Source organism: Kribbella sp. NPDC050470 (assembly GCF_044458365.1).
Taxonomy (GTDB): domain Bacteria; phylum Actinomycetota; class Actinomycetes; order Propionibacteriales; family Kribbellaceae; genus Kribbella.
In genome coordinates, this window is record NZ_JBITHV010000001.1 from 1 (window position 1) to 114,891 (window position 114,891).

Annotated in this window: 102 protein-coding genes and 2 pseudogenes (1 of these 104 only partly in view); 57 read left to right on the forward strand and 47 right to left on the reverse strand. The window is 69.4% G+C overall.

The window, feature by feature from the left end:
• The 3 genes from ACIBGM_RS00005 to ACIBGM_RS00015 form a co-directional block, all read right to left on the reverse strand.
• The coding region (locus ACIBGM_RS00005; protein WP_396383943.1) for a hypothetical protein at positions 1–311 on the reverse strand (311 nt) is incomplete at its 3' end.
• A 199-nt stretch (positions 312–510) separates the two neighbouring features.
• Complete coding sequence (locus tag ACIBGM_RS00010) at positions 511–1,512, reverse strand: proline racemase family protein (RefSeq protein WP_360528826.1); 1,002 nt, start codon at positions 1,510–1,512, stop codon at positions 511–513.
• The gene (locus ACIBGM_RS00015; RefSeq protein ID WP_396383944.1) at positions 1,509–2,579 is read right to left on the reverse strand and encodes a proline racemase family protein; all 1,071 of its coding nucleotides are present in this window, start codon (positions 2,577–2,579) and stop codon (positions 1,509–1,511) included. The genes ACIBGM_RS00010 and ACIBGM_RS00015 overlap by 4 nt, the downstream gene beginning before the upstream one ends.
• A gap of 139 nt (positions 2,580–2,718) precedes the next feature.
• On the opposite strand from ACIBGM_RS00015, the gene ACIBGM_RS00020 reads away from it, so the two are divergent.
• The 8 genes from ACIBGM_RS00020 (at position 2,719) to ACIBGM_RS00055 (ending at position 10,198) form a co-directional block, all read left to right on the forward strand.
• Entirely contained in the window at positions 2,719–3,561 is an 843-nt protein-coding gene (locus ACIBGM_RS00020) for a substrate-binding periplasmic protein (protein ID WP_396383945.1), read from the forward strand.
• A gap of 30 nt (positions 3,562–3,591) precedes the next feature.
• Entirely contained in the window at positions 3,592–4,317 is a 726-nt protein-coding gene (locus ACIBGM_RS00025; protein WP_360528817.1) for an amino acid ABC transporter permease, read from the forward strand.
• On the forward strand, positions 4,314–5,087 hold the full coding sequence (locus ACIBGM_RS00030; protein ID WP_360528814.1) for an amino acid ABC transporter ATP-binding protein: 774 nt from the start codon (positions 4,314–4,316) through the stop codon (positions 5,085–5,087). Before ACIBGM_RS00025 ends, ACIBGM_RS00030 begins: the two co-directional genes overlap by 4 nt.
• Before the next feature lie 36 nt (positions 5,088–5,123).
• Positions 5,124–6,020: a dihydrodipicolinate synthase family protein gene (locus ACIBGM_RS00035; RefSeq protein WP_396383946.1), complete on the forward strand. Its 897-nt coding sequence runs from the start codon at positions 5,124–5,126 to the stop codon at positions 6,018–6,020.
• Between the two features lie 24 nt (positions 6,021–6,044).
• Positions 6,045–7,331, forward strand: a complete 1,287-nt coding sequence (locus tag ACIBGM_RS00040; RefSeq protein WP_396383947.1) for an NAD(P)/FAD-dependent oxidoreductase — start codon at positions 6,045–6,047, stop codon at positions 7,329–7,331.
• A gap of 15 nt (positions 7,332–7,346) precedes the next feature.
• On the forward strand, positions 7,347–8,036 hold the full coding sequence (locus ACIBGM_RS00045; protein ID WP_396383948.1) for a GntR family transcriptional regulator: 690 nt from the start codon (positions 7,347–7,349) through the stop codon (positions 8,034–8,036).
• 70 nt (positions 8,037–8,106) lie between these two features.
• Positions 8,107–9,588: a gamma-aminobutyraldehyde dehydrogenase gene (locus tag ACIBGM_RS00050; protein ID WP_396383949.1), complete on the forward strand. Its 1,482-nt coding sequence runs from the start codon at positions 8,107–8,109 to the stop codon at positions 9,586–9,588.
• A gap of 10 nt (positions 9,589–9,598) precedes the next feature.
• Positions 9,599–10,198, forward strand: coding sequence for a short chain dehydrogenase (locus tag ACIBGM_RS00055; protein ID WP_396383950.1), 600 nt, complete (start codon positions 9,599–9,601; stop codon positions 10,196–10,198).
• Between the two features lie 138 nt (positions 10,199–10,336).
• Here ACIBGM_RS00055 and ACIBGM_RS00060 read toward each other — a convergent pair whose 3' ends face one another.
• From ACIBGM_RS00060 to ACIBGM_RS00070, 3 genes are all read right to left on the reverse strand, one after another.
• Complete coding sequence (locus tag ACIBGM_RS00060; RefSeq protein WP_360528793.1) at positions 10,337–12,022, reverse strand: alpha-amylase family glycosyl hydrolase; 1,686 nt, start codon at positions 12,020–12,022, stop codon at positions 10,337–10,339.
• Between the two features lie 119 nt (positions 12,023–12,141).
• Complete coding sequence (locus ACIBGM_RS00065) at positions 12,142–12,792, reverse strand: response regulator transcription factor (protein ID WP_360528790.1); 651 nt, start codon at positions 12,790–12,792, stop codon at positions 12,142–12,144.
• Positions 12,789–13,163 (reverse strand): response regulator, encoded by a 375-nt coding sequence (locus ACIBGM_RS00070; protein ID WP_360528787.1) that lies wholly within the window; start codon positions 13,161–13,163, stop codon positions 12,789–12,791. Before ACIBGM_RS00070 ends, ACIBGM_RS00065 begins: the two co-directional genes overlap by 4 nt.
• A 177-nt stretch (positions 13,164–13,340) precedes the next feature.
• On the opposite strand from ACIBGM_RS00070, the gene ACIBGM_RS00075 reads away from it, so the two are divergent.
• Genes ACIBGM_RS00075 through ACIBGM_RS00085 form a run of 3 tightly spaced genes read left to right on the forward strand, consistent with a single transcriptional unit; the run spans position 13,341 to position 16,566 of the window.
• Positions 13,341–14,504: an FIST signal transduction protein gene (locus ACIBGM_RS00075; protein ID WP_396383951.1), complete on the forward strand. Its 1,164-nt coding sequence runs from the start codon at positions 13,341–13,343 to the stop codon at positions 14,502–14,504.
• 1 nt (position 14,505) lies between these two features.
• Positions 14,506–16,068 carry a GAF domain-containing protein gene (locus ACIBGM_RS00080; protein ID WP_360528781.1) on the forward strand — a complete coding sequence of 521 codons (1,563 nt, stop codon included), beginning with the start codon at positions 14,506–14,508 and terminating at the stop codon, positions 16,066–16,068.
• A gap of 21 nt (positions 16,069–16,089) precedes the next feature.
• A complete protein-coding gene (locus ACIBGM_RS00085; RefSeq protein ID WP_360528778.1) occupies positions 16,090–16,566 on the forward strand; it encodes a pyridoxamine 5'-phosphate oxidase family protein in 477 nt (158 codons plus the stop codon).
• Here the strand turns inward: ACIBGM_RS00085 and ACIBGM_RS00090 are convergent.
• Positions 16,556–17,866, reverse strand: coding sequence for a glycoside hydrolase family 32 protein (locus ACIBGM_RS00090; protein WP_360528775.1), 1,311 nt, complete (start codon positions 17,864–17,866; stop codon positions 16,556–16,558). The two genes, ACIBGM_RS00085 and ACIBGM_RS00090, sit on opposite strands and share 11 nt — an antisense overlap.
• A gap of 13 nt (positions 17,867–17,879) precedes the next feature.
• The gene (locus ACIBGM_RS00095; protein WP_360528773.1) at positions 17,880–18,638 is read right to left on the reverse strand and encodes a DUF2961 domain-containing protein; all 759 of its coding nucleotides are present in this window, start codon (positions 18,636–18,638) and stop codon (positions 17,880–17,882) included.
• Between the two features lie 259 nt (positions 18,639–18,897).
• Here ACIBGM_RS00095 and ACIBGM_RS00100 point away from each other — a divergent pair, with 259 nt between their 5' ends.
• Entirely contained in the window at positions 18,898–20,520 is a 1,623-nt protein-coding gene (locus ACIBGM_RS00100; protein ID WP_396383952.1) for an ABC-F family ATP-binding cassette domain-containing protein, read from the forward strand.
• A gap of 3 nt (positions 20,521–20,523) precedes the next feature.
• Here the strand turns inward: ACIBGM_RS00100 and ACIBGM_RS00105 are convergent, their stop codons facing one another.
• Positions 20,524–21,099 (reverse strand): GNAT family N-acetyltransferase, encoded by a 576-nt coding sequence (locus ACIBGM_RS00105; protein ID WP_360528767.1) that lies wholly within the window; start codon positions 21,097–21,099, stop codon positions 20,524–20,526.
• 213 nt (positions 21,100–21,312) lie between these two features.
• Positions 21,313–22,452, reverse strand: a complete 1,140-nt coding sequence (locus ACIBGM_RS00110; RefSeq protein ID WP_360528764.1) for a mandelate racemase/muconate lactonizing enzyme family protein — start codon at positions 22,450–22,452, stop codon at positions 21,313–21,315.
• Between the two features lie 166 nt (positions 22,453–22,618).
• Between ACIBGM_RS00110 and ACIBGM_RS00115 the strand changes: the two genes are divergently transcribed.
• The 7 genes from ACIBGM_RS00115 to ACIBGM_RS00145 all read left to right on the forward strand — a co-directional run bounded on the left by ACIBGM_RS00115 (position 22,619) and on the right by ACIBGM_RS00145 (position 32,401).
• A complete protein-coding gene (locus tag ACIBGM_RS00115) occupies positions 22,619–23,599 on the forward strand; it encodes a LacI family DNA-binding transcriptional regulator (protein WP_396383953.1) in 981 nt (326 codons plus the stop codon).
• 106 nt (positions 23,600–23,705) lie between these two features.
• On the forward strand, positions 23,706–25,097 hold the full coding sequence (locus ACIBGM_RS00120; RefSeq protein WP_360528758.1) for an extracellular solute-binding protein: 1,392 nt from the start codon (positions 23,706–23,708) through the stop codon (positions 25,095–25,097).
• The gene (locus tag ACIBGM_RS00125) at positions 25,094–26,035 is read left to right on the forward strand and encodes a sugar ABC transporter permease (RefSeq protein WP_360528755.1); all 942 of its coding nucleotides are present in this window, start codon (positions 25,094–25,096) and stop codon (positions 26,033–26,035) included. The genes ACIBGM_RS00120 and ACIBGM_RS00125 overlap by 4 nt, the downstream gene beginning before the upstream one ends.
• Positions 26,032–26,898, forward strand: a complete 867-nt coding sequence (locus ACIBGM_RS00130; protein WP_396383954.1) for a carbohydrate ABC transporter permease — start codon at positions 26,032–26,034, stop codon at positions 26,896–26,898. The genes ACIBGM_RS00125 and ACIBGM_RS00130 overlap by 4 nt, the downstream gene beginning before the upstream one ends.
• Positions 26,899–26,904: 6 nt before the next feature.
• Positions 26,905–29,253, forward strand: a complete 2,349-nt coding sequence (locus ACIBGM_RS00135; RefSeq protein WP_396383955.1) for a hypothetical protein — start codon at positions 26,905–26,907, stop codon at positions 29,251–29,253.
• Complete coding sequence (locus ACIBGM_RS00140) at positions 29,250–31,562, forward strand: hypothetical protein (protein ID WP_396383956.1); 2,313 nt, start codon at positions 29,250–29,252, stop codon at positions 31,560–31,562. The genes ACIBGM_RS00135 and ACIBGM_RS00140 overlap by 4 nt, the downstream gene beginning before the upstream one ends.
• Positions 31,559–32,401, forward strand: a complete 843-nt coding sequence (locus ACIBGM_RS00145) for an NAD-dependent epimerase/dehydratase family protein (protein WP_396383957.1) — start codon at positions 31,559–31,561, stop codon at positions 32,399–32,401. Before ACIBGM_RS00140 ends, ACIBGM_RS00145 begins: the two co-directional genes overlap by 4 nt.
• On the opposite strand, the gene ACIBGM_RS00150 is transcribed toward ACIBGM_RS00145, so the two are convergent.
• The 3 genes from ACIBGM_RS00150 to ACIBGM_RS00160 all read right to left on the reverse strand — a co-directional run bounded on the left by ACIBGM_RS00150 (position 32,370) and on the right by ACIBGM_RS00160 (position 35,982).
• A complete protein-coding gene (locus ACIBGM_RS00150; RefSeq protein ID WP_360528740.1) occupies positions 32,370–32,606 on the reverse strand; it encodes a hypothetical protein in 237 nt (78 codons plus the stop codon). The two genes, ACIBGM_RS00145 and ACIBGM_RS00150, sit on opposite strands and share 32 nt — an antisense overlap.
• 123 nt (positions 32,607–32,729) lie before the next feature.
• Entirely contained in the window at positions 32,730–34,238 is a 1,509-nt protein-coding gene (locus ACIBGM_RS00155) for a sulfatase (RefSeq protein WP_396383958.1), read from the reverse strand.
• 4 nt (positions 34,239–34,242) lie between these two features.
• Entirely contained in the window at positions 34,243–35,982 is a 1,740-nt protein-coding gene (locus ACIBGM_RS00160) for a sulfatase (protein WP_396383959.1), read from the reverse strand.
• A gap of 122 nt (positions 35,983–36,104) precedes the next feature.
• Between ACIBGM_RS00160 and ACIBGM_RS00165 the strand changes: the two genes are divergently transcribed.
• Complete coding sequence (locus tag ACIBGM_RS00165) at positions 36,105–37,301, forward strand: RNA-guided endonuclease InsQ/TnpB family protein (protein ID WP_396383960.1); 1,197 nt, start codon at positions 36,105–36,107, stop codon at positions 37,299–37,301.
• A 37-nt stretch (positions 37,302–37,338) separates the two neighbouring features.
• Here the strand turns inward: ACIBGM_RS00165 and ACIBGM_RS00170 are convergent, their stop codons facing one another.
• The 6 genes from ACIBGM_RS00170 to ACIBGM_RS00195 are packed head-to-tail and all read right to left on the reverse strand — an operon-like array spanning position 37,339 to position 44,524.
• Positions 37,339–38,169 carry an ATP-binding cassette domain-containing protein gene (locus ACIBGM_RS00170; protein WP_360528725.1) on the reverse strand — a complete coding sequence of 277 codons (831 nt, stop codon included), beginning with the start codon at positions 38,167–38,169 and terminating at the stop codon, positions 37,339–37,341.
• Positions 38,162–39,853, reverse strand: a complete 1,692-nt coding sequence (locus ACIBGM_RS00175; protein WP_396383961.1) for an ATP-binding cassette domain-containing protein — start codon at positions 39,851–39,853, stop codon at positions 38,162–38,164. Before ACIBGM_RS00175 ends, ACIBGM_RS00170 begins: the two co-directional genes overlap by 8 nt.
• Positions 39,850–40,791, reverse strand: a complete 942-nt coding sequence (locus ACIBGM_RS00180) for an ABC transporter permease (RefSeq protein WP_360528719.1) — start codon at positions 40,789–40,791, stop codon at positions 39,850–39,852. The genes ACIBGM_RS00175 and ACIBGM_RS00180 overlap by 4 nt, the downstream gene beginning before the upstream one ends.
• Positions 40,792–40,795: 4 nt before the next feature.
• Positions 40,796–42,313: an ABC transporter substrate-binding protein gene (locus ACIBGM_RS00185; protein WP_396383962.1), complete on the reverse strand. Its 1,518-nt coding sequence runs from the start codon at positions 42,311–42,313 to the stop codon at positions 40,796–40,798.
• 10 nt (positions 42,314–42,323) lie between these two features.
• A complete protein-coding gene (locus ACIBGM_RS00190; protein WP_360528713.1) occupies positions 42,324–43,898 on the reverse strand; it encodes a sulfatase in 1,575 nt (524 codons plus the stop codon).
• Positions 43,899–43,936: 38 nt separating this feature from the next.
• Positions 43,937–44,524, reverse strand: coding sequence for a PadR family transcriptional regulator (locus ACIBGM_RS00195; RefSeq protein ID WP_360528710.1), 588 nt, complete (start codon positions 44,522–44,524; stop codon positions 43,937–43,939).
• A 149-nt stretch (positions 44,525–44,673) separates the two neighbouring features.
• Here ACIBGM_RS00195 and ACIBGM_RS00200 point away from each other — a divergent pair, with 149 nt between their 5' ends.
• From ACIBGM_RS00200 to ACIBGM_RS00220, 5 genes are all read left to right on the forward strand, one after another.
• Positions 44,674–45,699 carry an acetylxylan esterase gene (locus ACIBGM_RS00200; RefSeq protein WP_396383963.1) on the forward strand — a complete coding sequence of 342 codons (1,026 nt, stop codon included), beginning with the start codon at positions 44,674–44,676 and terminating at the stop codon, positions 45,697–45,699.
• A 78-nt stretch (positions 45,700–45,777) separates the two neighbouring features.
• The gene (locus ACIBGM_RS00205; protein ID WP_396383964.1) at positions 45,778–46,203 is read left to right on the forward strand and encodes a VOC family protein; all 426 of its coding nucleotides are present in this window, start codon (positions 45,778–45,780) and stop codon (positions 46,201–46,203) included.
• Entirely contained in the window at positions 46,200–47,168 is a 969-nt protein-coding gene (locus tag ACIBGM_RS00210; protein ID WP_360528701.1) for an RNA polymerase subunit sigma-70, read from the forward strand. The genes ACIBGM_RS00205 and ACIBGM_RS00210 overlap by 4 nt, the downstream gene beginning before the upstream one ends.
• 9 nt (positions 47,169–47,177) lie before the next feature.
• The gene (locus ACIBGM_RS00215) at positions 47,178–47,921 is read left to right on the forward strand and encodes a beta-phosphoglucomutase family hydrolase (RefSeq protein ID WP_396383965.1); all 744 of its coding nucleotides are present in this window, start codon (positions 47,178–47,180) and stop codon (positions 47,919–47,921) included.
• Complete coding sequence (locus tag ACIBGM_RS00220; RefSeq protein ID WP_396383966.1) at positions 47,918–50,290, forward strand: glycoside hydrolase family 65 protein; 2,373 nt, start codon at positions 47,918–47,920, stop codon at positions 50,288–50,290. The genes ACIBGM_RS00215 and ACIBGM_RS00220 overlap by 4 nt, the downstream gene beginning before the upstream one ends.
• A 7-nt stretch (positions 50,291–50,297) precedes the next feature.
• Here the strand turns inward: ACIBGM_RS00220 and ACIBGM_RS00225 are convergent, their stop codons facing one another.
• Together ACIBGM_RS00225 and ACIBGM_RS00230 are read right to left on the reverse strand one after the other, a co-directional pair.
• Positions 50,298–51,134, reverse strand: coding sequence for a hypothetical protein (locus ACIBGM_RS00225; protein WP_360528692.1), 837 nt, complete (start codon positions 51,132–51,134; stop codon positions 50,298–50,300).
• Between the two features lie 76 nt (positions 51,135–51,210).
• Positions 51,211–52,494: an NTP transferase domain-containing protein gene (locus tag ACIBGM_RS00230; protein WP_396383967.1), complete on the reverse strand. Its 1,284-nt coding sequence runs from the start codon at positions 52,492–52,494 to the stop codon at positions 51,211–51,213.
• A gap of 55 nt (positions 52,495–52,549) precedes the next feature.
• Here ACIBGM_RS00230 and ACIBGM_RS00235 point away from each other — a divergent pair, with 55 nt between their 5' ends.
• From ACIBGM_RS00235 to ACIBGM_RS00270, 8 genes are all read left to right on the forward strand, one after another.
• Positions 52,550–52,963 carry a hypothetical protein gene (locus tag ACIBGM_RS00235; protein WP_360528686.1) on the forward strand — a complete coding sequence of 138 codons (414 nt, stop codon included), beginning with the start codon at positions 52,550–52,552 and terminating at the stop codon, positions 52,961–52,963.
• 73 nt (positions 52,964–53,036) lie between these two features.
• On the forward strand, positions 53,037–53,474 hold the full coding sequence (locus ACIBGM_RS00240; RefSeq protein ID WP_396383968.1) for a hypothetical protein: 438 nt from the start codon (positions 53,037–53,039) through the stop codon (positions 53,472–53,474).
• Entirely contained in the window at positions 53,471–54,781 is a 1,311-nt protein-coding gene (locus tag ACIBGM_RS00245) for a hypothetical protein (RefSeq protein ID WP_396383969.1), read from the forward strand. Before ACIBGM_RS00240 ends, ACIBGM_RS00245 begins: the two co-directional genes overlap by 4 nt.
• 19 nt (positions 54,782–54,800) lie before the next feature.
• The gene (locus ACIBGM_RS00250) at positions 54,801–55,460 is read left to right on the forward strand and encodes a DsbA family protein (protein WP_396383970.1); all 660 of its coding nucleotides are present in this window, start codon (positions 54,801–54,803) and stop codon (positions 55,458–55,460) included.
• Positions 55,444–56,025 carry a vitamin K epoxide reductase family protein gene (locus ACIBGM_RS00255; RefSeq protein ID WP_396383971.1) on the forward strand — a complete coding sequence of 194 codons (582 nt, stop codon included), beginning with the start codon at positions 55,444–55,446 and terminating at the stop codon, positions 56,023–56,025. The genes ACIBGM_RS00250 and ACIBGM_RS00255 overlap by 17 nt, the downstream gene beginning before the upstream one ends.
• A gap of 28 nt (positions 56,026–56,053) precedes the next feature.
• Positions 56,054–57,157 carry a DNA glycosylase AlkZ-like family protein gene (locus ACIBGM_RS00260; protein ID WP_396383972.1) on the forward strand — a complete coding sequence of 368 codons (1,104 nt, stop codon included), beginning with the start codon at positions 56,054–56,056 and terminating at the stop codon, positions 57,155–57,157.
• A gap of 35 nt (positions 57,158–57,192) precedes the next feature.
• Positions 57,193–58,059, forward strand: a complete 867-nt coding sequence (locus ACIBGM_RS00265) for a hypothetical protein (protein WP_360528668.1) — start codon at positions 57,193–57,195, stop codon at positions 58,057–58,059.
• Positions 58,060–58,210: 151 nt separating this feature from the next.
• Entirely contained in the window at positions 58,211–59,677 is a 1,467-nt protein-coding gene (locus tag ACIBGM_RS00270; RefSeq protein WP_360528665.1) for a ricin-type beta-trefoil lectin domain protein, read from the forward strand.
• 173 nt (positions 59,678–59,850) lie between these two features.
• Here ACIBGM_RS00270 and ACIBGM_RS00275 read toward each other — a convergent pair whose 3' ends face one another.
• The 3 genes and pseudogenes from ACIBGM_RS00275 to ACIBGM_RS00285 all read right to left on the reverse strand — a co-directional run.
• Complete coding sequence (locus ACIBGM_RS00275) at positions 59,851–61,482, reverse strand: PQQ-binding-like beta-propeller repeat protein (RefSeq protein WP_396383973.1); 1,632 nt, start codon at positions 61,480–61,482, stop codon at positions 59,851–59,853.
• An 87-nt stretch (positions 61,483–61,569) separates the two neighbouring features.
• Positions 61,570–64,734, reverse strand: a complete 3,165-nt coding sequence (locus ACIBGM_RS00280) for a BTAD domain-containing putative transcriptional regulator (protein ID WP_396383974.1) — start codon at positions 64,732–64,734, stop codon at positions 61,570–61,572.
• A 145-nt stretch (positions 64,735–64,879) separates the two neighbouring features.
• A pseudogene (locus tag ACIBGM_RS00285) lies at positions 64,880–65,665 on the reverse strand (DMT family transporter); the annotation flags it as partial.
• Positions 65,666–65,745: 80 nt separating this feature from the next.
• Between ACIBGM_RS00285 and ACIBGM_RS00290 the strand changes: the two are divergent.
• Complete coding sequence (locus ACIBGM_RS00290; protein WP_360528656.1) at positions 65,746–66,654, forward strand: LysR family transcriptional regulator; 909 nt, start codon at positions 65,746–65,748, stop codon at positions 66,652–66,654.
• Here ACIBGM_RS00290 and ACIBGM_RS00295 read toward each other — a convergent pair.
• The 6 genes from ACIBGM_RS00295 to ACIBGM_RS00320 are packed head-to-tail and all read right to left on the reverse strand — an operon-like array spanning position 66,639 to position 74,047.
• Positions 66,639–68,351 carry an alpha-glucosidase gene (locus tag ACIBGM_RS00295; RefSeq protein WP_396383975.1) on the reverse strand — a complete coding sequence of 571 codons (1,713 nt, stop codon included), beginning with the start codon at positions 68,349–68,351 and terminating at the stop codon, positions 66,639–66,641. The two genes, ACIBGM_RS00290 and ACIBGM_RS00295, sit on opposite strands and share 16 nt — an antisense overlap.
• A complete protein-coding gene (locus ACIBGM_RS00300) occupies positions 68,348–69,931 on the reverse strand; it encodes a glycoside hydrolase family 66 protein (RefSeq protein WP_396383976.1) in 1,584 nt (527 codons plus the stop codon). Before ACIBGM_RS00300 ends, ACIBGM_RS00295 begins: the two co-directional genes overlap by 4 nt.
• The gene (locus ACIBGM_RS00305) at positions 69,928–70,953 is read right to left on the reverse strand and encodes a Gfo/Idh/MocA family protein (protein WP_396383977.1); all 1,026 of its coding nucleotides are present in this window, start codon (positions 70,951–70,953) and stop codon (positions 69,928–69,930) included. The genes ACIBGM_RS00300 and ACIBGM_RS00305 overlap by 4 nt, the downstream gene beginning before the upstream one ends.
• Positions 70,954–70,965: 12 nt before the next feature.
• Positions 70,966–71,805 carry a carbohydrate ABC transporter permease gene (locus ACIBGM_RS00310; RefSeq protein WP_396383978.1) on the reverse strand — a complete coding sequence of 280 codons (840 nt, stop codon included), beginning with the start codon at positions 71,803–71,805 and terminating at the stop codon, positions 70,966–70,968.
• Entirely contained in the window at positions 71,802–72,758 is a 957-nt protein-coding gene (locus tag ACIBGM_RS00315) for a sugar ABC transporter permease (RefSeq protein WP_360528641.1), read from the reverse strand. Before ACIBGM_RS00315 ends, ACIBGM_RS00310 begins: the two co-directional genes overlap by 4 nt.
• 2 nt (positions 72,759–72,760) lie before the next feature.
• Positions 72,761–74,047 (reverse strand): extracellular solute-binding protein, encoded by a 1,287-nt coding sequence (locus ACIBGM_RS00320; protein WP_396383979.1) that lies wholly within the window; start codon positions 74,045–74,047, stop codon positions 72,761–72,763.
• 109 nt (positions 74,048–74,156) lie between these two features.
• Here ACIBGM_RS00320 and ACIBGM_RS00325 point away from each other — a divergent pair, with 109 nt between their 5' ends.
• On the forward strand, positions 74,157–75,410 hold the full coding sequence (locus ACIBGM_RS00325) for an ROK family transcriptional regulator (RefSeq protein ID WP_396383980.1): 1,254 nt from the start codon (positions 74,157–74,159) through the stop codon (positions 75,408–75,410).
• 85 nt (positions 75,411–75,495) lie between these two features.
• Here the strand turns inward: ACIBGM_RS00325 and ACIBGM_RS00330 are convergent.
• Positions 75,496–76,321: pseudogene (locus ACIBGM_RS00330) on the reverse strand (SDR family oxidoreductase).
• A 33-nt stretch (positions 76,322–76,354) separates the two neighbouring features.
• Between ACIBGM_RS00330 and ACIBGM_RS00335 the strand changes: the two are divergent.
• The 5 genes from ACIBGM_RS00335 (at position 76,355) to ACIBGM_RS00355 (ending at position 80,185) form a co-directional block, all read left to right on the forward strand.
• Positions 76,355–76,672 (forward strand): hypothetical protein, encoded by a 318-nt coding sequence (locus ACIBGM_RS00335; protein WP_360528632.1) that lies wholly within the window; start codon positions 76,355–76,357, stop codon positions 76,670–76,672.
• A complete protein-coding gene (locus ACIBGM_RS00340; RefSeq protein WP_360528629.1) occupies positions 76,629–78,071 on the forward strand; it encodes an ATP-binding protein in 1,443 nt (480 codons plus the stop codon). Before ACIBGM_RS00335 ends, ACIBGM_RS00340 begins: the two co-directional genes overlap by 44 nt.
• Positions 78,068–78,727, forward strand: coding sequence for a response regulator transcription factor (locus ACIBGM_RS00345; protein WP_360528625.1), 660 nt, complete (start codon positions 78,068–78,070; stop codon positions 78,725–78,727). The genes ACIBGM_RS00340 and ACIBGM_RS00345 overlap by 4 nt, the downstream gene beginning before the upstream one ends.
• An 82-nt stretch (positions 78,728–78,809) precedes the next feature.
• Positions 78,810–79,409, forward strand: a complete 600-nt coding sequence (locus tag ACIBGM_RS00350; RefSeq protein WP_360528622.1) for a DUF4956 domain-containing protein — start codon at positions 78,810–78,812, stop codon at positions 79,407–79,409.
• Positions 79,406–80,185, forward strand: a complete 780-nt coding sequence (locus tag ACIBGM_RS00355; protein ID WP_396383981.1) for a polyphosphate polymerase domain-containing protein — start codon at positions 79,406–79,408, stop codon at positions 80,183–80,185. Before ACIBGM_RS00350 ends, ACIBGM_RS00355 begins: the two co-directional genes overlap by 4 nt.
• Here ACIBGM_RS00355 and ACIBGM_RS00360 read toward each other — a convergent pair.
• Complete coding sequence (locus ACIBGM_RS00360; RefSeq protein WP_360528616.1) at positions 80,169–80,357, reverse strand: DUF1918 domain-containing protein; 189 nt, start codon at positions 80,355–80,357, stop codon at positions 80,169–80,171. The genes ACIBGM_RS00355 and ACIBGM_RS00360 overlap by 17 nt on opposite strands.
• 80 nt (positions 80,358–80,437) lie before the next feature.
• Positions 80,438–81,082 (reverse strand): LysE family translocator, encoded by a 645-nt coding sequence (locus ACIBGM_RS00365; protein WP_396383982.1) that lies wholly within the window; start codon positions 81,080–81,082, stop codon positions 80,438–80,440.
• A 75-nt stretch (positions 81,083–81,157) separates the two neighbouring features.
• On the opposite strand from ACIBGM_RS00365, the gene ACIBGM_RS00370 reads away from it, so the two are divergent.
• Together ACIBGM_RS00370 and yicI are read left to right on the forward strand one after the other, a co-directional pair.
• Positions 81,158–81,622 carry an SRPBCC family protein gene (locus ACIBGM_RS00370; RefSeq protein ID WP_360528610.1) on the forward strand — a complete coding sequence of 155 codons (465 nt, stop codon included), beginning with the start codon at positions 81,158–81,160 and terminating at the stop codon, positions 81,620–81,622.
• An 85-nt stretch (positions 81,623–81,707) separates the two neighbouring features.
• Positions 81,708–83,891, forward strand: a complete 2,184-nt coding sequence (gene yicI / locus ACIBGM_RS00375) for an alpha-xylosidase (protein WP_396383983.1) — start codon at positions 81,708–81,710, stop codon at positions 83,889–83,891.
• A gap of 2 nt (positions 83,892–83,893) precedes the next feature.
• Here the strand turns inward: yicI and ACIBGM_RS00380 are convergent, their stop codons facing one another.
• Genes ACIBGM_RS00380 through ACIBGM_RS00390 form a run of 3 tightly spaced genes read right to left on the reverse strand, consistent with a single transcriptional unit; the run spans position 83,894 to position 86,438 of the window.
• Positions 83,894–84,676: an ABC transporter permease gene (locus tag ACIBGM_RS00380; RefSeq protein WP_396383984.1), complete on the reverse strand. Its 783-nt coding sequence runs from the start codon at positions 84,674–84,676 to the stop codon at positions 83,894–83,896.
• Positions 84,676–85,446 carry an ABC-2 family transporter protein gene (locus ACIBGM_RS00385; RefSeq protein WP_396383985.1) on the reverse strand — a complete coding sequence of 257 codons (771 nt, stop codon included), beginning with the start codon at positions 85,444–85,446 and terminating at the stop codon, positions 84,676–84,678. Before ACIBGM_RS00385 ends, ACIBGM_RS00380 begins: the two co-directional genes overlap by 1 nt.
• Positions 85,443–86,438, reverse strand: coding sequence for an ATP-binding cassette domain-containing protein (locus ACIBGM_RS00390; RefSeq protein ID WP_396383986.1), 996 nt, complete (start codon positions 86,436–86,438; stop codon positions 85,443–85,445). Before ACIBGM_RS00390 ends, ACIBGM_RS00385 begins: the two co-directional genes overlap by 4 nt.
• A 94-nt stretch (positions 86,439–86,532) precedes the next feature.
• On the opposite strand from ACIBGM_RS00390, the gene ACIBGM_RS00395 reads away from it, so the two are divergent.
• Positions 86,533–87,300: a MerR family DNA-binding transcriptional regulator gene (locus tag ACIBGM_RS00395; protein ID WP_360528596.1), complete on the forward strand. Its 768-nt coding sequence runs from the start codon at positions 86,533–86,535 to the stop codon at positions 87,298–87,300.
• Here the strand turns inward: ACIBGM_RS00395 and ACIBGM_RS00400 are convergent.
• Positions 87,243–90,041, reverse strand: coding sequence for a glycoside hydrolase family 3 C-terminal domain-containing protein (locus ACIBGM_RS00400; RefSeq protein ID WP_396383987.1), 2,799 nt, complete (start codon positions 90,039–90,041; stop codon positions 87,243–87,245). The genes ACIBGM_RS00395 and ACIBGM_RS00400 overlap by 58 nt on opposite strands.
• 205 nt (positions 90,042–90,246) lie before the next feature.
• On the reverse strand, positions 90,247–91,440 hold the full coding sequence (locus ACIBGM_RS00405) for an ROK family protein (RefSeq protein ID WP_396383988.1): 1,194 nt from the start codon (positions 91,438–91,440) through the stop codon (positions 90,247–90,249).
• Positions 91,441–91,561: 121 nt separating this feature from the next.
• On the opposite strand from ACIBGM_RS00405, the gene ACIBGM_RS00410 reads away from it, so the two are divergent.
• From ACIBGM_RS00410 to ACIBGM_RS00425, 4 genes are all read left to right on the forward strand, one after another.
• Positions 91,562–93,229 carry an ABC transporter substrate-binding protein gene (locus tag ACIBGM_RS00410; RefSeq protein ID WP_360528587.1) on the forward strand — a complete coding sequence of 556 codons (1,668 nt, stop codon included), beginning with the start codon at positions 91,562–91,564 and terminating at the stop codon, positions 93,227–93,229.
• A gap of 91 nt (positions 93,230–93,320) precedes the next feature.
• Positions 93,321–94,259, forward strand: coding sequence for an ABC transporter permease (locus ACIBGM_RS00415; RefSeq protein WP_396383989.1), 939 nt, complete (start codon positions 93,321–93,323; stop codon positions 94,257–94,259).
• On the forward strand, positions 94,256–95,161 hold the full coding sequence (locus tag ACIBGM_RS00420) for a carbohydrate ABC transporter permease (protein WP_360530117.1): 906 nt from the start codon (positions 94,256–94,258) through the stop codon (positions 95,159–95,161). The genes ACIBGM_RS00415 and ACIBGM_RS00420 overlap by 4 nt, the downstream gene beginning before the upstream one ends.
• Positions 95,162–95,165: 4 nt before the next feature.
• Entirely contained in the window at positions 95,166–97,088 is a 1,923-nt protein-coding gene (locus ACIBGM_RS00425) for a beta-galactosidase (RefSeq protein ID WP_396383990.1), read from the forward strand.
• Here ACIBGM_RS00425 and ACIBGM_RS00430 read toward each other — a convergent pair.
• Positions 97,064–98,089, reverse strand: coding sequence for a LacI family DNA-binding transcriptional regulator (locus ACIBGM_RS00430; protein ID WP_396383991.1), 1,026 nt, complete (start codon positions 98,087–98,089; stop codon positions 97,064–97,066). The genes ACIBGM_RS00425 and ACIBGM_RS00430 overlap by 25 nt on opposite strands.
• Before the next feature lie 109 nt (positions 98,090–98,198).
• Positions 98,199–99,089, reverse strand: coding sequence for an EamA family transporter (locus ACIBGM_RS00435; protein ID WP_396383992.1), 891 nt, complete (start codon positions 99,087–99,089; stop codon positions 98,199–98,201).
• 40 nt (positions 99,090–99,129) lie between these two features.
• On the opposite strand from ACIBGM_RS00435, the gene ACIBGM_RS00440 reads away from it, so the two are divergent.
• The 4 genes from ACIBGM_RS00440 (at position 99,130) to ACIBGM_RS00455 (ending at position 102,514) form a co-directional block, all read left to right on the forward strand.
• Complete coding sequence (locus tag ACIBGM_RS00440; RefSeq protein WP_396383993.1) at positions 99,130–99,651, forward strand: MarR family winged helix-turn-helix transcriptional regulator; 522 nt, start codon at positions 99,130–99,132, stop codon at positions 99,649–99,651.
• A 31-nt stretch (positions 99,652–99,682) separates the two neighbouring features.
• Entirely contained in the window at positions 99,683–100,699 is a 1,017-nt protein-coding gene (locus tag ACIBGM_RS00445) for a LacI family DNA-binding transcriptional regulator (RefSeq protein ID WP_396383994.1), read from the forward strand.
• Between the two features lie 70 nt (positions 100,700–100,769).
• Positions 100,770–101,027, forward strand: coding sequence for a hypothetical protein (locus ACIBGM_RS00450; protein WP_396383995.1), 258 nt, complete (start codon positions 100,770–100,772; stop codon positions 101,025–101,027).
• A 35-nt stretch (positions 101,028–101,062) separates the two neighbouring features.
• Positions 101,063–102,514 (forward strand): glycosyltransferase family 87 protein, encoded by a 1,452-nt coding sequence (locus ACIBGM_RS00455; protein WP_396384482.1) that lies wholly within the window; start codon positions 101,063–101,065, stop codon positions 102,512–102,514.
• On the opposite strand, the gene ACIBGM_RS00460 is transcribed toward ACIBGM_RS00455, so the two are convergent.
• The 5 genes from ACIBGM_RS00460 to ACIBGM_RS00480 form a co-directional block, all read right to left on the reverse strand.
• Positions 102,504–103,433, reverse strand: a complete 930-nt coding sequence (locus ACIBGM_RS00460) for a threonine/serine dehydratase (RefSeq protein WP_396383996.1) — start codon at positions 103,431–103,433, stop codon at positions 102,504–102,506. The genes ACIBGM_RS00455 and ACIBGM_RS00460 overlap by 11 nt on opposite strands.
• Positions 103,434–103,483: 50 nt before the next feature.
• Entirely contained in the window at positions 103,484–104,329 is an 846-nt protein-coding gene (locus ACIBGM_RS00465; RefSeq protein ID WP_396383997.1) for a RimK family alpha-L-glutamate ligase, read from the reverse strand.
• A 5-nt stretch (positions 104,330–104,334) separates the two neighbouring features.
• A complete protein-coding gene (locus tag ACIBGM_RS00470) occupies positions 104,335–105,633 on the reverse strand; it encodes a glycosyltransferase 87 family protein (protein WP_396383998.1) in 1,299 nt (432 codons plus the stop codon).
• A 119-nt stretch (positions 105,634–105,752) separates the two neighbouring features.
• Positions 105,753–107,006, reverse strand: a complete 1,254-nt coding sequence (locus tag ACIBGM_RS00475; protein ID WP_396383999.1) for a DUF2064 domain-containing protein — start codon at positions 107,004–107,006, stop codon at positions 105,753–105,755.
• Positions 107,003–107,653: a glycosyltransferase family 2 protein gene (locus tag ACIBGM_RS00480; protein ID WP_396384000.1), complete on the reverse strand. Its 651-nt coding sequence runs from the start codon at positions 107,651–107,653 to the stop codon at positions 107,003–107,005. The genes ACIBGM_RS00475 and ACIBGM_RS00480 overlap by 4 nt, the downstream gene beginning before the upstream one ends.
• Before the next feature lie 122 nt (positions 107,654–107,775).
• On the opposite strand from ACIBGM_RS00480, the gene ACIBGM_RS00485 reads away from it, so the two are divergent.
• Together ACIBGM_RS00485 and ACIBGM_RS00490 are read left to right on the forward strand one after the other, a co-directional pair.
• Positions 107,776–108,474, forward strand: a complete 699-nt coding sequence (locus ACIBGM_RS00485) for a response regulator transcription factor (protein ID WP_396384001.1) — start codon at positions 107,776–107,778, stop codon at positions 108,472–108,474.
• On the forward strand, positions 108,471–109,601 hold the full coding sequence (locus ACIBGM_RS00490; protein WP_396384002.1) for a sensor histidine kinase: 1,131 nt from the start codon (positions 108,471–108,473) through the stop codon (positions 109,599–109,601). The genes ACIBGM_RS00485 and ACIBGM_RS00490 overlap by 4 nt, the downstream gene beginning before the upstream one ends.
• Here the strand turns inward: ACIBGM_RS00490 and ACIBGM_RS00495 are convergent.
• Positions 109,591–110,619, reverse strand: a complete 1,029-nt coding sequence (locus tag ACIBGM_RS00495) for an NAD-dependent epimerase/dehydratase family protein (protein WP_396384003.1) — start codon at positions 110,617–110,619, stop codon at positions 109,591–109,593. The two genes, ACIBGM_RS00490 and ACIBGM_RS00495, sit on opposite strands and share 11 nt — an antisense overlap.
• The gene (locus ACIBGM_RS00500) at positions 110,616–111,389 is read right to left on the reverse strand and encodes an S-methyl-5'-thioadenosine phosphorylase (protein ID WP_396384004.1); all 774 of its coding nucleotides are present in this window, start codon (positions 111,387–111,389) and stop codon (positions 110,616–110,618) included. Before ACIBGM_RS00500 ends, ACIBGM_RS00495 begins: the two co-directional genes overlap by 4 nt.
• Positions 111,390–111,475: 86 nt before the next feature.
• On the opposite strand from ACIBGM_RS00500, the gene ACIBGM_RS00505 reads away from it, so the two are divergent.
• From ACIBGM_RS00505 to ACIBGM_RS00520, 4 genes are all read left to right on the forward strand, one after another.
• Entirely contained in the window at positions 111,476–111,961 is a 486-nt protein-coding gene (locus tag ACIBGM_RS00505; RefSeq protein WP_360530164.1) for a hypothetical protein, read from the forward strand.
• Positions 111,958–112,920, forward strand: coding sequence for an RNA polymerase subunit sigma-70 (locus tag ACIBGM_RS00510; protein ID WP_396384005.1), 963 nt, complete (start codon positions 111,958–111,960; stop codon positions 112,918–112,920). Before ACIBGM_RS00505 ends, ACIBGM_RS00510 begins: the two co-directional genes overlap by 4 nt.
• Before the next feature lie 338 nt (positions 112,921–113,258).
• On the forward strand, positions 113,259–113,537 hold the full coding sequence (locus tag ACIBGM_RS00515) for a hypothetical protein (protein WP_360530169.1): 279 nt from the start codon (positions 113,259–113,261) through the stop codon (positions 113,535–113,537).
• A gap of 335 nt (positions 113,538–113,872) precedes the next feature.
• A protein-coding gene (locus ACIBGM_RS00520) for a LamG-like jellyroll fold domain-containing protein (RefSeq protein ID WP_396384006.1) crosses the window boundary here: on the forward strand, positions 113,873–114,891 show its start. 8,194 nt of this gene lie beyond the right edge of the window; only the first 1,019 of its 9,213 coding nucleotides appear in the window; the start codon lies at positions 113,873–113,875; its stop codon lies off the right edge, out of view.

A 114,891-nucleotide genomic window follows, 5' to 3' on the forward strand; every position in this document is an offset into this window, starting at 1 on the left:
ACCCGCGCAGCCTTGGTCTCCGACGGCGCGAACAACCGCACCGCCCCCGGATAGCGACGCTCCAACTCCAACGCCCAGGCACGGTGCAGACTCCCCGTCGCCTCGACCGCGAACACCAACCCACGACCGTTCCCACGATGCGCAGCCACTACCTGCTCAACACCGGCCACACCGTCACGAGAGACCGGCACCGACACCGGATCGGCCAACAGACCCGACCCGTCACTGACCCACACCCGGTTCAACACCTTCCCCGGGTCGACGGCCACCACCAACGTGGCAGGATCAAGCGCTACCTGCAGCACCGACATGACCAAAACCTCCTCACAGAGAAGGCTCGAGGCCACACAAGCCATCGAGTCAGACCATCCCTCGACGGCCCATCATCAGCCTGCGCTCGTCGGCATCAACGTCGTTCATGCTCGCTACGCTGCGCGTGCTCCACGTTGACCCCTCCCACACGCACCCTGCCAACACCTCCTACCGAGGAAAGGTCCCCTTCAGGGTCTATCAGCCGAGAACGAGGAAGCCGTCGCGGAGCGGGTCACGTGGATCGATGGTCCACTCCGCCGTGCCGGTGACGTACGCCGTACCGGTGATCCGGTTGCGCACGCCGGGAATGCCGCCGACGTCGACGTGCTCCACCGGAACAGCGGTAAAGGTTTCGCCGGTGATGCTCTCGTGGACGAGTGCTTCACCGAGTCCCAGGCGGCCGCGCGCGACAAGAGTCGATGCCCGGGCGGAGGTGCCGGTGCCGCAAGGGGAGCGGTCGGCGCCTCCGGGCCTGATGACCACCGAACAGAGGTTGGTCGCATCCGTACGGCGTGGCGGCCCGATGAACTGCACATGTGTGACTCCCTCGATCCCTTCCAGTACAGGGTGTTTGACGGCGATCGACGAGTTGACCACGTCGCGGACGGTCTCGGCGAGCAGGATGCGCCGGCCGACCCGCGGGTCGGCCAGGTCCAGACCGACCGCGGACGCGTCGACGATCGCGTAGAAGTTTCCGCCCCAGGCGATGTCGACCTGGATCGTCCCGACGCCGGGCAGCGTGATGTCGACGTCCCGGGCGTAGAGGAACGACGGCGTGGAGGTGAAGGTCACGCTGGTGACCCGCTGGTCCTGGACGTTGGCCACGGCCTCGATCAGTCCCGCAGGTGTGTCGAGCACCAGCTCGGTGGCCGGCGCGGTCACCGGGACCAGGTCGTGCTGGATCAGCACCGTGACCAGGCCGATCGTGTCGTGGCCGCACATCGGCAGGTGGCCACTCGCCTCGATGTAGAGCACGCCCACGTCGGCGCGCGGATCGCAGGGCGGCAGCACGATGCAGCCGGACATCACCGAGTGACCACGGGGCTCGAACATCAGCGCCGTACGGACCCAGTCGTGCCGGGCCTCGAGGTCGTGCATCTTGGCGAGCATCGTGTCGCCGGACAGGCCGGGGACGCCGGAGACCACGGTGCGGGTCGGGTTGCCGGCCGTGTGGGACTCGATGGTGCGGAAAGTGGTCATGACAGTGCGGTCTCTCCCCAGAGATCGGCGACGGTGTAGCCGCGCGGGAACGGGTCGTCGGGGTGCAGCACGTGCTGGTGGAAGCCGGTGATCCAGGCCCGGCCGCGGATCGAGGGCACGACCGCGTCGCGATCGCCGACGCGAACCCGTTCGTGCAGCAGGCCTTCGAACCGGGTCCCCAGAACGCCTTGGTGGAGGTACGGCGTGTGCAGTCCGAGCTCACCGCGGGCGTGCAGACAGGCCATCCGGGCCGACGTACCCGTACCGCAAGGCGAACGGTCCAGTACGCCGCGCCAGGTCTCGGGACGGTTCGCGTCGAGTGCCCCGGTCGGCAGGATCACGCTGTTGCGACCGGACACCCCGGGATCGGTAGCCGGCCCGTGCAGCATCGCGAGCGAGATGTGGCTCAGATTGTCGTCGTGCGGATGTTTGACCGCCACCTGTTGGCGCGCCGAGGCGAGCAATGCGGCGCCCGCGCGGACCAGGGCCGGTGCGTTCGCGGCGCCGAGCTCGACTCCGAGCGCCGACGCCGGTGCCTGGACGTAGTACTGCCCCCCGAAGGCGATGTCGGCTCGCACCGTCCCGTACTCGAGTACGTCGATCGGCGTGTCCAACGACTCCACCCACGACGGCACGTTCCGTACCTCGACGTCGCGGACCTTGGTGCCCTCGACGCGGGCCGTGGCCTGGACCAGACCGGCCGCGGTGTCGATCCGGACGACGGTCTCCGGCGCGCGCAGCGGCAGCGCCCCGGTCTCCAGGATGGCCGTGACAGCGCACATCGTGTTGCTGCCCGACATCGGCCGGAACCCGCCCTGCTCGAAGATCACGATCGAGACGTCCGCGTCGGCCCTGACCGGCGGCATCACCACGACCCCGCACAGCGCCGGATGCCCGCGCGGCTCGCGCAGGAGCAGTCGACGCAGGTCGTCCAGGTGCTCGGCGCACCAGGCCAACCGTTCGGACATCGTCGCTCCGCGGACCCGGAGGTTTCCGCCGAGCAGGACCCGGCCCGGTTCGCCCTCCGCATGCACGTCGACCGACGAGACCACCAGCACGCCGTCCATCAGCAGCTCCTGACCTGGATTCTCGTGACCCCTTGACACCGGGGTACGCCGCTCCTACCTTCAACGCTACTGCAGATTGTATGACGATCTGCACTTTCCGAGAAGACCCGACGCGGGGCAGCACAAGGAGTCACCGACCATGACCAAGACCACGAAGATCTCCCTGGCGGTCATCGCCGCCGTGGTGCTCGCCCTCGCGGGCGGCTACGTCGGCGCGGGCTGGCGAGGCGGGAGTGCCGCCGCGTCGTCCGCCGAGGCCGGATCGTGGATGAAGGACGTCCAGTCCCGCGGCGAGCTGCGAGTGGGCGTCGCGATCGCGCCGCCGATGACGGTGGAGAAGAGCGGCAAGCTGGGCGGCCCGAACCTGATCCCGCTGCAGCACCTGGCCGAGTCCCTCGGCGTCAAGCTGACCCCGGTGTCGGCGACCTGGAACAACATCGTCGCCGGCCTGCAGGCGGGCCGGTACGACGTGGCGGCCAACCTGGACGCGACCATCGAGCGGGCCAAGGCGATCCAGTTCTCCGATCCGGTGTACGAGTACCAGGGCGTCTTCGTGGTCAAGGCGGCATCGCCGTACCGAACGTCCACCGAGGTGCTGAAGTCCGGCAAGCCGGTCGCAGTCGCGCAGGGCAGCGCTCCGGCCGCCGCGGTCGCCGACGCCGGCGCCAAGGTGCTCGAGCTGGCGGACTACACCAACGGGCTGCAGGCGCTCAAGGCCGACCGGGCCATTGCCGTGTTCGCCGACCTGCCGACCGCCGAGTCGCAGGCGCAGGCCGACGCGTCGGTCAAGATCGTCGTCCCAGAGCCCGGCATCTACGCCGCCGGCGCGGGGTACGGCGTGCCCAACGACATGGACGCGCGGTCACTGCAGTTGCTCAACGTCGCCATCAACCACACCCGGCTCAGCGGTGAGCTGGAGCGTGCGTACGCCGAGGAGAACTACCTGCCGATCGACCGGCTCGGCTCCCTGGCCAAGCAGTAGACCGGCACCCGACGGAAGCGTGGACCTGTCATGACCGAGCAAGACTTCGACTGGGGCGCCGTCGCCGACGCGTGGCCACAGCTGATCAGCGGGCTGGGCGTCACCCTGCAGATCGCCGCCATCACGATCGTGCTGAGCATGATCCTCGCCGTACCGGTCGCCGTGGCCCGGATGTCCACGATCGAGATCGTCCGGTGGGTCGCGCAGATCTACATCGAGATCTTCCGGTGCACCCCGATGCTGGTGCAGCTTTTCTGGATCTACTACGCGTTGCCGGCGCTGACCGGGATCACCATCCCCGGGTTCGCGTCCGCGGTGATCGCGTTGACCGCGAACCTGACCGCGTTCATGGCCGAGGCGTACCGCAGCGGCTTCCAGGCGGTGCCGGTCGAGCAGATCGAGGCCGGCAAGATGCTTCGGCTGAGCCGGTTCCAGCAGTTGCGCCACATCATCGTGCCGCAGGCGCTGCGCCAGCAGATCCCGGTGATCCTGTCGCTGAACATCTCGATGTTCAAGGACACCGCGCTGGTCTCGACGATCGCCGTCCACGACCTGATGTTCCAGGCCAACACCGCCGCGACCGAGACGTACCGGGCGCTGGAGTTCTTCACCACGGCCGCCGCCGTCTATTTCTGCATCGCCTTCCCCGTCTCGCTGTTCACCAGCTACCTCGAGCGCCGCGGCCAGCTCGCCCGGGCCGGCCGGGCACCGATCATCAAACCGCGCAAGCCCGAGCTGACAGGAGTGAAGTCATGAGCGTCGGTACGGCGGACGCCACCGCACCACTGGTCTCGGCCACCAACCTGGCCAAGCAGTTCCACGGTCGCAAGGTGCTCGACGGGGTGGACTTCGACGTCGCCTCCGGGGAGGTCAGCGTGATCATCGGCAAGAGCGGCTCGGGCAAGTCGACGCTGCTGCGGGTGATCGCCGGTCTCGAGGACCCGGAGGACGGTGACGTCACCATCGACGGCGTGGTCGTCCGCACCGGCGGCGCTCGTACGGCGGACTGGAACCACGGAGCCGCCAAGGTCGGCATGGTGTTCCAGAGCTACACGCTGTGGCCGCACATGAACGTGCTCGACAATCTCATCCTCGCGCCGCGCAAGATCCTCGGGCTGTCGGCCGGCGAGGCGGAGGCCCGGGCCGAGCAGGCGCTGGCCGAGGTCGGGATGGCAGAGCACATCCGGAGCCGCTCGACCCAGCTCTCCGGCGGCGAGCGGCAGCGGGTCGCCATCGCCCGGGCGCTGATGATGCGCCCCCAGGTCCTGCTGTGCGACGAGATCACGTCGGCACTCGACCCGCCGGTCGCGGCCGAGGTGCTGGGGGTGCTGGCCCGGCTCAAGCAGGAGGAAGGGCTGGCCGTCGTACTGGTCACCCACGACATGGCGTTCGCGTCCAAGGCCGCCGACCGGGTCGTCTTCTTCTCGAACGGCCGGATCGCGGTCGATGCCACGCCCGACAAGGCGTTCAACGACTGCGACAACCCCGAGCTCAAGGCGTTCGTCGATGCCGTCCGGATCGACTGACCTGTCCCGAACCCCAACAATTACTGGAGATCTTCAATGACTGAAAGCGTCCAGCTGCAGGGCGTCCTGGTAGCACTCGTGACCCCCTTCACCGCCGACGGATCCGCGATCGACGTCGAGACGCTCGATGCCCAGGTGAACCGGCTGATCGCCGCCGGTGTCCACGGCTTGGTACCCGGCGGAAGCACCGGCGAGTTCACCGCGCTCACCGTGGCGGAGCGCAAGCTGCTCACCGAGGCCTGTGTGAAAGCGGCCGACGGGCGGGTGCCGGTCGTCGCGGGCACCGGGGCGTTGTCGGGTGCCGAGACCGTGGAGCTCAGCCGGCACGCGGCCGAGGTCGGGGCGTCCGCGCTCATGGTGGTGCCGCCCTTCTACGACGCGCCGAGTCTCGACGAGGTCAGGTCGCACCTGGCCGCCGTACGCGAGGCATCCCAGCTGCCGATCGTGTACTACAACATCCCGTCGGCCACCGGGGTGAAACTGAGCCCGGCCGAGATCGCGGGGCTGGCGGACATCGAGGGAGTGGGCTACCTCAAGGACACCTCGGGCGATGCGGTGGGACTGAGCGAGCTACTGGTCGCCCACTCCGGCCGGATCACGGCCTTCAACGGCTGGGACACGCTCACGTTCTTCGGTCTGGTCAGCGGCGCCAAGGGCACGGTGTGGGGTGCGACCAACGTGATACCGGAGCTGTCCATGCAGCTGTGGGACGCGGTTGCGGTCCGCGGCGATCTCGCCGAGGGACGGCGGTTGTGGGACAAGATCTGGCCGGTCTGCAACTTCCTCGAGTCGTACAACTACGCCGCTGCGGTCAAGACCGGCCTCGAGTTGATCGGGCACCCCGCCGGGCCGGTCCGGGCGCCGTTCGCCTTGCTCGACGACAGCGCGCGGGCCGAGTTCACCAAGATCCTGGACGCCGCCGGCGTTCTCTGACCTACTGAATCGAAGGAGGGCGCAGTGAGGATCGTCGTGGTCGGTGCGGGTGTCGTCGGTCTGGCCTGTGGCTACGAACTGCTCCGGGACGGGCATGACGTTGTCGTGCTGGACAGCGCGAGCGCCGGCCAGGCCGCGTCGCACGGGAACGCGGCCAAGGTCGCCGTCGCCGAGGCCGGCCCGGTCCCGGCGCACGGCATGGTGGTCCAGGGCCTGAAGTGGATGCTGCGCCCGGACAGCCCGCTGTACGTGAAGCCGTCGCTGTCGCCGCCGTTCCTGCGGTTCCTGCTCGCGATGGCCCGGAACTGCACCGAGACGCAGTTCCGGGCCGGGCTGGCTCTGAACCTCCGGATCGCGACGCAGGCCGACGAACTGTTCGACGAGTGGCAGGACGCCGGTCTGCACTTCGAGTTGCACCGACGCGGTGTCCTGCTGGCGTACGAGAACCGGGCCCACTTCGAGCACCGGTTGCGGTACCAGGACGTGTTCTCCTCGTACGGCGCAGAGCCCGATGTCCTGGATGCTGCCGGGGTGCACGACGTTGAGCCGGCACTGTCCGATCGGATCCGGTACGGGCTGTTCTATCCACGCGACCGGCAACTCGAGCCGGACTCGCTCACGTCCGCTCTGGTGGAGCACATCTCGAAGCTCGGCGGCTCGGTGCGTGAAGACACGGCCGTGGCCGGCTTCGACCGCGGCCCGGGTGGCGTGATCGGCGTACGCACCGGCAACGGCGAACGGCTGGGGTGCGACGGCGTGGTGCTGGCGGCCGGCGTCTGGACGGGACCGCTGTGCGAGAGGCTCGGCGTTCCGGTTCCGATCCAGGCGGGGAAGGGGTACAGCGTCGACTACCGTCCGGAGCCCCTCAGATTGCGGACGTCGCTGACGTTCGAGGACGCTCACGTCGCCGTCACACCGTTGGACGGGCTGATTCGCGTGGCCGGCACGATGGAGTTCGCCGGGTTCGACACGTCGATCAACGCGCGGCGGATCGAGGCCGTGCAGCGTGCGGCCGCGGTGGGATTCCGGGACTGGGATCCGGCCGCTGCGCACGAGCCGGCCTGGGCCGGGATGCGGCCGATGACGCCGGACGGGCTGCCCGTGGTCGGTCCGCTCACCGACGGTGGCAACGTCTGGGTCGCGTCGGGGCACGGCATGCTCGGTCTCACCCAGGCGCCGGCGACCGCTCAGACGATCCGGCGGCTGGTCCGTGGCGAGGCCCCCGATCCCGCGACCAGCCCGGCTCGGTTTCGGCGCCAGGCGGGGCGGCGACCTCGAAGTGCAGACAATCTGCAATCATGGTCCGGGTAGACGAAGGGCGGTCGGATGAGTACCCAACGCACGGACTCGGCACTGGCTCCGGTCAGCAACGTGACTCGGCGCGAGGTGGTGGTGGACGCCATTCGGCGCGCGCTGCTCTCGGGCGAACTGGTTCCCGGGCAGCGGGTCAAGGAGGCGCCGCTGGCGGAGTTGCTCGGCGTGAGCCGGCCGACCGTGCGCGAGGCGATCTACCAACTCGTCCACGAGGGTTCGCTGGTCCAGACGCCGTACAAGGGGATCACTGTCGCCGAACCGAGTCCGCAGGACCTGCTCGATGTGGCGCAGGTCCGGGTGTCGCTGGAGACGCTGGCCGCGCTGCACCTGTCCGAGCACCCGGACGGCGACGGGATGACGAAGCTGCGCGCCGCGCTGAAGACCCATCTGGACGCGATCGAGGAAGGCGACCTGGTGCGGGTCGACATGACTCACCTCGACCTGCACCGGACGCTGTGGGAGGCGTCGGAGAACCAGATGCTGATGCGGATCTGGCCCCTGGTGGAGTCCCAGATCCGGATGGCGATGAGCCTCGATCAGGCCACCCGGTCCGACCTTGCCCGCGACGCCGAGCTGCACCGGCGGCTGGTCGACGTGATCGCCAGTGGCGACAAGGCGGCGATCACCGCCGAGGTCCGCGACCACATCGCGAACAGCGCCGACGAGATCGTCCGGCTGATCGAAGCAGGCAAGTCGGCCTGAGCTCCCGGCGGGCCAGTTCCGGTACGGCGTCCGTCGTACCGGCCGATCACGCATGCCCTGGAGACTTCTCATGAACACCAGCAACTACATCGGGGGCAAGGCCGGCGTCGGCCGGGGCCCGGAACTCGCCGTGGTCGACCCGTCGAACGGGAAGACGATCCGGACCTACCGCAGTGACGACGAGCAGAGTGTCGAGGCCGCGCTCGACGCTGCGCACGACGCCTTCGCGGAGTGGTCGCGAGCGACACCGGCCGAGCGCTCGGGGATCCTGCACCGGCTCGCGTCCGAGCTCGAAGCGGTCGCCGAGGAACTCGCCCAGGCCGAGACCGCGCAGACCGGGAAGCCGATCCGGCTCAGCCGTGAGTTCGACGTTCCCGGGTCGATCGACAACGTCGCGTTCTTCGCCGGCGCGTCCCGGCACCTCGACGGGCAGGCGGCGGCGGAGTACTCAGCCGAGCACACCTCGATGATCCGACGGCAGCCGATCGGCGTGGTCGGCTCGATCGCGCCGTGGAACTATCCGTTGCAGATGGCCGTCTGGAAGGTGCTGCCGGCCATCGCGGCCGGCAACACGATCGTCCTGAAGCCCGCCGAAATCACCCCGCTCACCACCCTCATGCTCGCCGAGGCCTGCGAACGTGCCGGCCTTCCAGCCGGTGTGGTGAACATCGTGAACGGTCCGGGCCCCAGCACAGGGGAGTCGCTGGTCACCAGCCGCCGGATCGCGATGACGTCGTTCACTGGGTCGACCGCGGTCGGGCGCCACATCGCCGGACTCGCCGCGGCGAACGGGACCCGGCTGCACCTCGAGCTCGGCGGGAAGGCGCCGTTCGTGGTGTATGACGACGCCGACCTGGAAGCTGCGGTCCGGGGCGCGGCGGCGGCCGCACTGATCAACACCGGGCAGGACTGCACCGCCGCCACCCGGGCCTATGTGCACCGCTCCCTGTTCGACGACTTCGTCGGTGGCGTCGCCGGTCTGATGCGGCGTGTGCGGCTCGGAGCGCCTGCGGATCCGGAGACCGATCAAGGCCCGCTGGTCTCCTTCCGGCAGCGGGACCGGGTTGCGGCCATGGTCGACCGCGCCGTCAAGGACGGGGCTCGGGCGGTCACCGGCGGCCGGGCGCCAGGCGGTGCACTGTCCGAGGGCGCGTACTACGAGCCGACGCTGCTGGTCGACGCCGACCAGCGCAGCGAGATCGTGCAGGAGGAGACGTTCGGGCCGGTGCTGGTCGCGCTTCCGTTCGACTCCGACAGCGAAGCGCTGCAACTGGCGAACGACGTGCCGTTCGGGCTGGCCGCGTCGGCCTGGACGCGGGACGTGTACCGCGCGCAGGAGGCCGCCCGGTCGATCGAGGCCGGGACGGTCTGGATCAACGACCACATCCCGATCATCTCGGAGATGCCGCACGGCGGGATGAAGGCGTCGGGCTACGGCAAGGACATGTCGGCGTACTCGTTCGACGAGTACACACAGGTCAAACACGTGATGTCCGACCTGACCGGACGCGCGGCGAAGTCCTGGCACACCACCATCTACGGCGACATCTGAGGAGCACGCCATGAAGATCCTGCTGGTCGGCGCCACCGGCACCGTCGGGCGCGCGGCCAATGACGCGTTGGTTGCCCGCGGCCACGAAATCGTCGCGGCCCATCGGTCGTCGCCCGGCTACCCGATCGACCTCACCGACCCCGGCTCGATCCAGGACGTCCTCGACCAGGCCGGACCGCTCGACGCCGTCGTCTGCGCGGCGGGCACGACGCCGTACGGACCGTGGGACGAGCTTGACCGCGACGCGTGGTTGAGGGGTCTGAGCAGCAAGCTGCTGGGCCAGGTCGAGCTCGTCCGCCGCGGGACAGGCACCGTGCGCACCGGCGGCTCGTTCACGGTGATCACCGGCATCCTCGCCCGGGAACCCATCCGCACCGGAAGTATCGCGGCCGCCGTCAACGGAGCGCTGGAGGCGTGGGTCGTCGCCAGCGCCGGCGAACTCTGGGGCCGCTACCGGCTCAATGCCGTCAGCCCGACGGTCCTGACCGAGTCGAAGGACAAGTACGCCGATACCTTCCCGGGCTACCCGACCGTCGACGCGAGCGTGGTCGGCCAGGCCTTCGTCCGCTCGGTCGAGTCGATGGAGACCGGCCGGATCTACCGGATCTGATCGGTTTGCGGCGGAGGCTCGGCCCGGCGGGCGGACTGTTTGGCGCGCAGGATTTCGGGGTCGCGGGGGTCGAGGGGGAGGTCGTCGTACTGTCTGCGTCTGGTTCGGGTGGGCTTGGTGATCCGGATCTGGCGCATGTCAGGTCTCCTGTGGAGCGGCGGGCCCGGCGCCGAGCGGGGGAGGAGGGGACTCAAGACGCCAGGCCCGCCGGTCTGGTGGGGTCGACGGCGCCAGCAGGTACCACGCGGCGCTGTTCGGCGGGAGTTTGTCGCCGGCTTCCTGGTGACTGGCGAGCAGGAGCTCACCGTCGGCCGGAAGCGCGACGACGCGGGAGGAGCAGTTGACGACGCAGCAGAAGCCGTCGCCACGGGTGAAGGCGAGTACGCCGGGCTCGGTCGGCAGCCAGCGGAAGTGGCCGGCGGCCAGGGTGGGGAGCCGCCGGCGCAGAGCGAGGGCCTCGCGGTAGAGGTGCAGCATCGACTCGCCGGAGCTCAGCTGCCGGTCGACGGCGTGATCAGCGAACCAGTCCGGCTGCGGCAACCAGGAAGGTGCAGAAGAGAAGCCGAAGCCGGGCTGGTCCGCAGTCCAGGGCAGCGGGACGCGACAGCCGTCCCGCCCACGCCGTACGCCGTTGCTGCGGTGGAACATCGGGTCGACCAGGACCTCCGTCGGTAGGTCGGTGACCTCGGGCAGGCCGAGCTCCTCGCCCTGGTAGAGGTACGCCGATCCCGGCAGCGCGAGCATGAGCAAGGCGCTCGCCCGCGCGCGGCTCGTCCCGAGGTCGACGTCGCCGGTGTCGAGTCCGGGAGCACCGCCGCCGTACCGGGTGACCGAGCGGGGCATGTCGTGGTTGTTCAGCACCCAGGCGACCGCGGAGCCGGAGTCGTGGATCGTGTCCAGTCCGCGGTCCACGACGTCGTACAGGACCTGGTCGTTCCAGTGCGCGCGGAGGAACTCGAAGTAGAAGGTCTGGTGCAGTTCGTCGGGCCGCTGGTAGTGGGCGAGTTGCTGCGTGTCAAGTACGCCGACCTCGCCGATCAGCACGCGTTCGCGGCCGGTCCGGGCGGAGTACTCGTCGGTGATCGCCCGCCAGCGGCGCCACACGTCGTGCACCTCGGGCCGGTTCCACGCGTGCGGGTTGACCGGGTCGCCGGTGAGCTCGTCGTCGCCGGCGTACTCGTGGTCGGGCAGGCCGTCGGCCTTGTGCAGGCCGTGCGCGACGTCGATCCGGACGCCGTCCACGCCGCGGTCGAGCCAGAACCGCAGGACCTGGTCGAAGTACGCCGGCACGTCCGGGTGCCGCCAGTCGAAGTCGGCCTGCTCGGGGGCGAAGCTGTGCAGGTACCACTGACCGTCGTCGACCTGCTCCCACGCGGGGCCGCCGAAGATCGAGCGCCAGTTGTTCGGCTGGTCGGCGAAGTGGAAACGGGCCCGCTCCGGGCTCCCGGGTCCGGCTTCGAGTGCCGCCGTGAACCAGGGGTGCTCGGTCGAGCAGTGGTTCGGAACGATGTCGGTGAGGACCTTGAGACCGAGCCGGTGGGCGTCCCGGATCAGGCGGTCGAAGCTTTCGAGCGTGCCGTAGTCCGGGTCCACGGTGAAGTAGTCGGTGACGTCGTACCCGTGGTCGTGCTGGGGTGAGGGGTAGAACGGGTTGAGCCACAGCCCGTCGACGCCGAGGCTGCGCAGGTAGGGGAGCCGGGCCCGGACGCCTTCCAGGTCGCCGATGCCGTCACCGTCGGAGTCGGCGAAGCTGCGGAGGTAGACCTGGTAGATGACCGCGCTGCGCCACCAGTCCGCTCCCTGCTGGGTGCTTGCGGTGAGCATCGCGATCAATCCCTTGGCTGGCGGTGGCCCCCTGCAGCAACCATCGCGCGCTGGGCAGTCCAGGTCTGCACCGCCAGCGCCCAACCCGGATACCGGCTAGCCGGAACTTCTACGGCGGGCTAGCGGGTCTCGAGGTAGGTGATCACGGCAAGTACCCGGCGGTGGTCGTCACCGGTCTCGGGCAGCGCCAGCTTGGCGAGGATGTGCCGGATGTGCTTCTCCACGGTCGCCTCGGTCACCCACAGCCGCCGGGCGATCCCGGCGTTCGACCGGCCCTCGGCCATCAGCGCGAGCACCTCGTGCTCCCGCGGGCTGAGCTCGGCGAGCGGGTCGTTCTGGCGGCGGGCGCTCACCAGCTCCTGCACCAGCGCCGGGTCCATCACCGAGCCACCGCGGACGATCCGCCCGAGCGTCTCGAGGAAGTCGCCGACGTCGGTCACCCGGCTCTTCAGCAGGTACCCGATCCGCTGGCCGGACGCCAGCAACTCCATCGCGTGCTCGACCTCCGCGTGCGCGGACAGCACCAGGATCCCGGTCGCCGGGAACTCGCGGCGGATCTCGCGGGCGGCGTCCAGCCCTTCGGTGCTGTTCGTCGGCGGCATCCGGATGTCAAGCACGACCAGGTCCGGTGTCACGTCCCGCACCAGTGGCAGGATCCACGCGCTGTCACCGGTCTGGCCGACGACCTCGTACCCGGACCGCTCGAGCAGGCTGGCCAGGCCTTCCCGCAGGAGGACGTCGTCCTCGGCCAGCAGCACCCGGGTGGTCATCCCTCCACGGTAGCGTCGAGGATCCGCCGTACGGCGGCAGCGGACAGACCCGATTTGGGCAGGTACGCCGCGACCGGGACCTCCCGGACCAGCTCCGCGAGGTCGTCGTCGGCATCGGCCGAGATCAGGATCACCCGCGAGTGCTGCACGCCGGTCTCGCGCTGCATCCGCCGCGCGAGCTCCAGGCCGCTCTCGCTGCCGAGGTTCACATCGACCAGTACGACGTCCGGCGCGGCGTCGTCCACCTCCCGCAGGGCCTGCTCGATGGTCGAGGCGACACCGACGACGGAGACCCCGTCCCGTTCGAGCAGGGTCTGGGCAGCATCGAGGAAGTGCATGCTGTCGTCAACGATGTAGCAGCGCAACGCCATGCCACCAGCATCACCTGATCGGGCTCGTCACGCATTCCGGCTACCGGGACCTTTCCGGCTACTGGGAGTGGCGGTGCGGCGGCGGCGCGAGACGGCCTCCGCACGTCATTGAGCAGTGCGTGACCCTCTTGTAGCGTCAGTTTCACAAGGGCGCTGCTCCTCGAGGTGGTGACCGGTATGGAGCCCGCGCGGTGGTTGGCAGTGGGGTCCGCCCAGGGTCTCGACAAGCGCGCTGCGGCGCGGGCGGTGGACGACGCCCTCGTCCGGGACGACGCCAAACTGCTGATCGTCTTCTGCTCCCAGTCGCTCGACCTGCACGGCCTGCTGGCGGACATCAGGCAGCGGGCTCCCGGCGTACCGCTGATCGGGTGTACGACGGCCGGCGAGATCGTGGCGTCCGGACCGAGCGAGGCCAGCATCGTCGTGACGGCCTTCGGCGGCGACGGGTTCGCCGTACAGACCGCGGCGGCCACCGAGGTGTCGCGGGACCTGCGCGAGGCGGGCGCGACGGTGGCTCGCTGCCTGCCCGTCCGCGAGGACCTTCCACACCAGATCCTCATCCTGCTCAGCGACGGCCTGGCCGGTGACCAGCAGGAGATCGTCCGCGGCGCGTACGGCGTACTCGGCGCAGCAGTTCCCCTGGTCGGCGGCTGCGCGGGCGACGACCTGCGGATGACGCAGACCCATCAGTTGCACGACGACCGCGTGCTGACCGACTCGGTGGTCGCGGCCGGGCTCGCTTCCAGTGCGCCGTTCGGCATCGGCGTACGGCACGGATGGCGCCGGGTCGGCGAGCCGATGCTGGTGACCGCGAGCTCCGCGAACCGGGTCTACACACTCGACGATCTCCCGGCGCTGGACGTGTACCTGAAGCATCTCGGTCTCGATCCGTCGACCAGCAGCGATCAAAGCTGGCTCGCGCGGCTGGCGCTGACTCATCCGCTCGGGCTCGGGCGGCCGAGCCGTGAGGACGAGGTGCGGTGGATCAGCGGCGGGGACTTCGTCGAGCGGTCGCTGTCCTGCATGGCCGAGGTTCCGCAGGGCGCGCTGGTCTGGATCATGGAGGGTGACGAGACATCGGTGCTCGAGGCAACCGATGCGGCGTGCGCCGACTCACTGGCCGCGCTCGACGGGCAGCGGCCGCTCGGCGTGATCGCGTTCGACTGCATCGCCCGGCGCGGAGTGCTCGGCGACGCCGGGATCCGGTCCGAGATCGACCGGCTGGCCACGGTGACGTCCGGTGTGCCGGTCGCAGGCTTCTACACGTACGGCGAGATCGCCCGGACGCGCGGCCTGCGCGGCTTCCACAACCAGACGCTGGTCGTTCTCTCGGTCGGCTGAGATGGACTCCTCGGCCTGGTCGACACAGCAGCTCGCCGAGTTCGTCGCGGTGGTCTCGACCGCGCGCAGCGAGGCCGAGGCCGCGCAGGTCGCTGTCGAGCGTACGGCGGAGGCGCTGGACGCCGAAGTGGCGGCGATCGTGTCCGGCGACGGGGTGGTCGCCGCCGTCGGCTATCCGGAGGACGCGGTCCCGATCGGCGACCTCGAGGCCGTCCGGCCGGGGAGCTCGCGGCAGCTCGACGTACCGGGCGTAGGGATGTGCCAGGCGTCGTCGGCGTTCCTCGAGCATCCGCCGGGCTCGACGCTGGTCGTGGCGCGGCACGAGGACCTCAGCCGCGAGGAGACCGGGCTGATGCGTGGCATGGCCAGGGTAACCGCGATCACGATGCGGATGCTGCGCGTCCTGGACGACGAGCGCGCTGCCCGGGCAGAGGTCGAGCGGCTCGCTCGCGAACAGGCTGCCCTGCGGCACGTGGCGACGCTGGTCGCGACCGGCGCATCCCCGGCCGAGATCTTCGCCGCGGTCACGGCGGAGGTCGGGCAGTTGCTGGGCGCGGACTTCACCGAGCTGACCCGGTTCGTGCCGAACGAGGCGAAGACGGTGGTCGCCGCATGGAGCGCGAACGGCCGACCGGTCCCGCTGGTCGGGCCGAAGCCGCTCGGCGGACGCAACCTGTCGACCCTGATCCACCGGACGCACCAACCGGAGCGGCTCGAGTACGACGAGCGCAGTACGCCACCACCTGCTGTCACCGGACGGGTTCGGATCCGGTCCGCGGTCGGTGTGCCGATCATCGTGCAAGGCGAGCTGTGGGGAGTGATCGCGGTCGGGTCGGCGGGGGACAAGCCGGCGCCGTCCGACACCGAGTCCCGGCTCGCCGATTTCACCGAGCTGGTCGCGACCGCGATCGCCAACGCCGGATCGCAGACCGAGCTGAAGGCGTCACGCGCGCGGATCGTGGCGAGCGCCGACGAGGCTCGGCGGCGGATCGAGCGCGATCTCCACGACGGCGCTCAGCAGCGGCTGGTCACTCTCGCGCTGCGGTTGCGCGCGGCTCAGGAGTCTGTGCCGGCCGAGCTCGCGGAGGTCGCCCAGCACTTGAACCGGGCGGCCGCCGAGCTGTCGACGGCTCTCGACGAGCTCCGCGAGATCGCCCGCGGCATCCATCCGACGATCCTCGCCGAGGGCGGACTCGCTCCCGCGTTGCGGACGCTGGCCAGGCGATCGCCGGTCCCGGTCGACCTCGCCATACGGACCAGCGGGCGGCTGCCCGAGCGGATCGAGGTGACTGCGTACTACGTGGTGTCGGAAGCGCTGACGAATGCGGCCAAGCATGCCAACGCCGCCGCGGTCACAGTGCAGGTCGACACCGTGGAGGGGATCATCCGGCTCACGATCAGCGACGACGGCATCGGAGGCGCGGACCCTCGCCGCGGCACTGGGCTGGTCGGTCTGAGGGACCGGGTCGAAGCTGCCGACGGCAGGCTGACGATCACCAGCCCGCCGGACAAGGGAACTCACCTGGTCGCCGACCTTCCACTGAACCCGACTGTTGGCATCTGATCTGGTGAGGAGGTGGGTGCGGTGCCGGTTGCGGAGAAGCTGGTGCTGCCCGACGGATACGGGCGGACCACGAAGAAGCTGAGCTGGGAGAGCGTGCGGGCCCGGCTGGAGGAGGCCAAGCAGTACTGGCTGGCGACGAACCGGGCGAACGGCAGCCCGCACCTCGTGCCGGTCGACGGGCTGTGGGTGGACGATCGGTTCTACTACGGCGGCAGTCCGGAGACGCAGCATGTGCGGGCGGTGCGGGCCGATCCGCACGTGACGATCCATCTGCCCGATCCGTGGCAGGTCGTGGTGGTGGAGGGTTCGGTGCGCGTCACCAAGGTGTCGGCGGAGTTGGCTCAGCGGCTCGCTGAGGTCGCGAACGTGAAGTACGCCGAGTACGGGATGAAGCAGGACGCCAGTGCATACTCCGAGCCGGCCGCTGTCCATCCGCGGCGGGTGATCGCCTGGTCGACGTTCCCGAAGGACGCGACCAGGTTCACCTTTACTGACTGACGTCCGGCCAGATCGACGCCAGGTGGTGGATCTCGAGGGACTGCAGCTTGAGCGTGCCGTGGGTGGTGAGGCGGAGGGTGTCACCGGGGTCGACGTTGTGGCAGGCGTAGTAGGCGCCGTCGGCGGCGAAGACGGCGAGTTGGCCGCGGTCGATGAGGAGGCGGATCGTGAGTGTGCCGTCGATGGCCAGGGGTACGCCGTTCAGCTGCTTGGCGGCGGTGTCGTAGGTGAGATCGACTCCGGGCCGGAGGTGGAAGGTGAAGGCGGTCGTTTCCGTTTCGGCGAGGTCGAAGGTCGCTTCGACGTCGACGGTTTCGGCTGGTGCGTCGATGGGCGACGTCGAGGTCACGACGGTTGGTCCCAGCGTCGTTGTCTTACGGCGTAAGGACTTGATCTCGTCGACGGGGTTGCTGTGGATTCGCGGGCCGTCCGGGGTCGCGACCAGGTGTTGCTCGACCGGGAAGCTGGCATTGCCGGTCCAGGTCGAGCCGCGGTTCTCGCCCTGCCAGGCCATCGTGACCACGCGGCCGTTAGGCAGGTTGTCGAAGGACTGCGCCGCGTAGTACGGGCCTGCCGCGGGACCGGGGTTGGCCGTGATCGTCTGCGGAGTCGTCCACGACGTGGTGAAGCGCCCGCCGTCGAAGTCGCCGACCAGGTAGGAGCCGCGGCCGTCGCGCAGTACCCAGATGACTTCGCCGTTCAGCGTCATCGGCGTGAAGTCCGGGCACTCGAAGAACCAGTCGGCGACCAACCGACTGGTGCGCTCCCAGTCGCGCAGGTTCGGCGAGACGAAGAAGTCGACACCGTTGCCGTCGTTGTTGGACCACACCACCATCACCCAGCGCCCGGACGGCGGGTGCCAGACGACTTTGGGATCGCGACTCTCGTGACCGCTCGGCTGGGCGATCACCCGGCCTTCGTCGTACGGCGTGAACGTCATGCCGCCGTCGAGGCTGCAGAACATCCGCACACCCTGGGTGCCGGTGAACACCAGGATCGGGTCGTGGTCGCCGTCCTTGAGACCGGAAGTGTTGCGTACGTCGACCACGCCGCCGCCCGACCACAGCTCGCCGGGGTGGACAGCGGGATCGAGTGCGTTGGGTTGTTGCGTCCAGTGCACCAGGTCGGGGCTGGTCGCGTGGCCCCAGCGCATCGTGTCCCAGACCAGGCTGTCTGGGGCGTGCTGGAAGTAGAAGTGGTACGTGCCGCGGTAGTAGAGCAGTCCGTTCGGGTCGTTCATCCAGCCGCGCCGCGGGCTGAAGTGGAACTGGCCGCGGTTGCTTTCCTGGTAGTCGGTCAAGGCTGCCCTTCCGTTAGCGGGGACGGCGGTACTCGCGGGCCGGCAGGGACGGGAGGTCGTTCGACCCGCCGGGCAGCTGGTACCAGTACGCGACGGTGGTGATGTCGTCGGATCGCTCGAAGTGCCCGTGATCCCAGGCGCCGATCTGCTGCAGGGTGACGCGCAGTCGCTCGTGGAAGATCACCGGATCCGGCAGGTGCCAGCGGTACATGCCGTGCGACTGCAGCGTGCTGGTGACGAACGGCGAGGTGCGCGTGGTGTCCTCGGCCGAGTAGAACAGATAGCCGCAGTACGGCGCACTGAAGGTCAGCGGGACCGGGGGCGGGTCGTGCCGAAGCGCGTCCTGGAACGCCCAGGCACCACCGGCGTAGTCCTCGAGCCCGGTGCTGCACTGGGTCGGGTAGGCATCGTCGTCGTCGATGTAGAACTTCATCTCGCCCTCGCCCCACCAGTAGCGCTCCAGCGCGGTGAGGCCGACGTACGTGCCGACATAGTTGCCGCTGCCAACGACCCCGTCGAGCACGACGTGGTCCTCGGCGGGCGCGGTGGAGCCGTTGCTCCTGCGCCAGTGCACGTGGAAGTGCGCGGTGCCGCCGTCCAGTGGCGCGTTGGGCACGTACCCCAACTCCCGGGCCACCGCGCGGATCCGCTCCTGCTTCTCCGCGTCCACCATCCCGTCGCCGCGCCCGTTCAAGACCAGCGACACCGAAGCCCGCGACACCCCCGACGCCTTCGCGATATCCGCCGACGTAACCCGCCGCTGCCCTATCACTCCACCTCACTAGACCCAACCGCCCCAGCATCTCACGCACCCCCGGGATGGTCTTCCGGCGTTGACGAAACTCACAGGCGTGGTGGTGCTTCGGTTGTTATGGTTGTCGTATGCAATATCTGTTCTTCCTCTGACAGCCAGGGCCCCGCGGTCACTGTGCACGGTTCGACGTGCCGGCCGCGGTTCTTCGTGTCCGCTGTCCATTGCATGTCATGCAATCCCGCTCCCGGCTGCTGCCGTGCCCGGGATCGGAGGAAGTATGTCCACCACTGTTGTACGTTCCCGTGCCCATCTGACCGCCACCGACGTGAGCGTCGCGCGCGGCGGGAAGCCTGTCCTGACCGGTGTCGACCTGACTGTCTCGGCCGGTGACCGGCTCGGCGTGGTCGGCGAGAACGGCCGGGGCAAGACCACCTTGCTGCAGATCCTGGCCGGGCGGCTCGCGCCCGACTCGGGTCAGGTCCATCGCGCCGGCGCCCTGGGAATCGCCGACCAGGAGATGCCGATCGCCGACGACCGCACGGTCGGCGATCTCATCGACGTCGAGCTGGCCGACATCCGCGCGGTCCTCGGCGTACTCGATGCGGCCACGGCAGCCCTCGCCGAGGGCCGGCCGGGCGCCGACGAGGAGTACGCCGACGCCCTCAGCGCAGTCGAGGCACTCGACGCCTGGGACGCCGATCGCCGGGTCGAGATCTCGCTGGCCGCGCTCGGTGCGGTCGACGATCGGAGCCGGCTGCTGTCCGACTTGTCGGTCGGGCAGCGCTACCGGATCCGGCTTGCGTGCCTGCTCGGAGCCGGACATGACCTGCTACTGCTCGACGAGCCGACCAACCACCTCGATGCCGACGGCTTGGCGTACCTGACGTCCGAGCTGCGCGCGCACCAGGGAGGCGTCGTCCTCGTGACGCACGACCGTGCACTGCTCGCTGACGTCGCCACGACGGTGCTCGACCTGGACCCGACCAGCGACGGCCGACCGCGGGTGTACGGCGGCGGCTACCAGGGCTACCAGGAAGGTCGCGAAGCCGAACGCGAACGGTGGGAGAGCGCCCACCGCGCGCAGGTAACCGAGCGACAGCGCCTTGCCGACGACCTGTCGGCAGCGCAGAACCGCCTGTCCACCGGATGGCGGCCCGAGAAGGGCACGGGCAAGCACACTCGAGCCACCCGGGCACCGGGCCTGGTCCGAGCAGTACACCGGCGTCAGGAGGATCTGGAAGCGCACGTCATGGACGTCCCACGTCCGCCGCTGCGATTCCACCTTCCTGGGCTGCCTGCCCGCCCAGGATCAACACTCGTGTACGCCGCAGACGTAGCAGTCACGGGACGACTCGAAGCAGTCGATCCGATCCTGCTGCGTTCCGGCGACCGGCTGCTGATCACCGGCGGCAACGGTTCGGGGAAGTCAACCCTGCTGTCTGTTTTGGCCGGCACGCTCGCCCCGACGAGTGGCGTCGTACAAACCGGACCAGGTGCTCGGATCGGCCTGCTCGCACAGGAGTCACCAGCGCCGTCGCGACGTCGTGCGATCGATGCGTACGACGCCGCGCTCGGCCGCATGGTGAGCGCCGGGCAACTGGCCGAGGCCGATCGGGTCTCGCTGGGTTCGCTGGGGTTGTTCGGGTCCCGGGACGCGTCCCGGCCCGTGGCCGAGCTGTCGATCGGGCAGCAACGCCGCCTGGATCTGGCGATCCTGCTGGCGTCGCGCCCGCACGCCGTACTCCTGGATGAGCCGACCAACCACTTGTCGATCAGCCTGGTCGACGAGCTGACCGAGGCCTTGCAGGCAACACCCGCGGCCGTGGTGATCGCCACCCACGACCGCCAACTCCTACGCGACACCGCCCACTGGCCACAACTCATGCTCGCGCGGGAGTAGCGTCTACGGGCGGAGGTCGAGTCGCATCAGGATTCGGGGGTGACCGGCGAGTACTGAAGTGGTGTCGGCGGCCTTGGTGAAGCCGGCGCGTTCGAAGTTCTTGCGGATCCCGGCGTACGCCATGGTGAGGTCGACCTTGGCGTCGCCGTTGTCCAGCGGGTACGCCTCGACCGCCGGCGCACCGTGCTCGCGCGCGAACTCGACCCCACCGGCGATCAGCGAGTGCGTGATGCCCTGCTTGCGATGACCGGGACGGACTCTGATGCACCACAGCGACCACACCGGCAGGTCGTCGACGTGCGGGATCTTGCGGTTGCGGGCGAACGACGTCTCCGACCGCGGTGCGACTGCAGCCCAGCCGACCGGCTCGTCGCCGTCGTACGCGAGGACACCGGGCGCGAGCTCGGCGCGGCACAGCTCGGCGACGTACTCACCACGAGCCGGTCCGCGCAGCTCGTTGTTGAGCTTGGACGGGATCCGGTAGCTCAGACACCAGCAGACGTTGGAGTTCGGCGACTTCGGACCGAGCACGGCCCGCACATCCTCGAACACCGACGCCGGACGAACTTCGATGGCCATGAGTCCACCATGTCAGAGGTGCCGGCGGAGACCGCCGTGGGACTCGCTGGTCGGCCAGCCGTCGCAGAAGCAGTAGGGCAGTCCCACCGCCGATCTGCGCCTTGCGCCGCGGCGGTGTCGCCTTGCGCGGACGAACGACAGTCCCCTGCCCCGCCATCCCACCTCCGGAAGTCTTGATCTCAGGAACGCTATCCATCCGGTGGTGGGTCAGTGCTACCAGTTCGTGAAGGATCCGTCGGGCTTGCGCAACTGGGGGAGTTCCCGGGACTCGGCGCGGTAGGCGCGGGCGCGTTCGCGGTCGATGTCGACGCCGAGTCCGGGCAGGTCGGAGAGCAGCACCCGGCCGGGAACGACGGTCGGACGAGCCGTGAACAAGGCGGCCAGCTCCGGCGCGGGCTCCGACTGGTGCTCCTGGATCGCCGCGCTCGGGCTGGCGAGGTTGAGCTGCAGCGACGAGGCCGCGGTCACCGGACCGAGCGGGTTGTGGGTGGCGAGCTTGACGTAGTGGGTCTCGCAGCCGGCCGCGATCTTCCACGCCTCGGTCAGACCGCCGGCGATGGCCACGTCGACCCGCGCGTAGTCGATCAGCTCGGCCTCGATCAACCGGGCGAACTCCCACTTCGACGCGAACTGCTCACCAGCAGCCAGCGGTACGCCGGTCCGCGCCCGCAGCATGCGATACGTCTCCGGATGCTCCGCCCGGATCGCGTCCTCGACGAAGTACGGCCGGGCCGACTCGATCTCGCGGCACAACGTCAGCGCCTCCGGCGGGTCGAGCCGGGTGTGCACGTCGAGGATGAGCTCGACGTCGTCACCGACCACCTCACGCACCTGGTGGAACAACTCGATCCCGAGCCGGAGCGTACGGCGTTCGTCGAGCACGTCATCGTCGTGCGGCACGGAGAACCGCAGGTGCCGCCAGCCCTCGGCGACGAGCGTGCGGCAGCGGTCGAGGAAGCGGGGACGGTCGTTCATCCCGTCGCCGACGTGCACGTAGCAGGGCACGTGGTCGCGCACCGGTCCGCCGAGCAGCTGGTGCACGGGGACGCCGAGCGCCTTGCCGCGAATGTCCCACAACGCGACGTCGAGGGCGGCGATCGCGGACGCGAGGATGCGGTCGGCAGGGTAGAAGCCGCTGCGGAACATGACCTGCCACAGATGCTCGGTCCGCAGCGGGTCCTCACCGGTGATCAGCTCACCCAGGTGGTCGAGACCGCCGGCGACCGCACGCTGCCGGGAGCGAACACCTACCTCGCCGATGCCGTGGATGCCCTCGTCGGTGTCGACGACGACGAGCATCATCGCGTCGCCGCGGTCGGGGAGGGTGAGAACTTCCCAGCCGGTGATCTTCATCGCGCCTCACTGTTTCAGAAACGTTGCGGGACAGCGCCATCATTCATCCCAACCGGTGCTCGGCGCAAGAGAGGGATGGACGCAAAATAGGGCGAATCGAGCTGTTGACATGTTTCGGGATCGATTGCAAACATGTTGCAACCGAGTGACAGGAGAGGTGGTCCGGATGGCAGTGACGGTCAGGGACGTGGCGAAGGCGGCCGGGGTGTCGCCGTCGACCGTCTCGCGGGTGTTCACCGCCCCGGAGCAGGTGCAGGCCGCGACCCGGGACAAGGTGCAGGAGGCGGCCGGCCGGCTCGGCTACCGGCCGGATCCCGCGGCCCGGACGCTGCGCAGCGGGCGGACGGAGTCGCTGGGACTGGTGATCCCGGACATCGCCAACCCGTTCTTCCCGCCGATCGTCAAGGCGATGCAGACCAGGGCGCGCACGCACGGCCACACGCTGCTGGTCGCGGACTGCGACGAGCGGGAGGCCGACGAGCTCGAGACCATCGAGGCGATCGTCAAGAAGGTCGACGGTCTGGTGCTCTGGGCATCGACCTTGTCCGACGGCAGGCTGCGGGAGCTGGCCGCGGAGATCCCGCTCGTGCTGGTGAACCGGCACGTGCCCGGCATCCCGGAGCTGCACGTCTCCCTCACCCCCGGTGTCACGCAGGCCGCCGAGCACCTGCGGGCGCTCGGCCACACCAGCTGCGTCTTCGTCAACTGCTCGCGGCCGGAACACCTGCGGGGCAAGTCGATAAGAGAAACCTTCGACGCGCAGGGCCTGGCGCTGGTCGAGCTCGGGCCGTACGAACCACGGTTCGAGACCGGGCTGCACGCGGCGACCCTGGCGATCGCGAACGGCGCCACCGCGATCCTCGCGCACAACGATCTGGTCGCGGTCGGCGTCCTGCACGGCCTGGCCGGCGCCGGTGTCGACGTACCGGGGGAGGTGAGCGTGATCGGGATCGACGACACACTGCTCGCCGGCCTGTCGATCCCCGCGCTGACCACGATCCGGATCTCGCCGCAGACGGTGGCCACCCATGCCACCGACCTGATCGTCGAGGCGATCGGCGGCGCCGCCACCGGTCAGCAGTTGGTCGAGGTCGGCTCGCGCCTCATCCCGCGCGCATCGACCGGGCCCGCCCCGCAGCGCGCCTGACGACTCACCACATCCCACACCGGCGCCGGCTCGCCCCACGGCGCGCAACTCTCATCCACGGCGACGGGCCGGCGGCTCGTCGTACGCACTCCCCTGGAGAACAGACATGGCTACATCGACGCGTGCCCGAATCCTGGTGGTGGGCGCGGCGGCAGCGCTCGCGCTGACCGGCTGCTCGGGGCTCGCCCCCAGCAAGAGCGACGACGGCGGGGGGACCGGATCCGCGATCGTACTGCGGGTGCAGGGCATGCCGGCCGCCACCGACAAGGCCGCGCTGGAGCAGTTCAACCGGCTGGCCGACGACTTCGAGGCGAAGAACCCGGGGATCACGATCGAGGGCACCGAGAACCGCTGGGACCCGCTGACGTTCTCCGCGAAGCTGGCCGGCAAGACCATCGAGGACGTCATCCAGGTCCCGCTGACCGAGCCGCAGGGGCTGATCGCGCGCAAGCACGTGCAACCGATCACCGGCTCGCTGAAGGCCTGGAACCACTACACCGAGTTCAACCCGCAGGTCCTGCAGCCGCTGAGTGACAGCGCGGGGGAGGTGTACGGCGTCCCGCTGGCACCCTTCGCCCAAGGGCTGGTCTACAACCGGGCGCTGTTCACCAAGGCCGGCCTCGACCCGGACAAGCCGCCGGCCAGCTGGGACGAGGTCCGCGAGTACGCCAGGCAGATCAGCGCGAAGACCGGCAAGGCCGGCTTCGTGCACGAGGCGAAGGGCAACACCGGCGGTTGGCAGCTGACCATGCTGACCTACACGCACGGCGGCTCGATGGAGACCGAGCAGGGCGGCAAGTTCGTTGCCGGGTTCAACAGCGACGCGACGAAGAAGTCGCTCGAGCTGCTCAAGGCGATGCGCTGGACCGACAACTCGATGGGCCAGAACCAGCTGATGGACCAGGACGACGTGGTCAAGCAGTTCGCGGCCGGCCAGATCGGCATGTTCATGGGCACCCCGGGCACCTACCGGCTCGCCAAGATGAAGTTCGGCATGAAGAACACCGCGGACTACGGCATCACCGCACTCCCGCAGGCCGGTGGCAACGCGACGCTCGGTGGGGCCGAAGTCTTCATGGTCCCGGCGTCGGTCTCGAAGGAGAAGGCCGAGGCCGCCGCGAAGTGGTTGCTGTTCGCCAACGCCGAGCCGCAGTACGACCCGCAGGTCGCGGCCGAGCGGGCGAAGGCACTCGCCAAGGATCCGGAGGCCGCGGTCGGCGTGCCGACGCTGCCGATGTTCAGCATCGAGCAGCAGCAGAAGATCGACGCCGCGATCAAGCCGCACGTGAACGTGGAGCTCGAGCACTTCAAGCCCTGGCTCGACGGCACACCGAAGCTCGAGCTGCGCCCTGAGCCGCCGGTGGCTGCGCAGAAGCTCTACACGATTCTCGACCCGCTGGTGCAGTCCGTGCTGACGAAGCAGGACGCCGATATCGCGGCCCTGCTGGCCAAGGCCGAGGCCGACGCGAACAAGATGCTCGCGACGGAGCAGAAGTGACCGCAGTCCTAGCGCCTCCGCCACAGCGGGACGCCGTCGCCGTCCAACCGGCGCCGGCGTCCCGCAGGCGGGCGGCGATTCGCCGCGAGCTCCTCGGCCTGGTCTTCCTCACGCCGGCCCTGGTGGTCTTCGGCCTGTTCTCCTGGTGGCCGATCCTGCGCGGCCTGCTGATCTCGTTCCAGCACACCAACCTGGTCGATCCGGCCGTCTGGGTCGGCCTGGAGAACTTCCAGGCCGTCCTGACCGACCCGCTGGTCGGTACGGCGGTGTGGAACACCCTGCTGTTCGTCGCACTCGGCCTGGTCATCGGCTTCCCTGCGCCGATCCTCCTGGCCGCCTTGATGTCCACGGTACGGCGGGGCGCCGCGGCGTACCGGGTCCTGGTCTACCTCCCGGTGGTCGTGCCGCCGGTCGTCGCGATCCTGCTGTGGAAGTGGTTCTACGACCCGGGCAGCGGCCTGTTCAACCAGGCGCTCGGCCTGATCGGCCTCGGCCCGTACCTGTGGTTGCAGTCGCCGCAGACGGCGATGCTGAGTTTGGTGCTGGAAGCAACCTGGGCCGGCATGGGCGGCGCCGCGCTGATCTACCTGGCCGCGATGACCGGCATCCCGGCCGAGCTGTACGAAGCGGCCGAGAGCGACGGCGCCGGGATCTGGCGGCGGATCTGGCACGTGATGCTGCCGCAGCTGCGGCCGGTGATCGGGCTGCTCCTGCTACTGCAGCTGATCGGCACGATCCAGGTGTTCACCGAGCCCTACATCTTCACCCAGGGCGGTCCGGACAACGCGACGCTGACCATCCTGCTGCTGATCTTCCGCTACGGCTTCCAGGACGGTGAGTACGGGCAGGCCGCCGCGCTGTCCGTCGTCCTCGCGATCGTCCTGGCGGCACTGTCCGCGGTCTACCTGCGGTTGACGAGAAGCTGGAGCCCGAAGTGAGTGAGCAACCGACAACGATTGCCTCCAGCAATGACCTGCGCCGGCCGCCGGTGGCGTTCGCGCTCCGGTCCGCGCAGGTGCTGACCCTGATCGTGCTCGTGGTGATCGGCATCGGCCCGCTGTACTGGACGATCAAGGGCGCGGTCTCGCCACCGGCCGAGCTGGTCGCGCACCCGCTGCGGTTGTGGCCGATCGAGCCGGACTTCGGCAACTTCGCCACCGCGTTCACCGAGCTCAGGGTCGGACGGTACCTGTGGAACACGGTGCAGGTGGTGTTCGGTTCGTGGTTCGTGCAGCTGTTCGTGGCGATGACCGCGGGCTTCGCGTTCGCGGTGATCCGGCCGCGGATCGGCCGCTACGTCTACGCGGCGATCCTCGCCACGATGTTCGTCCCGTACACCGTGTCGCTGGTCAGCCTGTTCCTCACGGTCCTGGAGGTGAACCTGCTCGACACCTACTGGGCGATCTGGCTGCCGGCCGGGGCCAACGCGTTCAACGTGCTGCTCGCGACGCGCTTCTTCGAGGCGCTGCCCCAGGAGTTGTACGACGCCGCCAAGGTCGACGGCGCGAGCACCTGGCAACTGCTGACCCGGATCGTGCTGCCGATGAGCCGGCCGGTGATCGCGGTGATCAGCCTGCTGGCGATCATGCACTCCTGGAAGGAGTTCATCTGGCCGCTGGTGGTGATCTCCGATCCCACCCTGCAGCCGATCAGCGTCGCGCTGGTGAACCTCGTCGACGCCGCTCCGCTCGACGAACTGATCGCCGCGATGGCGATGGCCCTCGCGCCGCCTGTCCTCGTCTTCCTCGTCCTGCAGCGCTACGTCGTCGCGGGCCTCGGCTTCACCGGTGTGAAGGGGTGATCGGCCATGGACACACCGATCCGCAGGCGGGTCGTGCTCGGCGGCACAGTGGCCGCGACGGTCTCCGGTGCGACCGCGATTCCGGCGTACGGCGCCGACGTACAGATCACTGATGCGGCGGGGACTGTCAGCCTGGTCGCCGTACCTGACGCCGCCGGGGTCCCGGGGTATGTGAAGGTGCTCGACGGTGGCGGCATCCACCGGTTCGACCTGACCACGTTCGAGTACGCCTACGGGTCGGGTGAGACCAAGGTCGTCCAGCGGACCACCGGGATCGCGTCGATCACGCCGGACGGACCGCAGCAGTTCACGATACGGTACAACGCGCCGATCGGCGAGGTGGTCGGGACGTTCGCGGTGGGGCTACGCAAGGCACGGGTGCGCTGGGACGTCACCGGGGTCGCGAACCTTCGCGTGGACAGCTTCCGGTTCGCCCGGACCGTGATCGGGTCCGGCGTCGAGGCGTACGACCCGGTCGCGTTGTGGAATCGCGACCGAGATCCGACCACCGGAGCATTGCGCGGCGGCATCCCGTTCGAGACCACGAACGGCGTCGGCTACTCGTACACGTGGTCGGACAACCGGGCGTTCGTCCGGGTCCCGCAGAGCACGAAGGGATTCAGCAACGGCGGCTACCTGCACGCGGTCGGGACGGCGATCAACAGCTCCAGCGGGTACGTCGAGAGCAACCTCGTGCTCGGGGTGATGCGGCCGCACTCGGCCGGTGTGATCGCCCGCGACGGCGACCTCGGCATCGACCTGTGGACCGACCAGCCCTTCAACCTGTGGACCACCGGCGGGGCCAAGACCGTCAACCTCCAAGTGGTCAATGCGGGCTTGACCGCACGGACGGTCCGGGTCGACTGGACGGTCCGGACCTGGAACAACATCAGCACCACCGGGACGGCCAGTGGCACAGTCGGCGCCCGCGCGGTCTGGAACACGTCCTTCCAGATCACCCTCGGCAGTCGTGACGTCCGCTTCGTCGAGGCAGTGGTGTACGACGCGACCGCGCCGGCCACCGAGGTCGCGTTCGCGCGCACCAACCTCGCGGTGCTGTCCGCGTACACCTACGGGGACGGGGACGCGAGCATGTTCGGGATGGCGAACTTCGCGTATCTCGAGCGGCCGTCGAGCGGCGCCGTACTCGACCTGATGCAGCTGATCGGGATGCGCTGGGTCCGGACGGCGTACCGGAACTACAACAACTTCGGCGCTTCACCCGGTCCGACCGTCGACGCGCTGGACGCGGAGGGTTTCGCGCACAACCTGCAGTTGGCAGGCGAGCTTCCGTGGGATGGCGGCGGCGCGAGTTGGGCCGACGACATGGTCGGTCGCGCGATGTACTCGGGCGCCCAGTACTACGAGTGCGGCAACGAGCTGAACCTCACCGCAGCGGACCGGACCCCCGCGGAGTACGTCGACAACGTCCTGGTGCCGTTGCGTGCGGCAATGACCGCGAAGGGCGCCGCCTTCAAGGTGATGCACTGCGGGCTGGCCGGATTCCCCGAGCAGTGGGTCGCCGACTTCGGCGCCGCCGATGGCTGGCAGCACGTCGGCGTACTTGCGTACCACCCGGGACGCGGCAACTACGTGGCCGACTACGACCCGCCCCAGCCGTGGTCGAACGAGACCCGCTGGAACTTCCTCGGCACCCTCCGAAAGGCCAAGGCAACCGCCGTTGCCAACGACAACAAGGAGCTCTGGCTCACCGAGGCGTACGCCGTGACGCGGCCGAACCGCTGGTGGTCCGACACCTACCGGCACGCGGCCGAGAACGTCCTGCTCCAACTCGCCCTGGCCAAGGCGTACGGCGTCCGCGGCGTCACCTGGTACACGTTGAACGACTCGATCCAGTTCCAGCCGATGGAGGCCGACCCGGATGACCCGGAGTACCACCACGGCCTGCTGAACCGCGACCTCAGCCCGAAGCCATCGCTGCTCGCGTTCGCGACCGTCGCGCGCTGGCTCGACCAGTCCACCTGGCTCGGCTGGGCCGAGCTGGCCGATCCACAGCTGTTCGGCCTCGTCTTCGACGGGCCCGGCGGCAAGGTGAACATCCTGTGGTCCCGCAAGGACGGCTACCTGATCAACACCGACCCGGCCCGCCGGATCCCCAGCAGCACCGAGTACTACCGCACTCCCGAACCGTGGGAGGACCAGTGGCCGACGAAGACCGGCGCGACACTGCCGACGCCGGCCGCGACCACCACCGTGCGCGAGCTGAACTGCCTCGGCATGGACGTCGCCACCCATCAGGCGAGCAACTCGCAGGTGACCGTCACGCTCGACGGCGCCCCGCGGATCTTCATCGGCCTCGCCCTGCCCCTGCAGACCACCGGAGGAACGCCATGACAGAACACGTATCGAAGCCGTCCCGCCGTACCTTCGTGGCCGGATCGCTCGCCGCCGCCGGAGTGGCCGGCGGCTTGCTGCCGACGAGCACCGCCCGAGCGGCGACGGCGTACACCCTCAGCGCCGACGGGATCTCGGTCGTCGCCCAGACCGACGGGACCGTCGTGGTCAGCGACGGCGCCGGCACCGAGCGGATCCGGATCGCGCACTTCCAGGTGAAGGACACCGTGCTCGGCGGCCAGCGGACGTTCGGCGGCACGCCGTCGCTGGTCACGCTCGCGGACGGCCGGCAGGCGATCCGGGTCAACTACCGGATGGGCGCCGCGGCGAACGGGATCACCGTCACCGGGACCTTCGACGTCACTGCCCATCGCCTGCACCTGCGCTGGGACGCGACCAGCTCGAACACGATGTACCTCAACTCGCAGTTCACCCGGACCGTGGTGAACGCGAGCGGGCCGGAGCGCCCGACCGCGATGACCCGGTGGAACCGCGACGCGGGAGGCGGTGTGCCGTACGAGACGAACGACGGCATCGTCTACGCCTCGACCTGGCCGGACCTCACCGCCTACTTCCGCCTCGAGTCGAGTCGCCCGGCCTGGACGACGCCTTCCTGGATGCACATCGTCGGCACGTACGACGCGTTCGGCGTGCTCGTGCACGAAGCCGACCTCGTGCTCGGCCAGATGCGGCCGGCCGCCGCCAACGCCGCCGCCGTCGCCCGCCCGGTCGGCGTCGACATCTGGACCGACCAGCCGTTCAACCTGTACGACGTCGGCGCGGTGATGCCCGTCCACACGCAGGTCGTGAACGGTGGCAAGACCGCTGCGTCGATCCAGCTGACCTGGTTCGCCCGCGACTTCGACGGCCGGAAGCTCGCAGGCGGGTCCACCACGCTCACGTTGGCGGCGGGCGAGAGCACCGACCGGACGCTCGCCGTGCCCGCGCTCAAGGAGCAGGGCATCGCCTTCGTCGAGGTGAAGGCGTCGACCGGTGGCGCCGAGGCCTTCGCGCGGACGACGGTCGCGACTTTGCCGCCGTACGACTATCAAGGCGGTGGCATCTTCGGGATCGCGAACTATCCCTGGCTGCTGCAGCCGAGCAAGGAGGACGTCGCCGCGTTGATGCAGCGGATCGGCGTCGCCTCGGTGCGGATCGCCTACAACGGCGCGCCCGGGATCGCGCCGGACGAACTGCGGGCGATGGGCATCATGACGAACATCCAGCACGGCGACGTGGTCTTCGACTCGACGCCGGAGCAGGCCAAGGCATGGGCCGCCGAGCTGGTCGACGTCGTGGTCGACGCCGGCGCGCGCTACTTCGAGGTGGACAACGAGCGCAACCAGCCGTGGATGTCCGGGCTGTACGCCGACAAGTACATCCGCGACGGTCTGCGGCCGGTGGTCGAGCGGCTGGCGGAGGTCGGGTACGACGTGAAGGTGATGAACAACGGCCTCGGCGGGATGGACGTCAACTGGACGGACAACTTCCACGCCGCCGGCGGCTGGGACCTGATCGACGTGTTCGCGTTCCATCCCGGCCGCGGCAACTTCACCCCGGACTACGCGCCGACGCCGGACGAGTGGGTGACCGGTGACAACGGCAGCTACTGGAACTTCCTCGGCTCGGTCCGCGAGGCCAAGCGCCGGATCACCGAGTACGGCGGCAACAAGGAGCTGTGGCTGACCGAGGCCTACGCCTGCACGCGGCCCAACTACTGGTGGAACGACACCATGCGCCAGGCCGCCGAGAACGTGCTGCTGACGATGGCGCTCTGCAAGGCCGAGGGTGTCGACGGCGTGAACTGGTACCAGTTGCACGACAGCACCATCCACCACCCGCAGGAGGCGGTGCCGAGCAACACCGAGTACCACTTCGGCCTGACGAACCGCGACCTGTCGGCCAAGCCGTCGCTGCTCGCCTTCGCCACCGGGACTCGGCTGCTCGAAGAGGCCGAGTTCGTCCGCTGGCTGGACTTCACCCAGGTCGACCGGAACCTCAAGGGCCTGCTGTTCGAGACGGCGGACGGCCCGGTGTCGGTCCTGTGGAGCCGCAAGGACGGCTACCTGCTGAACGCCGACCACACGCCGAACCAGCCGTACTACGCGCACCCGGAGGCCTGGCAGGACGACTGGCCGAGCAAGACGACGCTCGTCGTGCCGCGCGACCGGATCACCGAGACCGACTGCATCGGCCGGCAACGAGTGCTGGACGGCAAGCACGGCCAGGTGACCTTCCGGGTCGACGGCGCGCCCCGGATCTACCACGGTCTGTCGGCCCGCCCGGAGCAGTTGGTGCGCTGCGGATGAAACGAGTGCTCGTCACCGGGGCAGCCGGCCGGATCGGGAGTGCGGTGGTCACGGAGCTGCTCGGCCGAGGCGTCGAGGTGACAGCTCTGGTGCTCCCGGGTACGGCGGCTCCGGTGCCGGGACTGCGGGTGGTCGAGGGTGATGCGTGCGATCCGGTGAGTTGCCGGGCGGCGCTGGCCGGTGCGGATGGCGTCGTACATCTTGCTGCGCGGCCGGCGCCGCACCGGGGGACGCCGTACGAGGTGTTCGGGGGGAACACGCTGGCGACGTTCACCTTGCTGGAGGAGGCGGGGGTTGCCGGGGTGCGGAACGCTGTGCTGGCGAGCAGCTACGCCGCGAACGGGTTGCCGTTCGCCACGCAGCCGCGGAGTCCTGCCTACGTGCCGGTCGACGAGCACCTGCCGAGCCACGTCGAGGATCCGTACGCGCTGTCGAAGCAGACCGATGAGCTGACGGCGGCGATGATGGCGCGCCGGCACGGCATGAACGTGATCGCGCTGCGGTACCCGTTCGTGGGTGGCCTCGAGGATCGGCTGCTGCCTCGGGCCCGGCAGCTCGCGGCGGATCCGGGCGCGGGAGCTGCCGACCTGTGGTCCTACCTGGACACGCGGGATGCCGCACGGGCCGCCGTACTAGCGCTTGAGGCCAGCGGGACGCACGTCTTCCACGTCGCGGCTCCGCGGACGCTGGCGCCGTACCCGACGCTGGAGTTGCTTCGCCGGTTTCACCCGGACGCCGAGATCCGCGCCGACCTGCCCGGCCGGACGACTCCGCTCGACCTGACCGCGGCCGAACGGGTGCTGGGATTCAGCGCAGCATATGAGCTAACGCCGGGGTGACGTAGTTGTTGATCTCGGTGATCGTGCCGTCCGTGTCCCGGATGATGTGCGGCAACGCGTTCCACCGTGCCACTTCGAACCCGACCGTGATCAGGTGCTCACGCGCGGGCCCCGACGCGAACGGATCAGGACAGTCGGCCCGACGCGTGTGCCACGCCCCGTCCCGGTAGTAGGTCTCGACAGCCGCCTCAACATGTCTTGGCATCCACAACTCCACGTCACAGGAACAGTTCCCCCCGCCCCCAGCCCCACCCCGCACCCCTGCGACATGTCGAGTCCCATGATTGAACCATCCCTCCGCCCGACCCGACCAGGGCCGAAAGTCCCTTCAGGCGTCGGAGTGGAGGGTTCTGGTGTAGGCGGCTACTGCTCGGAGGGACTTTTCGTCGGCCCAGGACCAGGTGGGGCGGGGGGTGGCTGGACCTTTGTAGGGGGTGTCTGCGTAATGCTGTTGGAGTTCGGCCAGGCGGTTGGTGAGGGTGGCGCGGATTTCGGCGTACGACGGGTCGTCGGCGACGTTGGTGAGTTCTTCGGGGTCGGTGCGGAGGTCGTAGAGCTCCCACTCGGCGTCGAACAGGCGGTCCGAGGAGCCGGGGACGCCTAGGCCGGCGCCGTAGTAGTGGATGAGCTTGAAGTCCTTCGTGCGTACGCCGTAGTGCGCCGGCGCGTGGTGGATCGGGTCGTCGTGTTCCCAGTAGCGGTAGTAGACGGCGTCCGGCCAGTCGTCGACCTTGTCGCCGCGGAGCACGGGCAGGAAGCTGCGGCCCTGCGAGGTCGGGAGCACCTCGGCGGCATCCAGGCCGGCCATGTCGAGGAAGGTGGCGGCGAGGTCGACGTTGGTGACCATCGCGTCGCAGCTGCTGCCCGCGGCGATCGTGGACGGCCAGCGGATCAGCATCGGCATCTGCAGCGACTCGTCGAACATCAGTCGTTTGTCGAACCACCCGTGGTCGCCGAGGAAGAACCCCTGGTCCGACGTGTAGACGACTACCGTGTCCTCGGCCAGCCCCTCGGCCTCCAGGGTGTCGAGCAACCGCCCGACATTGTCGTCGATCGACTGGACGCACTGCAGGTAGTCGCGCAGGTAGCGCTGGTACTTCCATCGCATCCGCTCGACGCGGTTTTCCGGCCCACGCAGCTCCGAAGGCAGCTCCTCGCCGAGCTCGTCCGCGCCGAGGTCGTCGGCGACGGACATCCGGACGCCCCGGACGGCCCGGCTCCGGGTGCTGTGGTCGTCGAACAACGTGCTCGGCTCCGCGATCGACCCGATCGGGTACAGCTCCTTGTGCTTCTCGTCCGGCACCCAGGGCCGGTGCGGCGCCTTGTGGTGCACGAGCAGCAGGAACGGCCGATCCGGGTCGCGGTCCCGGATCCAGTCGATGCTCTGGTCGGTGACGATGTCGGTCGCGTACCCGGGCACGGTCTCGGGACCGTCCGGCCCGATCATCAGCGGGTCGACGTAATCGCCCTGGCCGGGGAACACCTTCCACGCATCGAAGTGCCGCGGCGCCGCCTCGGCCCGCTCACCCAGGTGCCACTTGCCGAACAGCGCGGTCTGGTAGCCGGCGTCATGCAGCACCTCGGCGAACGTCGGGACCCGGTAGTCGATCTCGGTGAAGATCGAGGCGACCCCGTTCACGTGGCTGTAGGTGCCGGTCAGGATCGACGCCCGCGACGGCGAGCAGATCGAGTTGGTGCAGTACGTCGCATCCATCCGGACCCCCTGAGCGGCCAGGCGGTCCAGGTGCGGAGTCTGGTTGACCTTGCTCCCGTACGCCGAGATGGCGTGCGCAGCATGGTCGTCGGACATGACGAAGACGATGTTGGGTGACGGCATTACCTCACCCCATCCTGTTTTCGGTCGACGACGCAAGGTCCGCGTCGATCTTCAGCATCAGCTCAGGGCTGATTCCCGGATGTCCGGCGAGTGCTTCCAGCAGCGTGGCGGCCGGGTTGAAGCGACCCATCCCGCGCAGACCGGCGAGTACGTCGTCCGGCAGAGCGTCCCGGTGATCGGTCAGCACGTCTCGCACTGTGAGCTTCCTGATCGGCGCGTCCGCCGGCAGTTCATCGCGCCGTACGGCGGGCTGCAAAGCGCGCTGTGCTTGCTGCCATTGCCGCTTGACCAGGAGATGCTCCGGCTGCACCGGACCGTCTGCCGGCAGCCCGAGCCGGACGAACTGCTCCGCAGGTGCGTCGTTGCGACGCATCTCGTCGACCAGCAGACCGGCCATCCGCAACTCGAGGTCGTCGTCGGCGAGCGGAGTCCGTTGCTGCGGGTCGTGTTCCAGGTCGAACAACAGCGATCCGTGCCACCACGGATTCCCGAGTGCCTGAGACGGCACCCGCAGGAGCGGCGCTCCCTTCGTGAAACCGAAGCCGGCGACCAGCGAAGCGTCGTGCAGTTCTTGGGGCGTGAACCGGGCCCGCATGTGGGTGGGCATCAACGTGTAGTCGTAGAGCGGCGTGTTCGTCGGATCGGCGCACGCCCGCATGTAGACGTATCGCCCGTCGGTCACGTTGACATGCCCGCCGTGCGCGCCGAACAGCGCGGCCTCGCGCATCTCATTACCGCGGAGGCTGAGTCCTTGCATGTCGGGCGGTCTCTCAACATCGAAGTAGTCGAGCAGCGTCGGTCCGAGGTCGATCGTCTGCACCAGCGCATCCCGCCGTACCCCTGCAGCTGCCGCTTCCGGATCCCAGACGAACAAGGGCGTGTGGATCGTCTCGTCGAACCAAGGCTGCACACTCTTGCCCCACCACCCGCGCTCGCCGAGCAGGAAGCCGTGGTCGGTGCACACGATCAGCATGGTGTCGTCCCAGAGCGAGTGCTCGTCGAAGACGTCCAGCACCCGTCCGAGCGACCGGTCGCACATCGCGAGCAGCGCGAGGTACTCACCCCGAGCCCGCTCGACCTCGCCCGGGGCCTCGATCACCCGCCGGTACGACGGCCAGTCGAACACCGGCGCCTCGGTGTCGATCCCTTGCAACCGCCGGTACTCGTCGTAGCTGAAGAACGGCTCATGCGGGTCGAAGGTCTCGATCTGCACGAACCAGCGGTCCTCGGCGAGATTCGTCCGGATGAACTCGATCCCCGCGTCGAAGGTCAGCGTCTGGCTGTGCCGAGACTCGTCGGTCAGGTACTGCCGGTTGATCCAGTCCTGCCGGCTGAGGAAGTTGCTGCCGTTCAGCGTCGGCGGCGGCTCGGGGTCCCGGACGTGCCCCTTCCACCGGTCACCTTCCTGCCCGCGGAAGAACTCGTACGTCGAGAACCGGTTGTGGTAGGTCGCGCCACCGTCTTCCCAGTAGTGCTGGTGATCGGTCGCCAGGTGGGTGTAGACGCCGTGCTGCCGCAGGAGCTCCGGCGTCGAGTCGTCGTACGGCTCCAGCGGTCCCCAGGACCGGTGCAGGAAGTTGTACCGGCCGGTGTGCAACTCCCGCCGCGCAGGCATGCACGGCATGCTGCCCGCGTAGCAGTTGTCGTAGGTGACACTGCGCTCGGCCAGTCGGCTGAAGTTCGGTGCGTGCACGCCCTCGGCCCCGTACGGCGGCAACATCCGCCGGTTGAGCGAGTCGTACATGACCATCACCGCACGTCTCATCGGAATCGCCGCGGAACACCCGTCATGTGCGTGGTGAGGACCCACAACTGCCTCCCCTCGGAGATCGGGGACTGTCGGTCCCGCATGATTGGGTAGGTGGTGTGTCCCGGTTCCGGCTGTATCCGACTCCCGTGCAGCACGCTGCGTTGCTGAAGCAGTGCGAGCATGCCCGGTACGTGTGGAACCTGGCGCTTGAACAGTGGTCGTTGTGGACCCGGGACAAACGCGCGACGCCTGGGTACGGCGACCAAGCGCGGCAACTTACCGACGCACGGGCGGCGTTCGCCTGGTTGCGCGCCGGTTCGCAGACCGTGCAGCAGCAGGCGTTGCGGGACTTCGACCGCGCCGTCAAGAGCTTCTACACCGGCACCCACCGGCGGCCGACCTGGCGCAGAGCCGGCGTGCACGAGGGGTTCCGCATCCTCGGTGGCCAGGCAACCCGAGTAGTCAAGTTGAACCGCAAGTGGGCTGCGGTCAACGTGCCCAAGGTTGGCTGGGTACGGTTCCGGCTGTCCCGTGCCGTCCCCGAGGCGAGGTCGTACCGGGTAACCTGTGATCGGTCGAGTCGCTGGCACATCGCGTTCGCCGCGATCCCCGTGCCAATACCCGCACCCGGCAGGGGCGAGGTCGTCGGCGTCGATCGCGGCGTCGCCGTCTCCGCGGCCCTGTCCACCGGTGAGCTCCTGATCTGCCCTGGACTGTCGCAGACCGAACATGCACGCCTGAAGCACTTGCAACGTCGCCTGGCTAGGCGCCGTCGCGGCTCCAACCGGCGCCGACGCGTCAAGGCCGCGATCGCCAAGCTGTACGCCCGCGCCGTCGACCGCCGCAAGGACTGGGTGGAAACGACCAGCACCGGCCTCGCCCGCCGCTTCGACCTCATCCGGGTGGAGGACCTGCGGGTTGCGCGGCTGACCAGGCGCCCGAAAGCCAAACCCGACCCCCAACAGCCAGACAGGTACTTGCCGAACCATCGCCGTGCCAAGGCTGGGCTCAACCGTGGCATTTTGGCCAATGGCTGGGGATTGCTGGTCCAGCGCTTGGAGCATAAGGCGCCGGGCCGGGTCGAGAAGGTCAACCCTGCGTACACGTCGCAGACCTGCAGCGCCTGTGGGCACTGCGCGCCGGAGAGCCGCGAGAGCCAAGCGGTGTTCCGGTGCGTTGCCTGCGGGCATCGGGCGCACGCGGACGTGAACGCGGCAGTCAACATCGCGGCCGGACGGGCCGTCAGAGCACGCAGAGAGACGCCCGTACGGGTCTCGCCGAAGCGTGAACCTCAACACACTACCTCCGTGTAGTTGGTTGGAATCCCTGTCCTTCAGGACGGGGAGGACGTCAAGCGACCGCCTCGTTCGCGAGCAGTTCGCGGCGTTCCTGGCGGCGGGCGGCCTGGCGGTCCGGGTCGGGGATGGGGGCCGCCATCAGGAGGCGTTGGGTGTACGGGTGCTCGGGCCGGTCGGTGACGTCGACGGCGTCGCCGTACTCGACGATGTCGCCGCGGTACAGGACCGCGACCCGATGGCTGATGTGGCGGACGACCGCGAGGTCGTGGGAGATGAAGAGGTAGGCCACGCCGGTCTCCTCCTGGATCGAGATGAACAGGTCGAGCACGCGTGCCTGCGTGGACAGGTCCAGCGCGGACACGGGCTCGTCGCAGACGATGAGTTTCGGTTCGAGCGCGAGCGCCCGGGCGATGGCGATCCGTTGCCGCTGGCCACCGGAGAACTCGCGCGGCAGCCGGTGTACGGCGTCCTGCGGCAGACCGACCTGGTCGAGCAGGGTACGCACGCGGGTCGAGGCCGTCGCGCGATCGCTCGACCGGCGCGCGACCAGCGGCTCGACCAGGATGTCCTCCACCGTCATCGACGGGTTGAGCGAGCTGTACGGGTCCTGGAACACGACCTGGATGTCGTCGCTCAGCCGGCGGCGCTCCCGCCGCGGCATCCCGACCAGCTCCCGGCCCTCGAACCGGATCGAGCCGGAGCTGACCCCGACCAGGCCGAGGACGGCGCGGCCGATCGTGGTCTTGCCGGAACCGGACTCACCGACCAGCCCGAGCGTTTCGTGCGGCCGGATCTCGAACGAGACCTCGTGCAAGGCCCGGAACCCCTTCTTCCGCCAGCCGTGACCGGCGTACTCGACGACGACGTCCTTCGCCTCAAGCATGGTGCACCTCGATCCTGGCCCGGGGCGCGCTGTCCTCGAGCGTCGAGTCCAGCAACGTCCTGGTGTACGCGTGATGCGGGTTCGCGAACAGCGGCCCGACGTCGTCGACCTCGACGATCCGCCCGTCCTGCATCACCGCCACCCGGTCGCAGATGTCCGCCACCACGCCGAAGTTGTGCGTCACCAGCAGCATCGCCATCCCGAACTCGGTCTGCAGGTCCCGCAGCAGATCGAGGACGTCGGCCTGGACGGTGACGTCGAGCGCGGTCGTCGGCTCGTCGGCGATCAGCAGGTCCGGCTTGCCGGACACCGCCCCGGCGATCAGCACGCGCTGCGCCATGCCACCGGAGATCTCGTGCGGATAGGCCGCAAAGGTACGGCGTGGCTCGGGGATGCCGACGCGTTCGAGCAGGTTCAGCGCTTCCGCGGTCGCGGCCGCCTTCGTCAGGCCGGAGACCTTGCGCAGCGGCTCGACCAGTTGCTCGCCGACCTGGAAGCACGGGTCGAGGTTCGACATCGGCTCCTGCGGGATGTACCCGATCCGCCGGCCACGCAGTGCTCGCCGCTGGGCGTCCGGGAGCCGGGAGAGCTCGGTGCCGTCGAAGCGGATGCTGCTGCTTCCGAGCAGGGTGCCGCCGGGTGCCAGCAGGCCGAGGACCGCGAATGCCGTCTGCGTCTTGCCGGAACCGGACTCGCCCACGAGACCCATGACCTCGCCACGCCGTACGTCGAGGTCCACGCCGTGCACGACCTCGCGGTATCCGTCGCCACTCGGGTAGCCGACCGTCAGGTTCGTGACGCTCAGCAGCGCATCGGTGGCCCGTGTTTCAGGGGCCGCCAGGGCCGGTAGCCGTGGTGCCTTGGGTGGCCGGTCGGTGCGCTGGATGACGTCCCGGATTGCGTTGCCCAGCAGCACCAGCGACGCGACCGTCAGCGCGATCGTTGCCCCCGGCCACCAGATGGCGATCGGTGAGTTGTAGATGTTGGTGAACGCGTCCTGCAGCATGCCGCCCCAGGTCGGCGTCCCGGGGTCGCCGAGGCCGAGGAACTCCAGCCCGGACTGGACGACGATCGCGATGCCGGCCACCACCGAGGCCTGGATGACGACCGGTGCCCGGACGACGAGCAGGATGTGCCGGCCGATGATCCGCGGGTCGCTCAGTCCCGAGACCCGGGCGGCGTCGACGTACAACTCGTGCTTGACCCCCATCACCTGACCGCGCACCAGCCGGTAGAAGCCGGGGGACAGCATCACGCCGAACGTGACCATGGACAGGTAGATCGACGAGCCGAGCGCCTGGAACAGGGCCAGCAGGACGATCATCGTCGGCAGTGCCATCAGCAGGTTCGCGCCCCAGCCGAGGACGCCGTCGAGGAAGCCGCCGTAGTAGCCGCTGAGCAAGCCCGACACCACGCCGAGTACGAGCGCGACCGACAGCGCGATCAGCGCACCGGCCAGGGTGTTCTGGCCGGCGTGCAGCAGTCGGCTGAAGATGTCACGACCGGCGCCGTCACCGCCCAGCAGGTAGCCGCCGCCGGGTCCCGCGTTGATCTTGTCCAGGCGCAGCGACGACGGGCTGTTGGGCGCGATCAGCGGGGCCAGCAGGCTGGCGACCACGATCACTGTCAGGATCACGAGCGCCGCAACGGCCAGCGGATTGCGGAAGACCTTGCGAACAATCATTGGACACGCACCTTGGGGTTGACCCAGCCGCTGACGATGTCGATGACCAGGTTGACGACGACGACCAGGACGACCAGCGTCACGACCACACCCATCAGCACCGGTACGTCGCCTTGCAGCGCAGCGTTGATGGTGAGCGTGCCGAGTCCGGGGATCGCGAACACCTTCTCGATCACCACCGCACCACCCAGCAGGGCGATGAACTGCAGCGACAACACAGTCAGCGCGGGCGAGGCGGCGTTGCGCAGCGCATGCCGGAACAGCACCGACCGCGGGCTGATGCCCCGGGCCCGCAACGTGCGGATGAAGTCCTGACGCAGTACGTCGATCACGGCGCCCCGGACCTGTTGTGCGGCCGACGCGGTGCTCCCGATCACCAGGGACGCCACCGGCAGCACGAGGGCCAAGGCCCAGCCGCTGGGTGACTCCGAGAGCCGCACGTAGCCGGTCGCCGGCAGGACGCCGAGGGTGACCGAGAGGAACACGACCAGGACCAGCGCGACCCAGAAGTTCGGGAGTGCGAAGCCCAGCACGCTGAGGACCTGGATGACCCGGTCCAGCCAGCCGCCCCGGACCGCCGCGGCGACTCCCAGACCGACGCTGATCAGCGCGGTCAGCGCCACGGCCAGGACGACCATGGACAACGTGACCGGGAGGCGGTTGGCGATCGCCTGGGCCACTGGCTCGTTGGTGAACCACGAGATGCCCAGGTCACCGCGAGCCGCGTGTTCGGCCCAGGCGCCGAACTGTGCGAGCAACGGTTTGTCCAGCCCGAGCTCGGCGTTCTTGGCCGCGAGTTGCTCGGCGGTGGCGTTCTCGCCGAGCAGGTTCCGGGCGACGTTCCCGGTGGCCGAGAAGGCGAGCAGGAACGTGATGGTCGCGATCATGGCGACCAGTACGGCGCAGCTGACCAGCCGGCGTCCGGCGAAGGAGAGCATCGGGTCACTCCTTCGGCCCGAAGGCGCTGACCGGCGGCGCCACGTTGTACGCCTGCATGTCGACGGCGGTCCGGGCATCGCTCAGGTAGACGCTGTTCTCCCGGTACCACGGTGCGAACCAGGCGTTGTCCACCAGCCACTTGCTGACCGCCTTCATCGCCGCCGGCAGCTCGGCCTCGGACGCCGTCTGCGCGGTGGCCAGCAGCTTGTCCAGCTCCGGGTCACCGGCCTTGAGCGGGTTCCAGGGAGACTTCCTGGTGACCGCCTTCTGGATGTCCTGCCAGGCTGACTGGCTGCCCAGCGTCATGAACGCGACCGGGTACTTGCCGGACAGGATGGCCGGGATGATCGCGTTGGCCGGGGTCTTGACCCACTTCACCGTGATGCCGACCGCGGCGAGCTGCTGCCCGATGATCGCGTTGTACTGCGCGAATCCCGCGGACTCCGGCATGCTGATGGTGAAGCCTCCTGCGTAGCCGGCGTCGGCCAGGAGCTGCTTGGCCTTCGGCACGTCGTACGTGTACTGCCCGTCGAGCGACTTGTCGTAGCCGTCGCCGGCGGCGTTGAAGATCTGGGTGGTGAGCGAGCCCTCGCCGTGCGAGACGTTCTTCAGGATCGCCTCCCGGTCGAACGCAAGGTTGATCGCCTGGCGGACCCGGAGATCCTTCAGCGCCGGGACCAGCTTGCCGTCGCGGTCCATCAGCAGCAGGCCGACCCAGTTCACCGGTGTGGTGTTGACGGTCAGGCCGCTGCGCTTGGCGTCGGCGAGCGAGTTGGTGTCGGTGATGGTCGCGTTGACCTGACCGGCCTTGAGCGCGTTCAGCCGGGCGGTCAGGTCGTTCATCGGCTTGATGACGACCTTGTCGTACGGGAACGCGGCGGCGTTCCAGTAGTCCGGGTTCCGCGTGTAGGTGTAGGTGCTGCCGGCAACGGTCCCGGCCTTGTCCAGTACGTACGGGCCGCTGCCGACCGGCGCGGTCGCGACGGCCGCCGCCGTCAGCGACCTGGGGCTGGCCATCGCCCCGCCGACGCTGGCCAGGTAGTCGATCAGGCCGGGATCAGGTGACTTGAGCTTCAGGTTGAGCTCGGTCGGGCTGACGATCTGGTACGAGCCGATCGACCGGGTCATGTACGAGTTCTGCCCGGTCCCGGCGGCGAGGTTGGCCATGTTCGCCTTGACCGCGGCGGCGTCGAACGGCGTGCCGTCGGTGAACTTCACGCCGCTCTTCAGCTTCAGGTTCAGGTTGGTCCGGCTCGCGTCGTACTTCCACGCGGTCGCCAGCGACGGCTGCAGCTTGTTGTCCTTGTCGCGCTTCAGCAGCGTGTCGAAGACCGGCGACCAGTACTGCATCTGGTTGCCGATGTTGAGCTGCGTCGGGTCGAACGAGTTGTTGTCGAGGGCGTTGGCGATGGTCAACGTCTTGGCGGCCGACGAGCTGCCGGCACCGGCGCCGGAGCATGCACCGACACCGGCGACGAGTGCGGCAGCGGCGAGGACCGCGCTGCAGCGGCGGATGAGCATGGTGAGCTCCTTAGCGGGTGGAAGTGGGAATCGGTACGTCGGCACTGGCGTCGAAGCCGATGCGCCAGCCCTTCACCCAGATCGGTTCGGCAGGGGTGAACGGTTCGGTGTACAGGTGCCAGTGGCGACTCTCGTCGTCACTGGACGGATCGGTGGTCCAGCCGACGGTCGCGCCGTCAGTCGGGCAGGTGATCGTGAGCAGCCCGTCGGCTGTCTCGATCACGGGTTCTGCGCAGCGCGGCCGGGGATTCCACGAGGCCAGGAGCTCGCGTTCGGGAAGCTGCCCGAGGTCGCCGACCTTGGCCAGCCAGGCGTCCAGTGCGTCGGACAGTCGCTCGCGGACGTCGTCGTACTCGGGCAGGCCGGCGAGGTTGTGCTGTTCGTGCGGATCGGCCTCGACGTCGTAGAGCTCCTCGGCAGGTTTGCTCGCGGCAACGATCGATCGCTGCAGGTCGGTGAGGACGGACGGCAGCTGCCCGAACGCCAACTGCTGGTGGGCTTCCTGGGCGTGCAACCGGCGCAGCTCGGCCCAGGTGGCCAAGTGGTCCGGGTACTCGCAGTGGCCCATCGGCGACCGGTCCGGATGCAGGTGACGGGTGTAGCGGAAGCGCCGATCGCGGATGGTTCGCGACGTGTCCTCCTGCTCACCCATCCGGTCCCGAGCACTCACCACGTACTCGTCCCGACGCTTCCGAGGTACGCCGTCCGAGCCGAGCAGCACGTCACCATGCAGATGCCCGGGTACGTCGAGCCCGCACATTGCGAGCATGGTTGGCGCAAGGTCCAGCAGAGCAACCGGATCCTTGTAAGCCCCTGGCGACACCTTCCCCGGCCAGCGAACGATCAGCGGTTCGCGGAGTCCGAGCTCGCTCGCCCAGCGCTTGCCGCGCGGCATTCCGAGTCCGTGGTCGCTCCAGAACACCACGATGGTGTCGTCCGCGAGACCGTCCTCTTCGAGCTCCCGCAGGATCGTGCCGACCCAGTGGTCCATCTGGCTGACCAGCTCCAGATACCGCTTCCACGCCGTACGGAAGACCTCGGTGTCCGGGTGATACGGCGGTACGTCGACCTGCTCGACCCGGGTCGCGTCCGGCGTCCGGCGGGCGAACTCGTCATCGGTCAGGTAGAGCTGCGACTCGTGCGTGATCAGCCCGTGGAACGCCATGAAAAACGGCTGGTCCGGGTCCTCGCGGAGCCGCCAGTGCGCGTGGTCGCCGAGCTCGTCGTACACGGGGTCCGGCACGTCGAGCTGGAAATCGGTGAACGCGCTGTTGCCGGTCCAGTAGCCGGCTTCCCGGAAGTACTGCGGGAGCAGCCGGACGTCGGCCGGGGGAGTGGCCCGGGTTCGCATGTGCATCGTGCCGATGGCCGGTGGGAAGCAGCCGGTGACGATGGCGCTGCGCGACGGCCCGCAGACCGGGGCGGCCGCGAACGCGCGGTCGAATCGGATCCCGTCAGCGGCGAGCGTGTCGAGGTACGGCGTGGTCGCCTGCTCGGCGCCGGGCCAGACCCCGGTGTAGCAGCCGAGGTGGGGGTTGATGTCGTGCGTACTGATCCACAGCACGTTCGGCCTGGAAGAAGGCATAGCTGTGCTCCCTGAGGGGCGTGTGAGGTGCCGCTAGGTCAGTCGACGGCGCGCAGGCGCTGCTTGGGCAGCCGGCGCCGGAGCTCGTCGCGAAGCTCGATGCACCAGGCAACGTGGTGGTCCATCGACTGGGCGCCGCGCTGGTGCGCCGCCTCTGCGACCAGTTCGTGAAGCTCGGCGTCGAACGGGATCTCGGGCTCCTGTGGGAGCGTCCGGTCCCGATCGCGGAAGCGCTTGATCTGCAGTTGCCGCGCGTTGATCTCGCGGTCCAGCAGCTCGATGACCTGCTCGACCTGGAGGAAGCCGCTGAACGCCAGCCGCCCGAAGAACCCGGGATCCCGGGACAGCACAGTGGTCGGCGTGTACGGCGTGGTGAGCCAGTCCAGGAAGACCGTGACGCCCTCGTCGGTGACCCGGTAGGTCTTCGCGTCCTGGGCGCCCGGGCGGGGCTCGACGGTGTGCCAGACCCAGCCGCGGTCCTCCATCGCGGCCAGCACCCGGTAGACCTGGCTCATCGTGGTGTTCGGGCGCTGGAAGCGGCCATGGGTGTCCATGTAGCGCTTCAGGTCGTAGCCGGTGCTGGGGCGCGTCAGCAGGACGCCGAGGAGGATGTGCTCGAGCTTCATGGCCGCGCCCCTCTGACGGTGGGTATGACACAAGTGGAATGCCTCTTGAGGACACCACAAGTGGAATACCCCGTCAAGAGCTCGCGTCCCTGTCCGAGTTCGGACACCGCCGGGACCGCGCCGTCGTGCCTGGCTTAGATTGATCGCTCATGGCCATGTTCGACCTTTCCCTCGACAAGCTCCGCGCGTACCGGCCCGAGGTGGCCGCACCCGCCGACCTCGCCGACTTCTGGCGCCGATCCATCGAGAAGGCGCGCACCGACGACCTGTCCGCCACCTTCACCGCCGTCGACAACAAGCTCAGCGTCATCGACACCTACGACGTGACGTTCGCCGGTTTCGGCGGCACTCCGATCAAGGGCTGGCTGCACGTGCCGGCCGGCGCGACCGGGCCGCTGCCGACCGTCGTGCAGTACTTCGGGTACTCCGGCGGCCGCGGCTTCCCGCACACCACGAACCTGTGGGCGCAGGCCGGGTACGCGCACTTCGTGATGGACACCCGCGGCCAGGGCTACAGCGGCGGGAACCCGGGCGCCACCCCCGACGACAGCGCGTACGCCGGTCTCAACCACGCCCCGGGATTCATGACCGCGGGCATCGCCGACCCGGAGACCTACTACTACCGCCGCGTCTTCGTCGACGCCGTCCGCGCGCTCGAGGCGGCCCGGACGTCGGAGTTCGTGGACCCGGGCCGGATCATCGTCACCGGCGGCAGCCAGGGCGGCGGGATCTCGATCGCGGCCGCCGGGCTGGCCGGCCTGGCCGGGATCGACGTGCTCGGCTGCGCGCCCGACGTACCGTTCCTGTGCCACTTCGAGCGGGCGCTGCAGATCACCGACAAGGACCCGTACGGCGAGATCACCCGGTACCTGAAGGGGTTCCGGGACCAGGTCGAGACGGCGTACCGGACGCTGAGCTACTTCGACGGCGTCAACCTCGGCCGGCTGGCCACGGCGCCGACGCTGTTCTCGGTCGCGCTGATGGACCCGGTCTGCCCGCCGTCGACGGTGTTCGCGGCCTACAACGCCTACGGCACCGCGTCGGGCGGCGAGCCAACCAAGGAGATCAAGGTCTACTCCCACAACGAGCACGAGGGCGGCCAGACCTACCAGCAGGACGCGCAGCTCGACTGGTTCGCGGACCTCTTCCGGAAAGACTCATCGCCGGACCGATGAGTTCTGGCCGGCGCTGTCGTTTCACCTGACAACAGCGTCGGTCAGACTGTGACCGACCCGAACCGCGGGAGGCCGCAGATGGACTGGAAACTCGAACTCGTCATCGTCCCGGTGTCGGACGTGGACCGGGCCAAGAAGTTCTACACCGAGCAGCTCGGCTTCCGCGAGGACGTCGACCACAGCGCGGGCGACTCGTTCCGGGTGGTGCAGCTGACCCCGCCGGGCTCGGCCTGTTCGATCACGATCGGCACCGGCCTGACGACTGCGCCGCCCGGGACGTACCAGGGCACGCACCTGGTCGTGAACGACATCGAGGCGGCCCGCGCCGACCTGGTCGAGCGGGGTGTCGAGGTGAGCGAGCCTTTCCACTTCACCGCCGAAGGCCAGCAGGGCGGTCTGCACCCGGACCGCTCGGACTACGGCACGTTCCTGAACTTCCAGGACCCCGACGGCAACGGCTGGACGGTCCAGGAGGTTCACAAAACGAACCCCGCTCGGCTGTGACCACGCTCGAGGAGGCGGCGTTCGCGGGTGACGAGTCCGCGTTCGCCGACCTGGCTGGGCGGCACCGGCGGGAGCTGCATGTGCACTGCTACCGGATGCTGGCGTCCTTCGACGACGCGGAGGACGCCGTGCAGGAGACGTTGCTGCGGGCATGGCGCGGCCGGGACGGGTACGACGGCCGGACGTACTTCCGGGCGTGGCTCTACCGGATCGCCACCAACGTGTGCCTGGACGTGGCCCGCCGACACGCCCGGCGGCAGGCCGCGTCGCCGGGGGAGATGGTCTGGCTGCAGCCGTACCCGGACCAGCTGCTCGACGAGATCGCCCCGCCCGACAACCAACCCGACGCGGTCGCTGTCGACCGCGAGACGATCGAGCTGGCGTTCCTGGTCGCACTGCAGTCGCTACCGGCCCGCCAGCGGGCTGCATTGATCGCACGGGACGTGCTTGGCTGGTCGGCCAACGACACGGCCGAGCTGCTCGAGACCAGCGTGGCTGCGGCGAACAGTGCCTTGCAACGTGCCCGTACGACGATGCAGCAACGCTTGCCGGCTCGTCGTACCGACTGGAGTGCGCCGCGGCCGACCGCCGAGGAGCGGGACGTGCTGGCGCGGTTCATCGACGCGCACGAGCGGTGCGACGCGGCCGGGGCGATCGCGATCGCGGCCGAGGACATCCGGATCTCGATGCCGCCGGACCAGCTGTCGTTCGCGGGCCTGGACGGACTGCGGCCGCTGCTGCAGCGGGCGTTCGGGCCGGACCGGGACGGCGACTGGCGGCTGGTGCCGACGTCGGCCAACCGGCTGCCCGCGGCGGCGTCGTACCTGCGCCGACCGGGCGACACGGTGTTCCGCGCGTTCAAGCTCGACGTCCTGCGGGTCAGCGACGGCGAGATCGCGGAGATCACGACATTCGGGTACTCGCGGTTCCCGGCCTTCGGGCTTCCGGCCCATCTGTCTGACTAATCTGGAGGCATGCTGGGACTGCCGACGGAGATCCGGGCCTGCTTGTTCGATCTGGACGGTGTGCTGACCGACACGGCGGCGGTGCACGCCGCCGCGTGGAAGGAGATGTTCGACGAGTTCCTCCGGACGTACTCCGCGCAGCACGGCATCCCGTACCGGCCGTTCGACGCCCGGGACGAGTACGACGCCCACGTCGACGGCAAGCCACGGGTCGACGGCGTCCGCGACTTCCTCGCCGCCCGCGGGATCAGCCTGCCGGAGGGCTCCTCGGACGATCCGCCGGACGCGCTGACGGTGAACGGCCTCGGCAACCGCAAGAACCTGGCTGTCCAGCGGCGGATCCGGACCGAGGGCGTCGAAGTGTTCGAGGGCTCCCGGCGGTACCTGCAGGAGGCCGAGAAGGCCGGACTGCGCCGGGCCGTGGTGTCCTCCAGCGCCAACACCCGCGAAGTGCTCGACGTCACCGGACTCGCGCAGTACATCGAGGAAGTGGTGGACGGGGTGACGATCCGGACCGACGGGCTGCGCGGCAAACCCGCGCCCGACACGTTCCTGAGGGCTGCTGACCTGTTCGGCCTGGATCCGCGCGAGGCAGTGGTGTTCGAGGACGCGCTGGCCGGCGTGGCCGCAGGCCGGGCCGGGGCCTTCGGGCTGGTGGTCGGCGTCGACCGGGTGGGGCAGGCCGAAGAGCTCACGGCGCACGGCGCGGACGTCGTCGTCCGCGACCTGGCGGAACTTCTGGAGGGCCGATGATCGACCGCGGGCACCACCCGATCGAGCCGTGGCGGTTGCGCGAGACCCGGCTCCAGCTGGACAAGCTGGCCCAGTCCGAGTCGCTGTTCGCGCTGTCGAACGGTCACATCGGGCTGCGCGGCAACCTCGACGAAGGCGAGCCGTACGCGATCCCGGGCACCTACCTGAACTCCTTCTACGAGCAGCGCCCGCTCCCGTACGCCGAGGCCGGCTACGGCTACCCGGAGTCCGGCCAGACCCTGGTCGACGTCACCAACGGCAAGCTGATCCGGCTGATGGTGGACGACTCGCCGTTCGACCTCCGCTACGGCTACCTGAGCCGCCACGAGCGCTCGCTCGACTTCCGCACCGGCATCCTGGAACGCGACGTGGACTGGACCTCGCCGGGCGGCAAGCGGATCCACGTCCGCAGCCGCCGGATGGTCTCGCTGACCCAGCGCGCGGTAGCCGCGATCGAGTACGTCGTCGAGCCGATCGACCAGCCCGCCCGCTTCGTGATCCAGTCCGAGCTGGTCGCGAACGAGACGCAGCCGAAGCTCTCCGACGACCCACGCGTCGCGGCGGTGCTCGACAACCCGCTCAAGCCGGTCAGCCACGACGGCGGCGAGAACGGCGTCGTCCTGATCCACCGGACGACGCGCAGCCGGCAGTTGATGGCGGCCGCGATGGCGCACGAGGTCGACACCTCGGTGCGGTACGCGATGGACCTCGACGTCCGCGAGAACTGGGCGCGGTCGACGGTGATCTGCCAGCTCCAGCCGGGGGAGACCCTGCGCGTGGTGAAGTACCTGGCCTACGGCTGGTCGAGCCTGCGGACGGAGACGGCGATCCGGGACCAGGTCGCGGCGGCGCTGGCCAGCGCGCGGTTCTCCGGCTGGGACGGGCTGACCGGGCAGCAGGCGGAGTTCCTGGACGACTTCTGGGACGGCGCCGACGTCGAGGTGCACGGGCATCCCGAGCTGCAGCAGGCAGTCCGGTTCGCGCTGTTCCACGTGCTGCAGGCCGGCGCGCGGGCCGAGCGGCGGGCGATCCCGTCGAAGGGCCTGACCGGCGCCGGATACGACGGCCACACGTTCTGGGACACCGAAGGCTTCGTCCTGCCGGTCCTGAACTACACGCTGCCCGATGCTGCTGCCGATGCGCTCCGCTGGCGGCACTCGACACTCGAGCTGGCTCGTGAGCGCGCCGCCGTACTGGGTCTTCGCGGCGCCGCGTTCCCGTGGCGGACGATCCGGGGCCAGGAGTGCTCGGGCTACTGGCCGGCGGGTACGGCGGCCTTCCACATCAACGCGGACATCGCCGAAGCGGTGATGCGGCACCACACCGCGACCGCGGACGAGGAGTTCCTCGAGGAGGTCGGGCTCGAGCTGTTGGTGGAGACCGCGCGGCTGTGGATGTCGCTGGGGCACCACGACCGGCACGGCCGCTGGCACCTGCCCGGCGTCACCGGCCCGGACGAGTACAGCGCGGTTGCCGACGACAACGTCTTCACCAACCTGATGGCCTGCCGGAACCTGCAGGCCGCCGCGGCGATCGCCCTACGGCATCCGGCCAAGGCGCGCGAGCTCGGCGTCGACAGCGAAGAGGAAGCAAGCTGGCGGGACGCGGCGGCCGCCGTGCACATCCCGTACGACGCGGAGCTCGGGGTGCATCCGCAGTCCGAGGGGTTCACCGGGTACGCCGAGTGGGACTTCGAGTCGTACAAGGGCAAGTACCCGTTGATGCTGCACGCGCCGTACTTCCAGCTGTACCGCAAGCAGGTGGTCAAGCAGGCGGACCTGATGCTTGCGACGTACTGGTGTGGAGACTCGTTCACGCCGGAGGAGAAGGCGCGCAACTTCGACTACTACGAACGCCTGACGGTGCGCGACTCGTCGTTGTCGGCGTGCGTGCAGGCGGTGATGGCGGCGGAGGTGGGTCACCTCGACCTCGCCTACGACTACGCGTACGAGGCCGCGCTGATCGACATGCGGAACCTGCACCACAACACCGGCGACGGCCTGCACATGGCGTCGCTGGCAGGGGCGTGGACCGCGTTGGTGGCCGGCTTCGGTGGGTTGCGGGAACGCGACGGATGCTTGTGCTTCGACCCGGCGCTGCCGCAGGGCATGTCGCGGCTGGTGTTCTCGATCCGCTGGCGAGGTGCGCGGCTGAAGGTGGACATCAACGGCGTCGAGGTGACCTACACGGTCCATGACGGCGCCAACTGCAGCGTGTCCTTCATGCACGCGGGTGAGATGGTCACGATCACGCCGGAGGAACCGATCACCCGCCCGCTCAACAAACGCACCCCGCTCCTCCCGCGCCCCACCCAGCCACCAGGCCGCGAACCACGCTCAGCCCTGGCGCAGAACGGCCTGGTCGGCTGACACTCGCTCAGCGGTGGGCCAGGGCCTCGAGGAGGGTGGTGTTTTCCAGGAGTCTCGGGGCCCGTTCGAGGAGGTTCAGGACGCGGGTGACGGTCTGCTGGGTGGTGCGTTCGCTGATGGACAGCAGGGACTTGAAGCTCGTCCGGCAGGTGGACTCACGGTCCAGGACCTGGGCGTAGAGCTCGATGTCGGGCAGGTCGGGGCTCTCCTTCAGCAGTTGCTGCGTGCCGCGCGCACAGCTCAGCAGAGTCCGGTTGAGCTTCTGCGCGGACGGCGGCTTGGAGCGGGCGTAGGCCTCGTCGGCGAGTGCCTTCACCAGGAAGTACTCCGCGCTGGTCGTCTTCTCGCGCAGGTACCGCAGGCCCGCGACCTTGCTGACGTCGTCGGTCAGTCCGCAGACCGCCCACTGCGGCGGCACGATGAACACCTGGCTCTGCGGGATTCCCACGGGCAGTTCGCGCACCGTCTGGAGACCGCCGGCGCGGGTGACCGCGACCAGCGCAGCCTTCGACGCCGCGTCGGTCGGGTTGGCCGGCGGCGCGGTGGTCACCCGCGTGGACCAGTCCGAGTCCGGTACGACGAGCACTGACAGGTTCCCGGTGTTCTTGAGCAGCAGCGACGTACCGGTGTCGTCCGTGCTGGCCTCCAGCAGCACTCCCTCGTTGCCTGCCACCGCCGGAAGCTTGAGGTCGGACTGGGAGCAGTCTGCCGCCGGCTTCGCCGTGGTGAACGTCGGAATCACGATCGGTGGCGGTTCCGCGCTCGGTGGCTCCGTGTCCTGCCCGCAACTCGTCACGGCCGGCACCATGATCAGTGCAGCAGCCAACCCCAACGCCCGAACCATCGACACCACCCCCCTGAGCCCACGCAGAACCCACGCCACCTAGGTCCCCACCCGCTTGCTACATCGTCAGCTACAACTAGGTGTTACGCAGAGCACGCAACAACAGCACGACACCACGGACCGCATCGGCGTTCGCGGCCACCGCAACTACGATCAGTCCCCACAGCGGAACGCCCGCGATCGCGGAGATCGCGAAGATCAGCAGCCGGAACTCACGCCGGAACAACAGTCGTACGTCGGTGTCCCGCCCGACTGCGTGCACATAGGAAATGAGCAGACACCCAACCGCAGCAGCGAATCCCCAACTCCAGCTTCCACCGGCCAAAACAAGCGCTAGAACGACAGCCAGATCGGCGTACCGATCCAGCAGCGTGTCCAGAGCCGCACCACGAGGGGAAGCCTTCGCGCCGATCCGCGCGAGCTCACCGTCGACACCGTCGAGCGCCGACCCGAGCACAACTCCGAGCCCGCCCGCCACCATCAACCACCGGTCACCGGTTGCGATCAATCCTGCAGCCACCAGCGTCACCACGAAGGCCACGGCGGTCGCCACGTCAGGTGCAAGACGAGTGCGCAGCAGCATGCGGGTGAGCGGTCCGGAGATCCGCCGGTTGAGCACGCGGGCAACGACGCCGTCGGTGGGCTTGGGGCCGTAGCGCCGCCACATGGACCGTTCAAGCGCTCGAATTGTCTCCGGCGTGTCCACATCCGCCCACAGACCCTGCACGTCCCGCGACTGCATCACGCAACCGTGCGCGAGCAGTTGCTGCCGGAGCTCCAGCCAGGACTCCCGGCGCCGGTAGTTCACCAGCAGCACGTCCTGTACGTCGACCACGGCCAGCCCCGCGTCCACAGCGTCGTACTCGTCGAGGTCCGGACCGAGGCCGGCGACGGACCCGTCGTCCTCCAGCCGGACCCGGTTCGGCGGTGTGCTGCCCTTGGCGATCGCTGGTCGACCTGATCGGTCGACGGCGGCGACGTTCCCGGTCGGCGTCTCGATCAGTCGCCGTACGTCGTCCGCCTCGAACACGTGGTCGCCCAGCACGACCAGGCAGCGCCGGTCGCCGATCACGCTGAGACCGGTCAGCACCGAGGACGCCGTACCGCTCTCCCAGTCGTGGTTGACCACGACCTCCACCGGCAGGTCGCGGACCTTGATCGCGGCGATGACGTCGTCGGCGCGGTAGCCGAGTACGACGATCACCCGCTCGATGCCGGCCCGGCGCAGGACCCGGACCGAGCGCTCCAGCAGGCTGGTGCCGCCGACCCGGCGCAACGCCTTCGGCTGGTCCGACCGCATCCGGAGACCGCGCCCGGCCGCCAGCACCAAGGCCACCCGCACCACGTTGTCCCTGCCCACACCGAACCTCCCCTCGCCCCTCACCAGGATGCCTCAGCCGCTACCCTGTCCGGTGATGAAGATGGCGCGACAGTTGCTGCGCTCCCTGGTGTTGCTGGGAGCGCTGCTTGGCGTGTTCGCGCTGCACGGGCTGAGCGACCTGTCGCCGGAACGGCCCGCCGAGGTCTCGACGACCTCGGTGGCGCTCGTCCTGCCGCTGGATCCGCACGGCGTGATGGAGCGGCTCGAGCAGGTCGCCATGACCGCCCCGGACACGCTGGCCGTCGACCCGGTGAACCACAAGCACGCGCTGGCGTGTCTCACCCTCGCTACCGGCTCCTTCCTGCTCCTGCTGGCCGTCGGCCTGTTCCTGCGCCGCGTGCGGTTCGCCGAGGCGCCCCGCCTCGCCACCGTGACGCCGGCCCCACCACGCCCAGGCGTGGCTTCTGCAGCCCCTGATCTGACCAGGCTCTGCATCCTGCGAACGTGACGTCCGCCTGACGCCGTCCTCACGTGCGTGAGCTCTTCACGCATGCCCTCTTTCTCCCCGAAAGGACGCCGCCGTGCGGCTCTCAATTCGCGGCATCGCTGCCGCCTGCCTGCTCGCTCTTGCCCTGACCAGCTGCGGGAACGCCGAGACACCGGCCGCCTCGCCGACCTCAACGCCCACACCGACCCCCACTGCAACCCCCATTGCCAAACCAGCCGCCGTACCGACGAAGGTCCCAACACCCACGGCGGACGTCACCGTCGACGTGTCGATCGCCGGTGGCAAGGTCTCGACCGGTTCCGCGGTGGTGAAGGCGAAGCCCGGCCAGACGGTCCGGATCAACGCGGTCAGTGACGTCGCCGACTCCCTGCACGTGCACGGCTACGACAAGACCCTGGACCTGAAGCCGGGCAAGTCCGGATCGGTCGAGTTCGCCACCTTCACCAAGGGAATCTTCGAGGTGGAGACGCACGAAACCGGCAAACTCCTCTTCAAGCTGCAGGTCTCGTGATCGCGCTCCACGGGATCGGCGGTCGTCAGGACCTGCCGATCCCGCTGGGGTTCGCCGTGGCCGGGGCCGGGGTCGCGATCACGTTGTCGTTCGTGATCCTGGCCGTCGCCTGGCGCACGCCGCGCTACCGCGGCGCCAGGTCCGGTACGGCGTTGCCGTCGGCGCTGGCGAACGCCTTGGACTCGCCGTGGTTGCGGTGGGCGGTCCGGCTGTTCGGTCTGGCGGCGTTCCTCTACGCGGGGCTGGCGTTGCTGGCCGGCGCGGACCGGCTGACGAACCCGATCTTCGGGGTCGTCTACATCCTGGTGTGGGTCGGCCTGGTCCCGGTGTCACTGCTGCTGGGACCGGTGTGGCGGACCCTGAACCCGCTGCGCACCCTGCACCTGCTGGTCTGCCGCCTGCTACGACACAACCCGCGCCAGGGCCTGCTGGAGTTGTCACCCCGCGTCGGGCTGTGGCCCGCCGCGGTCGGGATCTTCGCCTTCGCCTGGCTGGAACTGGTCGCGCCGGACCGGGCGACCCTGCTCGTCCTGCAGACCTGGCTCGCGCTGTACGTCGTCTACGTCCTGTTCGGCGCGGTGCTGTTCGGAGACCGGTGGTTCGCCTCCGCGGATCCGTTCGAGGGCTACGCGACGTTGATGGCCAAGCTCTCGCCGTGGGGCCGCCGCACCGACGGAGCGATCGTCGTACGGCGTCCGCTCGAGAACCTGGACAGCCTGACACCCCGGCCCGGCCTGGTCGGCCTGGTCGCGACCCTGCTCGGGTCGACGGCGTACGACGGCTTCTCCCGCAGCACCCTGTGGATCGCCTGGGCACAGAACTCGGGCTACTCGCAGACCCTGCTCGGCACGCTCGCCCTGGCGGGCTTCGTGGTGTTCGTGCTGGTGACGTACTCGGCGGCGACCGTGCTGGCCGGGCGGATGTCGTCGCGGGCGGCGCTGCCGGGGATGTTCGCGCACTCGGTGGTGCCGATCGTGCTCGGGTACGTCGTCGCGCACTACTTCACGCTGCTGGTGCTCGAAGGTCAGCGCACGCTGATCCTGCTCAGCGACCCGCTCAGCAACGGCTGGAACGTGTTCGGCACCGGCCTGCTCGGCGTGAACGCGGCACTGACGAACTACCCGGCGGCGATCGCGACCATCCAGGTCGGCGCCGTGGTCGCCGGTCACCTGCTGGGAGTCGTCTCCGCCCACGACCGGGCGGTCGCGCTGTTCGCCCGCGGCAGGGCGCTCGCGGGCCAGATCCCGCTGCTCGTCGTCATGGTCGCCTACACGGTCGGCGGCCTGCTCCTGCTGTTCTCCGCTTGATTTCCCGAAGAGGTCCGCTATGAGTCTGAACACCCGAATCTCGGTCGCCGTCGCGGCCGCCTTCGTCCTCGTGGTCGGTGTCCTGCTGGTGGCGAACGCCGCCGGCTCCGACGACGCGGGCACCCAAGCTCCGGCCACGGCCGCTGTCGACGAACGCCTGGTCCGGCCGGACAGCCACAAGCTGAACGTTGCCGCCGACAACAAAGTGACGTTCGTCGAGTTCCTCGACTTCGAGTGCGAGTCCTGCCGGGCGGCGTACCCGGCGGTCGAGCAGCTGCGCAAGGACTACGCCGGCCGGGTCACGTTCGTGGTCCGGTACTTCCCGATCCCGTCGCACTTCAACGCCGAGCGGGCCGCCCGCGCGGTCGAGGCGGCGGCGCAGCAGGGCAAGTTCGAGCAGATGTACCAGAAGCTGTACGACACCCAGGCCGAGTGGGGTGAGCAGCGGGTCCCGGCCGATGACCGGTTCCGCGGGTTCGCCAAGGACCTCGGTCTCGACCTGGCGGCGTACGACAAGGCCTACGCCGCCCCGGCCACGCTGGAGCGGATCAAGAAGGACGTCGCCGACGGCGAGGCGCTCGGGGTGCAGGGCACGCCGACGTTCTTCCTGAACGGGAAGAGGCTCGAGCCGAGGTCGTACGACGACCTGGTCAAGAGCATCGATGCCGAGCTCGGCTAGCAGTGGGCTGAGGGAACGGCACGAGCCGTTCCCTCGGTTGCTGCCCTGGTTGCTGCTGGTCGGCGGCCTGATCGGGCTGGCCGCTTCGGCGGTGCTCACGGTCGAGAAGATCGCGATCCTGCGCGACCCGGCGTACGTGCCGTCCTGCAGCATCAACCCGGTGCTGTCCTGCGGCTCGGTGATGACCAAGCCGCAGGCCGAGGCCTTCGGGTTCCCCAACCCGCTGATCGGCATCGCCGGGTTCGCCGTGATCGCGACGGTCGGCGCTGCACTGCTGGCCGGGGCGTCGTTCCGTCGGTGGTTCTGGCTGGGGTTGCAGGCAGGGGTGACGTTCGGAGTCGGCTTCGTGCACTGGCTGATCTTCCAGAGCCTGTACCGGATCGGGGCGCTGTGCCCGTACTGCATGGTCGTGTGGGCGGTGACGATCCTTATCTTCTGGTACGTCACGCTGCACAACCTGCGCCGGCGGTTCGCCTTCCATGGCGTCGTACTGACGGTGTGGGCGGTGCTGGTGCTGAGCCTGATCGCCGAGCAGTTCTGGTCGTACTGGCGAACACTGCTCTGATGTCGGTGGGGTTCGTTAGCCTCGGAGCGTGACTGTGTATGAGCTTTCACGGCAGGATGCGCGGCGGATCGCCGTACAGGCCCAGTTGCTCACGAGTGAGCGGCCGAAGGACCTGTACGACGTGGTCCGCGGGCTGACAGCCGTGCAGTACGACCAGACCGCGGCGGTCGCGCCGAATGCCGATCTGGTCGCGTGGAGCCGGCTCGGGTCGTCGTACTCGCCGAGTGAGTTGGTCGAGGCGTTGGAGACGCAGGCTCTGGTGGAGTTGCGAGGGTTCGTGCGGCCGAGCGAGAGCCTGGCGCTGTTCCGGGCCGAGATGGAGGAGTGGCCGGGGAGCGGGCCGCTCCTCGACTGGCAGGAGTACCGCCGGGACTGGGTGAAGGCCAACGAAGGGTGCCGGCTCGACATCCTCGAGCGGCTCCGGCAGGACGGGCCGCTGATCATGCGGGAGCTGCCGGACACCTGCGTGAAGCCGTGGAAGTCGTCCGGCTGGACCAACAACCGCAACGTGTCGCAGCTGCTCGAGTTCATGTTGCAGCGCGGCGAGGTGGCGGTCGCCGGCCGCGACGGGCGGGACCGCCTGTGGGACCTGGCGTCGCGGGTCTATCCGGACGAGCCCGCCGTACCGGTCGCGGAGGCGAGGCGGATCCGGGACGAGCAGCGCTTGCGGTCGCTCGGCATCGCGCGCGCCAAGGGCCCGGCCTGCCCGGGCGAGCCGCTGGACGTCGGGCCGGCGGGGGAGGAGGCCGTCGTCGAAGGCGTCCGCGGCAAGTGGCGGGTCGACCCGACCCTGCTCGGCCGGCCGTTCGCGGGCCGTACGGCGCTGGTCTCGCCGCTGGACCGGCTGGTCTACGAGCGCAAGCGGCTCGCCGAGCTGTTCGAGTTCGACTACCAGCTGGAGATGTACAAGCCGGCCGCGCAGCGCCGCTGGGGCTACTTCGCGCTGCCGATCCTGCACGGCGACCGCCTGGTCGGGAAGGTCGACGCCACCTCCGACCGGAAGGCCGGTGTGCTCCGCGTCGACGCGATCCACGAGGACGAGCCGTTCGGCAAGACCGTCGCCGCCGCCGTCCAGCGCGAGCTGAAGGACCTGGCGAAGTGGCTGCAACTGGAGCTCATCCTGGCCAAGTAGCGGTCTAATAGAAGTGGGTGGGGGAGGCTGGTCAGATGGCGCCGGGATCGGATGAGCGGCGGCAGGCTATGCGGCCGATGGCGGTGATCACCGCGGCCGTGGTGGTCACGCTGCTCTCCGCGCTGCTCGCCGGGCTCGCCGTCCTGTACTTCGGCGGCGATCCCAGTTCGACCGGGCAGGGCGCCGTACCGCTGCCGGGTGCGTCCGTCCGGCCGTCGCCGACGGACACCACCACCACGTCCACCCCGTCGCTCGCGGCGCCGTCGCCGACCAAGCAGGTGCCGCCGGGGACGCCGCCGTTCCGGTATCAGCCGCTGTGGCCGTTCGCGTCGGTGGCCGAGGCCGGAGAGTGGCAGCAGGACTATCGCGAAGGCGGCCGGCAGCCGTGGCACCTGGACGCGGACCAGACCGCGCTGTCGTTCACCACCGGGTTCCTCGGGTTCACCGAGATCGACCAGGTGGTCGACCGCTCGATCGAGGGTGACGAGGCCTGGATCTCGGTCGGCTACGACTCCGGCGAGGGCCAGGGGAGCGTCGCGGCAGTGCTCCACCTCGCCCGGATCGGCCAGGGCGAGGACGCGCCCTGGGAGGTCGTCGGCTCCCGGGACAGCACGCTCACCCTGGAGCGGCCGCGGTACGCCGCCCGGGTGAGCTCACCGATCACCGTCCGCGGCCGGATCACCGGGGTCGACGAGTCGATCCGGGTCGAGGTCCGCCAGACCGGCTCCGACGGGCCGCTCGGCTCGTCCTGCTGCGTCCCGGGCGGCGGCCAGAGACAGCCCTGGTCGACCCGGGTGAGCTTCCGCGGCGCAGCCGGGGGAGCGGTCACGGTCGTGGCCTCGACCGGCGGCCACGTGCAGGACGTCGAGCGGTTCGCGGTCACCGGCGTTCGGGTGGGGTAGGACGTCCTCGGTCTGGTGTGACGCCAGTCACATCTCATGTTGACGCAAACATCGGGCATTGACGGCTGCCCGTGTTTACGTAAACATCACCGCGATACGCAAACGCGGCGTCCGGGGCCGCCGCCCGCTCGTGAGGATCGGAGAGAGTCGCGTGAGATCAACTGCTGGGCGTATAGCCGCTGCGGCGCTGGCCGCGTCGGCGGTGGTCGCCGCCGTGACGGTGCAGGCCGGGGCGTCGACGACCACGGACGCCGGGACCACGTCCACCACTGCTGCCGCCACGACCGCCGAGTACACCGGTCCCAAGGGGACCAGTGAGTTCCGGGGCGTGAACTGGGCGGATCCCCGGGACAACTACGCCGACGACGAGGTGGTCCCGTCCGGCCTGAGCACGGCGGACTCGTACGCGACGACGTACCAGAAGGCGACCGGGATCGTCGGCGAGTTCCGCAAGGAGCTCAAGGCCAACACGATCCGGCTGCCGATCAACCCGTCGAGTGTCGGGACGGCCTGGTGGACGTCCTACCGGGGTGCGATCGACGCGTCGGTCGCGAACGGCTTCAAGGTCATCCTCAGCTACTGGGAGGCCGACAACGCCAAGGACGGCCGGGTGGACGACCCGGTGCAGTACGCCGCCATGTGGGACACCGTGGTCAAGGCGTACGGCAAGAACGCGCGGGTGTACTTCGAGCCGATGAACGAGCCGTTCGGCTACTCGCTGAACGAGTGGGTGTCGGTCACCACCGGCTGGATCGCCCGGCACCCGAGCGTGCCGCGCGGCCGGATCGTCATCTCCGGCACCGGCTACAACGACAACGTCACCGGCGTCGGCGCGGAGCCGAAGCTGGACGGGACCCTGCTGTCGCTGCACTTCTACGGGTTCTGGGCCTCCGACGAGAACGAGGCGGCCTGGCTGGCGAACCTGCGGCCGCGGATCGGCGACTACGGCTGGCGGACGATCATCGACGAGGCCGGCTCCCCGATGACGATCGGGCTGAACTACGGCAACCACGAGGGGAACGTCTACACGTCGTACCTCGGGGCGCTCACCCAGGTCGCGCGTGAGCAGAACCTGGGCATCGTCTACTGGCCCGGCCTGCGCAACGGCGACTCGTACTCGATGACGACCCAGGTCGGGCCGAACGACCTGCAGGTGAACAGCCAGAGCGGCCTCGCGCAGCTGTGGTGGGGCTGGGGGCTGCTGAAGGACGAGCCGAGCAACGACCTGCCGCCGGCGCCTCCGGGTGAGCCGATCCGCGGCGTGGCCAGCAACCGGTGCGTCGACGTCCCCGGCTTCTCGACCACACCTGGTACGGCGCTGGACCTGTGGGACTGCAACAACGGCGGCAACCAGTCGTGGAACTACACGGCCGACAAGCAGCTCACCGTCTACGCCGACAAGTGCATGACCGCGGGCGCGGCCGGCGCCCTGGTCACCATCGAGAACTGCACCGGCGCGGCCAACCAGGCCTGGAACGTCAACACCGACGGAACCATCACGAGCGTCGCCAGCCCTGACCTCTGCCTCGACGCAGCCGGCGCCGGGACCGGCAACGGCACCCCGGTCGACGTCTGGTACTGCAACGGCGCCGACAACCAGAAATGGACACGCTCCTAAGCACCCGCCGCAGGCGCCTCCCGGTCACCCCGGGAGGCCCCTGCGACGACGCCCGCTTCGGCCTCTGGCTGTTCGCCTGCGCCCGCAGGGAGCGGCCGGCAGGCCTGGGTCCGCACAGCCCTGCGGAACGACGCGGTGCCGAAGACCCGGAAGTTCCCGCCGGACGCTGAGGGTTACTTGTAGACCACGGTCGCCTCGGTGCCGGCGTCTCTGGCGTTGATCTGGACCTTGAGGAAGGCCAGGTGGTTGTTGCGCCAGGCAACGACGCCTTGGTCGGGATGCTCGGCCAGGACGCTCGGTGTCGTGGACTTGCCGGGCTTGGGCATGGTCGCTGTGGCGGTCAGCGCGCCGGTGGTGGGGTCGACGCGGACCAGGGCGCCCAGGTCCTTCTCCTTGGGGAGCAGGTAGACGAGTGGGCTGCCGTCGCCGTCGATGCCGACCGGGGCGGTGATGTCGTGGTCCTCGCCCCACTCCGATACCCACAACTGCTTGCCGGACTTGACGTCGTACGCCGAGATGCCCTGGCGGAAGTCGGACGAGGTGCCCAGCCGGTACCGGAGGTAGAGGACGCCGTTCGAGACTGCCTGGCGTGAGCAGTCGTGCAGGCCGGTGCTGCCGGCGATGTCGCACGGATCCCAGGGCGCCGGCTTGCGCGAGAAGGAGGTGAGCTCGACGACGACGGTGTGCTTGCCGGTCTTGGGGTCGACCCGCCACAGCTGGTTCTGGTTCGAGGTGTACGCGCGGACGATCAGTGGATCGGCGGACAGCACACCGCCGAGCATCCACTGCCGCTTCCCCTGCACCGGCAGGTTCCAGGTCCAGAGGACGGCGCCGGCCGGGTCGAAGGCCCGCAGGTGAAGTTTCTCGTGACCGCCGTGCCGCGAGCAGTTCCGGTACGCGAGCCCGGTCTCGCCGATGGTCTCGAAGTGCGTGCTGAAGCACTCGCCCTTCTTCGGCGGGCGCCCGATCGCGGAACCGTCGGAGAGCTTGAAGATGTGACTGCCCCTGGCAGTCGGGACGTAGACCCGGTCGCCGAGGACTGCCGGGCGGTGGTCGTACCGCGGGAAGTACTGCGCGTCCGGAGCCCGGGTGCCCTCGGGCGCGCCGATCGGCTGCAGGTTCTTCGACCACACCACCTTGCCGTTGGCGATGTCGACGAGAGTGACCCGCCGGCATCCATCCTTCCTCGTCCCTTGCAGTACGGCGATGTAGCCCTTGCCGGCCGCCTGCCGCGATGACCGGCAGAAGTGGTTGTCCGGCATCGGCAGGGTGAACGCCGTCTTGCCGCTCTCGAGGGAGTAGCCGACGATGTGCCCTGGGACCGCGCGGACCAGGTGCCTGTCCGTCCACCAGGGTCCCGCGAGCAGGTCGCTGCCTTCCTTCGGCAGGTACGACGCCGGGAAGCGCTCCTTGACCACGGCCGCGAGCTTCCGGTCGGCGGACACCTTCGAGCCGAAGGGACCCAGCTGGAAGTAGTACATGCCGCCGGCAACTGCGGCGATGAGCAGCACCGGCAGAGCCAGTGCGATCAGGATCAGGCCGGCCTTCGACTTCGGCTTCCGGTGGCCGGGCCCGCCCGGTGCCACCCCTCCGGGCCCGAGCGGCGGCCACGGCTGCTGCTGCCCCGGCATCGGTTGCCCCGGGAAGGGCTGCCCTGGCATCGGCTGGCCGGGGAAGGGCTGCCCGGGGAAGGGCTGCCCGGGGTAGGGGTGCTGCGGCGGCACCGGTGGCGGTCCGTACTGCGCGGGGGGACCGCCGTACGGGCCGGCTGGTTGGCCGGGAGGAGGCGGCTGAACGGAGGACACCAGGGGAAGCTAACCGCCGCCGGGAGCCCTCTCCACTCACCTGAAAGCGCCCGGAAAGCAACCAGAAAGCCCCGTCTCAGAAGCTGATCACATGCCCAGCATCCGCCGTACCCTGACCGCCTCGGGAGAGCCGTAGGTCTCGAACATGGTCAACGCCTCCCGCAGCCGCTCGCGATCCGACTTGGCCTCGCCGAGCAGCCGAAGGGCCCGCGCCCGCCCGAGAAAGTGACCGGTCCGCTCATGGATGGTCAAGGCTTCCTCCGCACGCCCGACGGCGTCCTGCTGCCGCCCCAGCGCCGACTCGACCCGTCCGAGCGTCAGGACCGCTCCAGCAAGCAGGCCTGGCGCCCACTGCCAACGGCGAGCGATGTCGACCGCCTCGACGGCATGGGCCTGCGCTTCTGCCAGGTTGCCCGCCGCCAGCTCGGTCTCGGCCAGCCCGCGGGCGGCCTGGGTGCGCCGTTCCAGCACGCCACCGAGGTCGCCGAGGTCGAGTGCGTGCTCGAACTCCACGCGGGCGTTGTCGACGTCGCCCTGGCCGAGATGGCTGAGGCCAAGGTGGTAGTGACACAGACTGCGGGTCGACGGCTCACCGAGATCGTGCGCGGAGCGGGCGGCCGCCGAAGCTTGCTCGTAGGCCTCGCGGTGGCGTCCGGTGTCGCGGTACCAGGTGGCCCGGTAGATGCGCAGCTTGTGCAGGTTGAACCGGTCGCCGGAGCTGGTGACGGCAGCGTCGGCGCGCGCGATCAGGTCGTCGAGACCTTCGAGCTGACCGAGCATGGCGCGGGTCCGGATCAGTTCGGGCAGCGCGAGCGCGGTCAGCCGGTCCCCGTCGTGGTCCGCCATGCTGAGGATCAGCTCCCACTGCCGCGCGGCCCGGCTGAGCTCGCCGCGCATGATGGCGATCAGACCGAGGTTGCCCAACGGCTGTGCCCGGGCCACCTTGTCGCTGCCCGGGATCTCGAGCGCGCGGGCGAGGTACTGCTCCGCGACGTCGAGATCACCCCTGAACTGGTACACGATCGCGGCGGAGTTCAGGCAGTAGGTGAGCAGGGCAGGGTGACCCACCTGCTCCGCGTGCTCGAGGGCCTCGACCAGGAGTTCGGTGTCGATGGGGAGATCGAACCGGTGCCGCACCATGCTGCGCTCCGCGAGCATGCTCGCGAGCGCGTGCCGATCACCCGCCGCGCGGGCGGCCGCGATCCCGCTGTCTGCCATCGCGTGGATGTCCCGGATGTATCCCTGCTCGGCCATCCGGGTCATCAGGCCCACCGAGAGGTGCCACGTCCAGTGCGCGTGCTCCGGCTGTCCGGCGGCGGCCTTGACCGCGGCGGCGATGTTGAGGAACTCGGCCCGCATCCAGTGGATGGCGGACCGGGCGTCGTCGAAGGTGATCTCGGGGATCCCTTCGGGCGGCGGGGGCGCCGGCGGATGCCGCCGAATCGAGGCCATCGTCGCGGTGGCCGCCATCTTGCCCTGGTAGTACCAGGCGAAGAGGCGGGCCAGGACGTCGTCGCGCACGTCGACGGAGTCCTCGGACTCGGCTCGGCGGCGGGTGTCGTCGCGGAGGAGGTCGTGGAAGCGGTAGCGGCCGGGGGCGTGTTCTTCGAGGAGGTGGGCTGCGGTGAGTTTGCGTACGGCGGCCCGCGCCTCGGCCGGCGTGGTCCGGCTCAGGGCGGCGACCGCGTCGACGGTGAAGTCGAGGCCGGGGACGAGGCCGAGGCGGCGGAACAGTTGCCGGGTCGCGGGGTCGAGGCGCTGGTAGGACAGGTCGAACGCGGCGGCGACCGCGGAGTGTTCGTCGTCGGGCAACGCGAGCACCGACGAGCCGAGTTCCCTGAGCTCGGCGACATAGTCGGCGAGCGTGCGGTGCGGTTCGTCGGCCAGTTGCGCTGCGGCGATGCGGAGAGCCAACGGGAGGCCGGCGCAGGCCTCGATGAGGGCGGCTGCCTGGTCGGGTTCGGCGGCGAGGCGGTCCGCGCCGACCAAGCGTGTCAGCAATGCGTGGGCGGCGTCGGAGGGGAGTTCTCCGACGCCGAGGCGGTGGGCGCCCTCGCGGGCGATCAGGCCGGGCAGCTTGTTCCGGCTGGTGATGACGGTCAGGCAGCCTGAGGTTGCCGGTAGCAACGGGCGGACCTGTTCGGCGGATGCTGCGTTGTCGAGCAGGACGAGCAGCTTGCGGCCGTTCAGCAGCGAGCGGTACTCGGCGGTCGCGTCCGCGACGGACTCCCAGGCCCGGCCCGAGTCGACGCCGAGGCCGCGCAGCAGCTGTCCGAGCGCGGTCAGTGGGTCGACTGCCGGACCAGGGGAGTGCCCGCACAGGTCGATGTAGAGCTGGCCGTCGCCGAACCGATCGGCGACCTGGTGGGCGTACTGCAACGCCAGGCCGGTCTTGCCGATCCCGGCCATCCCGGTGAGCAGCACCACGCCCTCGACCGCGTCGAGCTCCGCCAGCTCGTCCTCCCGGCCGAAGAACGCGCCGGGCGACGGTGGTAGCTGACTCGGACGGACCGCGGCAGCCGGGACCGCCGGTGCCTGGGCCGTCGGTGGCGTCTCGAGATGGAGCCTCGGGTCCTCGGTCCGGATGGCCTCGCTCAGCTCACGCAGCTCCCGGCTCGGCTCGGCCCGCAGCTCCTTCGCGAGTCGCTGGCGTGCCGCCCGGTAGGCGACCTCCGCACGCGTCCGCCGCCCGGACCGGTACAGCGCCAGCATCTGCTGACCGATGAACCGCTCCCGCAACGGATACTCCGCCACCAGCTCGGTCAGCTCCGGCACGATCTCCCGCGCCCGGCCACGAGCCAGCTCAGCCTCGAACAACTCCTCGTACGCGACCAGCCGGGCCTCGGCCAGCCGCTTCGCCTCCGGCCCGACCACCTCGGTCTCGTCGATGTCGGCGTACGGCGCATCCCGCCACAACGCCAGCGCCTCCCGGAACAGCGCGACGGCCTGCTCGAGGTCGCCGGCCTCCGCCGTACGGCGTGCGTCGTCGTGCAGGCGGCCGAACACCTCGGCGTCGAGCTCGTCCGGCTCGACGGTGAGCAGGTAGCCACCGGGGACGCTGAGCAGCCGGTCAGGACTGTCCAGGATCTGGCGCAGCCGGTACACGTGGACCTGCATGCTGTTCCCCGGCCGCTGCGGGATCGCCGATCCCCAGAGCGCCTCGGCCAGCACGTCCGTCGGAACGGGCCGGCCGGCGCGCACGAGCAGGACTGCCAGCAGTCGCCGGCGCAGCTCCGAGATCGGCCCAAGCACCTGTCCGTTGTGGACCACTCGCACTGGCCCGAGTACCTCGAAGCGCATCCCCACCTCCCCAGGAGCCCCCATCATCGGGCATCAGAGGTCCACCCTGTGTACGGTGTGTCCGCTCAATGGACTGCCCCCAGGTGGTCCCGGCCAGCATCAGTACGGCGCCGATCGCGGCCGGCACGGTGAGCCGCTCGCCGGCCAGGAGGATGCCGATGGCAACGGCCCAGACGGGTTCGGTGCCGAGCAGCAGGCTGGCCCGGCTGGCCGAAGTGCGTTGCACGGCCCAGGTCTGGGCGAGGAACGCGAAGACGCTGCAGAACAGCGCGAGGTAGACCAGTTGCAGCCAGGTGCCGACGCCGGCGCCGGTCGGCAGGTGTCCGATGGCCGGTCCGGCGAAAAGTGCCGTACCGACGACTGTCTGGACGGCCGTGACCTGCACGGGCCGGAGGTCGGTGGCGAGGCGGCCGACCAGCGCGACGTGGGCGGCGCGGACGACAGCGGCGGCGAGCATGAGTAGGTCGCCGAGGCCGGGGGAGTGCAGGCCGTTGCCGGACATCAGCAGGCCGACCGCGACGATGCAGACTCCGGCGGCGAGGAAGAACCGCGGTGGCAGCCGGCGCCGGTCCATCAGCGGGGTGAGGACGAGCGTCAGGCTGATGATCAGACCGGCGTTGGCCGCGCTCGTGTGTGTGACGCCGTACGTCTCGAGCACCAGGACGGCCGCCTGGCTCAGGCCGAGCAGGCCGCCGACCTTGAGTTCGCGGCGGCTGACGCCTCGAACGAACAGCAGCAGCGCGACCGCGGAGATGCCGTACCGCAGGAACAGCACGGTCAGGACCGGCACCGACCCGGTCGCGGTCTTGGCGGCGAGATAGCTCGACCCCCACACGATCGCGACCAGCAACAGGACGGCGTCGGTACGGCGGGAGGCGAGCACGGATCCACGGTGCGGCCTGACGACATTGAAGCCAAGTACCAACTTCTTAACCAACCTTGTAGCAGCCCTACAGTGTTGGTATGGACGAGCGACAGTTGCGGGTGCTGCGGGAAGTCGGCGAGCTGGGGAGTGTGACCGCGGCCGCGGAGGCGTTACTGGTGACGCCGTCGGCGATCTCCCAGCAACTCCGGCTTCTCCAGCGGTCGATCCCGGTACCGCTGACCGAACGCGACGGCCGCCGCGTCGTCCTCACCGCGGCAGGCCGCGCCCTCGCCGGCGCCGCCGCTGACGTAGAAAGCGCGCTGGCCCGGGCGCGGCACACCGTGGACGAGTTCATCGAGCAGCCCGGCGGAGTCGTGTCCGTCGCTGCCTTCCACAGCGCGGCCGCGACGTTCTTCCCGTTGCTCCTGCGCGCCGACGCCGCACCACAGTTCAGCTTCCACGACGAGGACGTCCCGCAGGACGAGTTCCCGCTGCTCACCCGCGAGTACGACGTCGTCCTCGCGCACCGCCTCGACCACGGCGCCGCCTGGCCGCGCACGGTCGCCGTCACCTCGCTACTGCACGAGCCGCTCGACGTCGCCCTGCCGGTCGACCATCCGCTGGCGGCGAAGCGTCAACTGACTCCGCGCGACGTGGCCCACGAACCCTGGATCACGGTCCACGACGGCTTCCCGCTGATGGCCACCATCGAGGCGATCGGCGCCGCCGCCAACCACCGCCTCGACCTGGTCCACCGGATCAACGAGTTCACCGTCGTCGCCGAGGTGGTCGCCGCCGGCGCCGGCATCGCGCTGATGCCGCGCTGGACCGCCCGCCGCCATCCCGCTGTCGTGCTCCGGCCGTTGCGCGGCGTCCACGCCCGCCGCCACATCGACGCCCTGCACCGCCCCGAACGCACCGCCCGCAAGGCAGTCCGCACGACGCTCGCCAACCTGCAGCAGGCCGCCACGACGATCCGGAAGAACGACGATCAGGTACGGCGGTAAACCGTCCCCTCCCACGGTTGGAGCAGCAGCGGCGTCGGGTCGGCGACGTTGCTGAGAACCACGTCACCCGTCAGGCCGAGTTCGTCCAGCCGCACCGGCTCGCTCGAGAAGTTCCCGAGCACGACCAGCTCGACGTCGCCCAGCCGCCGGCTGAACGCGTACACCACCTGGTGGTCCGGAAGCAGCATCGTGAAGGTGCCGTGGGCAACCACCGGCTCGGTGTGCCGGAGCTCGATCAGCCGGCGGTAGTGGTGGAACACCGAGTCCGGGTCGGCCAGCTCGGCCAGTGCGTTGATCTCCTGGCAATTCGGGTTGACCGCGATCCACGGCGTACCGTCGGTGAACCCGGCCTGCGGGCTGCCGTCCCACTGCATCGGGGTGCGCGCGTTGTCCCGGCTGTGCGAGCGCATAGACGCGACCACGGCCGCCGGATCCGCACCCACGGCGACCGCGGCCCGGTAGTGGTTCAGCGACTCGATGTCGCGGAAGTCCTCGATCGCGGTCCACGGCGCGTTCGTCATCCCGAGCTCCTCGCCCTGGTAGACGTACGGCGTGCCGCGGTGCAGGTGCAGCACCGTCGCGAGCATCTTCGCCGACCTCGCTCGGTGCTCCCCGTCGTCGCCGAACCGGGAGACGACCCGCGGCTGGTCGTGGTTGTCCCAGTAGAGGCTGTTCCAGCCGCGCTCGGCCAGCCCCGCCTGCCAGCGACCGAGCGACGCCTTGAGCAGGCCGAGGTCGAACGGCACCGGGTCGAACTTGCTCGTCCCGTGGTCGATGTTCACGTGCTCGAACTGGAACACCATGTCGAGCTCACCCCGGTCCGGGTCGGTGAACAGCTTGGCCTCGTCCACCGTCACGCCCGGCATCTCGCCGACGGTCAGCAACTGTCCGGGCCGGCCGGCGAAGACCTCGCGGTGCATCTCCTGCAGGTACTCGTGGATCTGTGGCCCGGACAGGTAGTGCTCGGTTCCGCCGTACATCCCGCCGGGTTGCACGTGACCGTCGGGCAGCCGCGGGTCCTTCGAGATCAGGTTGATCACGTCCATCCGGAACCCGTCCACGCCGCGATCGAGCCACCAGCGCATCATTGCGTAGACGGCCGCGCGGACCTCCGGGTTGTCCCAGTTGAGGTCGGGCTGCTTGGGCGAAAACAGGTGCAGGTAGTACTCACCCGTCGCCGGGTCGAGATCCCAAGCCGGGCCCGAGAACCAGGAACCCCAGTTGTTCGGCTCCGCACCGGGATCGCCGGTGTGCATCCCGTCCCGGGCCGGACGCCAGAAGTACCAGTCCCGCTTGGGGTTGTCCACCGACGACCGGGACTCGACGAACCAGGCGTGCTCGTCGGAGGTGTGGTTCACGACCAGGTCCATCACCAGCTTCATCCCGCGCTCGTGCACCCCGGCGAGCAACGCGTCGAAGTCGGCCGGCGTGCCGAACACCGGGTCGATCGCGGTGTAGTCGCTGATGTCGTACCCGTTGTCGTCCTGCGGTGACTGGTAGATCGGGGACAGCCAGACGACGTCGACGCCGAGCTGCGCGAGGTAGTCGAGCCGGCTGGTGATCCCGGCCAGGTCGCCGATCCCGTCGCCGTCGGAGTCGGCGAAGCTGCGCGGGTAGATCTGGTACACCACGGCGCTCTTCCACCAGGCGTCCTGCCCGGTCTCCAGGTACGGCGTGAGCTCGGTGCGGGTCGTCATACGATCTCCTTCGCAGGCACGTGGTCGACGAGGACGAGCTGCCAGACGTGCGGAGCAGGCAACTCGGCGACGGCATGATCGCCGTCGACACGCACCGGTACGTCGACCAGTCGCGCCGACCGATCGGGATCGGCCACCCGGACCCTGGGAAGTCCACCTCCGGTACGACGGACGCGCAGCAGGCCCGGCCCGGTGTCGCCGGGTGTCTCGCGCGCCGCGTCCCACAGGGTGTCTCGTTGGCCGGTCAGGTTGATCAGGTGCACGACCACCCGGTTCCCAGCTTGGACCACGCGACGCCAGACACCATCCGGAGTTGCCGTGTCAGAGACCGGTGTGTCCGAGTAGGTCACGTCGCAGTCGTCGTTGTAGGTGCTGGTGTACGAGCCGGTCACGTCGGCGAGTTCGTTGGGCATGAGGAGCTCGACGTGCTCGACCAGGAAGTCGTACCAGCGTTTCAGCAGTGCCAGTGTCGACTCGGCGGCCGGATGGTTACGCACGTAGTACGGGTCGACCAGGATCCGGTCGGCCTCGCCGGCGAGCAGGTGGGTCGCGCCGTGCGAGTACAGCGTGGCCATCGTGAACGCGGTCGCCAGATCGGACTGCTCGGCGGGTGCGCTGTCGTAGACGTGCTGATACGCGGCGAGGATCACGGGCTTGTCGCCGCGCGCTCGCCGTACCACTACGGCCAGGTGGTTGAGGGTGACGTGCGGGGCCCAGACCTCGATGTAGACCGCGTCCTGTGGAGCGTGTGCGGTCCGCCAGGTCGGGAAGTCGTTGACGTTGTTGAAGACCAGCTGAGCCTCGGGCAGCGCGTGCCGGACCTGCTCGATCATCGTGACGAAGGACTCCGCGACGTCGACGACGGAACCGTCCGGGCGGACCGCACGCTTCGGGTAGCCGTACTGGTCCAGGTGGAAGCCGTCGAAGCCGACCTCGTCGACCGCCTGCCGCAGGTCCTTGGTGAAGTGGGCGAGCCAGGTCGGCTCGGCCGGATCCAGCAGGAACAGGAAATCGCCCAACGCGTACGGTCGGCCTTGCGGATCAAGGAGCGCGAGCTGCTCCCAGCTCGGCCACTCCGCGGTGCCGACGGCGTACACGGCGGCGTATCCGTAGGCCTGGGCGCCGGTGTCGTGGCAGGCCTCGACCAGTTTGCGGACGGTGCCTAGGGCAACCGGTTGGCCGAGTGCATCCTCGTACTCCTCGCCGCCGCCGAGCAGGTCCGCATGCCGATATGCCCAGTCGTAGAACTGCACGCCGGTCAGGTGCAGCCGCCGTACGTTGTCGGCCACTGCACCCGCGTCACGGCCGGGGGAGTACGACGCGACGAACCCGTACCGCAGGCTGCCCGCATCACCGACCTCGACCGCGGTCCGCAGTACGCCGTCAGCGGTCATGACCTCCACGCCGTACCCACCGGGCGGCAGCGTCCCCAGGTCGAGCCGCCCGGTGCCGGTCACCTCCCGGACTTGCTCACCGAGGTGCCAGACCGTGGCGGTCGCGGGTCCGCTGAGGCGTGCCTCGACGACAACCGATTCGTCCGGCGCGAAGCGAACCCGGCTCGGCAGCAGCTCGGCGGTCATCTCACCGCCACGTCGATGGGCACACCGGTCAGCGCGGACTCGATCGCCGCGTAGGTGATCGCGAGACTGCCGAGGTTGTCCCGTCCCGTCGCCTCCGGCGCCCGGTCCTCGCGCACCGACGTCGTGAACTCGGTGAGGCTGCCGGCCCGATCGGTCGCGGTCAGCTCGGGCAGCGCCACAGCGCGTTCCTTGCCGTCGGCCCGAATCCGGGCCGACTCGGCGACACCGGACTCCGAACCGTCCGGCCGGCTCGTCCACCAGACCTCGCCGTGATCGAACTCCATCCGCCACTCACCACCCCACGCGGTGACCGGACCCGAGCTGACCCAGCTGCCGCGATAGCTCACGATCGGGCCGTCCCGGAAGGTGATCACGGCGGCGCCGGCGGGCGGGCCGCCGTACCCGAAGCCGTCCGGATGCCACGTGCGGCAGTAGACCTGCTCCGGCTCCCGGCCGGTGACCGCGCGCATCAGGTCGAAGTGATGGATCGACATGTCGCCGAGCAGCGGATCCGTGAGCACCGGGCGCCCGCTCGGCGCAGTCCGCCGTACGCCGGTCCGCCGGAAGTCGACCGCGATCGAGACGAGCTCACCGAGCGTCCCGTCGCGCACGATCTCGCGGACGGCGTGCACGGCCGGCTGGAAGCGGTAGTTCTGGCTGACCATCACCGTCAGGTCGCGCTCCTCGGCGTACTCGACGAGCGCCGTGGCCTCCGCGATCGACGGCGCGAACGGTTTCTCCACCAGCACCGGAAGACCGGCGGCCAGCGCGGCCCGAGCTGCCGGGACGTGACCGGGCAGGTTGGCGGTGATCAGCACCGCGTCCGGACTCGTCGCCCGGATCGCCTCGTCGATGTCCGCGAAGCACAGGTCGCGCCGAGCGATCCCCGCCTCCACCACGGCCGCGAGCGATGCGGGCAGCATGTCGACGTAGCCGACGGGCTTCACGTCCGGCACCTCCGGTACGACGGTTGCCGCCCAGTCGCGGCCCCAGCCGCCCATGCCGATCTGCAGAAGTCGCATCCGCTGACTCTCCTAATCCTTGACTGCGCCGGCGGTGAGGCCGGAGACGAAGTGACGTTGTCCGAGAACATAGACCGCGATGACCGGGACGATCGCGATGGTCGAGGCCGCGAAGACCAGGCCCCACGCCGTCCCGTGCTGGCCCTGGAACGCGGCGATCGCGATCGGCAGCGTCCGCTTGGCCGGGTCGTCGATGATCGTCAGTGCCCAGACGAACTCGTCCCATGCGCCGAGGAACGACAGGATGCCCGCGGTCGCGAGCGCCGGCCGGGCCAGCGGCAGGTAGAGCTGGACGAACTTGCGCAGCGCGCCGGCGCCGTCGATCGTCATCGCCTCGTCCAGGTCGTCCGGCACCCGCTCGAAGAACCCACGCAGCAGGAACGTGGTGAACGCGACCGCGCCGCCTGCGTAGAAGATCACCAGCCCGTTCAGCTTGTTCAGCAGGTGCAGACCGTCGGCCAGCACGAACTGCGGGACGATCACGATGATGCCCGGGATCATCAGCCCGGACAGCAGCACCCCGAACAGCACGTTCTTGCCGAAGAACTCGAACCGCGCGAACGCGTACGCCATCGTCGAGGACAGCGCGAGTACGACGAACGTGGTCGCCAGCGCCACGTACGTCGAGTTGAGGAAGTACCGGCCGAAGCTGTTGCTGTTCCACGCCTCGGTGTAGTTCGCCGTGGTCGGGTGATCGGGCCAGAGTTTCGGTGCGAACTCGAACAGGAACGCGTTCGGCTTGAACGACGTACCGAACATGTAGAGGAACGGGACCACCATGACGACCGCCCCGACGCTGAGCACCAGCAGTCGCAGGCCGGTGCCGAGTCGGCGTCGTGCGCGCGCGTTCATCGGCGGCCTCCGTCCTTCTCGCGGAACAACCGGAACTGGACGAACGACACCAGCGTGATCGCGATCGCCAGCAGGAACGACAGCGCCGAGGCGTACCCGAAGTCCAGGAACCCGAACGCCTGCTTGTACATGTAGGTCAGCGGCACCTCGGTGCTCCCGGCCGGTCCGCCACCGGTCATCAGCAGGATCGAGATGAACACGTTGAACCCGCCGATGACCAGCAGTACGACGACGAACAGCAACGTCTTGCGGATGGCCGGCAACGAGACGTGCAGGAACCGGTGCCAGGCGCCCGCCCCGTCGAGCGCGGCCGCCTCCTTGAGGTCTTTGCTCACCCCGGTGAGGGCGGCCAGGAAGATCAGCATCGCCCAGCCGACGCCCTTCCAGGTGCCGAGGATGGCTGCCGCGAGCAGGCCGGTCCAGCGGTCCTGCAACCAGGCGACGTTGTGGTCGACCAGGTGCAGCGCATCATTGAGCAGCCAGTTGATCGCACCGCCGTCGGTGGTGAACAGGTACTTGAACAGCAACGCGACCACGACCCAGCTCGTCACCACGGGCAGGTAGAACAGCACCCGGAACAACGTGCGGGCCGGCAGCTTGGCATCGAGCAGTACGGCGGCCAGCAGCCCGAGCACCACCTGGGCCGGCACGGTGATCGCCAGGTAGACCCCGACGTTCGCGACACTCAGCCAGAACTGCGAGTCCTTCAGACCACGCAGGTAGTTGTCCAGGCCGATGAACTGGCTCGCCTGGGTCGGAACCACCGACCAGTCATAGAAGCTGATCTGCAGTGACCGGCCCAGCGGGTAGACGACCACCAGGCAGAACAACGCGAAGCCGGGCAGCAGGAACAGGTACGGCACCCAGACCGGCGACCGCCGCAGCCGGCCGGACGGCTTGTCCGGCGCGGCTGCGCTGCGGTCCGGCGGCGCCGTGGTCAGCGTCGCTGCCATCGTCAGCCCCGGGCGAGCAGCGGATCGATCTGCTGCACCGCGTCGTCGAGCGCCTTCTGCACCGGTACGTCGCCCCGGATCGCGAGCTGCACCTGCTTGCGCAGGATGTCGTCGATCTTGGCCCAGGCCGGTGTCGGCGGCCGCGGCCGCGCGGTCTCGAGGGCAGTCAGGAACGGGGCGTAGTACGGCTCGATCTCGACCATCTTTGACGACAACGACTTGAGCACCGAGAGCTGGCCGGTCTGGGCCATCATCGTCTGCGCTTCCTCGCCCAGCATGAACCGGGTGAACTCCGCGGCCAGCGCCTTGTTCTTCGACGCGCTGGTGATCACGATGTCCTCGCCGCCGACCACGTTGATGCTGCCCGCGCTGCCGGACGGCAGGGGAGCGGCCTCCAGCTTGAAGTTCGGGAACTGCTTCTGGATCGGCGGGTAGGTCCAGGGCCCGTCGACGATGGTCGCGTAGGTGCCCTTGGCGAGGCCTTCGGCCGTCGGTGTGCCGCCACCGCCGCCGAGGATCAGCTTCGGGATCGCCTTCTGCTTGTAGAGGTCGGCGAGCATCTGGATGGCCTCGACCGACTTCGGGCCGTTGAGGTAGCCGGTCGCCTTGGTGACGTCCTTGTCGGTCATCTCGCCGCCGTTGGACCAGATGTAGGGCAGCACGTTCCAGCCCCCGGTGTCGCCCTCGGCCAGCAGGTACTTGCCCTGGGCAGCCAGTTTGGGCCCGTCCGCCTTCAGGTCGTCGAACGTCTTCGGCGCGGTCAGACCGGCGCCCTGCAACGCCTGCTGGTTGTAGAGCATCACCTTCGTGTTGGTGTCGAGCGGCAGGCCGTAGTACTTGCCCTTGTAGAGGTTGGTGGCCAGCGGGCCGTCGAAGGTCTTGTCGGCGAGGTCCTTGAAGTCCGGCATGGCGTCACTCAGCGGCACCAGGACACCGAGTTTGGCCAGCTCCGGGACCCAGATGATGTCGGAGCGGATCACGTCCGGCAGGCTGCTGCCGGCCGCCGCGGTGACCAGCTTCTGGTGCATCTGGTCGTACTGCACCGTCACCGCCTTCACCTTGGTGCCTGGATGCGCCTTCTCGAACGCGGGGATCACGGTCTTCTCGAGCTGCTTCACCTCGGTTCCGCCGGCGCTGTAGGAGTGCCAGAAGGTGATCTCGCCGGAGACCTGTTGCCCGGGCGGCAGTTGGTCCGCGGTGGTGGCGGACGCACCGCCTCCGCCGGTGCCACAGGCGGCGAGGGTGACGGCCAGGACGGTGAGCGCAGACGCGGCCAGGGCACGTTTCATCGGCCTGCTCCTTTCAGGAGTAGACGAGCGTGAGGGGATTGATTAGAGGGTTTTATTATTGATCTTGCGCTAGTCTTTCGCGGTGTCCGTAGGCCGTCAAGGGGGCAGCGTGAACAAGCTGGAGAAGACCGCGACATCACCGCTGTTGCGGCGGATGAACGCCGCCGCGGTGCTCGACGTACTGCGGACCGGTGGTCCGGCGACCGGGACCGAGCTGATGGAGGTCACCGGGTTGTCGCGGCCGACCGTGCACACGGTGTGCGACCACCTGATCGAGATGGGCTGGATCGACGAGATCGAGTCGCGCCGCAGCGGCGACCCGTCCAGTCCCGGCCGGCGCGCGCGGCAGTACCAGTTCAACGCCCGGGCCGGCTACGTGGTCGGGATCGACATGGGCCAGAACAAGGCGACCGCGGTGGTGACCGATCTGCGCGGCGACATCGTTGCCGAGGACACCCGTGGCTTCGCCCACGACCTCGGCGCGGACGACCGGATCCGGGAAGCGCGCCAGGCGATGGCGTCGGCGCTCGACTCGGCCGAGGTGTCCGCGGCCGGAGTGCTTGCCATGGCTCTGGCGGTGCCGGGGCCGGTCGGTCCGGACGGTCACATCATCGCGAGTGCGGACACGGAGTACCTGCCCGGTCTGGGGGAGGTCGAGCTCGATCAGGCGGTCGGGGAAGGCTTCGGCTGCCCGGTGCTGGTGGAGAACGACGCGAATCTGGCCGTCCTCGGTGAGCGCTGGCACGGCGCCGCGGCGGGCGTCGACGACGTGATCGAACTGCTCGCCGGTGAACGTCTCGGTGCCGGTCTGTTCCTGGGGGGCAACCTGATCCGTGGGTCGGCCGGCGGCGCCGGTGAGCTCAAGGCACTCAGCATGGTCGAGGGGGTCGGCAACACCGACGGTATCGGCTTCCTGGCTCGCGAGTTCGGCGCTGAAGTCGTTGCCTCCGCGCGCGGTCCGCGGTCGAAGGTCGGTCGTTCTGCGCTGTACGCGGCGGCCGGTGGCGACCCGGCGGCGGTGACGGCTCAACTGGTCTTCGAGGCCGCGCGTACCGGTGACGCCGTAGCGCTGGAGGTCGTCGATCGAGTGGTCACCCGCATCGCCCGCGTGCTGGCCCTCCTGCACACCATGCTCAACCCCGAACTGATCGTGGTCGGCGGCGCCGTGGCCGATGCGGGCGACCTACTGGTCCCCGGCCTCGAGACCCACCTGACCACCCTGGTCGACTCACCACCCCGCCTCGCCGCCTCGACCCTAGGCGCCCGCGCCGTAGTCATCGGCGCCGTACGCCGAGCCCTCGACCACGCCGAACGCGCCCTCTTCACCGACCCAGCCCCCACCACCCGCCGCACCGCCTCCTAGAATCTCACGCACTGTCACCCGCCCGCGACGGTTTCTGGTTCCGAGGGATGTCGAGGAAGACATGCCGGTGTCGTGGTGAGGTGGGCTACGCGAAGCCGCCGTTGCTGAGGAGCAGTTGGCCGTTGATCCACTGGCCACGCTCCGAGCAGAGGAAGTCGATCAGGTTCGCGGTGTCCTTCGGAGTGCCGAGGCGGCCGAGCGGGGTCTGCTTGATCCCGCTCGCCCGGATCTCGTTCGGTCATCCAGCCGGTGTCGACCGGTCCGGGATTGACGACGTTCGCGCTGATGCCGAGGTGGGCGAGCTCGTGCGCGGCGGCCAGCGTGATCCTGTCCAGCGCGGCCTTGCTCGCGCCGTACGGGAGGTTGTGGACGGTGTGGTCGCTGGTGAGCGCGATGATCCGGCCCGTCCCGGGCGCGCCGGCGAACCGGCGGCCGAACTCGCGGATCAGCAACCAGGTCGCCCGCGCGTTCACCGCGAAATGCCGGTCGAAGCTCTCGACGGTCGTGTCCAGGATGCTCGAGCCGACCGACTCACAGTGACACATCACCAGCGCGGTCACAGTGCCGAGCCGCTCGGCCTCGTCGAAGATCCGCTCCGGTGCCGCCGGATCCACCAGATCAGCCTCGATCGGCAGGGCCTGCGCGCCGGCGTCCGCCAACTGCTCCGTGATCTCGTGCGTTGCGCCCGATTCCACGCCCCATTGCATCCGCTCGTCGTACGCCGTCCAGTAGGTGAAGGCGACGTCCCACCCGGAGGCGGCGAGCGAGCGGGCGATGCCGGCGCCGATCCCGACAGTCCGGCCGACGCCGGTGACAATCCGGCGATTCTGGCGTCCACCGGCCGAACGGGCAACCGGATTCCGGCGTCGCCGGCCTTCGCGAAGATGAGAGATCTGTAATCTTCGGCTCATGTGGGTCTCGGAGTGGGGCCGCAGGGTGTGAGGATGCGGTCTCCACGGGTGGTGTACGGGGTTGTCGCCGGTGTGCTGGTGGTGGCCGGGTTCGTGCTGCCTCGGTACTTGGCGGAGCGGTCGTCGCCGGAGCTGGGGGAGACGGTTGTGGTGCCGGTGTCGTCGACCACAAAGCCGACCACAGACCCGAGCACACCGACCCCAACGCCGACGGTCAGACCGACACCTACGGCCAAGCCGACGGTGGGTGGGACCACGGGGGCCGAGCCGGTGTCGCCGGGGCCGGCGCGGAGTGCCGGGGACGACGATGACGACGACCTGGTGGACGACCCGGACGACGACGATGGGTGATGGCCGGCTTCGGCCGGTGGTCAGCGCCCGGGTGCGGATCATCGGCTGGATGTTCGGTGTGCTCGCGCTCGCACTGTCCGCGCTCGTCTTCCTCACCTGGCAGGTCCTCGCGACCCGCGCCGACGCCGCCGCGGACGACGAGCTCACCCACGAGGCCAACAAGTTCCGCGCCTTCGCGAAGTCCCAGGCCGCCGCGTCCTTCGCCCAGCCCGAAGCGTTGCTGGACCGCTGGCTGCAGAGCAACCTGCCGGACGACTCCGAGGCGTTCTTCACGATCGTCGACGGCCGCGAGTACCACCGCAGCCAGGGCACCCCACCCGCCCGCCTCGACACCGACGCGGCCTTCGTACGGCGGCTCGCCGGCACGACCCAACCGTCGTACGGCTGGGTCGACAGCCCGGCCGGACGGGTCCGGTACGGCGTGATCCCGGTGCAGATCGGATCGCAGCCGCTCCGCGCGCAACTGGTCATGCTCGAGTTCCGCGACGTGATCGCCAAACCGTCGATGGACGCGGCCCGCGCGCTCGTCACGATCGGCGCGATCACGCTGGTCCTGGCGGCCGGCGCCTGCTGGCTCGTCACCGGCCGGGTGCTCGCGCCCATCCGGCAACTGCGCACCACCGCCGAGCGGATCAGTGACACCGACCTGCGCCGCCGGATCGAGGTCGTCGGCAACGACGACGTCGCCCAACTGGCGACCACGTTCAACACGATGCTCGACCGGTTGGAGGACGCGTTCACGGCCCAGCGGGAGTTCGTCGACAACGCCGGGCACGAGCTGCGGACACCGATCACGGTGATCCGCGGCCACCTGGAGCTGATGGGCGACGACCCGCGCGACCGCGACGACACCAAGGCGCTCGTGCTGGACGAGCTGGCCCGGATGAACCGGATGGTCGACGACCTGCTCGTGCTGGCGAAGAGCGAGCGCCCCGACTTCCTCGAGTACGGCGAAGTCAACCTGACGGAGCTCGTCGTCGAGGTCGTCGCGAAGGCGCGACCGCTGGCCGACCGCTCCTGGCGAGTGGCCGCGACCGCCGACGCGACGATCGTTGCCGACGGCCAGCGACTGACGCAGGCCCTGATGCAGCTGGTGTCCAACGCGGTCCGCCACACGGCGACCGGCGACCGGATCGAGGTCGGCTCGCATCTCGACGCCGACGGCAGCGCCCTGCTGTGGGTCGCCGACACCGGTCCTGGAGTGCCGCCGGCGGACCGCGAGCGCATCTTCGAGAGATTTGCCCGGGGCAACGACCAGCGCCGTACCGAGGGTGCCGGACTGGGGCTGGCGATCGTACGCTCGATCGCACAGGCCCATGGCGGTGAGGTCCGGCTCGCCCCCGGGCCGGGCGCCCGTTTCGAGCTGACCCTGCCGCCGAGTGAGGAGTTGCCGCGATGAACCGGATCCTGATCGCCGAGGACGAGGAGCGGATCGCCTCGTTCGTCGAACGCGGCCTGCGCAGCAACGGCTTCGTGACCACGGTTGTCGCCGACGGCGAGACGGCGTACCAGGAAGGGGCGAGTGGGGCCTACGACCTGCTGATCCTGGACATCGGGCTGCCGCGGGTGGACGGGTTCACCGTGCTGCGACGGTTGCGTGAGGCAAGGGTGACGATGCCGGTGGTGATCCTGACCGCGCGGGACAGCGTGCGCGACACGGTCGCCGGGCTGGAGGGCGGCGCGGACGACTACATCGCCAAGCCGTTCGCGTTCGAGGAGTTGCTGGCCCGCGTCCGCCTGCGGCTGCGCAGCGAGGGGACGCCGGACGCCAGCATCCTGCAGGTCGGCGACCTCAGCCTGGACCTGCGCACCCGGCGGGCCGTCGTCGACGGCGAGACGGTCGACCTGACCGCCCGCGAGTTCCTCCTCGCGGAGGTCTTCTGCCGGCACCCCGACCAGGTGCTGTCCCGCGAGCAGTTGCTGTCCCAGGTCTGGGGCTTCGACTTCGACCCCGGCTCCAACGTCGTCGACGTCTACATCCGCTACCTCCGCCGCAAACTCGGCTCCGACCGCATCCAGACCATCCGCGGAATGGGCTACCGCCTGCTTCCGTGAGAGCTCTCTCATCCGGGGCTCAGGGATGTCTCACCACCGGCCGGAAAGGTGAAGTCAACCTAGTGTTCACCTGGAGGTCACCATGTCCGGTCTGGCAGTTGCGATACCCGTCGATCTGCTCGCCATCGGTCTGCTTGCTTACGGCACCTACTTTCGCCGGTACCACCGGCGCGACCTGCTGCTCGCGTACGTCGCCCTCAACGTCGGCATCCTCGCGGTCACCGCGATGCTGGCCGGCAGCGGGGCCGGGATGGGTCTCGGCCTGGGGTTGTTCGGCATCCTGTCGATCATCCGGCTCCGGTCGGACTCGATCACCCAGGAGGAGGTTGCCTACTACTTCATCTCGCTCGCGATGGGCCTGATCAACGGCCTGCATCCCGGCCCGTTCTGGCTCGCGCCGGCGCTGAGCTTCCTGCTCGTCGGCCTGATGTACGTCGTCGACCACCCGCGCCTCACGCTGCGCTCCCGGCGCCAGAAGGTCGTCCTCGACCAGGCCTACCCGGACGTCCGCGACGTCGGCCCGGCGCTGGAGCGGCTGCTGCGGGCGGACATCCGGCACTTCGTCGTCCTCGACCTGGACCTGGTCACCGACACCACGGTCGTCGACGTCCGGTACCGGGTCCGCGCCACCGCTCCGCACACGGTGGACGCCGTACGGCGGTTCGAGCGGTTCGCATCGTGACGCGGCGGACGCACGCTGCGATGACCGGTGCGCTGGCCCAGTTGGCGCCGATCACGCTCGACGAGGTGCTCGCGGAGGCGGCGTTGCAGACCCGCGTGGACCGCAAGTACCTGGTGCCGATCGCGACGTTCGTCGAGCTGGTGACCCGGTTGCGGCACCGGTTCGCCGTACTGGAGATCGACGGGCAGCGGACCTTCCGCTACGAGTCCGTGTACTTCGACACCCCGTCACACGGGCTGTACCGGCAGCACGTGCAGCGGCGGCGGTACCGGTACAAGGTGCGGACCCGGTCCTACCTGGACAGCGGCGAGTGCAGCTTCGAGGTGAAGCTGAAGGGCAACCGCTCCGAGACGGTGAAGTCGCGGATGCCGTACCCGCTCGAGGACCGGGCCCGGCTCACCGGCCCGGCCCGGGAGTTCCTCGCCGAGCAGCTCCGGACGGCGTACGGCGTCGGGGTCATCGACCGGCTGCAGCCCGCGCTGACGACGACGTACCGGCGCAGCACCTTGGTCGACCGGGTCGAGCATGCCCGGATGACGTGTGACATCGACCTGCGGTTCTTCGACCGGGACGCGGTGGTCGACGTGCTGCCGGACACCGTGCTGGTGGAGAGCAAGACGGCAGGGCGGGCGGGAGCGGCCGACCTGGTGCTCCGCGAGCTTCAGGTCCGGCCGATCCAGGTCAGCAAGTACTGCGTCGCCGCCGCGCTGCTCAACCCGCAGCTACGCGCCAACCCGTGGCACCGGACGTTGCGGCAGCTCACTCGGCGTGGATGATGTGCGCGTCCGGACCGGGGAAGAAAAGTGACTCGGTGTCGGTGTCGGTCCAGTGCACCAGGTACGGCGGGGCGCCGTTCGGGTCGTGGACCTCGACGATCTCACCCTGCCGCCGGTGGGCCATCACGTGCGTGCCCTCGACGATCACTGTGTCACCAGCCGTCGCCTTCATCGAACCGCCTCCTCAGTCGATGCTCCCCTCCAGCTTGACCCCACACCCCCCACCAGCACCAGACCGCCGGTCCCCGGATGTCAGTGGATGTCGGTGGCCAGGCGGGCGGCGAGGGCGGCGAAGATGCCGGCGCAGATGCGTTCCAGGCGGCGGCGGACGGTGCCGCCGGCCCGCAGGAGGGTGTTGGTGAGGCTGCCGGCGAGCAGGCCGACGGACGCGTCGACGCAGAAGCCGACGACGATCAGGAGCGCGCCGAGGACGAGGATCTGCAGGGTCGCGGGCCAGCTGGCCGGACCGGTGGTGATGAACTGCGGGACGAAGGCCAGGTAGAACAGGATCACCTTCGGATTGGCGACGTTCGTCAGCGTCGCCATCAGGTAGGTCCGGCGCAGCGTCCGCTTCGGCAGCTCGAGCGTCTCGTCGGCCTCGCCGACGGGCCGGCGGCTCGCCCGCCAGGTCAAGTAGGCGAGGTAGAGCAGGAACGCCGCGCCCGCGATCCGGACGCCGTTCAGCACCTGCGGCGCCGCCTGGATCAAGGCCCCCAGCCCGAGGGCGGCCGCCACCGTGTGCACGACCAGCCCGGTCGACACCCCGGTCGCCGCGACCACCCCGGCCCGCCGCCCGCCTGCTGCCGCGTTGGCGGCGATGAACAACATGTCCGGCCCCGGCACCACACTCACCACGAGCGCCGCGACCACGAACCCAAGCACAATCGAGAGCTCCACCCGCCCATCCTCACCCGCGGCACCCATCGCCTCCATGGGGTTTCCATCCACTGAACAGCGCGGTACCAAGGTGATATGGCTGACTACGAGGCGTCGAGAACGGTGGACGTCGCCTGGAACGTCCTGTTCGACTACCTGAGCGACGTCAAGCGGTTGCCGGAGTACCTACCGCAGATCGACCAGGCGCACCTGCTGCACATCGGCCCGCCGCCGAGCGAGCCGTACCAATACCCGGAACCCGGGGAGTCCGGCGTCGAGCAGGTCGACGTCGACGTCCATCCGGAAGGCGCGGGCGCGGTCAACGAGCGGGCGTGGCTGAAGGTCGTCCAGCACGGGCGAAAGCTGCAGTGGGGCGTTCCGGGGGCGCACCACTACCGCGGGGAACTGGAGGTCGATTTCGTCGCGGACCTTACCTCGCGATTGACGGTCCGGCTGCACACCGACCATGCCGGTGGGCCGGACGTCGAGCGGATGCTCCAGGAGACGCTCACGACGATCAAGACGGCCGCGGAGGGCCGGCACACCGCGGAGAGCGGCTAGCCCGAGGCCTGAGATCCGGGGGCTGATTCGGATCGTGCTCGGGTAGGCTTCGTCGAAGCGCTTCGACGAGTGAGAGGCAACCGCGGTGAAGTTCAGTGACGGGTTTTGGCAGCTGCGGGAGGGACTGACGCGGCTGCGGCCGGCCGAGGTCGAGAGCGTGCAGACGGGGGAGCGGGAGCTGACCGTGTTCGCGCCGGCCAAGCGGATCGAGCGGCGCGGCGACACCCTCAACCAGCCGGTCTTCACCATCACCTTCACCGCGCCCGCGCGCGGCGTCATCGGCGTCCGGATCGCGCACCATCTCGGTGGGCTGCCGGCGCGTCCGTCGTACCGGCTGAACACCGACGACGAGCATCCGGTGAAGGTCGAGGCCGGTCCCACCGAGGCGCGGTTGACCTCGGGTGAGCTGAGCGTGGTCGTCGGGCTGGACGGGCCGTGGGACGTCGGGTTCGAGCAGGACGGGCGTCCGCTGACGAACTCGGGCCCGCGCAGCATCGGCCTGATCACCGACGCCGCCGGCCGGACCTACCTGCACGAGCAGCTCGCACTGGGGGTCGGCGAGACGGTCTATGGACTCGGCGAGCGCTTCGGTCCACTGGTGAAGAACGGCCAGGTCGTCGACACCTGGAACGCCGACGGCGGCACGTCCAGTGAGCAGGCGTACAAGAACGTCCCGTTCTACCTGAGCAGCAAGGGGTACGGCGTTTTCGTCGACACCCCGGCCAACGTCTCGTTCGAGCTCGGCTCCGAGGTCACGTCACGCAACCAGTTCAGCGTCGAGGGCCAGGAGCTGTCGTACTATGTCTTCGCCGGCCCGACCCCGAAGGACGTGCTTCGCCGCTACACCGCCCTCACCGGACGGCCGGCCCGCGTTCCGGCCTGGTCGATGGGCCTGTGGCTGTCGACGTCGTTCACCACCGACTACAGCGAGGAGACGACCAGCGCGTTCGTCGACGGAATGGCCGAGCGGGACCTGCCGCTGAGCGTGTTCCACTTCGACTGCTTCTGGATGCGGCAGTTCCACTGGTGCGACTTCGTCTGGGACCCGGTCGCGTTCCCGGACCCGGCCGGCATGCTGCGCCGGCTGAAGGACCGCGGCCTGCGGATCAGCCTGTGGATCAACCCGTACATCGCGCAGCGCTCGGTCCTGTTCGAGGAAGGCCGTCGCCTCGGCTACCTGCTCAAGCGGCCGGACGGCTCGGTCTGGCAGTGGGACATGTGGCAGGCCGGGATGGCGATCGTCGACTTCACGAACCCGGACGCGACCGCCTGGTTCCGCTCGAAGCTGCAGGCGCTGATCGACCTGGGCGTCGACTGCTTCAAGACCGACTTCGGCGAACGCATCCCGACCGACGTCGCCTGGTACGACGGCTCCGACCCGGACCGCATGCACAACTACTACCCGCACCTCTACAACGAGGCGGTCTTCGGCCTGCTGGAGGAGAACAGGGGTGCGGGCGAGGCGGTCTTGTTCGCGCGTTCGGCGACCGCGGGTGGGCAGCAGTTCCCGGTGCACTGGGGTGGCGACTGCGAGTCGACGTTCGAGGCGATGGCGGAGTCGCTGCGCGGCGGGTTGTCACTGGCCACGTCCGGGTTCGGGTACTGGAGTCACGACATCGGCGGGTTCGAGGGCACGCCGGATCCGGCGATCTTCAAGCGCTGGGTGCCATTCGGATTGCTGTCGTCGCACTCGCGGCTGCACGGCTCGTCGTCGTACCGGGTGCCGTGGGCGTTCGACGACGAGGCGGTCGACGTGCTGCGGAAGTTCACCAAGCTGAAGCTGTCGCTGATGCCGTACCTGGTGACGGCCGCGGAGGAGGCGCACCGCGACGGTGTCCCGATGATGCGGCCGATGATCCTGGAGTTCCCCGACGACCCGGCGGTCGCCTACCTGGACCGCCAGTACATGCTTGGCCCGTCGATCCTGGTCGCGCCGGTGATGAGCTTCACCGGCGAGGTGTCGTTCTACCTTCCGGAGGGCACCTGGACGGACCTGCTCAGCGGCGAGAAGCTCACCGGTCCTCGGTGGGTCCACGAGATCCACGGCTTCGACACGCTGCCGGTCCTGGTCCGCGAGGGCGCGGTCCTTCCGGTCGGCACGTTGGACGACCGGCCCGAGTACGACTGGTCCAACGACGTCGAGCTCCGCTGGTTCGCGCCTACCGAAGGCCAGACGGCGTTAGCCAAGTTGCCCGATGCAACGGTCGAGCTCCGGCTGCGGAACGGACAGATCGAGTCCGACAAGGGCTACACCGTCAAGCTCTGCTGAGCCTACGAGGTGGCTCCGGTGTAGCGCCGTACTCCTAGTCGCCACAGCAGCATGGTGGCGACCATGAAGCCACCCCCGAGTACGACGGCCAGAGTCAACATCGCGGGGTCAGGTCCTCGGGTGAGGGTCTGCGCGGGCCAAGTGGTCACGGCGGCAACGGGGAAGGCGAACGTCAACAGCCGCCGGAGCCACTGGCCGTAGATGTCGACCGGGTAGCGGCCCGTCTCCCAAGCGGCGCCGTGCAGGACACCGAGGCTGAGTCGCGGCGCCCAGAACGCCAGCGACGCAAGACCGACCAAAGTGGCCCACCCGATCAGCAGTCCGATCAGGGTGAGAAAGGCCCATCCGGCCACTGCAAGCGGCGACGGGACACTGCCGAGCGCACGCAGTCCGAGGATGATCACGCCGACTCCGAGGAAGCTCTGCACGAGTGCGAGCGGTGCATGCCGAGTGCATGTCGCCAGTACGACGCTCGTCGCCGGACGGAGCAGATACGTGTCGAGCCGACCGTCCCGGATCTGTTGTGCGAAGTCCGCGAGGCTCGGGTCGAGGAAGGCCGCGCGGAGGCCGGTGATGAGCGCGTACGTGCCGGTGAGGGCCAGCATCTGACCAGCGGACCAACCGGCGAGCAGACCGGTCTGGGTGAAGACGATGCCGATCGTGGCGATCGACGCGGTCAGGTCGACAAGGGCCAGGAGCGCGTCGAAGAACAGGTTGGTCCGATAGGCCAGCGCACGTCGCAGCGACAGGGAGAACGCCGTACCGAACAGGCGCGCGACTCTCATCAGGCCCCCACGGTCGTGTAGCGACGGATGCCGAGACGCCAGGCACCGACGGCGCAGCCGCCCAACGCGACCGTCCAGACGACCGCGATCGCATACCCCGCGGCCGCGTCGGCGAGTGTCAGCGTGCCGGCCGCGAGTTCAGCCGGGAAGCCGAGCATCGACCGGAATGGCAGGAGTTGGGCGATCGTCCGCAACGGCTCGGGAAGCAGCGCGTTCGGCGCCGCGGTCCCCCCGAGCAGGAAGATCAGTACGGCGCCGAAGGCGACCACAGCGTGCACTCGCTCGGTCCAGAACGCGGCCATCGCCAGCGTCCACACGAACAAGAAATGCAGGATCGCCGCGAGGACGACGGCGGGTAATGCGGCCAGCAGGGCGAGCGGCGCAAAGCTCACGCCCATCGTGAACCCGACCAGGACGAGCAGCGGGATCCCGAGCAGGAACATCCAGAGCCGGATGGCCAGATTCTCGCCGAGCGGACCGATCACGACAGGCTGCGGCCGCAGCAGCGCCGCGGAGACGTCACCGCTGTAGATCGCCTGGGCGAACGTGTGGTTCTCGAACGAGGCGGTCAGCAAGGCCACGCAGATGACGGCCAGGTAGTAGCTGCCGACGTCAGCACCTGCTCCGGGCACGTGCTGCCAGACGAACAACCCCAGCAGCGGCGCCACCGCCTGTCCGAGGATCAACGTGACGAGGAACCACCAGGCTCCCGACCAACCGATCACCTGACGCCAGATCTCGAGCCGCAGCAGCCGGACGATCCGGCTCACGAGGCAATGTCCTTGGTACGGCGCAGCCGCTGGTAGGCCTGATCCATCACGTTCTCCAACGACGGCTCCTCGACCGACAAGTCGGCCACCGCGAACCTGGACAGCAACCGGGCCGTCGTCGCCGGCACCGCATCCCGGCCGACCCGCAACAGCCACTGATTGCCGTCGCGTTGCAACACATCGCCGTACGGCGTCAGGTCCGGATCGTCATCGGTCACGGCGACCCGGATCAGCTTGGCCGGGGCGAACGCCGAGCTGAGCTCGTCACGTCGCCCGTCGAACGCGAGCGCGCCGTCGTCGACCAGGATCAACCGTGGACACAGCGATTCCACGTCGGCCATCGCGTGGCTGGTGAGCAGCACGGTGGCGCCGGTGCGGGCGGAGTACTCGGCGACGAAGGTCCGGATGGTCTTGGCCGCCGAGACGTCCAGCCCGATCGTGGGCTCGTCGAGGAACAGGACCTTCGGACGGTAGACCAGCGCGAGGGCGAGACCGGCCCGCATCCGTTCGCCCAGGCTCAGGGCGCGAACCTGGCGTTGCAGGATCCCGTCGAGGTCGAGGAGCTCGCTGAGCTCGGCCAGATTTCGCCTGAACTGTGCATCGGTGACCTCGTAGAGCACCTGCTGGTAGCGGAAGGAGTCCAGCACCGTGAGCTCCGGCGCGTCCCCGATCGGCTGGCTGCCCCGGATCAGCGCGATCTCGCGGAGGTAGTGGTTGTGCCGCCGCCACGGGATCTCCCCGAGCACCCGGACGCGGCCGCCGGTCGGGTGCAGGATGCCGGCCAGGATCTTGAGCGTGGTCGTCTTCCCGGCGCCGTTGCGGCCGAGGAAGCCGACGACCTGGCCGGCCGGGATCCGGAAGCTGAGGTCCCGGACCGCGTGGACGTCGCGGTACTCCCGCCGTACCAGTGCACGCGCTGCGGCGCGCAGCCCGCCGTCGCGCACCGGGACGCGGTAGGTCATCGACAGGTCGTCCACCACCACGGTATCCATGCTTAAAGTTTATCGTTGAAGTACGGTTTGACTGTTTGCCGCGACCGGTCGAGGAGGTCGAGTGCGAGAACCCTCAAGTGGCGGGTCAAGGTCTGTGCGCGGGGTCGTGCTGGCCCGGGAGGCCGGGATCTCGGTCCAGCAGGTGCGCAACTACGAGCGGGCCGGGTTGTTGCCGACGGCAACCCGTACGGCGGCCGGCTACCGGGAGTTCGACGAGTCGCACCGGCGCGCGCTGGCCGCGGCCCGCGTGCTGGTCCGCGCGTACGGCTGGGACACCGCGGTGACGATCCTGGCCGCCGTACATCGTGGTGACCTGCAAACTGCGGTGGCCTGCGTCGACCACGCGCACGCCCAGCTGGACCGCGAACGCGAGCGCATCCAGCAGGCCCTGCGCGCCTTCGAGGTCGTCGTCACGCACCCCCTCGACGCCGACCCGCGGATGGCGGCCGCGCTCGAGCAGATCTCCCGCCAGGACGCGCCACTGCGGATCGGCCAGCTAGCGGACCTGCTCGGCGTCCGCACCTCCGCACTGCGCTTCTGGGAGCGCTCCGGCCTTGTCAGCCCGGTCCGCGAACGCACCACCGGCTACCGCAGGTACGACGTCGCCGCCGCCCGGGACGCCCACCTCGTCCGACTGCTGCGCGAGGGCAACTTCTCGATGACGATCATCCAGGCCGCCCTCGAGGAGATGCACTCCTCGCCGGACGGCCGCCCCGAACGCGTCGGCGCCGAGCTCAACCGCCGCAACGCCGAGCTGCACGAACGCAGCCTGGCCCGCCTCCGCGCCGACGCAGCCCTGGTGTCCTACTTGGACTGGCGGAGCAGCTCGAAGACGACCTCCGGCGCCGAGAAGACGACGTAGAGCGTGTGCACGCCGGTTGCGGCCAGCCGGCCGGATGCCCAGGTGAGTTCGCGCCCAGGCGGCACCTGCAACGAGTCGAGGAGCTCGCCACGCAGCGGGTCGTCCAAGCGCAACTCGATCGTGGCTTGTGCGGTTCCTCGGTTGGCGACCGACGCTTGGTACGGCGTGGGGCTCAACTCGATGTCGTCGTACGCGAGCCAAGCACCGGCATCGAGCGAGACGACCGCGTCACCGCGCTCGGGCGTGGCGGTCGTCAACGTGATGGCGGAGTACTCGTCGAAGCTGGCCGCGGCGAGGTGGTCGAGCGAGCGCGCCGGGATGCGTTCGCCTTGTACGTCGAGCGTCGCCGCGAGCCGGGTGTCGGTGCTGGAGCGGCCGACCATGATGCTGTGCCTGGCTGTCTCGACACACCGGCGATCCCGGGTCACGTCCCAGAAGCCGAGGTCGGCCGCGGCGATCGTCAGCTCGACCTCGGTGCTCTCACCGGGCAGCAATGTCAGTCGCCGGAAGCCGCGCAGCTGCCGCAACGGTTGCTTGACGCGCGACAGCTGCTGATGCGTGTAGAGCTGAGCGATCTCACTCCCGGGCCGGTCGCCGGTGTTCGTCACCGTGAACGTGACGCGGACTTCGCCGTCCGCCGGGATCGACGCCGAGCTCAGGCGCAGGTCGCCGTACGCGAAGGTCGTGTAGCTGAGGCCGTGGCCGAACGGGTACAGCGGCATCCCGCGGAAGTACAGGTACGTCGCGTCCGTCGCGATGATGTCGTAGTCGAGCAGATCCGGCAGATCGGCGGCCGAGTGGTACCAGGTCTGCGTCAGCCGGCCGGCCGGGTCCGCGTCGCCGAAGAGTACGTCGGCCAACGCGCGGCCGTACTCCTGTCCGCCGTGCGCTGACCACAGCAGCGCGGGCAGGTTCTGCTGCGCCCAGCCGACGGCGAACGGGTAGCTGCTCGTCATCACCAGCACGGTCCGCGAATTCACCGCGTGGACCGAACGGATCAGCCGGTCCTGAGCCTTCGGCAGGTCGAGATCGGCGCGGTCCTCGGTCTCGCGGCCGTTCACCATCGGGTGATTGCCGGCAACAACGATCGCGACATCGGCGCGCGCAGCGACCTCGGCCGCCTCGGCCGCGCCGTCGACCAGCACCTCCAGCTCGAAGTCGGTCCCGGAGTCACCGAGACCGACGGTGTCGTCGACCTGGACGTAACGGCCGCTGTTCAGATGCAGGAGCCGGATCGTGTCACCGCTCTCGACCAGCCGGAAGGTCTGCTTCACTTCCCAGCCGTTCGGCCCAGGCTGGTCGGCCACCAGCGAGCCGTCGTCGGTCACGGTCAGGTGCTGCCCGTTCCGCACCGACCGCAGTGCGCACGCGTCACCGCCCCAGTCGAACAGGTCGAACCACTTGTGCTCGTCCTCGTCCACCCGCAGTACGCCGTCCGCGCCAATCGTGAGGTACGACGACGAGCCCGCGACGCGGAGCGCGATCCGGTCGACGCCCTCGCAGTACTCGACCCGGTCGGCGCCGAGCCGCTCGACGAGTCCGTCCAGAGCGGTGACCTGGTACGGCAGCGTCCCGGCGTACCAGTCGGCCGAGACTGTGTTGGCCAGCGGTCCGATCACGGCGAGGCGCTTGATCGTGGAGGCGCTGAGCGGCAGCACTTGGCACTCGTGCTTGAGCAGCACGATCGACTGCCGGGCGGCCTCGTGCGCCAGCGTCCGGTGGGCGGGGCAGTTGACGAGGTCAGGTTCGAGCGAGCGGTACGGATCGAGGTCGGCCGGGTCGAACTCACCGAGCCGGAACCGGATCGCGAGCGCGTGCCGGACCGCGGTGTCGACGTCGGCCATCGTGATCAGGCCGCGGTCGAGGGCTTCGGTGAGTCGCTCGATCGACGGCCCGGTGTTCGTGTCGTCCTGTGTGAAGCTGTCCACACCGGCCTTGAGCGCGGCGGCGTACGCGGTCGGGCCGTCGGGGTGGAACTGCTGCAGCCCGAAGAGGTTCGCGGGCGCGTACGCGTCGCTCACCACGAGCAGGTCGTCGTCGTTCCACTCCCGGAGCGAGTCGTTGATCAACGGGCTGAGATGTGCGGGCCGCCCGTTCACCAGGTTGTACGACGGCATCACCGCAACGGCCGCACTGGCTTCGATCGGGGCGCGGAACGCGGGCAGCTCGTAGTCGTGCAGCACCCGCGGCGGCAGGTTGCTCGAGGTCGTGCAGCGGTCGGTCTCGTTGTTGTAGGCAAGGAAATGCTTGAGGGTCGGCGCGGTCTTGAGGTACGTCGGGTGGTCGCCGGCCAGACCGTGGCCGTACGCGGTCGCGATGATCCCGGTCAGCCAGGGATCCTCGGCGTACCCCTCCTCGTTGCGGCCCCAGCGCGGGTCGCGGAGCGGGTTGACGACCGGTGCCCACACGTTCAGGCCGACCGCGGCCGGGTCCTTCTGGTGGAAGACCCGGACCTCGTCGCCGACCGCGGACCCGATCGCCCGGACCAGGTCCGGGTTCCAGGTGGTGGCGAGGCCGACGGCCTGCGGGAAGACGGTCGCCGGGCCGAGCCAGGCGACGCCGTGCAGCGCCTCGGTGCCGGTCCGGAAGGAGTCCAGGCCGAGGCGGTGCACCGGCGCCTGGTGCTGGTGCAGCAGGGCGAGCTTCTCGGCGCCGGTCAGCCGGCCGAGCAGGTCGTCGAGTCGTTCCCGCACCGGCCGTGCGGGATCACGGAACGGTGGATTCAGGGCGGGAGTGCTCATCGGCCATCGACTCCACTGCGGCTGTGCGTCGAAGCGCTTCGAGCGCTCCCCGGTGCTGATCGATCGAAGCGCTTCGACGGTCTGGGCGAAAAAATCCGTCTCGGCCCGTGACGGCCGTACTACGACGGAGTGATCAGAGGGTTGCATCCCCGGCAGGACAGGTCAAGACCTGGGTAACGCTTTCCCCCGTTCACAAACTGCTGGGTCACACAGTGCTGGGCAGGTGGCCGGTGGTCAGGGAGGCCAGGGCCTGGGCGGTGGCGCCCAGGGGAGTGGCGGTGTGCGGGAACGTCGACGCGACGATCGTGCAGCCGCCGGCTTCGGGGGCGATGGCGGACTCGTCCATCGCCTTGGTGATCGCGGGGGAGAGGTGCGGGGCCAGCAGCGCGTAGGCGCCGCCGAGCACGACGTGTCCCGGGTTCAGGATGTTGACCAGCGCAGCGATGCCGTGGCCGAGGTGGGTGCCGGTCTCGGCGAGCACCTTGGTGACCGCCGCCTCGCCTGCGTCGGCGCGGCGGATGAGGTGCTCGAGCTGGATCTGCGGATCGGGGTCGGCCGGTCCGTCGATCCGCGACAGGATCGACGGCAGGCTCGCGAGCGCCTCCAGGCACCCGCGGCGTCCGCACCCGCACAGCGGCCCGTCCGGAACCAGGCGAAGATGACCGATCTCGCCGACGTACCCGCGGTGCCCTCTGAGCGGGCGGCCGTCGACGATGACGCCCGCGCCGACCCCGGTGTCCCCGCTGAGCTGGATGAGGTTCTCCGCGCCGGCCAGCGGGCCGTAGAGATGCTCGGCCAGTACGGCGAGCGACGCGTCGTTGTCGACGGTCACCGGAATGTCCGGTCGCCCCAGCGCCGCGGTGAGATCAGCCTGCACCGGCACGTCCCGCCACCCCAGACCGGCGGCCAGTACGACGGATCCGTCCCGGTTGACCAGACCCGGTACGCCGACGGTGATCCCGAGCACCCGCCGACCCGACGACTGCACGGTCGTGATCGCGCGCCGGGCGAGCGCTGCCACCGCGGCGACCGTCTTCGCAGGCCCCGCGTCGACACCCGGTCCGGCTCGGTGCCAGCGCAGTACCTGCTCGCCGGCGGTGTCGCACGCGAGGGCGGTCAGGCCCCGCGCGCTCACCTCGAGCCCGATCGCGGCGTACGCCGAGCCGTCCAGGACGAGCAGGGTCGCGGGCCGGCCGACGTGGTTCTGCGTCTGCTGGGTCTCGCGGACCAGCCGGTGGTCGAGCAGGTCGCCGACGATGCTGGTCACGGTCGCCTTGTTCAGCCCGGTTCCGGTCGCGATCGCGGCCCGCGAGCAGGGCGCCTGGCGGCGCAGGTAGCCCAGCACTGCGGCCAGGTTGGTGGCGCGGATGTCGGTGTGGTCCGCGGTCTGTGTGGTCAAGGTCGTCCCGTTCGGCTCGTGGCCAGTGGTTCAGCGATGGCTCAGTTCTACACCTTGTCGTGCTGTCGCGCTTGGGATAATTTGTTTGGCTACCAGCCCAACTAATCCTAGGGGATCAACCGTGACCGGACCAGTAGGTGGCGGAGCCAGCCGCCGGACGTTCATCTCGTTGCTCGGCGCAGGCGCCGCGGCGGCCGCCGGCGGCGTCACGCTGGCCGGTTGCTCGGAGGGCAGTTCCGGTGCGTCGGCCGGCGGCCGTGCCGAGACCGAGGACAAGCTGTCGGGGCTGCTGCCGAAGTACATCGCGTACGAGTCGGTCCAGCCCGACCTGCCGGGGGAGAACGGCGCCGCGCCCGGCTACACGAGGTACCCGGCCGAGCTGAAGCGGGCCGTCGCGGACAAGGCGGTCACCAGCGGCAAGGAGGTCTCCGCGATGACCCCGCTGTGGAGCCCGCCGCCGCCCGGGCTCGGCCACAACAGCTACTACGACGTGAACAACGAGCGGATCGGTGCGCCGGTCCGGTTCAACATCCTGAACGGCAACGACTACGGCGACAAGCTCGGCCCGATCCTTGCCGCAGGCAACGTCCCGGAGCTGCTCTGCATCCCGGGCTGGAACATCTCCGGGCTGACCCGGTTCGGCCAGGCCGCCGACAAGCTGTTCGAGGACCTGACGCCGTACCTGGCCGGTGACAAGGCGGCGGCGTACCCGATGCTGGCGAACCTGCCGACCCGGGCCTGGGCGTACGGCGTCTGGAACTCGCAGCTGAAGGCCGTGCCGTTCCCGTCCGACGGCTTCCCGTGGGCGCTGTTCTACCGCAAGGACCTGTTCGACGAACTCGGCGCCGAGCCGCCGAAGACCGCCGACGACGTGCTGGCGCTGGGCAAGCAGCTCACCGACGCGAAGGCGAACCGGTGGGCCTTCGGGTCGGTTGTCGACGAGATGGTCCGCGCGTTCGGGGCACCGTCGGACTGGCGCAAGGACTCCGGCGGCAAGCTGGTGAACAAGATCGAGACGCCGGAGTACGAGGAGGCGGTGGCCTTCACCCGGAAGCTGTTCCAGGCCGGCTACGTGCACCCGGAAGTGGTCGGCAACGCCGGCGCGGACCAGAACCCGCTGTTCGAGGGCGGCAAGATCCTGATCCGGCAGAACGGTCTGGGCGGCTGGCACGAGGCGCTGCAGCGCCAGCTGTCGATCAACCCGAAGTTCAACCCGCAGCCGGTGCTGCCGTTCGCGCACGACGGCGGCGCAGCGATCACCTGGGGCGGCGACCCGGCCGGCATCTTCACCTTCGTCAAGAAGGGCCTCGGCGAGGCCCGGGTCAAGGAGCTGCTCGGCGTCCTGAACTACACCGCCGCGCCGTTCGGGACCGAGGAGTACCAGCTCTACAACTACGGGATGGAGGGCAAGCACTACACCAAGCAGGCCTCCGGCGCCCCGAAGCTCACCGCGCTGGGCCAGAAGGAGGTGTCGCAGACCTACATCTTCCTCGGCGGCCGGCCGACAGCCATCACCCAGAGCGAGTACCCGGGCTACGTCGAGTCGATGAGTGCCTGGCAGAACGCGGCCGCGAAGGTCCAGCAGAAGAGCCTGTTCGACGGGATCCGGGTCGAGCAGCCGACCAAGATGGCGGCACTGGCCCAGCCGTTCGACGACGCGCTGCAGGACATCCTCCGCGGCCGCCGGCCGGTCAGCGAGCTCAAGACCGCGATCAAGGCCTGGCAGACCAACGGCGGCAACGAGGGCCGGGACTTCTACGCGAAGGTGCTCAGTGACAACGGTCGATAAGCAGTTGGGACAAACCCCGCCCGTCGCGCCGCCTGCGGCGGCGCGACGGGCGGGGAAGCGGAGAGGCGGAGCGCGCAAGGGGCGGGGCGGGATGCGGCTGGGGCGTGGCCCGTCCGGCGGCGCCGGCTGGCGGCACCGGTGGCAGCGGGACTGGCCGTTGCTGCTGATGGTGCTGCCCGTGGTCGTGCTGCTCGCGGTCTTCCACTACCTGCCGACCCTGGGCAACGTGATCGCGTTCCAGGACTACTCGCCGTACGTCGGGATCCGGGGCAGTGAGTTCATCGGCTTCGCCAACTTCAGCCGGATGTTCTCCGAGCCGGCCTTCTGGCAGGCGGCGGCCAACACGCTGACGATCACCGCGGTCCAGCTGGTGTTCTTCTTCCCGATTCCGATCGCGCTGGCGTTGCTGCTGAACAGCCTGCTGTCGAGCAAGCTGCGCAACGTCATCCAGGGCATCGTGTACCTCCCGCACTTCTTCTCGTGGGTGCTGGTCGTGTCGCTGTTCCAGCAGATGATCGGCGGCGCCGGGCTGCTCGCGCAGTCGCTGCGGGAGAACGGGCACCAGGCCGTCGACCTGATGACCAGGCCGGACACGTTCATCCTGCTGGTCACCGCGCAGTCGGTCTGGAAGGACGCGGGCTGGGGGATGATCGTGTTTCTCGCCGCGTTGTCGACGATCAACCCGGCGCTCTACGAGGCCGCCGCGGCCGATGGCGCGAACCGCTGGCGCCGGCTCTGGCACATCACGCTGCCGGGACTGCGGCCGGTGATCGTGCTGCTGCTCATCCTGCGCCTCGGTGACGCGCTGACGGTCGGTTTCGAGCAGTTCATCCTGCAGCGCAGCGCGGTCGGTGCGGATGCCGCCGAGGTGCTCGATACGTACGTGTACTACCAGGGCCTGCTGGTCGGCGACTTCGGGTTCGGCGCCGCTGCCGGCCTGTTCAAGGGTGTCGTCGGCCTCGTCCTGGTCCTGGTGGCCAACCGATTCGCCCACCTGGTGGGCGAGCAGGGGGTGTACTCGCGCCGATGACGACAAGAGCCGTCTGGGAAGAAGAGCCGACCGTCGTCGGCCGGGTGGGCAAGCCGGTGGTGCTGGCCCTGATCGCGTTGGCGGTCGCGTTTCCGCTGTACGTCGTGGTCGTGACGAGTCTGTCGAGCACCGAGGCGGTGACGCGGGCCGGCGGTTTGGTCGTCGTACCCCGGGACCTGACGATCGCGGCGTACGTGCAACTGCTGTCGGGTGGCGTGGTCACGCGGGCGCTGGTGATCAGTGTGCTGATCACGGTGATCGGTACGGCGTTCAGCCTGTGGGTCACCGTGCTGGCGGCCTACGGACTGTCCCGGCCGGGGTCGTTGTTCCACCGGCCGTTGCTGTTCGTCGTGTTGCTGACGTTCCTGTTCGGGCCCGGGATCATCCCGAGCTACCTGCTGGTGAACTCGCTCGGGCTGATCGACAGCTACGCGTCGCTGATCCTGCCGACCGCGGTGTCGGCGTTCAACCTGATCGTGATGCGGGCGTTCTTCATGGCGATCCCGGCCGAGCTGATCGACAGTGCGCGCATCGACGGAGCGGGTGAGTTCGCGATCCTGCGCCGGATCGTGATGCCGCTGTCGAAGGCGGTGGTGGCAGTGGTCGGGCTGTTCTACGCCGTCGGCTACTGGAACGCGTTCTTCAACGCGCTGCTGTACCTCAACGACAACAACAAGTGGCCGTTGCAGATGGTGCTGCGGACCTACATCGTCGAGCAGCAGGCACTGCCCACCGGCGCCGGCGGAGTGGCCAGTGGCGTCGGCCTCGGCCTGGCGCCGGCGCCGGGCCTGGCGATCAAGATGGCGATCGTGGTGATCGCGATCGTCCCGGTCCTGCTGGTCTACCCCTTCATCCAACGCCACTTCACCAAGGGCGTCATCATCGGCGCGGTGAAAGGCTAGGGGCATGACGCGACTGTGGTACGGCGGCGACTACAACCCGGAGCAGTGGGACGAGACGGTGTGGAAGGAGGACGTCGACCTGATGCGTCAGGCCGGCGTCAACCTCGTCACCGTCGGCGTCTTCGCCTGGTCGAGTCTGGAGCCGACGCCCGGGGCGTACGAGTTCGGCTGGCTGGACCGGGTGCTCGACCGGCTGTACGACGCCGGCGTGAGCGTCGACCTGGCCACGCCGACCGCGTCACCACCGCCGTGGTTCAGCCGGTTGCACCCGGAGGCGTTGCCGGTGACGGCCGACGGCGTACGGCTGACACATGGCAGTCGGGACACGTACTGCGCTTGTGCACCGGCGTATCGCTCAGCGGCCGCCGGGATCGCGCGGGCGTTGGCTGAGCGGTATCACGACCATCCTGCGCTGGCGATGTGGCACGTCCACAACGAGTACGGGACTACGTGCTACTGCTCGTTGGCGGCCGAGCGGTTCCGGTCATGGCTGCGTGAGCGGTACGGGTCGCTCGAGCGGTTGAACGGTGCCTGGACGAGCGCCTTCTGGAGTCAGGGGTATGCCGACTGGCAGGACGTGCAGCCGCCACGTCGTACGCAGTACCTGGTGAATCCGACGCAGTACCTGGACTACCGGCGGTTCTGGTCGGACGAGTTGCTGGCGGCGTATCTCGAGCAGAAGGCCGAGCTCCGGGCGCTGTCGTCGTTGCCGATCACCACCAACTACGTCTTCGGTGGTTGGGTGCCGGTCAACCACGCGCAGTGGGCGGACGAGGTCGATGTCGTTGCCATCGACCACTATCCCGGCCGGACCGACCTCGGTGCCGAGGAGCAGACCGCGTTCGGCGCCGATCTCGCCCGGTCGTGGGCCGGTGGGAAGCCGTGGCTGCTGATGGAGCAGGCCGCGGGCGCGTTGAACGACGGGCAGCGACTGCACCCGAAGGAGCCGGGGCGGATGGCGCGGCACAGTTTGTCGCACATCGCGCGCGGGTCGACGGGAGCGCTGTTCTTCCAGTGGCGAGCATCGCGGGGTGGGGCGGAGATGTACCACTCGGCTCTGGTCCCGCATGCAGGTCCTTCGTCGCGGATGTTCAAGGAGGTCGCCGCGTTGGGAGGGGTGCTGCCTTCGCTCGCCGAGGTGGCGGATGCTCCGGTGGTTGCCGACGTCGCGATCCTGTGGGACGTCGAGTGCTGGTGGGCGATGCAGGGGACGCATCTGCCGTCGGCGTCGCTGGATTACCTCGCGGCCGTGGAAGATGCGCATCGACACTTCTGGCGTGCCGGGGTGACGGTCGACTTCGCGGCACCTTCGGCGGACCTGTCGTCGTACAAGACAGTCGTGGTGCCGTCGCTGTACTTGATCAGCGACGAGGCGGCCGCGTCACTCGCTGCGTACGTCGAGGGCGGCGGGCAGTTGGTGGTCGGGTACTTCAGCGGCATCGTCGACCCCGACGTCCAGGTCCGGCTCGGTGGGTATCCGGGCGCGTTCCGGGAGTTGCTCGGGGTGCGGGTGGAGGAGTTCCATCCGCTGCCGGCCGACGGTGAGGTGCAGTTGTCGTCGGGTGGGCGCGGGCGGTTGTGGAGCGAGGACGTGGAGGCGGTGTCGGCCGAGGTGGTCGATCGGTACGTCGGGGGAGTGCTCGACGGGAAGCCGGCGATCACCCGCCGCGAAGTCGGCGACGGGACGGCTTGGTACGTCTCGACCGCGATCGACTTCGAGACGGCCGCCGGCATCTACGGTCTCTCGCCGTCAGCCGTGGAGACGGTACGGCGACGCGCCGGCGGCACCACGTGGACCTTCTACTTCAACCACGGTGAGGCGCAGGTCGACGTACCCAGTGATGGCGTCGAGCTGATCTCCGGCGCTCGCGTGGAGGGCACGTTGTCGTTGCCGGCTGGAGGTTACGCCGTCGTGCGGTCGCCGTGAGGCGCTTCGCAGGTGCTGGCCCGGGCGATGACCTTCGGCGGGAGCAGGGTCAGCTCGGGGACGGCGCTGCCCTCGAGCTTCGCGATCAGCGACTCGACCGCCTGCTCGCCGATCCGCTCGGCCGGGATGGTGACCGACGAGAGTTGCGGCACCTGCCGCTCGGCGACGTCGTCCGCGCAGATCGCCATCAGCGACATGTCCTCGGGGACGCGGCGGCCGAGACGGCGGAGCACGTCGAGCAGCGGGCCGATGATCGGCTCGTTCTGCACCACCAGTCCGGTGATGTCCGGGTGGTCGTCTAGCAGTTGCTCGACCGTGCCGAGGATCGCGTCGAAGGTGTGCTCGCAGGGTGTCTCGACCCCGAGGATGCCGCGCCGCTCGGCGGCCTCCGCGAACCCGGTGAGCGTGCGTTGCGCGAAGCCGGTCTGCCGTTCGTAGACGGCGGACGGCGTACCGAGCAGGGCGAGCGAGCGGTGCCCGAGATCGGCCAGGTGGTCGACACAATGGGCGCCTGCGGCAACGAAGTCGAGGTCGATGCAGGTCAGCCCGTCGGCGTCGGCCGGATACCCGATCAGCACCGACGGCATCGGCAGCTCCCGCAGCACCGGCACCCGCTCGTCGTGCAACTCGACGTCCATCACGACCAACGCATCCACGAGCGAGCTCTGCGCGACCCGCTCGAGCCCCTCCGGCCCTTCGTCGGCGGTCAGCAGCAGTACGTCGTGGTCGAACCGACGGGCCGCGGTCACCACAGCCGTCGCGAACTGCATCATCACCGGGACGTGCATGCCGGTGCGCAGCGGGATCACCAGCGCGAGCACGTTCGACCGCTGGCTGGCGAGCGCGCGCGCACTCGCGTTCGGCCGGTAGCCGAGCGCGCGGACGCTGCGCTGCACGCGGTCGCGGGTATCGGACGAGATCGACCGCTTCCCGCTGAGCACGTAGGACACCGTGCTGGCCGCGACCCCGGCATGCCGGGCGACGTCCGCGATCGTGACCATCGTGAGAGCTCCTTCTCCTGGTGGTGGACCCAGTCTGACCAGTCGAAGCGCTTCGACTTGAACCAACAGCGTCGAGTCGAAAACCTTGTGTGTCAAGTCTCTTACGGGGTCAGGCGGAAGATGCGGGCGCGGGGTTCGGAGAGCGCCTCGGGGCAACCGGTCGCGGGCGGGCGAAGGTGATGCCGAGCAGGACCAGCGCCATCCCGAGCCACTGGGGGAAGGCGAGCACGTCACCGGACAGCGTCAGGCCGAGCAGTGCGCCGGTGAGCGGGTTGAGCAGGCCGATGAGCCCGACCGTCGCAGTCGTGAGGTGGCGCAGGCCGACGAACCAGGCTGTGAAGGCCAGCGCGGTGGCGATCAGGCTGACGTAGGCGAAGGCGGCGTACGCCGGTCCGTCGAGGGCTGGTGGTGGACCTTCGATCACGACTGCGAACGGGATCAGCACCAGGCCGCCGGCGATGAGCTGCCAGGAGGTGGTCGCCAGCGGGCTGCCGGTGCCGCCCCACTTCTTGGCCAGCACGTAGCCGCAGGAGGACATCGTCATCGCGGCAAGCGAGGCCGCGACGCCGCGGAGGTCGACCTCGGAATCCCCGGCGCCGAGCATCAGGTAGACGCCGGCGATCCCGGCCGCTGCGCCGATGAGGACCGGCATGGTCGGGCGCTCGGCCAGTAGTGCCCACGCGAAGCCGGCCATGGCGAGCGGCGACGCGGACATGATCGTCGAGGCGAGGCTGACCGGCAGCGATTGGGCTGCGACGTAGATGAGTGCGAAGAACGCGCCCATGTTGCAGATGCCGAGCAGGAGCGATCGCCACCACCACGCGCCGCGGGGGAGCCGGCGGGCGATGCACAGCAGGAGCAGTCCGGCGGGCAGTGCGCGGACGATTCCGCCGTACAGGGGGTAGCCGGCCGGCAGGTACTCGTGGGTGACGAAGTAGTTCGTGCCCCAGGCGATCGGGGCGATCGCGGTGACGAGTACCCAGCGGAAGGTATTTTCCATGGAAACTACTATATCTTCCCTGGAAGATATACTGCGAGTCGTGACCGAAGACCACGTGGCGCGGATCCAGGCGGAGTGGGCGATCGAGCGGCCGGACGTCGACACCGGCCCGCAGGGTGTGATCGGCCGGCTGCACCGGATCGCGAACCATCTGACCGGCGAGCTGACCCTGCTCTACACGAAGTACGGGCTGTCCGAGGGGGAGTTCGACGTACTCGCGGCGTTGCGTCGGGCCGGGGCGCCGTACGAGCGGGCTCCCGGTGAGATCGCGCTGCACACGATGGTGACGACCGGCGCGGTCACCAAGCGGGTGGACCGGCTCGAGCAGGCCGGCCTGGTGCAGCGGCGCCGGAGCGATGACGACGGCCGAGGTCGGGTTGTCCGCCTGACACCGGCCGGGCGGCGGTTGTTCGACCGGGCGTTCACCGCCCACATGGCCAACGAGCGAAGGCTGCTGGACACGCTCGACCCGGACGACGCCAAGCAGTTGGAGCGGCTGCTCACCACCTGGCTCGCCGCCCTGGAGCCGCCGGGCGACGGCGGGGAAAAGCATTTCCGGTAGATTCTCCGGCGGGGACCCGAGGGAGGTGCTGATGGCACGGGTGACGATTCGGGAGATCGCCCGCCGGGCAGGGGTGTCGAAGGGGGCGGTCTCGTACGCGCTGAACGGTCAGCCCGGCGTGTCCGAGGAGACCCGGGCCAGGGTGCTCAGAGTCGCCGAGGAGCTGGAGTGGGTGCCGAATCCGGTCGCCCGGCAGCTGTCCGTCGCGCGCAGTGAGACGTTCGGGCTGATCCTGGCCCGGCCGGCGCAGACGCTCAGCGAGGAGCCGTTCTACATGGCCTTCGTCGGCGGGCTGGAGGGAGTGCTCAGCGAGCGCTCGTACGCGTTGGCGCTGCGGACCGTGCCGGGCACCGAGGAAGAGCTCGCGGCCTACCGGAAGTGGTCCCGGGAGAAGCGCGTGGACGGTGTCGTCGTGGTCGACGTCAAGGCCGACGACCCGCGCATCCCGTTGCTGAAGCAGCTCGAGCTGCCGACGGTCCTGGTCGGCGACCCCGCGCTGGCCGACGGCCTGACCTGCGTCTGGACGGACAGTACGACGGCCATGACGCAAGCCGTCGACCACGTCGCCGAGCTGGGACACCAGCGCATCGCCCGAGTCGCCGGTCCGCCGGACCACGGGAACGTCTGGATCCGGGACCAGGCGTTCGCCGCGGCGACGCGCCGTACCGGGATTGCCGCCGAGGTCGTGCACACGGACTTCTCCGGCGACCAGGGCGCGGTCGCGACCCGGCAGCTGATGTCGGCGGAGACGCCGCCGACCGCGATCATCTACGACAACGACCTGATGGCGGTCGCGGGCCTGTCGACGCTCGGCAACCTCGGGGTCCGCTGCCCGGACGACGTCACGCTGATCGCCTGGGACGACTCGGCGCTCTGCCGGATCACGCACCCGACGCTGACCGCGATGAGCCACGACGTCGTCGGGTACGGCGCCGAGGTGGCGACCCGCTTGTTCGGCCTCCTCGAAGGAGCCGAGCCGGCCGCGCATCTCTACTCGACGCCCTACCTGCAGGCCCGGCAGAGCTCCGGTCCACCCCCTTGCAGGTGAATCGCAAGGTGCCCGGACGACCAGCTGAGCTGCGGGGAGCTTGGCGCTGGCGGTAGCTATCGTTGGGCCCGTGCTGGAATGCCGGGTGCTGGGGCCTGTCGACGTAACGGTGGACGGCGTCCCGGTGAAGATTGGCGGCGCCTTGCCCCGGCGGTTGCTAGCCGCGTTGGTGCTCGCCGACGGCATGGCGGTGTCCGACGACCGGCTCGCACTGGCGATGTGGCAGGCCTCGCGGGTGGAGCTGTTCGACGGTGCCGGGTACCTGTTCTGGTGGGAGGATCCGGAGCGCGCCGCGGCGCTGCTGGCGACGCTGGGGAGGGGTGGGTAACCTTCCCTGGTCGTCGGTCGAGCGGATAGGAGATGATGCCCCCCGTGACCGGACCACGTAGCCAGGACCCCAAGGACCGGCTGAGCCCCGCGGAGGCCGACCCGTCCGTTGCGGGCCTGACCGTGGGCCTCGGTGGGCCGATGGGCCGGTTCGCCAAGCTGAGCTCGTCCTGGTGGACACCGCTGCGGATCGCGCTCGCCGTGTGTACGCTCACGTTCGCGCTCGGTGTGCTGCAGAAGGCGCCGTGCATGGAGGCGGGCTGGGACCGGCAGAGCTGGCGGCCGTTCAAGGCGCTGTGCTACTCCGACATCGGCTTCCTGTACCAGGAGCGCGGGTTCGCCGAGGGCAACCGGCCGTTCCTGGACACCGGCAACTACCCGGTGCTGGAGTACCCGGTGCTGACCGGCGGGTTCATGGAGGTCGCGGCGCAGATCACCTGGGTGATCACCGGCGACCCGAAGCAGGATCTGACCGTCGAGGAGAAGCGCGACACCGCGGGTGTCTTCTTCGTGGTCAACGTCGTGTTGCTGTTCCTGTGCGCGCTGCTCATCGTCGGCCTGACCGTCGCGACCGCGCGCGGCGTCGAGACACGCCCCGGCGCGGCCCGTGGGCAGCCGTTGGACGCCCTGTACGTCGCCGCCGCGCCGGTGCTCGCCCTGACGTCGACGATCAACTGGGACCTGTTCGCGGTCGCGCTGACGGCCGGCGCGATGTTCGCCTGGTCGCGCGGCCGGCCGATCTGGTTCGGCATCCTGCTCGGCCTGGGGACGGCGGCCAAGTTCTACCCGTTCCTGCTGCTCGGGCCGCTGCTGATCGTGTGCATCCGGGGCCGGAAGCTGTGGCCGTGGTTCCAGGCGACCGTGGCCGCGATCTTCGCGTGGGGCCTGGTGAACGCGCCGATCTACCTGCTGGCCAAGAACGAGTGGATGTCGTTCTGGACGTTCAACGACCAGCGGGAAAGCGACTACGGCTCGATCTGGTACGTGCTGAAACTGGCCAAGCACGAGGTCGCCGACGTCAACCAGCTGAACATCGTGATCTTCGCCGGGCTCTGTCTGTCGATCGCGATCCTCGGGCTGATGGCGCCGCGGCCGCCGCGATTCGCCCAGCTCGCCTTCCTGGTCGTGGCGGCGTTCCTGCTGATCAACAAGGTCTACTCACCGCAGTACGTGCTGTGGCTGCTGCCGCTGGTGGCGCTGGCCCGGCCGCGGCTGCGGGACTGGCTGATCTGGCAGGCCTGCGAATGCTTCTACTGGATGCTGGTCTGGATGCATCTGGCCCAGTTCCTCGCCCCCGGGAACCCGGAGCAGCCGGACCGGATCTACTGGCTCGCGGTGATCCTGCGGATGGCCGGGACGCTCTGGCTGATGCTGGTGGTGGCGCGCGACATCCTGCTGCCGGAGAACGATCCGGTCCGCCAGGGTGACGTGATCGACGACCCGAGTGACGGGGTCAAGTCCGACGGTCTGGTGCCGGCTAGAGCTTGAGCTTCGACACGTCCAGGTTGCCGCCGCTGACGATCGATGCCGTGGTCCCGTCGAGCTGAATGCTGCCTTCCAGCAGCGCGGCGAACGGCGCGGCCGCGGCCGGCTCGAGCGCCAGCTTCGTGCGCGACATCACCAGCTGGGTGGCCTCCAGGAGCGCGTCTTCACGCACGCGGACGACGCTGTCGACGTACTGCTGGATGATCGGGAAGTTGCGCGTGCCGCAGACCGGCGCGGCCAGGCCGTCGGCGATCGAACGGGCGGTCGGCAGCTTCTGCGGCTCGCCGGCCGCGAGGCTGCGGCTGACCACGTCGGCCTGCTCGGGCTCGATGCCGATCACCCGGATCGCCGGCTTGACCAGCTTGACCGCGAGGGCGACGCCGGAGATGAGTCCACCGCCGCCGACCGGGACCAGCACGGTGTCGATGTCGGGACGGTCGGCGAGCAGTTCCAGACCGAGGCTGCCGTGGCCGGTGATCACGTCCTCGTCGTCGAACGGGTGCACACCGGTCAGCTTCCGCTCGTCGCGGATCCGCTCGTACTGCGCCATCAGGTCGCCCTCTACCAGCTCGACGGTGGCGCCGTACCCGCGCGCCGCCTCGATCTTCGCCGGTACGGCGGTCTTCGCCATCACCACCGTGGCCGGGACCCCGGCGTCCCGGGCCGCCCAGGCGAGCGCGCCGGCCGCGTTCCCGGCCGAGACCGTGATGACGCCGCGCTCGCGCTCCTCGGGGCTGAGCCGGAGCAGCTTGGTGAGCAGCCCGCGGACCTTGAAGCTACCGGTCTTCTGGAACAACTCGGCCTTCAGCAGGATCGTCCCGCCGAACCGCTCGTCCAACGCGCTCGACGTGAGGACCGGGGTGCGGTGGATCCGGCCCTCGAGCTGATCGGCGGCCTGCTGAATATCCTCGAACGTCGGCATGCCCCGACTCTATTTCTCCACCGAGTGCGGAGACCGCCGGGGGCTGCGAGCTAGAGGTGGTTGGTGACTGCGGTGGCCAGTTTGCTGACTGCTTCGGGGGCCTGCGGGAAGAACAGGTACGGCTCGATGAGTTCGAGCTCCATCAGCAGGAACCGGCCGTTGACGACCAGTCCGTCGACCCGGGCGTAGAGCGGTCGGCCCGCTGCGGCCAAGACTGCCTGGGCGCTCTCGAGTACGGCGGCCGACGGCTCGGCGGTGGTCGCGGTCCCGCCGTACATCAGCTGCACCCGGTAGTCACCAGCCACCGGGCGCTGGACGACGGCGTGGCTGAACTCGCCGTCGATGAAGACGAGCGACCACTCGCCGTCGGTCTGGACCTCCGGCTGGAACGGCTGGACCAGGTAGACGGTGTCCGGGAGGTCCGCAAGCGCCTGGTCCAGCTCGGCCGATCCGGCGAGGCCGCGGATCGTGTGCGAGGCGCCGGCGCCGACCGTCGGCTTGATGACGACCTCCTGGCCGGCGAGCCCGGCCACCACCTCGCGCAGGCAGTCGCCAGCGGCGATCTGGGACGGGACGATCGCGACCCCGCGCTCCCGCAGTTCGAGCAGGTAGCGCTTGTCGCCGCTCCACCGGACCAGACCGGTGTCGTTCAGCATCGGCACACCGGCCTTGTCGACGACAGCGAGCCACTCGGTGAACTCGTCGTACCTCAGGTGGTAGTCCCACACCGACCGCAGCAGGACGGCGTCGTACGACGACCAGTCGACCGACGGGTCGGTCCAGACCTCGGCGACCGGGTCGAGCCCGGCGGCGCGGAGGGCGTCGAGGAGCGGCAGGTCGTGTTCGTGCAACTCGGGATGCTCGGCCGAGGTTGCGAGGGCGATGCGTTTCGTCACGCCGTTCAGTGTTGGCGGGCACCGGTCAACGCGTCAAACTGCTTTCCCGCAGTCACCCGGTGACGGATCGTGAGCACTGTGACAACGATGACAGCCGCGCCGAGGTAGCTCAGACCCTGCCGGGTGTCGTGCCCGAAGCTCGCGTAGGCCAGGTACGACGCGAGTGGTACGGCGAGCCACTCGGGCCGGCGGGCGAGTGCTGCGAGCGCGATCAGGGGCAGGCCGTACCAGGGGTAGGTGGGGGTCGCGATCAGCAGCGCGGCGCCGTACAGCCAGCAGCAGGTGAGTGCGATCGGCTGCCGCCGGAGCGCGAGGACGGCGAGGGCGACCACGAGCAGGCCGGCGACCAGCAGACGAGGCCCAGGAGGCAGCAGGAGCGCGAGAATCGCCGATCTCGAGCTGCCGTCGGAGAAGCCCTCCTGGGTCAGGTAGCCGGGCAGGAAACCGAGCACCAGCGCGCCGGCGGCGGCCACGTGCGGGAGGTACGAGCCGATGAAGGTGCCAGCGGCAACGATCGCCTGCCGTCTCGTGAACGCGGGCAGCAGGAGGAGTGGCAGGAGCTTCACACTCGCGGCCGCGCCGAGCAGGATTCCGGCCAGCCTCGGGCGGCGGACGGTGGCCACGACGGCAGCGACGATCAGGAAGGCCGCGAGTACGTCGACATGCGCCGCGTTCCCGGCTTCGAGTGCGATGATCGGTGACCAACCCCACAACGCAGCCCAGCGTGGATCGCGGCCCTGTACTGCGAGTAGCCAGGTGAGTGCAATCGCGAGCAAGGCAGCGGCGATCTGGAGACCGAGGGTCCCGGCAGACCACGGCGTGACGAAGGCGACGGCGGTGAAATAGGCCTGGGCGACCGGCGGATAGATGGTTGGCACCTGTGGCCGGTTGATCCGCGTCCGGGGGTCGTCGGCGGTCACGGCGCCGGAGAGCCGCGGCGGGCCGGTGACACCTGACTTCTGCTCGGGCGACAGTCCCGGGAACAGCACCGGATCGCGCAACCTCGCCAACGAGTCGTCCAGCGGCACGTGCGAGTACGGCGAACTTCCGGACAGCTGGACCCGCCCGTCCCAGACATAGCGGTAGGCGTCCGTGCTGGTGATCGGCGGCTGCGTGAGCCCCGGCAGCTGGCAGAGTGCCGCAACCGCCACCACGCCGAGCACGCTGAGCCCCTTGCCAAACCGCCAGACCACAACCACCACCAGCAGACTGCCGCCCGCAAGCACCACGTTCGGCCACCACTGCCACGCGGTGGCCGCGATCACTGCCACGCTGACCGCGACGGCGGCGACCCCACCGACCACGTGCCGGGGCGCTGACGGCTTTTGTCGCCGCTGGCGTGCTACAACCCGCCAGTGATCACGCAACCGACCACTGAGTCGGGCTGCCGGAGGACGGGGTGGGTGGGGTGGGGAGGTCGGCATCAGGAGGCCCGGAGGGTGAGGAAAGCGCGGTTCGTGGTTCGCCAGTCCTCGGTGGGGTAGAGGTCGGCGGCCAGGGCGTGGCGGAGCAGGGCGCGGCTGCCGACTCTGGCCCAGGGCAACGGCGTGGACCGGCGGCCGGTCGAGCTGCGGAGCACGATCGGCGCGGTGTCGTCGAGATCGTCGTCCGGGTCGACCTCGACCAAGACCAGGCCGCCGGGCCGGACCAGTTCGCGGCACCGGCGGAGCAGGGCGGCCGGATCACCGCCGATGCCGATGTTCCCGTCCATCAGCAAGACGCTGCCCCAGCGACCCTCGGCGGGCAGTCGCTCGTGCACCGGCCGCCGGAGCGCGAGCGCACCGCGTGAGGTGGTGAGCGAGACCGCGCGCGGCGAGATGTCGACGCCGAGCGCCGGGACGCCGCGCTCGGCCAGTGCGGTGACGATCCGGCCGGGGCCGCAGCCGATGTCGAGGACCGGGCCTTCGCAGCGGCTGAGGGCCAGTTTGTCCACCTCGTCGGCGGGTGAGCTCCAGCGCTCCAGCTCGGACAACGACGGTACGGTCAGCCCGTCGGTGCCGATGGCAACGACATTAGCCGTGCCGCCGAGTGCCTGGTCGAACAGCATCCCCGGATGGGCCGTGTGCAGCAGCCGCCGGTACAGGCGGGAGACACGCAACGACCGGTGGGCGGCCGTGATCAGCGCGGCGTCCCGCGGAGTGTCCAGGTCGCGCAGCGTCGGCAGCAGCAGGACCCGCAGGCCGAGTGTGCGCAGCCGGCGCAACTGGTCCCGCCCGGTGTGCTCGGTCGACATCGGTACGCCGATCAGCGCGCGGCGATCCGGGAGTCGCAGCCCGAGGCACCAGTACCCGCCGTCCTCAGTCGGTCCGAGGACGGCGTCGTACCCCTGCCAGTCGAAGCTGAGGTGCTCGTCGGTGAGCTGCGGTGTGTCCATCCCGACGAGGAGCATCGGCGTTCCGTCGAAGGCGTCCTCGAAGGCGGCTGCGAGCCGCTCGTCCAGGCCGGAGCCGCGTTGCGCGACGACGTCGAAGCCGTCCGGCAACCACGGGCCCGGACTGCCGTCGAGTGCGAGCACGCGACGGCAGGCCGGGGCGGCGCGGACCGCGTTGAGCGTGTCGGACAGCGAGGCACGGGCGAGCGCGGCGGCCTCGCCCGGGGTGAACTCGGTCTGGAGCCGGGTCTTCACCCGCCCCGGCACCGGCTCCTTGGCGATCACGATGAGGGTCCCGGCGATCATCCGGACAGCACCTTCGACATGTCCAGGACCGCCCGGGCGGCGCCGACCGGCGTACCGGTGACCTTGGAGCGGCCGGACCGTGGCAGGTAGTCGACGTCCGCCTCCGCGATCCGCCAGCCCGCGTCGGCCGCGCGGACGACGGTCTCCAGCGGGTACCCGGACCGGCGGTCGTTCAGGTCCAGCGCGAGCAGGTCGACCCGGCGCGCCGCGCGCATCGGGCCGAGGTCGCTCAGCCGGACCCCGGTACGGCGCCTGATCCGGCGGGACAACTCGGCGTTGGCCAGGCGGAGGTGCCACGGCCACGCGCCTCGGGACACCGGGCGCCGACGGCCGAGCATGAGGTCGATCCGGCCGGACTGCACGGGTGCCGTGACTCGGGTGAGCTGTTGCGGATCCAGCGACGCGTCGGCGTCCATGAACGCGACGATGTCGGACTCTGCGGCTTCCAGGCCGGCGTGGCAGGCGGCGCCGTACCCGCGAACCTCGCAGGTCACGACCGTCGCACCGGACCGCCTGGCGATCTCGGGCGAGCCGTCGGTGGATCCGTTGTCGACGACAACGGCGCGGAATCCGGCGGGCAACCTGTCAAGGATCCACGGCAACGCGCCCGCCTCGTTCAGGCAGGGCAGAATCAGATCGATCGGCACTCTTCGACCGTAGGGACGATCGGCCCCCGCGGAGCGCCGGGCACGGCTACGGATCGCTTACGGCGCGACGCGGTGCGGTGCGGGCCGCGAGTTGTGACGGGGTGAAGATCTACGCTCTAACCGTGGCTACTCGTGTGCTCGTGGTGGACGACGACCCGACCGTGTCCAACGTCGTCTCGGCGTACCTGACCAAGGCCGGGTACGACGCCCGCGTGGTGGCCGACGGTGTCGCGGCAGTCGAGGCATGGCAGCAGTGGAAGCCGTCGGTCGTCGTGCTGGACGTGATGCTGCCCGGACTGTCCGGGCTGGAGGTGCTGCGCCGGATGCGCGCGGCCGACGACGGCGCCGCGGTGATCATGCTGTCCGCCCGCGGCGAGGAGGAGGACCGGCTGGTCGGGCTGGAGGTCGGCGCCGACGACTACGTGGTCAAGCCGTTCAGCCCGCGCGAGCTGACCCTGCGGGTGCAGGCGATGCTGCGGCGGGAGGAGCGGTTGGCCGGGCTCGACCTGACGCCGACGAAGATCTCGGCCGGGCCGGTGACCATCGACACCGCGGCCCGGATCGCCTACCTGGACGGCGCCGAGCTGTCGTTGACGCATCGGGAGTTCGACCTGCTGACGTACCTGGTGTCGCATCCGGGCAAGGCCTACACCAAGGCCGAGCTGCTCCGGCGGGTCTGGGGCTGGGACTTCGGCGACTCGTCGACGGTGACGGTGCACGTACGGCGACTGCGGGAGAAGATCGAGTCCGACCCGTCCGATCCGAAGCTGGTGCTCACCGTGCCGCGGACCGGCTACCGCTTCATGGGTGATTCGGCATGAACAGGGACATGCTCACGATCCTGGCGCTCACCACGCTGTGGACGCTCGTGGTCGCGGCAGTCGGCGCCGCGATCCTGTGGCAGTTCCGCAGCCGCTCGCTGCGGACGACGATGATCGTCGCGGCGCTGGCGCCGATGGCGGCCGCGCTGGCCGCGGTCGTGCAGAGTGTGCGGGCCATGTTCATCTCCGAGCACGACTCGTGGGTGGTGCTGTGGACGCTGGCCTTCGCTGCGCTGCTCGGGCTGGCGATGTCGGTCCTGCTCGGCCACTGGGTCAGCACCGGGTCGCGTGACGTCGGACTACGGCTCCGTCATCTCGGTACGTCGTACGAGCCGGCCGCTGCTTCGAAAACCACGGTGCCGGCCGAGCTGGCGGCGTTGACGGACGAGCTGGAGCTGACGCGTCGCAAGCTCGCGGCCTCGAACGAGCGGGAACGGGCGCTCGAGGCGAGCCGGCGGGAGCTGGTCGCGTTCATGTCCCACGACCTGCGGACGCCGCTGGCCGGGCTGCGGGCGGTGTCCGAAGGACTCGAGGACGGCGTGATCGACGACGTACCCGGAGCACTGCGGCAGATGCGGTCGACGGTCGACCGGATGACCGGGCTCGTGGACGACCTGTTCGAGCTCTCCCGGTTGTCGACGGCGCCACCGCCCCGGCGGCGATCGGCAGTCTCGCTGCGGGAACTGGCGGAGGACGTCGCCGGTGAGAGCGGTGAGCGGGCCCGGGCCACGGGCGTCCGGCTCGTGGTGTCGACGCCTTCGGACGACGATCGGCTTGCCGTCCAGGGCGATCCCGACGAGCTGACCCGCGCCGTGACCAACCTGGTCGACAACGCGATCCGCCACACCAAGCCCGAGGAAGCCGTCACCTTGGCGGTCGGCCGCGAGCCGGACGGGCGGGTGCGGCTCGCCGTCAGCGACGGCTGTGGCGGCATCCCGGCTGACGACCTGGGCCGGGTCTTCGACATCGGCTGGCGCGGTGACGCCCAGCGCACCCCGGCCGACGGCGGCGGGGGTCTCGGTCTCGCGATTGCCCGCGGGGTCGTGGAGTCGCACGACGGCACCATCGCGGTCAGCAACGTCGAAGGCGGTTGCGCGTTCCAGATCGAGCTGCCGGCTAATCCCTGAGCAGCTCGGCCAGGCCGGTCGCGAGCGTGTGCGTTGGCTTCCAGCCGAGGTCGTTGCGGAGCCGGTCCGAGGACGCGGTGATATGCCGAACGTCGCCCAGGCGGTACTGGCCGGTGGCGATGGGACTCGGGCCCTTGTAAGCACGGGCGAGTTCCGCGGCCAGGTCGCCGATGGTGTGGACGGTTCCGCTGCCGACGTTGTACGCCGTGACCGGCGGCTGCTGGGGGAGTGCCGCCGCGGTGGCGGTGACCGCGGTGGCGATGTCGTGGACGTGGACGAAGTCGCGGCGCTGTCTGCCATCCTCGTAGACCGTCGGGGATTCGCCGCGTTCCAGCGCCGAGCGGAAGATGGCGGCGACACCGGCGTACGGCGTGTTGCGCGGCATCCCGGGGCCGTAGACGTTATGGAAACGCAGTGAGCTGACTCGGCTCCCGGTCTCGCGGGCCCAGGACGCGGCGAGGTGTTCGCCGTTCAGCTTGCTGGCCGCGTAGGCGTTGCGAGGATCGAGTACGGCGTCCTCCTCGACGAGGCCGGGTTGCAGTGCAGCGCCACAGCTCGGGCAGGCTGGCTCGAAGTGGCCGGCGTCCAGGTCCTCGGGCCGGCGTGGTCCGGGGGCGACCGGGCCGTGGCGTTCACAGTCGTAGCGGCCCTCGCCGTACACGACCATCGAGCTGGCGTAGACGAGGTTGCCGATCCTGGCGTGGGCGAGTTGTTTGAGGAGGACCGCCGTACCGAGGCTGTTACTGGAGACGTAGTCGTCCAGGTCGTCGAGGTCGACGCCGAGCCCGACCTTCGCGGCCAGGTGGATGACGGTGTCGATGCCGTTCTCGAGTGCGCGGGCCACGGTGTCCGCGTCACGCACGTCGCCGACGATCAGGCCGGGGCGCGGGGGAGGGGTGTGCGCGTGCACGTCGGGGCGGAACGAGTCCAGGACGATGACCTCGTGGCCCTCGGCAACGATTTGGTGGTGGACGTGGCGGCCGATGAAACCGGCGCCGCCGGTCAGCAGGACCCTCACTCGGCGGCCGTCCCGTCCAGCGCGTGGTGGCAGCTGCAGTCGGCGTCGCCTTTCGGGAGCTGGCCGATCACGTCTGTGATGAGCTGGCGGAGTCGCTCGATGCTGCGGGTGAACTGGGCGAACACCTCGGCCTGCGTCACCCCCTCGCCGGTCGCGACTCCGGCGTCGTGGTCGGTGACGACGGCGATCGAGGTGTAGCACAGCGCGAGCTCGCGGGCGATCGACGCCTCCGGGGCGCCGGTCATGCCGACGACGGACCAGCCCTGGGACGCGTGCCACTGCGATTCCGCGCGGGTGGAGAACCGCGGCCCGTTGATCACCACCATCGTGCCCTCCGGTACGACGTTGCCGTTGGCAATCACCGTGGATCGGCCGGTCGGGCAGTAGGGATCGGCGGCGGACGTGTGCACGACGGGCGCCTCGTCGTACACGGTATGAGGCCGGCCCCAGGTGCGGTCGACGTACTGGTCGGGTACGACGAACGTGCCTGGCACGAGCTCGGGTCGCAGCGAGCCGACGGCGCACGGGCCGAGCACCTGGCGGACGCCGAGCTGACGCAGCGCCCACAGGTTGGCGCGGTAGTTGACCCGGTGCGGCGGGAACCGGTGGTCGCGGCCGTGGCGCGGGATGAACGCGACCTCGCGCCCGTTCAGGTCGCCGACCACCGGCGGCTCGCTCGGCGGGCCGAACGGGGTGTCGACCGCGACGTCGTGCGCCTCGGACAGGAACTCGTAGAAGCCGGAACCACCGATCACTCCGATATCAGGCATGGTTTCGACGCTAGTGCCGCGCGCCGGTGCGGCTACCGGATTCGGCCCGACCGTCAGCGCTCCGTAAGGGGTGATCGAATGGGCCCGTGGAACTCTCCTGGGTGCTGGTGGTGGTCGCCGCGGTGTTGCTGCTGCTCGGCGCCTACGCGAGCTGGACCGCCGGGCGGCTGGATCGGCTGCACCATCGCGTCGAAAGCTCGCGGGCCGTCCTGGAGACCGAGTTGGCCCGCCGCGCAGCGTTGGTCGCCGAACTGGCCGGCGCCGGGATCCTCGACCCTGCTTCGTCACTGTTACTGCTGGACGCGGCTCACCGGGCTCGGACCGCCTCGCCCGACGACCGCGAGCAGCGGGAGTCCGCACTCACCCGCGCGATCAATGCCACCGGCACCGATGTCGAGCCGTGGGCGGGGGAGTTGAGCCTGGCGATGCGGCGGGTCCAGTTGGCGCGCCGGTTCCACAACGACATCGTGGTGTCGACGCGGGACCTCCGCCGGCGCCGGCTCGTCAGCTGGCTGCACCTGGCCGGCCACGCCCCCATGCCCTCGACCATCGAACTGGAGGACGGCAGTTGAACCTCGAGCAGTACCGGCCTGAGCTGCTGGTGCACTGCTACCGGCTCCTCGGTTCGTACGACGACGCCGAGGAGGTGGTCCAGGAGACCTTCCTCCGTGCCTGGAGGGCCCGGGAGAGTTTCGAAGGCCGCTCGTCCTTACGCACTTGGCTCTACCGCATCGCGACCAACCTCTGCATCGACGACGTACGGCGCCCGCAACGAGTCCTCCCGTACCAGCTGGAACCCGCCTCCTTCCCCGCCACCGCGCTACCCGCCCGCAACGACCTGCCGTGGCTCCAGCCCTTCCCCGACGTCGTCTTGGACCGTGCTGCCGAGCCGGACGCACTCGCCGTACGACGGGAGACCATCGAGCTCGCTTTCCTGGTCGCGATCCAGCACCTTCCACCGCGTCAACGGGCCGTCCTGATCTTCCGCGACGTCCTCGGCTGGTCCGCCCGCGAAACCGCCGACGCCGTCTCTTTGACCGTCGCTGCCGTCAACTCCGCGCTTCAACGCGCCCGGCCCGTTCTCCGCGACCACCTTCCGCCACACCGCTCCTCGTGGTCGGCTTCTTCGTCTACCGCGGTCGAGCAGCAGCTTCTCCGCAAGTACATGGCCGCCTGGGACGCGGCCGATCCTTCGGCCCTGGCCGCCCTGATGCACGAAGACATCCGCATCACCATGCCGCCGTACCCTTTCTGGTTCGAAGGCGCCGACGCCCTCAACTCCCTAGCCGCCAACCTCACCCCCACCGGCGCGGCCTACCGAGGCACCTGGCGCTTCCTCCCTACTACCCTCAACCTCCAACCGGCTCTGGCCGCCTATCTCCAGCCCCCAGGCGCCTCTCGATTTCGCCCCTTCGCTGTCGACGTCTTCCGGGTCGAGGGCGACCTGATCGCCGAGATCACCGCCTTCGAAATCACCGACTTCCGCCGCTTCGGCCTCCCAACCCGCCTGGAGAAGAAGGATGGACCCTGACGACACGCTGTGGATCGACGTGGAAAACGTCCCAGCTCGGCTTCGACGCCCTTGGCGCGGGCAGCTGGGCAGCCTTCAACGACCGGCTGTGGGACCTGCAGCACGAACCCCACGAGCCACCCGTCGCGATCGTCATCGAAGGCTTCGACCGCGTGCTCCACCGCAGCCTCCACACCTTCACGCGCTGCATCCACAACCTCGTCTCGATGACCGAATCCGTAGGCCTCGCCGACCCCCACAACGACCGCCAAGTCGAATACTTCTTCGTCGGCACGTGGAACGCCCCCGGTGAACACAACCCAACGGACGCACACCACCTTCCACCAAAGGAGCGCTGAGTGACCTACGAGGTCGAGTACCCGGTTGATCTCGACGACCTCGCGTACGAGATCGAGGCAAAGGGCTGGCTGCCGAACGTCGTCGTCCGCAGCGGCACACGCCAATGGACCCTGACGATCTACGACCCAACCCGCCTCGCCCAGGACATCACCTCCGAGCTGACCACTTCGCCGTACGCCGCCCTCCCCAACGTCCTCGTCGTCCCCCACGTGACCCGCACCGCCATCACTGCAGCCCTGAACAACCTGGCCACCTCCAACTTCACCGACCTCACCTGAAAGATCACCCGATGAACATCACGCCGTACGACCCCCAACGCGGCCAGCAATCCGCCTGGGACAACGGCTTCCCCAGGAGCTCGACTCGGCAGTCGACTTGATCCTCGAGCGGCGGGACGACTGAATCGGCTCCATTGCGAGCGTTACAGGTTTCCGGGGATTTGCAGGTTGTTGCAAGTTGGTGGCGGTGTGTAGTCGGCGGGTGTTAGGGTGCGGGTCCGCGCTGGTGGGGTCGGGGGACCCCAGGGTTCTGTTTCAGGTCATCCACGCCCAGGGGGATCTTTCGCATGCCCATGTCCAGGCTGTCTTCTCGTGCTCGTCGTCGCCGGTCTCTGGTGGCGAAGTTGGTGGCGATCGGTGTTGCGCTGGCTGTTCCGTTGGCTGGGTTCGGGCCTGCGGCGCCGGTGCAGTCGGCGGCGGCGTCCGAGCCGCCGGTGCCGCAGGCGGTGATGTCGGGGAAGGGTGAGAAGTCGGCTCCGGCGCAGCGGTTGGGTTCCGGGAAGGTGCCGGCGGTGGTCCCGCCGCGGTCGACTGCTGTGCGGCCTCCGTCGTTGCGACAGATGTTCCCGATCGAGGCGGCGAAGCCGGTGGATGCCGCGTCGGAGCAGCCGACGCCGCGATCGGTGGAGGCTTTGCCGTCGACGCGTCCGGTGACGGGCTTCGACGAGCAGTCGAGCCGGGAGGAGCCGGCGAAGCGCGATAGGTTCTCGCAGACGTTCGTGAACGCTGACAACACCGAGACGACGTTCATGTCGCCGGCGCCGTTGAACTTCCAGAAGCCGGACGGGTCGTGGGCGGAGATCAATGCGGATCTGCAGCCGCGTGACGGTGGTGGTTGGGAGACGATCTCGACGGAGATCTACTCCTGGATCGCGCCACAGGCGGATGCGGATCCGGTGGCGCGGATCGAGTTGGGTGACGGCCACGACATCGGGTGGAGTGTTTCCGGCGCGACGGGCGTGGCCAGCCAGATGTCGGGCAACAAGGTGTTGTTTCCCGGGTTCGCGGCGAATGCCGACCTGGAGCTGGAGGCACTGCCCGGCGGAATCAAGGAGACCGTCGTCCTCAACTCCGCCGCGGCGGGGCGGTCGTACGTCTTCCCGCTGAGTCTGTCGAACCTGACGGCGTCGCTGGTCGGCCGTGAGGTGGTCCTGAGCGACCAGAAGGGCGTCGAGCGGGCCCGGATTCCGGCCGGCACGATGGAGGACTCCAACACCGAGACCGGTCGGGTGACCTCGGATGCGGTGACGTACGAGCTGGTGACGGTGGATGGCCGTCAGGCGTTGAAGGTGACTGCGGACAGTGCCTGGCTCGACGACCCGGCGCGAGTGTTCCCGGTGCGGATCGACCCGAC

Bases quoted from the DNA above. Each gene is read 5' to 3' on its own strand.
- ACIBGM_RS00010 (WP_360528826.1), bottom strand. From the start codon at position 1,512: ATGACCACTTTCCGCACCATCGAGTCCCACACGGCCGGCAACCCGACC.
- ACIBGM_RS00015 (WP_396383944.1), bottom strand. From the start codon at position 2,579: ATGGACGGCGTGCTGGTGGTCTCGTCGGTCGACGTGCATGCGGAGGGC.
- ACIBGM_RS00020 (WP_396383945.1), top strand. From the start codon at position 2,719: ATGACCAAGACCACGAAGATCTCCCTGGCGGTCATCGCCGCCGTGGTG.
- ACIBGM_RS00025 (WP_360528817.1), top strand. From the start codon at position 3,592: ATGACCGAGCAAGACTTCGACTGGGGCGCCGTCGCCGACGCGTGGCCA.
- ACIBGM_RS00030 (WP_360528814.1), top strand. From the start codon at position 4,314: ATGAGCGTCGGTACGGCGGACGCCACCGCACCACTGGTCTCGGCCACC.
- ACIBGM_RS00035 (WP_396383946.1), top strand. From the start codon at position 5,124: ATGACTGAAAGCGTCCAGCTGCAGGGCGTCCTGGTAGCACTCGTGACC.
- ACIBGM_RS00045 (WP_396383948.1), top strand. From the start codon at position 7,347: ATGAGTACCCAACGCACGGACTCGGCACTGGCTCCGGTCAGCAACGTG.
- ACIBGM_RS00050 (WP_396383949.1), top strand. From the start codon at position 8,107: ATGAACACCAGCAACTACATCGGGGGCAAGGCCGGCGTCGGCCGGGGC.
- ACIBGM_RS00055 (WP_396383950.1), top strand. From the start codon at position 9,599: ATGAAGATCCTGCTGGTCGGCGCCACCGGCACCGTCGGGCGCGCGGCC.
- ACIBGM_RS00060 (WP_360528793.1), bottom strand. From the start codon at position 12,022: ATGCTCACCGCAAGCACCCAGCAGGGAGCGGACTGGTGGCGCAGCGCG.
- ACIBGM_RS00065 (WP_360528790.1), bottom strand. From the start codon at position 12,792: ATGACCACCCGGGTGCTGCTGGCCGAGGACGACGTCCTCCTGCGGGAA.
- ACIBGM_RS00070 (WP_360528787.1), bottom strand. From the start codon at position 13,163: ATGGCGTTGCGCTGCTACATCGTTGACGACAGCATGCACTTCCTCGAT.
- ACIBGM_RS00075 (WP_396383951.1), top strand. From the start codon at position 13,341: ATGGAGCCCGCGCGGTGGTTGGCAGTGGGGTCCGCCCAGGGTCTCGAC.
- ACIBGM_RS00080 (WP_360528781.1), top strand. From the start codon at position 14,506: ATGGACTCCTCGGCCTGGTCGACACAGCAGCTCGCCGAGTTCGTCGCG.
- ACIBGM_RS00100 (WP_396383952.1), top strand. From the start codon at position 18,898: ATGTCCACCACTGTTGTACGTTCCCGTGCCCATCTGACCGCCACCGAC.
- ACIBGM_RS00105 (WP_360528767.1), bottom strand. From the start codon at position 21,099: ATGGCCATCGAAGTTCGTCCGGCGTCGGTGTTCGAGGATGTGCGGGCC.
- ACIBGM_RS00110 (WP_360528764.1), bottom strand. From the start codon at position 22,452: ATGAAGATCACCGGCTGGGAAGTTCTCACCCTCCCCGACCGCGGCGAC.
- ACIBGM_RS00115 (WP_396383953.1), top strand. From the start codon at position 22,619: ATGGCAGTGACGGTCAGGGACGTGGCGAAGGCGGCCGGGGTGTCGCCG.
- ACIBGM_RS00120 (WP_360528758.1), top strand. From the start codon at position 23,706: ATGGCTACATCGACGCGTGCCCGAATCCTGGTGGTGGGCGCGGCGGCA.
- ACIBGM_RS00135 (WP_396383955.1), top strand. From the start codon at position 26,905: ATGGACACACCGATCCGCAGGCGGGTCGTGCTCGGCGGCACAGTGGCC.
- ACIBGM_RS00140 (WP_396383956.1), top strand. From the start codon at position 29,250: ATGACAGAACACGTATCGAAGCCGTCCCGCCGTACCTTCGTGGCCGGA.
- ACIBGM_RS00145 (WP_396383957.1), top strand. From the start codon at position 31,559: ATGAAACGAGTGCTCGTCACCGGGGCAGCCGGCCGGATCGGGAGTGCG.
- ACIBGM_RS00150 (WP_360528740.1), bottom strand. From the start codon at position 32,606: ATGCCAAGACATGTTGAGGCGGCTGTCGAGACCTACTACCGGGACGGG.
- ACIBGM_RS00155 (WP_396383958.1), bottom strand. From the start codon at position 34,238: ATGCCGTCACCCAACATCGTCTTCGTCATGTCCGACGACCATGCTGCG.
- ACIBGM_RS00160 (WP_396383959.1), bottom strand. From the start codon at position 35,982: ATGTACGACTCGCTCAACCGGCGGATGTTGCCGCCGTACGGGGCCGAG.
- ACIBGM_RS00170 (WP_360528725.1), bottom strand. From the start codon at position 38,169: ATGCTTGAGGCGAAGGACGTCGTCGTCGAGTACGCCGGTCACGGCTGG.
- ACIBGM_RS00175 (WP_396383961.1), bottom strand. From the start codon at position 39,853: ATGATTGTTCGCAAGGTCTTCCGCAATCCGCTGGCCGTTGCGGCGCTC.
- ACIBGM_RS00180 (WP_360528719.1), bottom strand. From the start codon at position 40,791: ATGCTCTCCTTCGCCGGACGCCGGCTGGTCAGCTGCGCCGTACTGGTC.
- ACIBGM_RS00185 (WP_396383962.1), bottom strand. From the start codon at position 42,313: ATGCTCATCCGCCGCTGCAGCGCGGTCCTCGCCGCTGCCGCACTCGTC.
- ACIBGM_RS00190 (WP_360528713.1), bottom strand. From the start codon at position 43,898: ATGCCTTCTTCCAGGCCGAACGTGCTGTGGATCAGTACGCACGACATC.
- ACIBGM_RS00195 (WP_360528710.1), bottom strand. From the start codon at position 44,524: ATGAAGCTCGAGCACATCCTCCTCGGCGTCCTGCTGACGCGCCCCAGC.
- ACIBGM_RS00200 (WP_396383963.1), top strand. From the start codon at position 44,674: ATGGCCATGTTCGACCTTTCCCTCGACAAGCTCCGCGCGTACCGGCCC.
- ACIBGM_RS00205 (WP_396383964.1), top strand. From the start codon at position 45,778: ATGGACTGGAAACTCGAACTCGTCATCGTCCCGGTGTCGGACGTGGAC.
- ACIBGM_RS00215 (WP_396383965.1), top strand. From the start codon at position 47,178: ATGCTGGGACTGCCGACGGAGATCCGGGCCTGCTTGTTCGATCTGGAC.
- ACIBGM_RS00220 (WP_396383966.1), top strand. From the start codon at position 47,918: ATGATCGACCGCGGGCACCACCCGATCGAGCCGTGGCGGTTGCGCGAG.
- ACIBGM_RS00225 (WP_360528692.1), bottom strand. From the start codon at position 51,134: ATGGTTCGGGCGTTGGGGTTGGCTGCTGCACTGATCATGGTGCCGGCC.
- ACIBGM_RS00235 (WP_360528686.1), top strand. From the start codon at position 52,550: ATGAAGATGGCGCGACAGTTGCTGCGCTCCCTGGTGTTGCTGGGAGCG.
- ACIBGM_RS00250 (WP_396383970.1), top strand. From the start codon at position 54,801: ATGAGTCTGAACACCCGAATCTCGGTCGCCGTCGCGGCCGCCTTCGTC.
- ACIBGM_RS00255 (WP_396383971.1), top strand. From the start codon at position 55,444: ATGCCGAGCTCGGCTAGCAGTGGGCTGAGGGAACGGCACGAGCCGTTC.
- ACIBGM_RS00265 (WP_360528668.1), top strand. From the start codon at position 57,193: ATGGCGCCGGGATCGGATGAGCGGCGGCAGGCTATGCGGCCGATGGCG.
- ACIBGM_RS00290 (WP_360528656.1), top strand. From the start codon at position 65,746: ATGGACGAGCGACAGTTGCGGGTGCTGCGGGAAGTCGGCGAGCTGGGG.
- ACIBGM_RS00295 (WP_396383975.1), bottom strand. From the start codon at position 68,351: ATGACGACCCGCACCGAGCTCACGCCGTACCTGGAGACCGGGCAGGAC.
- ACIBGM_RS00300 (WP_396383976.1), bottom strand. From the start codon at position 69,931: ATGACCGCCGAGCTGCTGCCGAGCCGGGTTCGCTTCGCGCCGGACGAA.
- ACIBGM_RS00305 (WP_396383977.1), bottom strand. From the start codon at position 70,953: ATGCGACTTCTGCAGATCGGCATGGGCGGCTGGGGCCGCGACTGGGCG.
- ACIBGM_RS00310 (WP_396383978.1), bottom strand. From the start codon at position 71,805: ATGAACGCGCGCGCACGACGCCGACTCGGCACCGGCCTGCGACTGCTG.
- ACIBGM_RS00315 (WP_360528641.1), bottom strand. From the start codon at position 72,758: ATGGCAGCGACGCTGACCACGGCGCCGCCGGACCGCAGCGCAGCCGCG.
- ACIBGM_RS00320 (WP_396383979.1), bottom strand. From the start codon at position 74,047: ATGAAACGTGCCCTGGCCGCGTCTGCGCTCACCGTCCTGGCCGTCACC.
- ACIBGM_RS00335 (WP_360528632.1), top strand. From the start codon at position 76,355: ATGCGGTCTCCACGGGTGGTGTACGGGGTTGTCGCCGGTGTGCTGGTG.
- ACIBGM_RS00340 (WP_360528629.1), top strand. From the start codon at position 76,629: ATGACGACGACCTGGTGGACGACCCGGACGACGACGATGGGTGATGGC.
- ACIBGM_RS00345 (WP_360528625.1), top strand. From the start codon at position 78,068: ATGAACCGGATCCTGATCGCCGAGGACGAGGAGCGGATCGCCTCGTTC.
- ACIBGM_RS00350 (WP_360528622.1), top strand. From the start codon at position 78,810: ATGTCCGGTCTGGCAGTTGCGATACCCGTCGATCTGCTCGCCATCGGT.
- ACIBGM_RS00360 (WP_360528616.1), bottom strand. From the start codon at position 80,357: ATGAAGGCGACGGCTGGTGACACAGTGATCGTCGAGGGCACGCACGTG.
- ACIBGM_RS00370 (WP_360528610.1), top strand. From the start codon at position 81,158: ATGGCTGACTACGAGGCGTCGAGAACGGTGGACGTCGCCTGGAACGTC.
- ACIBGM_RS00380 (WP_396383984.1), bottom strand. From the start codon at position 84,676: ATGAGAGTCGCGCGCCTGTTCGGTACGGCGTTCTCCCTGTCGCTGCGA.
- ACIBGM_RS00390 (WP_396383986.1), bottom strand. From the start codon at position 86,438: ATGGATACCGTGGTGGTGGACGACCTGTCGATGACCTACCGCGTCCCG.
- ACIBGM_RS00400 (WP_396383987.1), bottom strand. From the start codon at position 90,041: ATGAGCACTCCCGCCCTGAATCCACCGTTCCGTGATCCCGCACGGCCG.
- ACIBGM_RS00415 (WP_396383989.1), top strand. From the start codon at position 93,321: ATGCGGCTGGGGCGTGGCCCGTCCGGCGGCGCCGGCTGGCGGCACCGG.
- ACIBGM_RS00420 (WP_360530117.1), top strand. From the start codon at position 94,256: ATGACGACAAGAGCCGTCTGGGAAGAAGAGCCGACCGTCGTCGGCCGG.
- ACIBGM_RS00425 (WP_396383990.1), top strand. From the start codon at position 95,166: ATGACGCGACTGTGGTACGGCGGCGACTACAACCCGGAGCAGTGGGAC.
- ACIBGM_RS00430 (WP_396383991.1), bottom strand. From the start codon at position 98,089: ATGGTCACGATCGCGGACGTCGCCCGGCATGCCGGGGTCGCGGCCAGC.
- ACIBGM_RS00435 (WP_396383992.1), bottom strand. From the start codon at position 99,089: ATGGAAAATACCTTCCGCTGGGTACTCGTCACCGCGATCGCCCCGATC.
- ACIBGM_RS00445 (WP_396383994.1), top strand. From the start codon at position 99,683: ATGGCACGGGTGACGATTCGGGAGATCGCCCGCCGGGCAGGGGTGTCG.
- ACIBGM_RS00455 (WP_396384482.1), top strand. From the start codon at position 101,063: ATGCCCCCCGTGACCGGACCACGTAGCCAGGACCCCAAGGACCGGCTG.
- ACIBGM_RS00460 (WP_396383996.1), bottom strand. From the start codon at position 103,433: ATGCCGACGTTCGAGGATATTCAGCAGGCCGCCGATCAGCTCGAGGGC.
- ACIBGM_RS00475 (WP_396383999.1), bottom strand. From the start codon at position 107,006: ATGATCGCCGGGACCCTCATCGTGATCGCCAAGGAGCCGGTGCCGGGG.
- ACIBGM_RS00490 (WP_396384002.1), top strand. From the start codon at position 108,471: ATGAACAGGGACATGCTCACGATCCTGGCGCTCACCACGCTGTGGACG.
- ACIBGM_RS00500 (WP_396384004.1), bottom strand. From the start codon at position 111,389: ATGCCTGATATCGGAGTGATCGGTGGTTCCGGCTTCTACGAGTTCCTG.